The organism is Blautia sp. DFI.3.45, assembly GCF_020593505.1.
GTDB lineage: Bacteria > Bacillota > Clostridia > Lachnospirales > Lachnospiraceae > Blautia_A > Blautia_A wexlerae.
On sequence record NZ_JAJDMI010000004.1, the window covers coordinates 57672 to 143295 of the forward strand.

Sequence of the window (85624 nt, forward strand, 5' to 3'; positions counted from 1 at the left end):
TTACATGACAGGCCCGGCTGCCACAGTATTTGACGGTGAAATTGATGTAAGCTTTCTGAAATAAAAAACTGTCTGAAACTGCAGCAAATAACAGACAGCTTATCTGCTTCAGCTGCCGGTCACAATATTACGCAACAAAAAACGGATACACACCATTCAGCTGTGGTTATGTATCCGTTTTTTATCAACTTTTACACTGCAAATTCCAGTATTCTTTCCACAATAAATACCGCAGCACATGCGAATAACGCAACTGTAAGAAGACTTTTCTCCTTATATGCCGCGATCAGTGCCACAATAAATCCCACAGCAGCCGAGATCACACTGTCTGTGGCAAAAAGGATCGCTGGAAATGTCATAGCTGCCAGACATGCGTAGGGAACATAGTACAGAAATGATCTGATAAACGGACTTGTGATCTCTTTTCTGGAAAGAGCAAGCGGGAGCATACGGATCAGATATGTAACTGCTGCCATTACCAGAATGTAAATATAAATATTATGACTCATGAACACCCTCCTCCTCTTTCTCATCCTCTATCGGACAGAAGTATGCGGCAGCCCCTGCCACGATCAGTGTAGTAATAATGATCACAAAACCTGACGAAACCTCCGACAGAAACGGAATCACTTTAAACAAAGTGCTGATCAGCATTGCTGCCACGACAACTGCCAGTACTGCCTTATTCTGCTTTGCCGGAGGAATAATAATTGCAAGGAACATACCGTAAATAGCCACGCTGAGTGCACTCATCATAAAATCCGGAAGAAGATTTCCGGAAATTGCTCCTGCCAGGGTTCCAAGTACCCATCCCGGGATTGCCACACACATGGCACCATAATTATAAAATGCGCTTACCTTTCCGGGCTGACTGGCACTGATCCCGAAAATCTCATCCGTCACACCAAATGCTGCAATATAGCGGTGAACCAAAGATTCATCTCTTCTGAATTTCTGAGCAAGGGAAAATGACATCAGACAATATCTCAGATTAATGATCAGCTGTGTCAGTGCCATCTCCCAGTAAGAGCCGCTCATTACCATGATCTCAAGTCCTGCAAACTGCCCTGCTGAAGTCACGTTTGTCAATGAGATCAGCACAGCCTGCCAGATACTCAGTCCATCAGCAACTGCCATCATGCCAAATGTAAACGATACAGCAAAATATCCCAGTCCTATGGGAATACCATCCTTAACTCCTTTTCTGAAGCTTTCACTTCTCATGTTTCTCTCCTCCTGTTACCTTTTGTGATCCTTTGATAACTGTTTAACTCTTTCACAGCTACAACTTTCGTATTTACTGATACACACAGATAACCCGGAGAACAGTATTCTGTCTCCGGGTTTCAGTCAGGATTATCTGATCTGTTTTATTGCATATGCATAAATTCTCTTATAAGTCCTCATAGAATAATGAACACCATCATCTGTATAACCGCGAAATTCACAGCGAGTCGTATAACCACATCTCATCAGATAAGAATAACTGTTGATCCATGTAAAATTCCCGTTCAGTCTCTGTCTGAGTCTGTTATTAAATCCGCGGATCTCAGACTCCTTCCGCGTGGATTTCATTGCCGTATTACATGGATTCACAGACATATAAAATAATTCACAGTTCCTGGCAGTCAGCTTTCTGGATAATCCATTCATATAAGAAGCATAGTCTGACGCAACAGAATCATAACTGATGGACTCCCTGTTTTTGTGGATCAGGTCATTTACTCCCAGATTGAAAATAACTGCCACCGGCTTCGCATTATCATCCATCCCGCTTATTTCATTCAGCAGTTCCTTTTCTCCGTATTTTTTCATCCAGTCAAGCCCTTCTCCTGTCTTGCATACAAATCCAACTTTCTTTAAACTGTCAGAACTGCATTGCTGCTTCAGAGTACTGCGAAGCATTGCTGTGCGGGAATCTCCCACAAAAATAATCTTATCATATTTCTCCACACTGTCCGCAAGACCGCCTGCATAAATATCCGGTTCCTGATTCCATTTATACTTCACCGGATAAAGATGAATATTTTTCGTAACCTGAATTTTCTGATATGCCTGATACATTGGATTACAGGTCTGTCCGGGAACTGTTGACCATCCCAGAAATGTATATCCCCTCTTATTCACTTCCACAGGAAGAATCACAGAACCACCGCTTTTCACTTTCTTTTTTGTGATTCCTCCTGAAGTCTCTATTGTAACTGTTTTCGTGGATGTTTTTTTCTTTTGCACTGTTGAATTCTTAGCAGTCTGCATTATTGCCGCCTGTGCTGCAGACGGGGGTGCTGCACATATTAATACACACGCCAGAAAAAATAATAACATTCTTCTTACACACATCTGTCTCTTCTGTTTTCTCATTATTGCCTTCTTTTATGATTTCATATATTATCTGTTATTTTTACCGGTACTTACAGCAATTTCGCTGTCTTTTCTCTTCACCATACTACTTCCCAGTCAATTTGACCAAACAGTTGTATTTCAGTTTACATCATCTGATAGAAACAGTCAACAGTCTTCGCCACTGCCTTTACATTCTTTACAGACTCCATACAAAATAGAATTCTTACACTGCAGGGTAAATCCATGACTTTCTTCAATATGATGAGAAATTTCTTCCATAAAATGACATTCCAGATGAATGATCTTTCCACATTTTACACACTTCAGGTGCAGATGCTGTTCACATCCCCGTCCCGGTTCTACATACTGATAAGCAGCCTGGCAACCTTTCTCTGCAACATATTTGATCACAGTTCCATCCTTTGCAAGCTTGTCCAGATAGCGGTAAATGGTTGTGATATTTACCTCACTGTCATGTTTCTTCAGATACTCATCCACATCAGCAGCTGTAACCGTATGGTCATTACTGTTTTTCAAATATTCAAGTATTTTTCTGCGGCTTGCTGTCGCATAACTGCTTCCTGCCATAATTTTATCATTCCTCCTAAAATCAGCTTCTTCTGACAGAGCAGACTCGGTTAATCAGAAAACAATTCCTGCAAATTCAATAATAATTCCCCAGAATACACCAAGTCCATAAAGTACTCCCACAATTTTCAGATTCTGAACCCTGTCTCTGTTCAAACGAAACAGAATCAGAAGCCCAACTCCTGCATTTACAAGAAGTCCCGCCATCATCGCCCCGGCTCCGATAATATGATCCAGATATAACTGGGTGATCACTACAGAAGAAGCGCAGTTGGGAATCAGTCCCACTAAAGCTGCGATCAGTTCACCTGCAATCGGTGTTCCTGTAAAAAGTCCTGCCAGTGTCTCTTCTCCGACTAATCCAATGATAATATTTAAAGCAAGAGAAATCAAGAAAATGTACACAAAAACTTTTAATGTGTGAAATGCTGCTGAAGAAATAACTCCATGTTCACAATGGCAGCGTTCTTCTTCACAGATTTCATGAATATCCACATCAGGTTCCTGTTTCTTCAGAATATGTGTGTAAACATACTCCAGCACCAGGCCGGAAAGTATTCCGATCACCGCTTTGCAGGTCAGGATTTTCACAATTGTAACTACAGGAACTGCATTGGAGATCATGATCGGAAACATTTCATCTGAAGTAGACAGATACACCGCGATCAAAGTTCCCACTGTGATCACACGTCCGGCAAAAAGGCTGGATGCCGCTGCCGAAAATCCACACTGTGGGATCACTCCCAGAAGTCCACCCCATACCGGTCCGAATTTTCCGGCTGTACGGATTCTCTTTCGTGCTGCCGCACCTGTCTTATGCTCCATCCATTCCATAAACAGATAAGTAAGAAAAAGAAAGGGTAGCAGCTTGATGCTGTCTATTACTGAATCTAATATAATCTCTGACATATAGTTCTCCTTATATTTGCACTTTATTTGTATTTGCAACTCATTTACATTTGCAACTTATTTGCATTTCTGTATTATATAGTATTTTTATAATTTGTCAAGTCTGTAAACCATACAATTGAAACATTCCAAAAAAAGACGTTACTGTTCACTCCGTTCACAGTAACGTAGCCAAAATTCATTCCAGATTGCCTGCGGCAATGGAATTTTGGCTTGTATGTCTCGGGATTTTGGCATATTCATGCCAAAACACCTCGCGGGATAGCGGTGTGTAAACAATAACAAAAAGACCATCTTGCAGATATGGGGGAAAATCCGGAAGATGGTCTTTTTATTCATGTTTTATTTATACAATATATAAGGATGTTATATCTGTATTATTCAGCAACTGCCTTAAATGCTTCATCAAGATCCTGAATGATATCGTCAATATTCTCTGTACCAATGGAAAGACGAATTGTATTTGGTTTGATACCCTGATCGAGAAGTTCTTCTTCTGTGCACTGGCTGTGTGTTGTTGTAGCCGGATGGATAACAAGAGATTTAACATCCGCTACATTGGCAAGCAATGAGAACAGTTCCAGATTATCAATGAAGTCCTTTGCCTTCTGCGCATCACCTTTAATCTCAAATGTAAAGATGGAACCGCCGCCATTCGGGAAGTATTTCTTATAAAGCTCCTGCTGAACCGGATCTGTGGATACAGACGGATGATGAACTTTCTCTACCTGCGGATGGTTATTTAAGTACTGAACAACTTTCAGTGCATTCTCTACATGGCGTTCAACACGAAGTGACAGTGTTTCAAGTCCCTGAAGGAAAATGAATGAACTTACCGGAGAGATGGTTGCACCTGTATCACGAAGAAGAATTGCACGAATCTTTGTAACAAATGCTGCCGGTCCGCATGCCTTTGTAAAGCTTACGCCATGATAGCTTGGGTTCGGTTCTGTCAGAGATGCGAATTTACCTGATGCTTCCCAGTCAAATTTACCACTCTCAACGATCACACCTCCGATTGTTGTACCATGTCCACCGATGAATTTAGTTGCAGAATGAACAACGATATCTGCACCATATTCGATTGGTCTTACAAGGTAAGGTGTTGCAAATGTGTTATCCACTACAAGCGTAATCTTATGTGCATGAGCAATCTTTGCGATAGCTTCAATATCAACTACATCAGAGTTCGGGTTTCCAAGAGTCTCGATGTAAACAGCTTTTGTGTTATCCTGAATTGCGTTCTCTACTTCTTCAAGATCAAATACATCAACGAATGTTGTTGTGATTCCATAAGCCGGAAGTGTATGCTCCAGAAGGTTTGTTGTTCCACCGTAAATATTCTTGGCTGCTACAATGTGGTCACCCTGCTGTGCAAGATTCTCAATTGTATATGTGATTGCTGCTGCACCGGATGCTACTGCAAGTGCCGCAGAACCGCCTTCAAGCGCTGCGATTCTTTTCTCGAATACATCTTCAGTCGGGTTTGTAAGACGTCCGTAAATGTTACCTGCATCTGCAAGTCCGAAACGTGCAGCTGCATGATCGCAGTTTCTGAATACATAAGAAGATGTCTGATAGATTGGTACTGCTCTTGCATCTGTAACCGGATCCGGACTCTCCTGTCCTACGTGAAGCTGTAATGTTTCAAATTTGAAATGTCTGTCTTTTCTTTCGATTTTTTTGCTCATGTGTATATCCTCATCTTTCTCTGATTTATAATAATCTTTTTCTCTGCAAAACTGATTCCGGCTCTTAAGCCCCTTATTTGCAAGTCATTTTTGTTTCTACGCTTTTCATATCTGTTTGATATGATTTAGCATAGTTGTATATTACCATTTAATTCCTAGTACGTCAATAGGAAATTTTCTATAGCGTTTAATAGCTAATAACTATAACGTTTCCAAAAAACAGTGCAGATAAGACAGTCCGACAAAATGCGAAAGACAAGGATGATCTGTCATTTAATACAATTTTCAATCACGCCGCCGCCTACAACGATATCACCATCATATAACACAACTGCCTGCCCTCTGGTGATAGCTCTCTGTGGTTTATCAAAACGCACGTGCAGTACTCCATCTTCCGTCTGCCATGCTACGGCCTCCTGCTCCGGATGACGGTAACGGATCTTTGCTTTCAGTCTCATTGGCTCCTTCAGAGATTCACAGGAAATCAGATTGACCTTTGTTGCAGTCAGTTCCGAATGGAAAAGATCCTCATTATTTCCCAGAACCACCTGATTGGTCTTTGGAGAAATATCACACACATACAGTCTGGATGCTGCCGGAATACCAAGTCCTCTTCTCTGGCCAAGTGTATAGTGGATGATTCCTTTATGTTTACCAAGAATGTTTCCTTCTGTATCTACAAAATCACCCGGGATTGATTTACGTCCTGTGTACTGTTCAATAAACTTTGCATAATCACCGTCCGGTACGAAACAGATATCCTGGCTGTCATGCTTTCTGGCATTAACAAAGCCATGCTTCTCTGCGATCTCACGCACTTCCGTTTTGCGAAGCCCGCCAAGAGGCAGGGAAATATGCGCAAGCTGCTCCTGTGTCAGCATATAAAGCACATAACTCTGATCCTTCGTATCATCCACAGCTTTCTTTAATAAGTAACGGTTCTTCTCCTCATCATATTCCACACGTGCATAATGTCCGGTTACAATATAATCATACTCCAGTTCACGCATTCTCTGAAACATCTTGTCAAATTTCAGATAACGATTGCAGTCAATGCAGGGATTTGGCGTGGCTCCATGCTCATAGGCATCCACAAAGCGGTCCATAACATCCTCTTTAAACCTCTCGGAAAAGTTGAAAACATAGTACCTGATCCCCATTCTGTAGCAGACATTTCTGGCATCCTCCACATCATCCAGAGAACAGCAGGTTTTCTCTCTCTTTACTCCTATGTCCTCATTGTGAAATAATTTCATGGTAGCACCGATACATTCATCACCGGTTTCCTTTGTAAGCAGAGCTGCCACAGAGCTGTCCACTCCGCCGCTCATTGCGATAATTGCTTTTCTCATTTTTATTCCATCCTGTTCTGTGATCCGATTACACGGAATATTATTGTTTATGATAATTTTATTTATGTTATGATAGCTGTTCTGCAAAATACTGAACAGTTACATAAAAATCATTTGTACAGCATATCTATTCTAACACATTTATGTAAAATAAAAAAAGCCCTAAAAAGGGCTTTTTTATTTTACACAAATAATGGAGTAGAATAATAACGGTCACCGGAATCCGGAAGAAGAGCTACGATTGTTTTTCCTTTATTCTCCGGTCTCTTAGCCAGCTGGATTGCCGCATAGAGAGCCGCACCGGAAGAAATACCAACAAGAATTCCCTCATGTTTGGCGATCAGCTTGCCAACTGTAAAAGCATCCTCATTCTCAACCGGAAAAACCTCATCATAAACCTCTGTATTTAATGCCTTCGGAACAAATCCCGCACCGATTCCCTGAATCTTATGCGGACCGCTCTTTCCCTGAGAAAGTACAGGAGAAGTTGCAGGCTCTACTGCCACTACTTTCACGTCAGGATTCTGGGATTTCAGATATTCACCAACACCGGTGATCGTTCCGCCTGTACCAACACCTGCCACAAAAACATCTACCTGTCCGTCTGTGTCTCTCCAGATTTCCGGACCTGTGGTCTTTTTGTGGATCGCAGGATTTGCAGGGTTATCAAACTGTCCCGGAATAAAACTGTTCTCATATTCCTTCGCAAGTTCGTTTGCTTTGGCGATTGCGCCATTCATACCTTTTGTTCCATCTGTCAATACGATTTCTGCACCGTATGCTTTCAGAATATTCCTTCTCTCAACACTCATTGTCTCAGGCATCGTAAGTATCACTCTATATCCTTTGATTGCAGCAAGAGAAGCAAGACCGATTCCGGTGTTACCTGATGTAGGCTCGATGATCACTGCGCCAGGCTTCAGAACGCCTCTCTCTTCAGCGTCTTCGATCATACTCAGGGCGATACGGTCTTTGGCACTTCCTGCCGGGTTAAAATACTCAAGCTTCACAAGTATTCTCGCTTCCAGCCCAAGCTCTTTTTCAAGATTTCCAACCTCAAGGAGAGGAGTATTTCCAACCAGTTCCGCTGCATTTTTATAGATTTTTGCCATGAGTTCGTCCTCCTTATTTCATACTAAGTATATATGAATTATATGTTATATACATAATATTCTATAAATCCACTGTTGTCAAGAGGGAAAATCAAATTACATAATCATTTCCCATCTCTTCATACCAGTCTTTAAGATCCTGCAATGTAACCTTATCCAGTACTCCCTCAATAGCTTCATCAAGCATCTTCCAGAGACGGAGTGTGACGCATTCCCCGGCTCTGCTGCACTGATTCGGTTCGTCCTCCAGACAGGCTACCGGCTTCATGCTGCCTTCTGTCAGTCTCAGAATAGTTCCCACCGTATATGTTTCCGGCTCTCTGGCAAGCATATAACCGCCCTGTGCCCCTCTCAGGCTCTTTACATATCCCGCCTTCTTTAATGATGAAATAATCTGTTCCAGATATTTTTCTGAAATATTTTCCCTCGCAGAAATATCTTTGATCTTGACCAGTTCTCCTGTATTATGAACTGCAAGATCAAGCATAAGTCTCAGAGCATATCTTCCTTTTGTAGAAATCTGCATTTTTCAAAACCTCCTAATTAAATTTCGTCGGATTATCATTGTTTTCTTTTATTATATAGTATTCCCAGTTATATAGTCAAGATGTATTCAACTTTCCTATATGAATATACAAAAAATCACAGAACCATCCCCAGTCCTGTGATTCTCTCACTGTCTTATACAGTATTATTTTTCCAGTTCTTCTGCTGAAGTAAATACATTAAATCCATTATTCTTAAGAATGCATTCTGTCACTGCACCATCCTCCGTCTGAAGAATTACTACAGGTATGAGATCTTTTCTGTGGAAAGAAGTATAAATATAGTCAAGACTTACATTACTGTCTGATGCTACTTTCAGGAGTTCATCCAGACCGCCTACCTGATCTTTCATATCAACTACGATCGCCTGTGTAATACGATTCATATATCCACTCCTGTTTAAAACAATTTCCGCTTTATCCGGATCGTTGCAGATCATACGGAAGATTGCAAACTCCGGTGCATCGAAGCATGCAAATCCATAAATATTAATCCCGTTATCTGCAAGTATCCCTGTCACTCTTTTCAGACTTCCTGCTTTATTTTCCACAAATACAACATTCTGTTTGATCATCTCTTTTATCCTCCGGTCAACTCTCTCAGTATCTTTATAATCCCTCATCCACATATTTCTTAATATTGGATGTATTTACATATTTCGTCATATGCTCACCGTCTGTGATCACCAGAGTCGGAGCCTGCATAATTCCAAACTCCTTCACCATCTCCGGATTCTTCTCCGCATCAATAATCTCGAACTCCCTGCCTTCCAGTATCTTCTTCGCCACTCTGCAGTTCGGACAGGTACTGGTTGTAAACAGGTATTTATGTGATGCCACAGGTTCTATCTTCACATCATCCTTAGTCACAGTAACTACACTGGCATGAACCGGCTGTATTTTTCTGATATCTGAATGCATCACATCATAAAGCGTACGGTTCTTATACTCCTGTGCTTTACCGTCATTCCAGTTCTGTACAGGTCTGTAATATCCTGTGATACGACTGTAAACCTCCGCCTTCTTACCACATTTCGGACAAGTGAAATGCTCTCCGCTGATGTAGCCATGTTCCTTACATACAGAATAGGTCGGCGAAATCGTATAATACGGCAGTTTATAATTCTCTGCGATCTTACGTACCAGTGCTGCTGCTGCTTTCCAGTCAGGAAGCTTCTCACCGATAAATGCATGGAATACAGTACCTGATGTATAAAGCGTCTGCAGATCATCCTGAATATCCAGTGCATCAAAAATATCTGTGGTATATTCAACCGGAAGATGAGAACTGTTTGTATAATAAGGAGTATCCCCTTCCTTGCCTGCAGTCTTAATATCCGGCCAGCGTTTTCTGTCATGTTTGGCCAGACGATAGGCAGTAGATTCAGCAGGAGTTGCCTCAAGATTAAACAGTTCTCCTTCGTACTTCTCCTGATAATCGGACAGACGTTCCCGCATATGAAGAAGAACCTCTTTTGTAAACCTCTGCGTACGCTCATCAGACATATCTTTTCCCAGCCAGCGGGCATTCAGACCAACCTCGTTCATTCCCACCAGTCCAATGGTAGAGAAATGATTGGAAAAGCTTCCAAGATATCTCTTTGTATAAGGATATAATCCCTCATCCAGCAGCTTACCAATTACTTCACGTTTAATATGCAGAGAACGTGCGGAAATATCCATTAAGCGATCCAGACGATTGTAAAACTCTTCCGGTGTCTTGGAAAGATATGCGATACGCGGCATATTTATAGTTACTACCCCCACAGAACCGGTACTCTCTCCTGATCCGAAGAAACCACCGCTCTTCTTGCGGAGTTCTCTCAGATCCAGACGCAGACGGCAGCACATACTGCGGATATCACTTGGTTTCATATCACTGTTAATATAGTTTGAGAAATACGGTGTTCCATATTTGGATGTCATCTCAAAAAGAAGGCGGTTATTCTCTGTATCAGACCAGTCAAACTCATTTGTTATGGAATAGGTCGGAATAGGATACTGGAACCCGCGTCCGTTGGCATCCCCCTCGATCATGGTCTCAATAAATGCCTTATTGATCATATCCATCTCTTTTTTGCAGTCTTTGTACTTGAAATCCATATTCTTTCCGCCTACGATAGCCGGAAGCTCTGCAAGATCATCCGGTACTGTCCAGTCCAGCGTAATGTTGGAGAAAGGTGCCTGTGTTCCCCATCTGCTTGGGGTATTGACTCCATAAATAAAAGACTCAATACATTTCTTCACTTCCGGATAGCTTAAATTATCTGCCTTGACAAAAGGTGCCAGATAAGTATCAAAGGATGAGAAAGCCTGCGCTCCGGCCCATTCATTCTGCATAATCCCAAGAAAGTTTACCATCTGATTGCAGAGAACACTCAGATGCTTTGCAGGTGAAGATGTGATCTTGCCTTCAATGCCGCCAAGTCCCTCCTGGATCAGCTGTTTCAGTGACCATCCTGCACAATATCCGGTCAGCATGGACAAGTCATGAATATGAATATCTGCATTTCTGTGTGCATCTGCGATTTCATTGTCATAAATCTCAGACAGCCAGTAATTTGCAGTAACTGCACCGGAGTTGCTTAAGATCAGACCTCCAACTGAATAAGTAACTGTGGAGTTCTCCTTTACACGCCAGTCCTCAACCTTCACATAACTGTTTACGATTTCTTTGTAATCCAGAATCGTTGACTTCATGTTACGAACCTTTTCCCTCTGCTTGCGGTAAAGAATGTAGGCTTTTGCCACATCTGCATATCCGGCCTGGATCAGCACATTCTCCACACTGTCCTGAATTTCTTCTACTGTAATCTTATTATCTGTAATCTTTTTCTGAAAATCAGAAGTAACACGCAGCCCTAAGAGATCAATCATCTCTTCGCTATAATTTTTCTCTTTTGCATCAAAGGCTTTATGGATAGCCGCTGTGATCTTGCCTATTTTAAACTCATCCACTTCGCCATCACGTTTTACTACCTGAAACATATCTAATGCCCCCATTTTCTCTTGTTAATCTGTTTCTCCTGCATATTCTTACCGGAGATATTTCTGTCGTTACTGTCCACTTTGCTCTGAGTAACACTGTAGGTTCATTGTATCAGAGTATCACCGGTTCGTCAACACGCAAAAATACCACATAATGTTCCTCATTTTCGCAAAAGGCACAATATATGGTATTTTCTTATTTTTCAAAATATTTTTTTATACAACTCTGGCGTAGATTTCTTTCGGCACCCTTGCCTTCACAGCAATCCCTTCCTCTGTGTATTCCTCTGAGATAAGCTGCCCATATTCGCGGATCAGCTGGATTTTTCCTGCTTCCTGATAAGGGAAAAGGCGCTCCACATAAATCTGTTCTTCAGCAAGAAGCTTCTCCAGAAGATCATTCAGATCTGCAAGACCCTCGCCTGTCTTTGCAGAGACCTTCAGCGTATAGTCCGATTTAAAATCTCGCAGTACGCATGCCCCCGGCGCATCCTGCTTATTAAAGAGTGTGATGATCTTCTTTCCCATCACTCCCAGTTCTTTTAATGTCTCATATACCACATGCATCTGCATCTCTGCCTGCGGATTGGAAGAATCTACCACATGGATAATATAATCTGCATATTTGGCCTCTTCCAATGTGCTCTTGAATGCTTCGACCAGATGATGCGGAAGCTTATGGATAAATCCAACCGTATCTGTGAGAAGAATCTGCTGTCCGTCCTTCAAATTTAAAAGTCTGGTAGTTGGATCCAGTGTAGCAAACAGTTTATCCTCTGATAAAACCTCTGAGCCTGTCAGTGTGTTCAGCAGTGTAGATTTTCCCGCATTTGTATATCCTACGATCGCAGCAGTCTTCATATTGCCTCTGGCCCGGCTGGAACGGATCAGTTCCCTGTGTTTCTCCACCTGGGATAATTCCTGCTTCAAAGCAGAGATCCTTGTACGGATAAGACGACGGTCTGTCTCCAGCTTTTTCTCTCCCGGACCTCTGGTTCCGATTCCACCTCCCAGACGGGAAAGAGATTCCCTGAGACCGACCAGACGGGCAGATCTGTAGCGAAGCTGTGCAAGCTCTACCTGTATTTTACCCTCACTGGTTATAGCTCTCGCTGCAAAAATGTCCAGAATCAATAATGTCCTGTCCATCACCTTACAGTCCAGTTCCCGCTCCAGATTATTCAGCTGTGCAGGAGAAAGTTCGTCATCACAGATAATTCCGGTTGCATCCATAGCATATACCAGTGCACGTACTTCCTCTATCTTTCCTTTTCCAATATAAGTTCCGGGATGCACAGACTCACGATTCTGAATGATTCTTCCCACTGTAACAGCTCCCGCAGTTGATGCAAGCTCCTTCAGTTCATCCAGGGATTCTTCCACATTATCATGATCATCCGTCTGCACTCCCACAAGAACCACCCGTTCTTCAAGCTTTCCAAATTCTTCCATAAATTCTCCTCAGTCAGATGGATATTACACACGCGTTTTAAGAAATGCAAGTTCCTTCTTAACAGTTTTATCTTCTGGGTATAATTCCAGATATTCCTGTGCTTTCTGCAAAGCAGTCTGAAAATCCAGTTTCTTCTCATAGACTACGATCTCATTAAACAGCAGACTCTGCATATCCTCCGCTCCTGCCACATGGATTCCGCTTTCTATATCAGAAAGGGCACTGTCATAATCCCCATCCTCTATATCACACAGTGCAAGTCCGTTAAATCCTTTGGCTCCGTTTTCTGCCTGTGATACATACTGCTGAAACATTGCTTTTGCATTTGCGCTGTCTCCTTTATCCATATATACCATACCAAGCAGAACCAGTGCCTCCGTATTATCGCCGTCTATGGCCTGTTTCAGTTCACTTTCAGCATTTTCATAATCATCCATATAATAATAAACTCTGCCACGGTCACAATGATCCTCTGCATTTTTTGCAGTTCCTGACAAAGCAGCTTCCAGATAACGGGTTCCGTCTGCTTCCATATCCCTGTTCAGATATGCCCCGTAGATCTGGATAGCTCTGTCATAAGTTGCATCTTCGCCGTAGGCCTGTTCAAAATTAGCAGAAGCTTCCTCATAGGAATCCATGGCCAATGCTGTTTCTCCCGTAAGGAAGTACAGATCCGCATCCATTTTATAGTTTTCTGCCAGAGTCTGGCAGTCTTCCAGCGCTGCCTCATAATCCTTTACTTTGAGATAAGCCACAGCTCTATACGACAGAATATCTTTCTTTAATGCTTTGCCAACTTTGTCACATTTAAGCGCATCATTGAAATATGTTATGGCTTCTTCATAGTTTCCAAGCTTGAGTTTTGCTACGCCTGCACCTCTGTACGACTGTGCAGGCTTCACTCCTTCAGAAATTGCTGTCTCGTATTCTTCAAGTGCTGCCTCATAATTTCCCTGTTCCAGATCCTGTGCAGCCTGTTTATAATTCTTCGTATCTCCCACATTACAGCCTGTCAGAAGTCCAAGGCTTAAGCAGACAGCAGTCAGAAATAATCTTTTTTTTCTATTATACATGTAATTCCTTTGCCAGTAAATCAGTCAATGAGCAATCCTTCGGATTCCATTACCTTTACTACATGATCAACATTCTCAAGGCAGAGTTCATCTGTTCCGGCTTCTACCATAACACGAATCAATGGCTCTGTGCCACTCTCGCGTACCAGAATACGCCCATCACTTCCCAGTTTCTTTGCAACTTCCTCTACAGCAGCAACTACCTTCGGATTCTCTCTCGCAGTCTTCTTGTCTGCCACCCGGACATTTCTGAGAAGCTGTGGATAAACCTTCATTTCCCTTGCCAGATCACACAGAGTTGCTTTCTTCTCTACACACGCTTCCATTACCATGAGAGAAGTAAGGATTCCATCACCTGTTGCAGCGTAACGGCTGAAAATAATATGTCCGGACTGCTCGCCGCCAAGGCTGTATCCATTCTCCATCATATTCTCTGCCACATATTTATCTCCTACTGCAGTCTGCTCATATTTCATACCCTCTCTCTCCAGAGATTTGTACAGACCGAGGTTTGACATAACAGTGGTTACTACTGTATCATCTTTTAATCTGCCCTGCTCCTTGAGATATTTTCCACATACATACATAATCTTATCACCGTCGACCACATTTCCCTTATGGTCAACAGCAATACAGCGATCTGCATCACCATCATAAGCAAAACCGATATCCAGTCCATTGTCCACAACATATTTCTGCAGGACTTCAATATGGGTAGAGCCACAGTTTGTATTGATATTTGTACCATCCGGCTGGTTATTGATCACATAAGTCTTTGCCTGAAGTGCCTCAAATACACTCTTTGCAATAGCTGAAGAACTTCCGTTTGCACAGTCAAGCCCTACTTTAATGCCTTTGAAATCCCTGCTTGGAATAGAAATCAGATGTCCGATATAACGATTTCTTCCTGAAGCAAAATCCACAGTGCGTCCAATATCTTCTTTAGTTGCCAGAGGAAGATCCTCGATCAGGCCATCCAGATATGCTTCAATCCTTGCTTCTACTTCCGCTTCAATCTTCTGTCCGTTTCCATTGAGAAGTTTGATACCATTATCATAGAATGGATTATGGCTTGCGGAGATCATAATACCACAGTCAAAATCCTCTGTACGTACTGCATAGGAAACACTTGGGGTCGTCGTTACATGAAGAAGATATACATCTGCACCGGACGCTGTCAGACCTGCAACAAGTGCATATTCAAACATATAACTGCTTCTTCTTGTATCTTTTCCAATAACAATCTTAGCTTTATGGTCTCTTCCATAATACCAGCCTACGTAGCGCCCCACCTTAAATGCATGATCTACTGTCAGTTTAACATTTGCTTCTCCACGAAATCCATCTGTTCCAAAATATTTTCCCATAGTTGCTCTCCTTTACTTTTTACAATATCCTCTGTTTCTGCACTGCATACTGTATTTCCCGGATCACACCCAAAACTGCTTTTAATCAGATCAGACATGTCTCCTGCGAAAGCTGCAGATATCTGCTTAACTTATTGATAAAGTCCCTGAGGATATATACCCGCTTCTGTAAGATTTTTAAATGCTCTCATTACTGTTTCTTTATCTTCCTGATAGGTTACACCAAACCATGTGTCCTTTGTCTCCAGGACATCAACTTCAGCACTTTTATTTTTGATCAGATGGTCAACTAACTCCGGAAGCAGATATTCCTTTTTTGTATCTTCCGGTGCGAGTCCACTGAGAAATTCTGCAAATCCTTTCTCAAGAATCTCCATAAAGTCCGGTGTCAGTCCCCACATATTCATGGACACCAGATCCTTTACATCCAGTTCCTGCACACTTCCGTCTGCATTTCTTGACTCTGCACCTGTGGCAGTCTTAAATATATCATGTGTCTCTGTCACACCTGTAAGCTGTCCATTCTTAATATGACAGATTCCTCTGGTAACACTTCCATTATCGCTCAATGTATTTCCAAGCCTGAAGCCGGCCATACAGATATGGAGTTTTCCGTCCTTTGGCTGTTCCTGCACAAGATAATCATGCACCTTCACATAAGCTTCTTTTCCATAATAATCATCTGCATTGATAACAATAAATGGCTCATCCAGAACCTTCTTTGCAGCAAGTACAGCCTGTCCGGTTCCCCAGGGCTTCATGCGGTCAGCCGGTTTCGTAAATCCCTCCGGCAGATCATCAAGCTCCTGGAATACATATTCTACTTCCGTAATTTTCTCAATACGCTCGCCGATCACTCTGCGAAACTCTTCTTCCAGATCTTTACGGATAATAAACACTACTTTGTTAAATCCGGCTTCCAGCGCATCGTGGATGGAATAATCCATAATAATCTCTCCACATGGTCCCACCGGTGCAAGCTGCTTGATTCCTTTTCCAAAACGACTTCCGATTCCTGCCGCCATAATTACAAGTGCTGTTTTCTGCATAAATATTTTCCTCCTGACATTCTTCTCTCATATCAATACTTTTTCAGTCATCTTCTGTCACATACCCTCTCCGCAATATTCTATTCCGCATCCTGAAGATTACTTAATTTTGCTGCCTGATCTGCTGCGATCAGACTGTCAATGATCTCATCCAGATCCCCGTTCAGAACATTCTCCAGTCTGTGCAGTGTCAGTTTGATTCTGTGGTCTGTCACACGGCCCTGTGGAAAATTATAAGTTCTGATCTTCTCTGAACGGTCACCTGTTCCAATCTGGCTTCTTCTTGCCTCAGCCTCAGCATCATGCTGTTTGGCAAGCTCCATCTCATACAGACGGGAGCGAAGAACTTTCAGTGCTTTATCTTTATTCTTAAGCTGTGACTTCTCATCCTGGCAGGAAATTACGATTCCGGTAGGAATATGTGTCAGTCGCACAGCAGAGTCTGTTGTATTGACACACTGTCCGCCGTTTCCGGATGCACGGAACACATCGAATTTACAGTCATTCATATCCAGATGGAAATCGATTTCCTCTGCTTCTGGCATAATAGCAACTGTACAGGTAGAGGTATGGATACGTCCGCCGGATTCTGTTTCCGGAACTCGCTGTACACGATGTACACCACTTTCATATTTCAGTCTGGAATAAGCACCTGCACCTGTGATCATAAATGTTACTTCCTTAAATCCGCCGATTCCGTTCTCATTGAGACTCATCATTTCTGTTTTCCAACGGCGGGATTCTGCATATTTCACATACATACGGTAAATCTCTGCTGCAAAAAGGGCAGCTTCATCCCCACCTGCACCTGCACGGATCTCCACAATAACGTTCTTGTTATCATTAGGATCTTTCGGAAGAAGAAGGATCTTAAGTTCATGCTCCAGTTCCTCTACATTCTTCTTTGCCTCAGACAGTTCTTCCTTCAGCATTTCCCGCATATCTTCATCTTTCTCTTCCTCAAGCATGGAAAGACTGTCCTGTATCGTTTCTTTGTTTTTCTTATACTCCCGGTAAGCATCTACTATCGGCTGCAGATCGCTCTGCTCTTTCATCAGCTTCTGAAAATGTTCCTGATTATCGGTAACTCCCGGCTCTCCAAGCTCATTAAGCACCTCTTCAAAACGAATGAGCAGATCGTCTAATTTATCAAACATATTTATCCTCCTGTAATTTCTTTCGCCCCAGAACCACCCGGTCCAACCCGGCCAGATCCTGCCTTATCTCAATATCTTCAAATTTATATTTCCGCAAAAGAGCTGCCACATCTTCTCCCTGGCTGCATCCGATTTCATATAAAAGCCAACCACCCGGAACAAGATGATCCTGTGCCTGTTTCGTGATAGCCCTGTAAAAATAAAGTCCATCTTCCATACCATCCAGCGCCATACGCGGATCATGCAATTTTACTTCATCCATAAGATCTTCAATTTCCGCTGTAGGAATATATGGCGGATTTGATATAATCATATCATAAGCTCTGCTATAATTTCTATTACTATTTTCGCATTCTGTCATTTTTACAGTATCTTTTACAACAGTCCTTTTCATATACTCTGTTCCGTACACAGTATTCTGCATTTCAGAAAACAGATTACTCTGTACGAATTCCGCATGCTCTGCCACTTCCAGTGTCCGTGCATTCCGCACAGCCACTTTCAGTGCCTCATCTGACAGATCCACGCCTGTTCCGTGTGCATCAGCTCTCTCCTTCAGAATACTGATAAGAATACAGCCGGATCCTGTACACATATCAAGAATATATGGATTTTTCACAGCTTTCATGCATTCAAGAGCGGACTCCACAAGTGTTTCCGTATCCTGTCTGGGTACCAGTACATTCTTATCCACATAAAATTCATGCCCCATAAAAAAAGCCTGATGCGTCAGATGCTGCAGCGGTATGTGTCCCGCACGTCTGCTGATCAGTTCCAGATATCTTTCAGCAGCACTTTCTGTGACACTTTCTTCTCCGTATGCAAAATAATACGCCCGGCTTTTTCCTGTGACATATTCCAGGAGAAGCCAGGCATCCAGCCCGGCTTCCTTAATCCCCGCCTGTGCAAGGATCATCTGTCCTTTTTTTAATAATCCTGTCAGAGTTTCTCCGTTCATTGTTCTGCTTCAACTCCAAATTCTTCCTTCAGATATGCTTTCCAGTCAAAAACCGCCTCTACAGCCCTGATCGCAACCTCTGCCATATCTGCTGTCGGTTCCTTAGTTGTAAGTTTCTGCATTGCCAGACCCGGTTTACTGAAAAAGTCAGCAAGTTTGCTGTCTGATCTTCCAGCCCACTGAATAATCTCAAAAGATATTCCTGCTACAACCGGCACCATAAGAAGTCTTCCAAACAGTCTCACCCAGTAAAACGGAACCAATACAAAAATAAAATGCAGAAAAATGCTAACCAGCATAACCAGAAACAGAAAACTGGTTCCACATCTCTTATGCAGTCTGGAGCTTGCAAGAACATTATCCACCGTAAGCGGCAGTCCATGTTCCACACAGTTAATGCACTTATGCTCTGCTCCATGATACATAAATGTTCTCTGAATATCCTTCATTCTGGAAATCAGAAGCATATATCCCATAAACAATGCAAGCTTTACAAATGCCTCAACTATTGTAACTGCAAATTCCGAAGCGCCAACCCTTCTGCAAAGACTTGCAAGGGCGTATGGCAGCAACATAAAGGCGGCAACTGATACCACGATTGAGACAGCAACTGTCACATATAACAGCCATTTGAACTGCTTATCTTCTTTTGCCTTTTTTGCAGCAAGCTCCTCTTCTGAAAGAGCAGCATTCTTCTGCTTATCCTCTTCGTCCTCCTCATCCCCTGCAATCTCCGCTGAATACATCAGACATTTTGTGCCGACCACCAGAGAATCCACGAAGCTTACCACACCTCGAATCAGTGGATATTTGAGAAATTTTGCATTTCCGAATACACATTTGTAATCTTCTACTTTTAATTCAATCTCATTGTCCGGTCTTCGGACAGCAATGGAATATTTATCCTTATGGCGCATCATAATGCCTTCCATTACAGCCTGACCGCCGATGTTCGATGATTTCATTATATTTCTCCCAAAGAAACAAGAAAGGCTGAGATTTCCCAACCTCAACCTTCTCAATTCTTACTATATTCTGATTATTTGTTCAGGCCGTATTTCTTATTAAACTTATCGATACGTCCACGAGCCTGAGCTGCTTTCTGCTGACCTGTATAGAATGGATGACATTTAGAGCAGATTTCTACGTGGATGTCCTGTTTTGTAGATCCTGTTACGAATGTGTTACCACAGTTGCAGGTTACAGTTGCCTGATAATAATTAGGATGGATTCCTTCTCTCATGATTTTCACCTCTCTGTAAAGATTCTATTTTCTATTCGTATTCATTTGACGAATTTACTATTAAACAGCTTTATGAGTATAACATATCGTCCCATGGAATGCAAGTTATTTTAAAATTTATTTTAAAATTTATTTAATATTTTTGTTACTGAGAACGGAGCGAACAGTAACTGTTTTTTTACAACGTTTCAGATAAACTTCTGTTTTTTTACAGTCTGCACAAATTCAGCATTATTTTTCGTACGGGTAAACATATTCAGGATCTGTTCTACCGCATCTTCTGACTTCATTCCATTGAGGGCTTTTCGCATAATGTAAACCGCTTCCTGTTCTTCTTTACTCAGCAGCAAATCCTCTCTTCTTGTACCGGATTTCTGGATATCAATTGCAGGGAATACCCGCTTTTCCTGCAGTTTTCGGTCAAGCACCAGTTCCATATTACCGGTTCCCTTAAATTCTTCATAAATTACATCATCCATTTTACTTCCCGTATCCACAAGCGCTGTAGCAAGAATAGTAAGGCTTCCGCCCTCTCTCATATTTCTGGCCGCACCAAAGAAACGTTTCGGCATATGAAGAGCCGCCGGATCCAGACCACCGGAAAGAGTTCGTCCGCTGGGCGGTATGATCAGGTTATATGCCCTTGCCAGTCTTGTAATAGAATCAAGAAGAATTGTAACGTCTTTTTTATGTTCCACCAGACGACGTGCACGTTCTATTACCATCTCAGACACACGTTTATGATGTTCCGGAAGCTCATCAAATGTAGAATAAATGACTTCCACATTATCGCCACAGATGGCCTCCCTGATATCTGTAACCTCCTCAGGACGCTCATCGATCAGAAGAATGATCAGATGCATGTCCGGATTGTTTCTCAGAATAGACTTTGCCACATCTTTCAGCAAAGTTGTCTTACCGGCTTTCGGAGGAGATACGATCATTCCTCTCTGTCCTTTACCGATAGGGCTGATCAGATCTACGATCCTCATGGCAACTGTGCCACCCGGTCTTTCCATTATCAGCCTCTCATTTGGGAAAATCGGTGTCATATCTTCAAAATTATATCGTCTCTGCCCTTCACTGGGATGGAATCCGTTGATAGAGGTCACATATAGCAGAGCACTGAATTTCTCTCCCTGTGTCTTGATACGGATATTCCCCTTAATAATATCACCTGTTTTCAGGTTAAATCTGCGTATCTGCGAAGGTGATACATAAATATCATTTTCCCCTGGAAGATAATTCTCACATCGGATAAACCCATATCCATCCGGAAGTACCTCAAGGATTCCGTCTGCTCTCTCTCCACTGTCAAGCTGTACTGTCTCTGCCGGGGCATGATACTGTGTACGTTCCGGTGTTCTGTTATACTGGGGGATTCTCTCTCCGTTACCTTCCACTTCACTCTGCTGCGGTTTCTCCCGGACTGTTTCCTGTTTTTTTGTCTCACCTTCCAGTTCATCTTCGTGAAGCATTCTCTCGATCAATTCCGGTTTTCTCAATGCTGAAACCCCTTTTAATCCTCTGGCTTTTGCCAAATCCTTTAAAGTTGCCAGTGATAATGATTCATACTTTTCTCTCATAAAATAATCCTCTGCTTTTTGTTTTGATTGTTAATATTGATAATTATTTTTATTTTTGTTTTTCTGATTTCCTATATATCTGAGTAATTTATTCTTTATTAACTTTTCCTGTAACAGTTAGTGGGATAATCTGTCTGAAGTGACACGAATATCAGATCTGCAGCAATGCATATCGCAGGAAAATTATACTCCTGCTCCTGTGTCGACAAGTTAATTCCTATAGTAATCCTGTCTGCACACCGGTATCTTTATATTTATCTTAGCACACCTTCTTCATAATTGACAATACCATATTATTCCAAATCTTTATTATTGGCAAGCTGTTTTATACGTCATAAAACTGATATTATCGACATAAAAGCAGAAATCCGGAGACATAAAATATGTCCCCGGATTTCCGGTAAATCAGATATTAATAACACTTATTTAAGAAGACAATTAATGTACCAGATTTCCCACTAATCCATAGGAAACAATATACATAATGACAGTTGCCATAATAATGCCACAAAAAATTGCCAGAGAGGACTTCTTAATATCAATTTCCAGAAGAGATGCAATCAGAGATCCTGTCCATGCCCCTGTTCCCGGAAGCGGAATTCCCACAAACAGCATCAGTCCCCAAAACTCATATTTCTTTACCTGATCACTTTTTCTCATTGCCCTGTCTTCCAATTTCATAACAAGTCCCCGAAAGAGTTTCGTCTTTTTTAAAACCTTGAAAATCTGTCTGATAAACAACAGAATAAACGGAATAGGAATAATATTTCCAACAATACACAGTGGAATTGCCTTTGCAGCCGATATCTTAAGTAAGGATGCTGCAAGCAATCCTCCCCTGAGTTCCAAAAGCGGAATCATTGAAATAATAAAAACTGCCCCTTCCGGTGAAATATATTGTGACAGATTCTGCGAGAACCAATGTACCAGTGCTTCCATAAAACCTCCTAACTTTTACTTCAGATAATCCTTCAAAAAATCAATAAATTTCTGCATTTCTTCCTTTGTTCCAACTGTGATACGAAGGAAATTGTCAATTCTGTCCTTCTGGAAGTAACGAACATAAATATGCTGCCCTCTCAATGCCTCAAAAAGTTCTTTCGCAGGGCAGGTTTTATGCGTAGCAAAAATAAAGTTAGACATAGAATCCTGAAAAGAGAATCCCAGTGCCTTCAATTCTTTCTTTGTCCATTCTCTTGTCTCTATGATTTTATTACATGTCTCATCAAAATATGCTTTATCTTCAACTGCCGCCACACCTGCAGCAATCGCTGTACGGTCCATAGTATAAGAATTAAAAGAATACTTCACATCATTCAGGAATCTGATCAGTTTCTCATTTCCACACGCAAAACCAATTCTCATCCCAGCCATAGAACGCGACTTGGAAAATGTCTGTACGACCAGAAGGTTGTCATATTTTTCAATCAATGGAAGCGCCGACTGACCACCAAAATCCACATAAGCCTCGTCCACGATCACAATCACATCAGGATTATGGCGGATAATATCCTCCACTTCCTCCAGCGGCATCTCCACACCTGTCGGCGCATTCGGATTCGGGAATACAATTCCTCCGTTTTCTCTGAAATAATCTTCCTTCCTTATATGAAAGTTCTCATCCAGTGCCGGTCTCTCATATGGAATGCGAAACAGGTCTGCCCATACATCATAAAAAGAATATGTGATATCCGGAAAAAGAACCGGCTTCTGTGAATTAAAGAATGTAAGGAAACTCATGGCAAGCACATCATCGGAACCTACTCCCACAAAAACCTGTTCATCCTTCAGCCCGTAATTCTTTGCAATGGCATGTACCAGTTCTCCTGCTGTAGAATCCGGATAAAGTCTCATAGTATCTGTATCCATCTCCCTCAACGCCTTCTCCACTCCAGGTGCCGGCGGATACGGATTCTCGTTGGTATTCAGCTTGATCATATCCGGCTGATTGGGCTGCTCGCCTGGTGTATATGGTATTACTTTACGTATATTTTCTTCCCATCTGCTCATTTATCTGATTCCTTTCATGTTTTTTATTGTTTTTCACTTTCGTCAGTATAACATTAATCTCTATTTTCGTAAATCAACTTTTTGCATTTTACTGATTGACAAACCCACTTTGCAAGTTTATAATAGGCGGCAGAAAAGATAAGAAGGATTAAAACGTTGAAGAGAAGAGTACGCTGAGGAACGTTACAGAGAGAAATGTATACCGGTGCAAGCATTTCATCGCGAACCAGCCGAAGACCACCTCTGAGTGACTTTAATACAGTCCGGTGATTCCGTTACCATCGAATGAAGCGGTTCTGATCAGATGATTTATCCATCAGTAATGTATCAGAACAACCGGGGTGGAACCGCGAGTAATGTTATCTCGTCCCCTACAGTATTTAACCGTACTGTAGGGGATTTTTTTATTCTTTCTTTTACCCCTTCGCAGTACAAAAAACTGTTACTGTTCACTCCGTTCTCAGCAACACGCTCCGCGGGATATCAACAGTGAACAGCAACTATAACAAATCCATACTAACGTAAAGGAGATAATCATCATGATCGTAACATTAAAAGACGGCTCAAAAAAAGAATACGCTGAAGCAAAATCCGTAATCGACATTGCTTACGACATCAGCGAGGGACTTGCACGTGCTGCCTGTGCAGGAGAAGTAAACGGAGAAGTTGTAGACCTGAGAACAGTTATTGACAGTGACTGCGAATTAAACATCCTGACAGCAAAAGATGAAAAAGGACTTGCAGTTCTCCGCCATACAGCATCCCACGTACTTGCCCAGGCAGTACAGACCTTATTCCCGGATGCAAAGGTTGCTATCGGACCTTCTATTGATACAGGATTCTACTATGATTTCGACTGCCCTCCATTCTCCCGTGATGACCTGGATGCAATCGAAAAAGAAATGAAAAAGATCATCAAAAAAGGCGCTAAGATTGAACGCTTCACAAAATCAAGAGAAGATGCCATCGCATACTTCCAGGAGAAAAATGAACCATACAAGGTAGAACTTATCGAAGATCTTCCGGAAGGCTCCGAAATCTCTTTCTATTCCCAGGGAGACTGGACAGACCTCTGCGCAGGTCCTCACCTTATGAGCGTAAAGGGTGTAAAAGCATTCAAGCTTCTCTCCTCCTCCAGCGCCTACTGGAGAGGCAGTGAAAAGAACGCAATGCTCACACGTATCTACGGAACAGCTTATGCTTCCAAGGATGAGTTAAAAGAACATCTGGAACAGATGGAAGAAGCAAAAAAACGCGATCACAATAAACTTGGACGTGAAATGAAAATCTTCACAACTGTAGACGTGATCGGACAGGGACTTCCTCTTATCATGCCAAACGGTGTGATCATGATGCAGGAGCTTCAGCGCTGGATTGAAGACGAAGAGACAAAACGTGGCTATATCAGAACAAAAACTCCGTTAATGGCAAAGAGTGATCTCTACAAAATTTCCGGTCACTGGGATCACTACAAAGACGGTATGTTCGTTCTCGGTGACGAAGAAACAGACAAAGAAGTATTTGCGCTTCGTCCTATGACATGCCCATTCCAGTACTATGTATACAAAGCAGAACAGCACAGCTATCGTGATCTACCTCTTCGTTACGGTGAAACATCCACTCTGTTCCGTAATGAGGATTCCGGGGAAATGCATGGTCTGACACGTGTACGTCAGTTCACGATCTCCGAAGGTCATCTGATCGTAAGACCTGACCAGATGGTAAAAGAATTTAAAGACTGTATCGCACTTGCACAGTACTGCCTGCAGGTTCTTGGTGTAGAAGAGGACGTAACCTATCACCTTTCTAAATGGGATCCGAACAACAAAGAGAAATACATCGGTGATGCAGAAGTGTGGAATCAGACAGAAGCTCATATCCGCCAGATGCTTGAAGAACTGAACATTCCATTTACAGAGGATGTTGGAGAAGCTGCTTTCTACGGACCTAAGGTTGATATCAATGCCAAAAATGTATACGGAAAAGAAGATACAATGATCACGATCCAGTGGGATGCTCTTCTTGCTGAACAGTTTGATATGTACTATATCGACGAAAATGGCGAAAAACAGCGTCCATACATCATCCACCGTACATCCATGGGATGCTATGAGAGAACACTGGCATGGCTGATTGAGAAATATGCAGGTATGTTCCCGACCTGGCTCTGCCCAGAACAGGTTCGTGTAATTCCGATCTCTGAGAAATTCCACGACTATGCTGCCAAAGTGGAAGCACAGTTAAAAGAAAACGGAATCCGTTGCTCCGTTGACCAGCGTTCCGAGAAAATGGGCTACAAGATTCGTGAAGCACGTCTTGCAAGAGTTCCATATATGCTCATCGTCGGTGCCAAAGAGGAAGAAGAAGGCAAGGTTTCCGTAAGAAGCCGTTACCTTGGTGATGAAGGAATGAAAGATCTTGGTGAATTCCTTACATCCATCAAAGAAGAAATCAAAAACAAGACAATTCGTAAAATCGAAGTTCAGGAAGAAAATAAATAAAACAGGTATTTTACTTTAACCTGTTCAAATAAGTCCCCACCCTCTGCTTTAATTGCATCAGGCAATAAGCAATGGGTGGGGACTTTTATTTATCACTTATCCCATCTGTACAATTACATGGTATTCGTTTCTGCCATTGACCATAGGAATCTGGTTTCCATTTATCCTCTCACCATCTACCTCAATCCATCTGACTCCTTTCTGCACACCTTTCGGTTTATGGATTTCAATATGATAATCCGCCCCTCTAAAATGACGGTTCACTTTAAAATCGCCAAACGTTTCCGGAAGGCAGGGGTCTACGATCAAACCATCATATCCTGGCAGAATACCAAGAAGCGCCTGTGACAGGTTTACAAATGTCCACGCTGCAGTTCCTGTCAGCCAACTGTTTTTTGCCTCTCCAAATCCTGGTGCATCAGCTCCCGCGATCATCTGCGAATATACATATGGTTCTGTCCGGTGAATATCACTGATTTCCTCAATATAAGATGGACATATTTTACGATAAACCTCAAATGCCCTGTTTCCTCTTCCAAGCACAGTCTCCGCAATGGAAATCCACGGATTGTTGTGGCAGAAAATTCCTGCATTTTCTTTATATCCAGGCGGATAAGAAGTAATTTCCCCAAGTTCCAGATGGTATCTTGTATAAGCCGGCTGAAGGATCATTATTCCATACTTTGTTTCCAGCAATTCATTCACAGAGTCCAGAGCTTTTTCTGCTATTCCTTCTTCCTTGCCGATTCCTGCCATAACACAGAATCCCTGTGGTTCAATAAAAATCTTTCCTTCTTCGCATTCTTTTGAACCAACCTTTTCAGACTGTGCATCATAGGCACGCAGGAACCATTCTCCGTCCCATCCATTATCCAGCACTGCCTGATACATCTCATCCACTGCTTTCCCTGCTTCTTTTGCAAGTTCTGTGTGCCCGGTCCGCTCACAGAGTTCCTCAAATTCTTTTCCATATTTCACAAACATACCTGCAATAAATACAGATTCTGCCACAGGGCCTTCCGACGGCCCTGTTGTCTGAAAGGATTCTCCAGGTTCACTGGAAAAACAGTTCAGATTCAGGCAGTCATTCCAGTCTGCCCTTCCGATCAGAGGAAGTTTGTGAGGACCAAGATGGGTTACTGTGTAATAAAAAGATTTCTCCAGATGTTCAAAAAGCGGTACCTCTGTTCCCTTCTTACAATCAAAGGGTACCTGCACATCAAGTATCCCATAATCACCAGTCTCTTTGATATATGCTGCTACTGCTGCGATCAGCCATAACGGGTCGTCATTAAATCCGCTTCCAACATCCAGATTCCCCTGTTTTGTCAGCGGCTGGTACTGATGATATGCACTTCCATCCGGAAACTGTGTAGATGCTATATCAATAATCCTTTCCCTTGCCCGCTCCGGGATAAGATGCACAAATCCCAGAAGATCCTGGCAAGAATCGCGAAACCCCATCCCCCGTCCTGTTCCTGATTCGTAATAAGATGCTGATCTGGACATATTGAAGGTTACCATACACTGATATTGATTCCAGATATTTGCCATGCGGTCAATATGTTCGTTCTCGCTGACGACTGCAAAGCGTGCCAGCAATGTTTCCCAGTAATTTTTCAGTTCTGCAAAGGCCTGCATCGCTTTTTCCATTGTATTAAATCTTTCAATCAATGCTTTTGCAGAGGTTTTATTGATAATTCCGGGAGCTTCCCATTTATCATCTGCCGGATTTTCACAATATCCCAGCATAAAAACAAATTCTTTTTCCTCTCCCGGCAGCAGAGTCAGATCTATCTGATGTGCAGCAATGGGATACCATCCGCTTGCAATAGAGTTACTGCATTTTTTCTTACATACAGCTTCTGGAAAAGCATTCCCGTTTCCTGCTCCCAGAAAAGCATCTCTGTTGGTATCATAATTGTCCACCTGTGTATTTACTGTAAAAAAACTGTAATGTTTCCTTCTTTCTCTGTATTCTGTCTTATGATAAATCGTACTCCCCTGTACTTCCACTTCTCCGATACTTAAATTTCTCTGGAAGTTCGATGCGTCATCCACTGCATTCCAGAGGCAGAATTCCACGTATGAGAACAGAGAAATATTTTTTTCAGTTTCAGAGTTATTTTTCAGTTTCAGACAATTGATCTCACATGAAGCATCAGAGGGCACAAAAACCAGAAGCTCTGCTTTTAGATTATTTTTCGAAGAACAGAAGCGACTGTATCCAAGACCATGTCTGCATTCATAAGTATCTGTTTCTGTTGCAGACGGCATAGTTCCCGGATTCCAGATTACTCCGTCATCATTAATATAATAATACTTTCCGTTGGAATCTGCAGGAATATTATTATAACGGTACCTGGTAATTCGCAACAATTTTGCATCTTTATAAAAGCTATATCCTCCGCAGGTGTTGGAGATCAGTGAAAAGAAATCATTACTTCCCAGATAATTGATCCAGGGTAATGGTGTATGTGGTGTAGTGATAACATATTCTTTCGCCTTGTCGTCAAAATATCCGAATTTCATTGAAAAGCCTCCTTAAAAAGAATAAATAAACACTTGTGAAGAAAAGGCCGAAAACAGACTTGCGAAAACGAATACGTTCAGAATTTATATGTTTATTATATAGTTTAGATTGGATTTATCACAGTATAATTCAGTTTTTCAAAAAAATCAACTACATTTTTAGCAGTCAAAATATTTCACAACTGTTATTTTAACTTCCGTAAGATCATTGCGAAACTTTTCGTTATATTAAAGCCTGTTTTTTGTGAAATTAATAAATTATTATAAATTCTTTTTTGTGCAACAGGGACAAATTATACAAATATAACAAAAATACTTGAATTTTATCTGAAAATAAAGTACGATTAGCTTGCGAAAACGTTTTAGAAACAAAAACAGAAAAGGCTGGACTATAATATGGTATCCATGAAAGACATCGCAAAACAATGTAACGTATCTGTTGCAAGCGTCAGCAAAGCACTTAATGGTTATTCGGATATCAGCGAAGAAACCCGACAGCTTATTTTGAAGACTGCATCAGAAATGGGATATCTTCCAAATTCCTCAGCAAGAGCACTAAAGACCAGACGCAGTTATAATCTTGGCGTACTTTTTGTAGACGAAGCCATGAGTGGCCTCACCCATGATTATTTCAATCATGTACTGGAAAGCTTTAAACGCACTGCCGAATCCAGAGGATATGACATCACTTTTACCAGCGGAAACCTCTCCGGTCAGCATCTCAGTTATTATGAGCACTGCCGTTACCGTGGAGTCGATGGAGTGGTGATCGCCTGTATCAATTTTTTTACAGAAGAGGTACAGCGCCTGGTACAGTCCGAGATACCGGTAGTCACTATCGATCATGTATTTGATGGAAGAATTGCTGTTGTTTCCAACAACATTCAGGGAATGGAAGAACTTGTCTCTTATATTCTTGAACGGGGACACAGAAAGATTGCCTATATTCACGGAGAAGATTCCTCTGTCACACGAAACAGACTTGGAAGTTTTTACAGAACTCTCCAGAAAAAACGAATCGATATACCTGATGAATATATGCCAGTCATTCCTTATCGAGATGCAGAAGCTGCAGCAATAGCAACTTCAGAGCTTCTGGATCTGAAAGATCCTCCTACCTGTATCCTCTATCCGGATGACTTCTCCGCACTGGGTGGCATCAATGAAATCCACGAACGTGGACTTCGAATACCAGATGATATTTCCATTGCAGGCTATGACGGACTTACTTTTGCACGCATCCTGGAGCCACGGCTGACAACTCTGTGTCAGGACACAGAAACGATTGGACGGCTTGCCGCACAGAAGCTGATTGATCTTATCGAAAATCCTAAAACAACGATCATCGATAAATTCACCGTTGATGGAAGACTTTTCCCCGGTGCATCAGTCAGAAATCTGGCAAAATAAGAAAATCTTCAGTATCTTCACAGTTGGTGGACTGCTGAAAAGTTACAATCAACCCAAAACAATTATCACAAGGAGGTAATAACATGATGAAGAGAAAAGCTATGGCAATTACATTAACAGCAGCTATGCTTGCCGGTCTTACAGCAGTTCCAACATGGGCTGAAGATGCAGCCGCTGACGAAGGTAAAGTTTTAAACATTTATTGCTGGAATGAAGAATTCAAATCCCGTCTGACTGACCACTATCCCGGATATGAAGAAGTTGACGGAACTCATGGCAAAATCGGAGATGTTGATGTTGTATGGAACATTACTCCTTCTGATGACAATGCATATCAGAATAATCTGGATGAGACTCTTCTGAAACAGGCTGATGCAGCAGCAGATGACAAAATCGATCTCTTCCTTGTTGAAGCCGATTATGCACTGAAATATGTAAATACAGATTATACAATGTCTGTGGCAGATCTGGGAATCACAGATGAGGAAGTTGCAGACCAGTATCAGTACACCAAAGATGTTATGACAGATTCGGATGGCAACTTAAAAGGTCTTTCCTGGCAGGGCTGCCCGGGTGCTATGATCTACAGAAGAGATATTGCAAAAGAAGTATTCGGAAGCGATGATCCGGCAGAGGTTCAGAAGAAAGTTGCAGACTGGGATACATTTAAGGCAACAGCTGAAGAGCTGAAGGAAAAAGGCTATCAGATGACTTCCACTGTAAATGATGCCTACCGTGTATTCTCTAATAATGTAACTTCCCCATGGGTTGTTGACGGAAAGATCACTGTTGATGACAATATCAAAAACTGGGTAGATATGTCCAAGGAAATGGTTGATGCCGGAGAAACAGCTACCTATGAATTGTGGAGTGATGACTGGAGCAAGGGCTTCTTCAAAGACAGCAATGTATTCTCATATTTCGGACCTGCATGGTTCATCGACTTCTCCATGAGCGCTGACCAGGATGGTTCAGTTGGTAAAGATGGCGGCTGGGCTGCAACAGAAGGGCCACAGGGCTTCTACTGGGGCGGAACATGGATCACAGCAGCTGCAGGCACAGACAATCCCACACTGGTTGCTGATATCATGAGAACGATGACAACTAACGTTGACGTTATGAAAGAAATCGTTACTGCTGATAATGACTTCGTAAACAATAAACCTGCCATGGAAGAAATGGCTAAAGATGAAAGCTACGGCGATGCAGTTCTTGGTGGACAGAATCCTCTGGCTATGTTCTGTGCAGGCGCTGATAAGATTGATCTGAGTAACATGAGTATCTATGATCAGGGCTGCAACGAAGAATTCCAGAATGCCATGAAGAACTATTTCGAAGGCAACGCATCTTATGATGAAGCTCTCGACCTGTTCTATAAGGCAGTTGTAGAAAAATATCCGGAACTTTCCTATTAATCAAACATTGAAACCTGTGTGCCTGCCTGACCATCAGGCAGGCACATTTTGGATTACAGCAGACTATGGAGGAAGATAATGGCAAAGAATAATAACCATAAAGCGGTCAGCTATAACAAATGGGGATATATCTTCCTGATACCATTTGTAGTAGTATATCTCATATTCCAGCTCGTTCCGCTTATCAGTACAATTTATAACAGTTTCTTTGAAAATTACAGATCTGGATTAACGCAGATAGGACCGAATTTTGTGGGACTTGCCAATTATGCAAAGCTCTTTCAGGGTGGCGATATCTGGATTTATTTTAAAAACACAATGATCATGTGGGTAATGGGATTTATCCCACAGATCCTGGTTTCCCTGCTCCTGGCTGCCTGGTTCTCCAATCCAAGCCTCCGGCTTAAGGGACAGCGCTTCTTCAAAACAGTTATTTATCTGCCAAACCTGATCATGGCATCCGCCTTTGCAATGTTATTCTTTACCTTATTTGCAGACGGCGGTCCCATCAATGCAATGCTGATGCAGTCAGGAATACTGAAACAGGCATATTCCTTTTTCAGCCATGCCTGGAGTGCCAGAACCCTTGTTGCAGTCCTGAACTTCCTGATGTGGTTCGGAAATACAACTATTCTTCTTATGGCAGGTATGATGGGAATTGACTCCTCGCTTTACGAGGCAGCTGAAGTAGACGGTGCAACTTCCTCACAGATTTTCAGAAAGATCACTCTTCCACTCCTTCGTCCAATCCTGATCTATGTTATGATCACATCCCTGATCGGCGGCATGCAGATGTTCGATGTACCTCAGATCCTGACAAACGGAACCGGCGACCCCATGCGTTCCACTATGACACTGATCATGTTCCTGAACAAGCATCTGTTCAGCAAGAACTACGGAATGGGTGGTGCATTATCCGTATTCCTGTTCATTATCACAGGAGTGCTCAGCCTGATCGTATTCCGCTTTAACAAGATAAAAGACTGATGGAGGTGAGAAGAATGAATGAAAAAAACTCCAAAAATAAAAAAGGAATGAGCATGAAAGGTCAGCGTACTCTTGCCTATATCGTACTGATCATCATTTCCTTCTTCTGCCTGTTCTGGTTTTATGTACTGTTTATCAATGCCACCAGATCTAATGGCGCACTGAAAAAGGGATTCACAGCCATTCCCGGAGGACATCTCATTGAGAACTGGAAAAATCTTCTCGCAGGAACACTCCCTGTATGGAATGGTATGTTCAACAGTATTTTCATTGCTACCTGCTCCGCTGTTTTATGTACCTATTTTTCAACAATGACTGCTTACGCTATCCATGCATACAATTTTAAAGCAAAAAAATTTATGTTTACATTTATCCTTGCAGTCATGATGATCCCAACTCAGGTAACTGCTCTTGGATTCCTTCAGCTGTTGGGAAAAATAGGTCTGGACGACTCCTTTGTCCCACTGATCGTTCCAAGTATTGCTGCTCCTGTTACTTTCTTCTATATGAAACAGTACATGGAAAGCAACCTTCCTCTGGAACTTGTGGAAGCAGCACGTATTGACGGTTCCGGTGAATTTAATACCTTTAACAAAATCGTATTCCCGCTTATGAAACCGGCTATCGCTGTGCAGGCAATTTTTACCTTTGTACAGAGCTGGAATAATTACTTCATTCCGGCGCTGGTTCTTCACTCAGATAAGAAAAAAACACTTCCTGTACTGATCGCACAGCTTCGAAGTGCAGACTTCCTTAAGTTTGACATGGGACAGGTGTATGTAATGATCGCCTTTTCCATCTTCCCGGTCATCATTGTCTACATTCTTCTTTCCAGATTCATTGTAGAAGGTGTTTCCGCAGGTGCGGTTAAGGGTTAGATGCTGATACAACAAAAGCTGTCTGTTCCGGATGCAAATACATCCGGAATCCAGACAGCTTTTTTAATTATTTGCAGTACTGTTCTGTAATGATGTTACTATTTACAGCTCAGAGTTTTATTTTCTTAGATCTCAGCCAGTTTCAGCAGATCCGGGATCTTGGATTCCCAGCCAAGTGCCATGATATGTACACCCTGACAGTATGGCTTACACTCTTTGATAATACGTGCAGCGATCTCAACACCTGTGATACCTGCTTTTGTCTTTTCTTTGTCTGCTTTCAGTTCCTCAAGCATTTCGTCCGGAACATGAATGCCGGCAACATTGTTGTTCATGAATTTAGCCATTCCAGCGGACTTAGGAATAATGATGCCAACCTGTACAGGTTTTCCGAACTGTTTTGCTTTTTCCATGAATTTGATGAATTTCTCCGGTTCAAATACTGCCTGTGTCTGGAAGTATTCTGCACCTGCTGCTACTTTTCTTTCCATTTTTGCAAGCTGTGCGTCAACGGAATCGCTGCATGGAGATACAACAGCACCCTTGGAGAATTTCGGAGGCTCGCCAACCAGTTCGTTTCCACCAAGATCCACACCGGATTCCAGAAGCTTCACTGTGTGAAGAAGGGATACGGAGTCAAGGTCGAATACAGGTTTTGCCTGTGGGTGGTCACCCATCTTTGTATGGTCGCCAGTAAGGCAGAGGATGTTGTCAATGCCCAGCATTGCAGCGCTGAGAAGATCAGACTCCAGGGCGATACGGTTTCTGTCACGGCATGCAAGCTGGAAAATAGGATTCATGCCTGCATCCTTGAGAACCTTACACATTGCAAGAGATCCAAGACGCATAACAGAAGACTGGTTATCAGTTACGTTAACTGCATGAACATCCTTAAGGTATGTTTTTGCTTCTTCTACCAGCTCATCTACGTGGATTCCTTTTGGCGGTCCTACTTCTGCAGAAACTACAAATTCACCACGGTCGAATAATTCTTTCATTTTCATTGTACATTGCTCCAATCATTATAATCTATTTTAATTCATCGTCTGTTGCAAAGTTATGAATCTGTGTCGGACATTTCAGCGCGTCAAGGCGTCCGATCTCTTTCAGACGTCTGTAGATGCGTTCCCATCCACATTCCATCTCGCTGTCCACTTCACATTTACCGTTCTTGGAACCACCGCACTGGCCGTTCACAAGGCTCTTTGAACATGCTGTGATCGGGCAGATCCCGCCTGTCAGGTTCAGGTAGCATTCACCGCACTGGTCACATTTGTACTCTAACGGTGTCACGCCCTGGAAACCTGGTACCGGGTATGTATCGCAGGCTGCACAGACCATCTTGTCTTCCAGATATTCTGAAACGGTCTGTACACCAACACCGCAGGAGAATACCAGAACCAGATCTGCTTCCTGGATCTTGCTCATATGTTTCTTAAGACGTAATTCCATATTTTCCGGATTACAGATGTAATCAGTTGTCATGATTCCTGTCACATTTCCTTCAGCTGCAAGTTCCTTCTGAAGTCGGGCAGCTTCTTTTTCCGGAAAACGAACTTCTTTACATCCATGACAGTTGATAATGAAAACTTTCTTTCCGGCTGTCAGTGATGTAATTGCTTCTTTTGCTTTTAACTGGGTAATCAACATATTACTTCATCCCCCTTACTGCATTTTTTCCGGCTTTGATACTGTTAATGATCGGAATCTTGGAAGAACAGATATACTGACAGCATCTGCACTCAACACAATCCATAACGTTCATGTCTTTCATGCCCTGCCAGTTCTCGTCTTTCGCATATTTCACGAAATACAGAGGTGAAAGTTCCATCGGACAGACATCTACGCAGCGTCCGCACTTGATACATGGCTGTTCTTTTGTCTCATCCGGTTCAACGGCAATGATACCATTGGAGCCTTTCATCATCGGTACATCCAGTGTGTTCAGAGGGAATCCCATCATTGGTCCGCCCATCTTAACCAGAACATCGTCATCTGTAAATCCGCCGCAGTAATCGATCAGCTCTCTTACGCTTGTACCGATCTTGATAACGAAGTTTCCAGGATTCTTGATCTTCTCGCCTGTTACTGTAGCAACACGCTCAACCAGAGGCATTCCTGTCTGGATCGCATCGGAGATTGCTTTTACTGTACTGATATTATCTACTACAACGCCGACATCTGCCGGAAGGCCACCGCTTGGAACAATTCTTCCCATAACGCGCTTAATGAGAGTTTTCTCAGCGCCCTGCGGGTATTTGGTTCTTGCAACAAATACTTCCATGTTTCCGATGTCAGCAACTTTTTTCTGCATTAATTCAATGGCATCCGGCTTATTGTCCTCGATAACGATGATACCCTTCTCGGCACCTGTTGTCTTAAGGACTGCTTTCAGGCCAAAAATAATGTCATCTGCATACTCAAGGAGTACTCTGTGGTCTGCTGTTAACAGAGGCTCACATTCACATCCATTGAGAAGGATGGTATCTACCGGTTTGGCAGGTTTAAGTTTGACACAGGTCGGGAAACCTGCACCGCCCATACCAACGATTCCGGCTTCACGGATGATATCAATGATCTCATCCGGAGTAAGATTGTCAAGATCACCATGTGGCTGTACGGATTCGTGCAGAGTATTTTTTCCATCCGATTCAATGACAACAGCCATCACTTCGCTTCCACGTGTGCCATGCATACGCGGTTCAACAGCAACTACGGTTCCGCTTACGCTGGAATGTACCGGAGCACTGATAAATCCGGCAGCTTCACCGATCTTCTGACCAACTTTTACAGTGTCACCAACCTGAACGATCGGATTGGCCGGTGCGCCCAGATGCTGTGACATGGAGATTACAACTGTCTTCGGATCCGGGAATTTCTTCAGAGCGATATGCTCACTGAATTCCTTACGTTCTGACGGATGAACACCGCCGTAATATCCGTCCAGTCTTTCTTCTCTGATGGACTTCACATAGTCGTTGATCACTTTGAAATTAACTTTGGAGAAATCACGAACCTGTACAGGCTGGTTTAAGAATTCTTCCAGACGTCCCTGTTTTTCAAGTCTCTGGTAAATCTTCTCCCATGCACAGTCTTTATTCGGATCTACTTCGCATTTTCCATTCTTTGCTCCACCGCACTGTCCATTGACAAGACTCTTTGAACAGTCAACGATCGGACAGACACCTCCGGTAATGTTCAGATAACACTGCGCACATGCGTCACAGCTCTTCTTGGTAAGTGCCATGCCATGATGACCTCTGTAGTTAAGGGTGTTGCTTGCAGCAACTACCGGCTTACCTGCCAGATCCGCAACGGTCTGAATACCAAGGCCACAGGAAATTACTACTACATTCTCTGTACCTTCCGGAATCAGATCCTGTAATTTTCTTTCTGTGTGCATCTTGTTGCATAAGAAATCAAATTTTGCACTGCCTGTAACATTCTTTCCCTGATCTGCAGCGAATTTCAGAAATTCGTCACAATCCGGTTCGTCAACAGTTTCAAATTCTTTGAAACATTTGTTGCAGGCAATCACAAACAGGTTGTCCTTACCGTCAAGCACTGATGCAAGTTCATCACTGCTTTTCAGTTTGTACTTAGTATAGTTTTCCAATTGCTCACCTTCCTCACGATAAAATTTTATCCTTATGATATCTGTTCTTATCCGTTCCCTCCATCTCTGCACTCAAAAAAGGGCCAATAAAACCAGATAAATAAGTTCAATACATATACCTTATTAAATGTAACATAAAATGCACATTTTATCCAGTTTTATTAGCAAATTTTATAAATTTCTTCTATGATTTTATCCAAAATTTCTATGAAGTGCAGATATTTGTACTGTAAAGGATGTGGAATCAGTAAATTGTATACAATATACCACATTCTATAGCAACTATGACGATTCAGCACCTTCACACAGTTACGCTCTCAAACTCAAATCTTTAGAAATCGCCTTCGGCGATGGAATAGTGTTACTGTTCACTCCATTCACAGTAACTTAGCCAAAATTTATTCTCTTTTTTATGAACACTCCTGATAATCCTCTCTCTCAGTACTTGTATCATGAGTTAAGACGCTGTCCGCAATATTCACAATTGCTCAGACGTCCTTTTATTACCTGATTCTTTGCACCGCAGCTGGTACAGGTAACTGTAATATAAATCTTTTCATTTACACGTCTGTTTGGTGCAGTAATCATAATATAATTTCCTTCTCTGTCTATCTGGATATTCCGGATATATCCCCTGGCAATAAATTTTTCCAGTTTTTTTACTGCGCCTTTTCCCAGCTCCTGCTCAAGTTTCTCAAATGAGACCGTATTCTGGGCATAAGATTCAAACCAGCAGGCAATTTCCCTGGCTTTTTTCTTCCGTAATGCTTTCTGAACTTCCCTGAAAGTCGGATATAAAAATAACAGACAGAGCAGGATCTCTGTTGCTGCCATTCCCCAGCGTCCTTCACCAATATACTTCTCCGATGCACCAATAGCTCCCAGGGATAAAAGTATGCAGAAGCCACAAAGAACCCACTTCAGTTTTCCCAACACCCCTGCTTTTTTATTTTTTTCTGTCAAAAAATCATTCATGTCTGTTTCCTCTTTCTCTGATTAATCAAAATTCTATAATATATTGGTAAAGCTTCTGTCAGCCTGCCCCCAGCAGAAGCCATGCATCACCTGACGGATCATAATAATAAACCACATTGTCTCCTACTGCATAATAATGTTCTTTTGTAAAATGATCCTCATGATCCGTTCCCAGAACAAATACCGGACAATTTCTTCCTTCAATGTACTCCTCAGTGCCTGTATACCACAGAGACATCCCAAGACCAAGGTAATAGCTGACTTCATCTGTTTCTGAGAGCTGTTCTCTGGCAATCTTTATATTCAATGCTGAATCATGCTCCGGATTACACTCTGAATCGTACTCTGATTCATGCACCGGATTATATTCCGGATCATACTCATCCCAATTATAATATATGGAGAAATCATAGCAGTGGGTTTCTGCTGCAAGATGTCCATCCTTTAACGACACCATAGGATGGTATTGCACACTCATATTCTGCTTCTGTACAGAAACCATCACATTGGAATGAATCTCACTCACATTGCAGCGCAGGATAATGATTTCATTCTCCCTCCCCGTATAATATGGGGCGTTCAGATCATCCAGATATTCCCCTTCTTCCGTAGGCTGAGCCGGATAAACGCTGACCCTGCAATCATCCCCCGGGACAATGGCATAAATCTCATATCCCCCTGCATCAACCACTGTTCCATCCTGTAAAAAAGGATACGCAGCTGCCACTTCTCCCTGTCTGGTATATTCAAGTATCTCTGCTGCCTCTGCACCTTCATAGGTATATCCCAGAAATGCCATTCCGGCCTGACATTCATTTTCCCTGATAATGTCCTGCAGAATTGTCAGATTCTCATCTGCCCCAGGTGCTCTGGCAAATACTTCTCTCATACCTCCGCCATGAATACCAACAGAAAACAGTACCGCACAAACACATACAGCAACCGAATATTTTTTCATACTCTCATCTCCCTTCTTATCAAACGGATATTTGCACTCCGCTTCGCTTTCTGCTCATAACAGAATAACTTCGCAGTTTATAAACTTGCTATTTTAACGTAGTTACGATCAACTTACTTTCCAGTGCAGCCGCTATCAAATCTTCTTTACAGCTGTATCCTGCCCTGGCGATCATTTCCTGAAAATTCCATCTCACCCCGGAGGTAGAGCATTTCATTTCCCGCGCAATTTCTGAATATGACATTCCACGGATATACAGGCGGAGCATCTCCAGCTGTCTGGGACTGATATCGCCACTTGTGATCCAATTAAGCTCCACCTTCGGTGTCACATCCGGAAATACTTGCTCACTATTTAGCGTTCTGTGGATCACACTCCGTATTTCCTCTTCCCCGTGATCCTTATACCAGAGACTGTCTGCACATCCGCTCTTTGCCCTCTCCAGCACCTTGGGATCGATCAGGGAAGTAACAATCAATACCTTTGTATAGGGATACTTCTCCCTGATCTCTTTTCCGGCACTGAGTCCATCATGATTATGAAACGTCTGCACATCCATGATCACAAGATCAATTGCCGAATAATCACAGATTTTTACAGCTTCACGTGCATCCGAAACCGTCTGGACATGTCGGAATTCCGGCTCCTGCATAATAATATATTCAAAATACTTCTGCATGATCTTCTGATCTTCTACTATCAGTATCCGTACCATCGAATCCCATCCTTTCTGTCAGTGGCATTTTCAATATCAGACAAAACTCAGGGGAAAAAGAAACCTGCATCCTGCATTTTCCTGATTCAGCTGCCTTTTTCAGTGCAGATAAACCACCGCCTTCTTCCGCATTTTTGTCAGGCACCTCTCCATCATTGGTAATCTGAACAGTATATTCATCTGCATTTTTGTCTATCTTCACCCAAACAGTACTGCCATGGGCATGTCTGGCACAATTTGTCACACATTCGCGGATTGCCCTGTCTGTCAGCAGCCTGTAAGATGGATGCATGGGAAAGTTCCCACTGATCTGAACTGAAATTCCAAGCTCTTCTGCATGTCTGACCGTATCTTTATATACTTCTTCCATACTCTCAACAGCAGAACCGGTAAGAATATAAACCAGATGTTTCAATACAGACAACTGTTTATCCATTTTATCCGGATCTTCTTTCCTTTCCAATATTCTGCGTATTGACAGAAGGCTTCGTCCAAAATTGTCATGAACCTGCATTTTCATGACAAGCGTCTCCTGCTCTCTGATTTTATCTCCGATTTTTTCGTACATTTCCTCCAGCTTATGATTCAGGATTTCCAGCTTTTCATTGTTTGCCCTAATTTTTTCACCATTGTAATAAATTTCTGATACATTAACTGCCACTGTCTGCAGATAACCTGCACAATCCGGCTCCTGCAGACTATATTCCTGAAACATCCAGACGGAACCATCAGGAAAATAAAACACATTACTGTCTTTGCTCAATCTGCAAAGACCTTCCGATTCAGGTTCCCCACTCATTGCTTTCCTTAATGCGTCATAATCCTGCAGATAAGAACCTGTCATGATTCTGCTCAGCTCCTGCATCTTGGTATTACACAAAACAATCCTTCCAAAAGGATCCGAAAAACAGACTCCACAGGGAACGTCATTCACAGCCTCATTCACAGACCAGTAAGACAGGGAATGATGATATCTGCGTCTCTCTCTCCAGATTGCTCTGCAAAGATAAAGCACCAATCCCATAACTACTGCCATTAAAACACTGACCGGATAACCCTGAAGCATTGGCTGATAGGAACTTTCTCCCAGGCAATATCTGTGATCATTCATCAGAACGCCCATGAACATAAAAGAAACAGCAAAGACAACCACTGCCGTTACGATTTTCTTTTTCCCGGAAAAGCAGGTGATTCTTACCAGCAGGAGGATTAATTCCAGAATCATGCAGATTTCAAGAAGAATCATCAGAGCATTCTGTATTGCCATACTGCATTCCACAAAACTGATCATCTTCCGCCTCTCTTTCTGAAGACGATACATCTGATAAACCATTCGTTTTCATCTTCCTGCTGCACTTTTAATTCCGGCCTTTCCAACATGAATCCACGCAGATCCGCCTCTGATACAATATGAACTGAAATCCGCAGAGCATCATCAATCTGCGACACACGGTAAAAAACAGACTGCATGGTATCAAGCAATCGTTCCACAAGCCATTCAAAGGTGTCATAGCATTTTAGTATATCATCTGCATTCATCTGCACATCCACATTTTCCACGTAGTAAGCAGCCCGGATCCTGCATAATTTTAAGCTGTCACAGGATTCTGCCAGGCTTTGTCTGAGATCTTCCATTGTAAGCAAATTTCCATCTGATGCATATTGTGTCAGCACCAGATTCTTTCTCCGCTTCAAATATGTGCCAACAACTACAATTTTACCGAGAATCCGATCATATTGTTCCCTTGATTCTGTCCGTTCCAGCTCATCCATAAACTGTGACAGCAATTCCAGCTGACCGGCTGTCTGATTCTGTATCATATTTAACAGACGGTTCTGTTCTTCTGTTTTTCTCCGCTCAGCCTCTTTCTGATAAGCTTTCTGTAACAGACGGTTTCTGGCAGTCAGTTCCTCCTGCTGTTCCCGAATATCCTGATACTGATCCAACAGTACCGAAATATCCTCTGACCAAAACAAATGTCCTCCCCTTATAGGAATATGGTTGATCCGGATTCCCTGTTCCTGTACTGATGATCTGTCTATTATGATTCTACGCAGTTCAGGCGACAGCTCGGGAAAATCACCGGAATGATAATAGCGCTGAAAAGAATGATCTGTAATCTCTGCATCCAGTCCTCCGGAAGTCTGGAATAATTCAAAATATCGATTATTGGTCTGTATCAATCCACATAATATACAACCCTGAAAAATTGCCGCCATTAAAAGACAGCACACTGCCGTCATATCCCCTGCAATGATTTTGATGAAAGGCAGGCGGAGTATATTTCCGATATTCCACCCCAGAAGCAATATTCCCGGAATCACTGGCAGCCAGAACTGTTTCTTTCCCGGAATTCTGCTTTTTCTGATCAGAATGATTTCCATCCCTGTCAGACAGATCAAGATCCATCCCTGAATCACCATAAAAACAATACCATAGCTGTAATCTTTATCCGAAAATGGGGGCTGTTTGGAAAAACGAAATACCAGCTGATGCAAATCATTTGTAAAAACACTTACGATCAATATCGCTGCAACGGTCAGCAAAATTATAATCTTTCTGATCGTTTTCTCTTCCTCCTTTTCGCCCAAAAACATTGCTGCTGCCAAACCCAGAACCGGAATCAGAATCATGGGAATATAATATAGATACCAGCAGATATGTTCTCCAAGAGGATCATGAAAAATATGAAATTTTACTGTCCGCACAAAGAACCAGAATACCATCAGACAGCCAATTGCAGTCAAGCATCTGCGCGTTTTTTTATGTACTACATGTCTTCTCAGATAAATCACCCAGGCACAGTACATTCCCAGATAAATACAGCTACGACACTGATCTGCCAGATTTCTCATAAAAACATTTTCCGTTCTCACCTGCCTGCAGAAATAAGCCAGCAACACACTTATCAGAATCACTCCATATGACAGAGTCCTCTTTTTACTGTATGTCATGAAAGTTCCTCTCTTACCGGAGCGGGTTTGAAAAATGCTTTACGCAAGATGTGCGTCACAATTTGCAGGAATGATTTTTCAAATACGCTCTAATCCATTTTTGTAATAATTATACTATAAAGCGCCATTTTATCATATAGTTTTTAGAGAAATCATCTATTTTCAGAGCTTTTTATCACAAACAGAGTGAACAATTATGTCCACTCTGTTTAATCATTACTTAAAACGGTCTTGGCTGACCACAGTATTCACAAAACTTTCCGGTATTCTCTGCACCACACTGGCATTTCCACGAACTGTTATTCTGTTGCATTCCTCCGGTCATGTTCGTTTCTGACATTCCCGTCTGCTGCATTCCTCCGTTCATGTTCATTCCGGACATTCCGGGCTGCATTCCTCCGTTCATGTTCATTCCCGGCATCCCAGACTGCATCCCTCCGTTCATATTCATTCCGGGCATCCCGGGCTGCATCCCGGCTGCATTTGGTGTCAGTGCCGCAATAATCTGATAAGCAGTCTGCTCCACTTCCATCAATTCCCTTCTGTTATCACTGCTTATAGAGAAAGTATTTAAGCGAAAATCCATATCATCAAACCACTGAGTTCTCACTTTAATACGCATAGTATAATCAAATTCATATTTATATACCGGTGGCTGATAACTTACAGTTTCTCCATCCTTTGTATATGTTTCCTCTTGCTGCTGTTGGTCTACATCAACTCTGCACTGTACAATGGCTGATAAAGGAACTATATCCGGGTTTTCATTAACATCCAGTTTCCGCGCAACAGTAAAATTCCCCTTATTATCATCAATAAAAACATTGTAATTTCTGGTATTGATCTGACGGGTTATACAAAAGTCCATTACCGCTTTTTTGTTTTTTTCACGATATTCCAGCTGACGTTTGATATCCTCTACTGTACTGTGCCGCCGCTCCTCAAACCATGGTGATAATTTTTTCGCACAATCCTTACACAGATTTCCGTCATCCAGTTTTCGATTTCCCAATAAACCAATTTTCTCCCCGCAGATGTTACAGATTTTCTTATCAAATAATCCCATACCCTATCCTCCTTTTTTATCTGAAATCCCATACTGCCGCACCGGAATGGTGCGGCAGTATTTTACCTTATTCTGTAACAATTATTTTTTCAAAATATGTCTTTACGGAAAAATCAACTTCACCTGTTTCAGAATCATCTGCTTCTTCGCCGTCATCAGATTCCTCTGCATCATCTTCTGCTATCAAACACAGTTTTCCATCATCCAGTAAATTGAACTTCATATTATCAAGACTGAAAAACATAGTTCCTGCCTCATCCTCTGTTACAGCCTTTAATACCAGTGCGTTTCCTTCCACGTCGCCCTGAAGTTCTACTTTTGTCTCTTCTCCGCTCTCTATTAAGATAATTTCAGCCTTTCCATCTTCCACAGACATACTCATTTCAAATCCTGTAAAGTCAGCATTAACCGGCATCTGCATTCCAAATGCTTCCATCAGAGTACAGCTCCATTCTCCTTCAAAATCCTTCATAGTTGGATTTTCTACCGGTTTGCCCGGTACGTAAGGCTCATACTCTTCCTTTTCCTGACTCAGGATCATTGTCGTTCCATCTGCTGTTAAGGTTATCTTACCGTCCTTGTACTCACATTCTTCTGTCTGATCATTATGAGTCATCAAAATTTTATCATTTTCTATTTTCCACTCTGATTCATCTACTTCAGGCTCTTCCCCATAAACAGAACTTGTTGTTTCCATTTTACCGTCTTCTTTAATGTCCACGATCACTTCCATTCCCATTGCCCCCGGATGAAAGGATGCACCTTCGCCCATAGAAAGCTCATTTACATACCAGGTTCCAATAACATCCTTTTCTTCAAGGGCATAAACACTTACGCTCATAAAGCCTGCCATTAAGACTCCTACTGTTCCTGCCATCCACAACCTCATTTTTTTACTCATACAAACATCTCCTTTCTTTTTTAATGTACTCCTCGGACTCTTTTTTACTTAATTTTGTGAGAAGATTTTTTGTTTATCTACATTATACGTGAACGCTCAGATATTTACACTAGCACTTCTGACAGTATGCATGTAATTTTTTGGATAAATTAAAACCTGCTGAAAAGTTTTTAACTTTTCTCAGCAGGTTCATTAAAATACTTTCTGTTTTAGCGCATTCTCTCCAGATTTTCCAGAATTATATCTGCGCTGATTGGTTTGGCAATATGAGCGTTCATACCCGCTTTGATTGCCTTTTTACGGTCTTCTTCAAAAGCATTGGCAGTCATCGCAATGATTGGTATATTTGCGCATTTCGGATCATTCAATGTACGGATTTCCCGGGTTGCGGTGTATCCATCCATCTTCGGCATCTGAATATCCATGAAGATCAGATCATATTTTCTGCCTTCTGCAGATGACATGATATTCACAGCATCTGTACCATCCTCAACGCAATCCACATCCAGACCAATTTCCTCCATGATCGCTGTTGCGATCTCCCGGTTCAGCTCATTATCCTCTACAAGAAGAACTTTCTTCCCTTCATAACGCCTCTGGATTTCTGCCCGGATTTTCTGCTTCTCATTCTTAAGGGGCTCTCTTTGCTCCGAATCAGGTTCCTCCTTCACAGTCGTCCCTGATATTTCACATTCAAGCATAACCGTAAACTCCGTTCCCCTTCCTACTTCGCTTTCAACCTGAATCGTACCGCCCAGCATATCCACAATGTTTTTGGTGATTGCCATTCCGAGACCGGTTCCTCCTATTCCATTCTCCGTAACGGTATGTTCTCTTGTAAATGAGTCAAACACCTGCTCCCTGAACTCCGGCGACATCCCAATTCCATTATCCTTCACACTGAATACCACTGTTGTACATCCGTCTCTTCTGCATGGTTTCTCAGAAACACGAATGTTAACCGTACCCCCGACCGGTGTAAATTTCACAGCATTACTGCTGATATTCAGAAGCACCTGCGTCAGGCGCAACTTGTCGGTAATGATATCTTCATGGAGTACATCCTGTGTATCAATATACAGCTCCTGCTGTTTAGAATGTACAGATTCCTGTATAATTGTATTTAAGTCATGCAAGATATCCGGCAGGTGTACAACTGTATATTCAATCCGTACGGAACCGTTCTCGATTCTGCTCATATCCAGCACATCATTGATTAGGCTGAGCAGATGCTGACCGGATATATGGATTTTTTTCAGATAATCCAGAACAAGCTCCTTATTGTCAATATGTGTTGTCGCAAGCGCAGTAAATCCAATGACCGCATTCATCGGCGTGCGGATATCATGAGACATATTATTCAGAAACACAGTCTTCGCCCTGTTCGCATGTTCTGCAGCCGCAAGTGCATTTCTCAGATTCCTATCCTGCGCAATCTCACGTTCTTTTTCTTCTGTCGCATCACGGATTGCAACCAGAACTGTACACAATTTCCCATCTTTATCATATCCCTGTGGCACAATGATCATTGTCATCCATCTTTCATCCACTGTCCGAGCTGTAAAACTCAGCGTTTCACGTTCTTCCAGACGTTTTGCCACCGTACTTATATCGACAAATTCCCAGTATGCCTTCTGAAATGGCTCTGCAATCACCTGCCTTATAAGTTCTTCCTGATGCGCTTTGAAAAGCATATCCCCTTTCTGATCTGGCTTCATATTTCCTGAAGATTTCAGGATTTCGATTTCCTCTGTTTTTAGATTCACAAGAGAAATAGAGGCATATGCATGCCCCAGTGCATTGATCACCCGAAGTCTTTTCTGGTCCTGAAGGATACTTCTCTTTTCTGTTCTGCTCCTGTTCACCCGATAAAGTAAGAAAAGGAGCAGTGCAAGCAGCACATAAATCACACATATAATATTTCGTGTGATGTACACCTGACTTTCCGGGAAAAAGATATATGCATCGTAGTCTTTGATCTTCTCCCGACGTCCGAACCAGTTTCCTGTCTCTGAACGAAGATGGACAATTCCATTCTCATCTACCTCAAATTTATTTTTATACTGACTTTTTGCTTCTTCTATAGAGCGGGCAGTCAGCTCCTGTCTGTTTGTACTGACAACCTTATCATCATCACAGATCACAACACTTCCATTCATCTCAAAAGGAAAGTCAGAAAATAACGATGCCATCGTCAGATCTCCGTTAAGCTCATTTACTTCCTCCTTCTGCGCATATGTGATCAGGATACCTGCTGCATCCTGTCTTGCCACTGCCGCAAAATCATAGATCTTTCCTTTATTTCTCAGACGAGTGGTATAAGTCTTTTCCGGATGCTCTGCAATATCACGTACATAATCACTTTTGATCAGCTTCTGCCACAGCGACATAGTATCTCCATCTTTTGCACTCTGTTCTGTCACCTTCAGATTCTGATCCAGTACAAGGATTCCTGTCAGGCGCTGTTCCCTGGCATATTCGTCTAGCATTTCTGTACTGAGATTTCCTTCCTGTTCTATGACTCTGCTTAATTCTGTTGTTTTGTCCAAAAGACGTACCAGGCTTTTCACCTGATCATTGGTGTTATAAATCTCATAACTTTCAATTCGGTTTTTTACAAAATCAAAGGTCTCATCCAGAGTACTGTTCAGCTTGCTATTATCTCTCGCTGTCAGCAGAAGAAAAGTCAGTATTCCGGAAAAAATCAGAATAAACACAAGCAAACACGCATTTCTGTCGACCCTCTTTTTCTTCTGTTTCTGCGGTATCTGCCTTCTTATCTGTCTGCTCATTTACTTTCTCCTCCCGGCAGAGTTTCGTCCGCATCCAATCCGTATTTTGTAACTATTTTTTCTGTAATCCCTTCGCTTTGCATCTCTGTAAGCGTTTCTGTAAGCTTTTCTGCCAATTCTTCGTGAGTTCCTTTTTTGAAAGCAATTCCAAGTTCTGATTTATAAGGACTTTCCTCCAGCATACGGTAAACGCCCTTGCCATCCTGTATCAGACTGCCAAGCATTGCCTCATGTCCCGCAATCGCATCTGCATAATTTTTTCTAAGTGCAGCATAAAGCTCATTCGACGAAGAAAAACAGTTCACCTGTTCTGCATGCGGAAGATCTGATTTTATATTATGAAGAAAGAGATCTTCTGCTTTTGTAGTCGCCTGAACTGCAATCCTCTTCCCTTTCAGATCCTGAAGTGTCCGGATTTCACTCTCGGCTCTTACAACCACCATCTGACGACTGTACATATACGGTCCTGCCCACTGATATTTGTTTTCTCTTTCATTCATGGAATAGCAGCTCCACAGACAGTCTATTGTTCCATCTGACAAAAGTTTCTCTTTATCTTCCCAGACAACCTTCTCAAATTCAGGCTGATAACCCAGCCTCTGAAAGGCTTCCTCTGCAAGTTCCACATCAATACCTTTATACTCGCCATCACTCGTCTGATAGCTGTAAGGTTCAAAATAATCTATTCCGATAACAATCTCCGGCAATTCACTGTCCGATGTTTTCTCTTTCTTTATTCCACATCCTCCCGGTATAAGGCTGCCTGCCAGAAGAAGTGCTGCAATACAAATTCTTTTTCTGCGGGTATGGGAGTCATTCTTTCGATTTTTTCTCATATCCAGTTCCTTTCCATTTATTACTGTTTCATAACCTGCGTGTCAGTGACCTTGTTTTCCCAATTAAAACAGAGGGCTTATCCAATTCGGGTAAACATCAAAACGGTGCAAAAAAAGTCCCACGTAAAAAACTTTTACAGGAACTTTTTTCATAATCATCTCAGTTTTTTGACTGATCTTCCTATAAATCTATCAACAAAACTTCTGATACAGATTATACATTTCATATACTTTCATGTCTACAATTATTTACTGCTCTGAAATATAAAACACACGTTACTGTTCACAGTAACGTAGCCAAAATTCATTCCAGATTGCCTGCGGCAATGGAATTTTGAATAGGACCTGCTGATTGCGGGAATACTTTTTTATTTCCAGTCAGAAGCAAGGCATACAGGTACCGGATCCTGAATTTCCATTCTGTCAGGTTCTACCAGGCAGTCATAGGCCAAAATATGCACTCCTGCCTTTTTTGCCTCCTGCAGGGTTTCTCCAAATTCCCGATGAGTCTCCCAGTTGGGCTCAAACCTGTCAACTCCCTTCATCTGGATCACCAGAAGCAGATAAGCTTCGTATCCTTCCTGCATACAATGGATCAGCTCCTTCAGATGTTTCACACCTCTTTCTGTCGGTGCATCGGGGAAGCGTGCTATATTATCCGACTCCAGAGTGACACCTTTTACTTCTATAAAAGCCTTGCGTTTCTCTGAACAGACATAAAGATCAAATCTGGAATTTCCATAGGTCTTCTCCGGCGTTACCTGAACTTTTTCCGGAAAAAGATGTCCTGCCTTTACCCACTCCAGTGCTGCTTTATTGGGAATCTGAGAATCCATATTAATCAGGCCCCTGCCCTTTTTATTTACGCAGATTAGATCATAGGCTGTCTTTCTCGCCGGATTGCTACTCTTTTCCAGAAAAACCTGTGTACCCGGGACCAGAAGCTCCCTGCACCTGCCTGTATTCTTTACATGAACCGTTTCCACCTGCCCATTGATCTCCACATGTGCAATAAACCGATTAGGACGATCTATGAAACGGCCCTCTGTGATATGTTCGTACTTCATTTTTTCTGCTCCTCTTTACGCATTGTATACATACCATAACATGTTTTCCTCATACCTACAACATTTTCATTTTGGAAAACTATTCTCCAAACAAAGTGCCCCCGAGGATGTCAAGTCATTGCTACAAAAAATATGCGGCTCTTTTGCCACCAAAATGGCTTAAAACCGCATATTTCTGTATAGAGGACGTTATATAATTGTCACAAAGTAGGTGGGGAGGATGTAACGTCATTGCTACATCTTTTCTATCCTAATGCGTCAATATTTATTCCTACTTTCGCAAATAAAAATTGTAGCAACACATGCATTTGCGTATCTGGATTATCATAATATCTGTTTTCTTTTGGCGTTTTATTTGCCTCTTTACCCTGATTATCCTCTGATATTTTTTTACCCCTTTGAATTGCATTCTTTATATCAGATAATCCGATTTGATTGACTATTTCCGTTACCCTTTTTTCTTTTTTTATGTTTGCATCTGCTGCTAACCCAAAAACTTGTCGTAATTTATCAGCATATGCATCCTGATTTTGTACTATATCAAAATAGTCTTCTTTATGAAGAATCAGCCATAAATCAAAACAATAATTTGTATATCCTAATTCAATCTTATTTTCTATTGCCAAATCTATTGCTTCTTCATACTTATCCTTTTTTCCGTCATAATCAAAAACAGATACTTTGTTTTCCTTACCAATAGATTTCTGAATAGTTCGTTCTACCACACACTTAGGATTTCCGCCATATGGTTCCGCATAATCAAATACTAAATCATGCGTTCTTTCTTCAACGCAATTCACTAATTCTGCTACTTTATCAAAATATATTCTTTCCTGGTTTTTTCCCTCACATCCTACAATGCAGAGGAATTGTGGTCTTCGTATTTTATTGTTCTTTGGACGATTCAAGATTATTCGCCTCTCTTTCCAATATGTGCTTAAATGCAATTTCCAAATCCATATGTGGCAATGCTCCATATTTTCCATTCAAATAATTTTTTAATATTCTTTCTTCTGGACGTAATTTGTAATCTGCTAAAGAATATATCTCGCTCACCATATCATTCCTTCGCTTTTCAACCATTACAATTTGATCATGTCTAAGCAATTCACCGTCTAAATATATTGGATTATGCGTATTGAAAATTAACTGAGCATTATTTTTATTGATATCTTTATTGTTAAAAATTCTTATCAGCGATACAACAATTTCAAAATGCAATGAAGCATCCATTTCATCCAAAACAATGACCCCGCCATTATCTAAAACATCTATAAACGGTTGTAACAATCTAATCAAATGGATAGTTCCTCTCGATTCCATCAGCTCTGAATCTACAATCATGGATATTGCATATTTTTTTTGTGGTTGCTCATCTTTTCTTAATGGTACTTGATACATTGAACACATAGATAATTCATCATTATCTGTTTCTGCCATAAATCCAATTTTTTGATTTCCAAACTCAGCTATATTCATAACTTCTTTAACTGAGGCACTTTCGAAAATATTTCTACGAATATCTTTATCTGGTTTTTTATTAAATATCGTCTTTAAGTCTTTTTGTCTAAAATTCATGTCATTTGCATTCATAATAACATTAAATTTTTCAAACCATAAATTAAAATCCTCAAAATATTTTTTATCAAACAAATTGCTAATTGCACCTGCTACAACTAACTTTTGTTTATCCAATGTCTGGTTCAATTTGTGAATCAAGCGTTCAGAAAAATCCGCATCATCCTTATTAATATAACCTTTTTTTACTAATTTCTTTACATCCACATAAATTTGATTTTCATCATCTCGTGAAAAGAACAGGTCATCATTAACATAAAGAACCTCTTCTTCAATTTTATATACATCAATATCCGTAAACTTAATTCCGTATCTATAAATATTATTTTGAGTGGAAAATGTAATTTCTAAAGAAACCGGATCATACCAACTTGTATCTCTAATAAAAGATAACATACTTTTATAAGATTCCAGCTCTTTGCAATTTAAGGTTCCTTTCATAACCATTTTTTTTAATATATCCATTGCCAACACAATGTTGGATTTTCCACATGCATTTGCTCCATAAATGACAGTCATTGGTAATACTCTTAACTTATTACCATTTACACTTTTATCTATCACATAATCATTATGCGTTTTCTGTTTACTTGAAAGCATTGTAAAAAAAGTCTCATCTTTAAATGACCTAAAGTTTTCCATTTTAAAGTTTAACAACATTTTTTTTGCATCTCCTTTCCATTTCTTTATATAATTATACATCATTATTGCTTTTTATCAACAATTTTATTGTTATTATATGCTAATTTGTTGCTATTTATACTCCACCCCCACTCTCCCGTCATCATACACATATATTCCCTGCACATATTCTTCCAGCATCTCTCGTGTCAGATTCTCATAGCCTAAATACTTCAACATTTGCTCCACCGGAACATTCTTTTTCATCAGGATTTCTTTCTCGTCGTTTATCAACTCATCCAGTTCCTGTACACGTTTCTGCAGTCGTTCTCTTTCTTCTTCCAACTGCTTCTTGGCTTCCATAAACTGGTTCTGGTTCATCTGTCCCTCGTGATACTTCTCATAGTTCTGGCGGTTCTGGATTTTTATTTGTTCTTGACACTTTTCACAATCTGCACTTTCCGTCTTATAGGCTTCTATACTGTCCTCATGCTGTTTTCTCATGGATTGCTGCATCTGTTCTTGGCTGATATTCTGACGTAAGTAAGCCTTTATTTCTGCCAGCACGATATGCTCCAGCATTTTGTTATCCGCTTTCCCGGCGAAACATCCTGTATCTTCTTTTCCTTTACTGTAAGCACAGCTATAAAGAATATGACCATGAATCGGACTGCTTGAAGTCAGGCTTCTGCGACAATTCCCGCATTTTACATAGCCACCTAATAGTGTTGTTTCCCTGTCAAATTTGCTTTTCTTGGTGTATCTGATCTGAAGGGACTGTGCTTTTTCAAAAACTTCTTTTGATACAATCGGCTCGTGATGATTTTCCATCACTTTCCACTGATTTCTCGGTACCGGTACTTCTTTCCCAGTTCCGGGATCTGGAATCTTTGTTTTTCCATAGACCATACAGCCTATATAAGTTTTATCATCCACAATCTTCCGTATCATATCACTCGTCCACTGCAGTCCTCTTGATGCAGCTTTCTTGCTGTCTGATTTCTGTCGTCTACTCATAGACTGCAAGGGAGTCAGTACCCCCTCTTCATTAAACAACCGACAAATCTCCATCTTTGAATATCGCTGATTGGTCAGTTCAAATACTCTGCGAATCACTTCCGCTTCGTCCTCTACAATCACCAGTTCTTTCTTATTTTCTGGATTGATTCGATACCCATAAGGTGCAGAACCACAACAATACTCACCTTTTCCCCGTCTGGTGTTGACTGCTGCCTTTACCTTTACAGACTGATCTTTCACATAGAAGTCTGCGATCAATCCTTTAAACTGTACTTCGATGTCTGAACTCTTTCCTTTATAATCTTTAGAATCATATCGGTCTGAGATAGAAATGAATCGTACTCCCAGGAATGGAAAAATCTGCTCCAGATAAGTTCCCATCTCAATATAGTTTCTGGCAAAACGTGAAAAATCTTTTACCACAATGCACTGCACTTTATTCTCTCTGGCAAGCTCCAAAACCTGTTTAATTGCCGGACGCTCCATACTAGAACCAGAATATCCATCGTCGTAGAACTCCTGAAATGGCATAGAAGCCAGTTCCGGAATATTGGAAATATAATCTTTTACCAGTTTTCTCTGATTGATAATGCTGTTGCTTTCTCCCTCTGAATCATCTTCCATGGAAAGACGGTAATATCCAATAATCAGTTTCTGATTACTCATATTCTACCGCCCCCTTAAACCCGAAGTTGATTTCCAGTCTGTTATCACCATATAGATACATACTTTCAATCAGGCTCTCCGCAAGTTCCGCATTGATTCTGGTTGTCCCATCCAGTTCCAACAGACTTCGTAAAAATCTGGCTTCTTTTTTCTGCTGTTTTTCCAGTTTACGTATAGTCTGCTCCAGAGACTTCTTCCTCTCTTCACAGAACACTTTCCAGTTATTACGGTCATCTTTCATTTCTATATAGGCTTCTTTGGAAAGTTCGCCCTCTTTATATTGCATAAATGCCTGTGCCAGTTTTTCTGAACGTCTTTCCATATCTGCATCCAGTTTCCTGATCTCTGCTTGAATTTCTTTGATTTTGGTAAGAAATACTGCACTGCTTATAGCAGACATATCCTTTTTCCGTAAGTCAGATAACTGAAACTGTCTGGTCAGCTCTGAACGGACAATTTTCTGCAGCTTCTCTTCGGAAATAGATTTGTGACTACATTTTCTTTCATCCCGATACCAGGCAGCATTGCAAAAGTAATACACATTGCCTCTGTATCTACGTGTACACATTTTTCGCTTACAATCTCCACAATACAATACATTGTAAAATGCTCTTTCATCCTCTTCCCATCCTACTGTAGTTTTTGTTGCTTTCTGTTGTGCTACTTTTAACCTGACCTGTGCTTTGTCAAACAGTTCTCTGCTGATAATCGGCTCATGAGCATTTGGCGTAATAATCCACTGACTCTGGTCCAGTATGTCACACCATTTTTCACCTCTTTGAAATCTGGATTCGTATTTTCTCTGAACCAGATCACCATAATAATTATTTCGATTTAAAACCGCACGTATCGAAGAATTTCCCCACTGATGAAGATTCTCTCCATCCTGACAGTACACATGATGATATTGGTTATAGTCCGAAATCCGATGTACCCTATCCTCAAACAGCCTGTCAATAATGCTCTGTATGCCATCTCCCGAAGCATATTCTTCAAAAATCCTGCGGACAATCTTTGCAGCTTCCGGTTCCACAATCAACTTACAAATTCCATTTATCTTTTCCACACAATATCCGTATGGAGCTGTAGATCCCACATATTCACCGTTTTTTTGTGCAATACGTTTCGCCGCCCGTTCTTTTGCGGAAATGTCTTTTGCATAAGCATCATTCACCAAATTCTTGATATTCATGGATAATTCCTGATTCTTAGCACCCGGTGCAAATGAATCATAGTTGTCACATACAGAAATAAATCGCACTTTCATAAAAGGAAGAATCTTTTCCAGATAGTTACCAGTTTCAATGTAATTTCTTCCAAATCGTGAGAAATCCTTTACCAGAATACAGTTTATTTTACCTGCCCTGACATCATTCATCATCCGTTCAAATCCCGGTCTGTCAAAATTTGTTCCGGTTTTTCCCAAATCAGAATAAATATCATATACAGCAATCTCATACTCTTTGTCCGGATTTTCATTGTGCTTCTGAATGAATTCTTTTATCAGCGTAACCTGTGTTTCAATAGATTCTGACTTTTTTTCATCATTATCTACGGATAATCTGGCATAAATTGCAGCCATACATACCGGAATACCAGAAATCTTCTTCTCTGTGTTTTTCTTATATCTTTTTGCTGTTCTTGCCATTTATCCCACCTCTTTCCTGCACTCTGTCCTGTGTTCCGCATAAAACCGTCTTATGACTTTCATCTTCTCAATCATATCCTGATAGCGGATGTGAATTTTAATTTGCTTGTTTTCATAAATATAGATTTTATCTACGGTCAGTGCCAGCAATGTGCGATCCAGTTCTTTGATTTCCAGTGATTTCTTCCAGTCCTCCAACTGAACAGTTGCAGACACTCCACCCTCAAACATTTGCTTTACCAGCTTTTTCTGATTCTCAATCATCTGCTCCAGTTCTTCACATTTTCTTCCATAACTTTCCCGAAAATCATCGAACTCCGCTTTGCTGATCAGTCCCTCTTTCAAGTCATCACCCAAAGATGCTTTCAGACTGTAATAACGGTTATATTCTTCCTGCAACTTACTAATCTGTGTATCATAACCGATTACCTGATCGTAACTGACTTGCATCTCACAAAGTTCTTCCATAATCATCTGATAGTCTATAAAAAGTGCTGTATATGCCTGAATCTCTTTCAATACAATCCTTTTCAGCACCTCTTCTGGAATACTGTGTCTGGTACAATCTCCACCTTTATTCTTTGTCTGGCAGATATAAAAAGCTTTTTTCTTCCCCTTATACTGATTTACCCTGCGTATCATCGGGGTCTTGCAATCTCCACAAAACACAAATCCCGAAAAAAAGTTTGCACTGTCTAATGTTTTCGATGCTCTGCCATCATATTGGAGTAACTTCTGCACCACGTCAAAATCACTCTGCCTGATGATTGCCGGATGCGTATTTTCTACTTTCACCCACTCTGATTCTGGCTTATCCAGGCGTTGCTTTACTTTATAGCTGATTCGTTCCTGCTTGCCCTGTACCATGTTTCCAATGTAAACCTCGTTGGTTAGAATCCTTTTAATCTGCACTGCCGACCATTTCGGTGTGTCTGAGCTGTGAAATCCAGAATTATAATTCTCGCCATTTGCCTTTTTATATTCTTTTGGCGACTGCACATGACGTACATTCAGTTTTTCTGCGATTGCTCCAAGACTGAATCCATCAATTTTCCATGAAAATATTTTTCTTACAATATCCGCTGCATAAGAATCAATCACCAGACAATTCTTATTCTCCGGATCTTTGCAGTAACCATACGGGGCAAATGCTCCAATAAATTCACCTTTTTCACGTTTGATTTTCTGGTGGCTTCGCACTTTACCGGAAATGTCCCGGCAATAGCTTTCATTTACAAAATTTTTGATCGGAACTACAAATGACTTCTCTGAAAAATCTGCTGTTTTACTGTCGAACTGGTCTGTAACTGAAATAAAACGCACATTTAAAGCCGGGTAGGTCTTTTCGATCCATCGCCCGGCTTCTATATACTCTCTTCCGAATCTGGATAAGTCTTTTACAATCACACAGTTTACTTTTCCAGCTTCTATATCAGTTGTCATTCGTTTAAACTCAGGTCGGTCAAAATTTCCTCCTGAGTATCCGTCATCCACATATATATCAAAGATCTGAATATCCGGCTGGCTTTTTACAAAGCTCCGAAGTAACTCTCTCTGATTTGCAATGCTGTTGCTCTCTGACTTCGCACCGCCCTCTTCCATATCATCTTTCGATAACCGAAGATACAATGCAGCATCGTACATATCTGGCATATTCATTTGCATTTGTTCCATTTTACATCGCTCCCAACTTACTTATTCCATTGAATTTGAAGTCAGAAACCATGTATCACGTTCATTTTCCCTGACTTCACATTAACATAACATCTGTAGCTTCGCAAGATATTTTTTCAAGACTTGCATCTAATACATCAACTCCGTTCTTTTTCTTAGATAATCACTGATCGCATCTGTAGCATCCATTTCTCCTGTCATTTCCACGACTACCACATACCCTTCATTCATGTGAGCATACGGCTGATCGCCAGATTTATCCAGAAAAGTTTCCACTTTCTCAGAAATAGCTTTATCTATATTAGGAATTAAGTCTTCAATATCCTTTAACTGCTCCAGATTCACACTGGAATCTATTACTGACTGATTTACCATGATGCTCACCTCTTTTCCAACATATTCTTTGTATCAGTTGTCCTATACCTGCAATTTTCTCAAATGCATCACCTTATCTGGATATTCTTTAGCAACTACTTCACTGCCAATCTGAATATATGTTAAGCGCTTAATTTTTAGATATGATAGAAAAAATCCCCGACTGCTTTTCAGCAGCCGGAGCACCTTGACAATTCACATATGATTGATTTGATTCGTTTGCACGACGTCCGATTTCAGCTTTGACGATTTCGTTCCATGGAGCCAGAAGTTCTAATTCATCATCGCTCATCCTATCATTATCGTGCTGATTTGCACAAAGAAATAACCTTATTATGCCGGTTGACAGGTTGGATTACGCTGATTTTTTGAAAACTTTATATGGTATATTTTAATGAATTGTAGGATTACTTTATTGACATTTCTGACACTATCATATACACTGTACATATCGTATAAGTACGCATATATCAGAAGGTGGTGAGAGGAAGTTAGAATGGAAATTATCATAAGTAATAGTAGTGATAAGCCTATTTATGAACAAATTGCTATGCAGATTAAGAGTTTAATCATGAATGGTACCCTATCTGCCGGAGAAGCCCTGCCTTCCATGCGTGCACTGGCAAAAGACCTGCATATAAGTGTTATTACTGTTCAACGAGCTTACGAAGATTTAACTCGAGATGGGTTTATCGAAACCGTATCGGGAAAAGGTAGTTTTGTTGCATCACCAAATAAAGAATTTATTCAAGAAGAACAACTACGAATAGCAGAAGAACTTTTAGAAAAGGTTGCTATAATCGGTCGTACTCATGGTATCAGCTATGAGCAAATGGCTAATATTCTAAAACTATTTTTTGAAGAATGAGAGGTGGAATTATGGAACAGAACAGTATTGTTGTAAAAAATGTGACTAAAAAATTTGATGATTTTATGTTAGATCATATTTCATTTACAGTTCCTACAGGACGTATTGTGGGTTTCATAGGAGAAAATGGTGCTGGAAAAAGTACAACTATCAATTTAATTTTAGACCAGTTAAAGTTGGATGCGGGTGAAATAAGAATATTGGGTAAACAAAATCATTCTTATTTGCATAAAGAAAACATTGGTGTTGTTTTTGACGAATGTAAATTCCATTCCGTCTTAAATGCAAAAGATATTGCCCAAATCCTTTCGGGATCTTATAAAACATGGGATATGAATTTGTTTGAAGAATATATGAAACGCCTTGATGTTCCATTAAATAAATCAATAGGGCAACTTTCAAAAGGTATGAAGATGAAATTGTCAATTATTTGTGCACTATCGCATAGACCCCAGATTCTGATTTTAGACGAAGCAACAACAGGGTTAGATCCTGTTGTACGAGATGAAATTTTGGATATTTTTTTAGAATTTATTCAAGATGAAGAACACTCTATTTTGTTCTCTACACATATAACCTCTGACATACAAAAGGTTGCTGACTATGTAATTCTGATTCATAATGGAAAAATTATTTTTGAGGAAAAGAAAGATGACCTTATTTATAATTATGGAATTATACGCTGTAAAAAATCAGAATTTAATACTGTTTCGCCAGATGACTATGTATGTTGTCGAGAAACAAATCTTAGCGTGGAATGCTTAATACATGACAAAGTAGCTGCAAAAAAAAGATACAAAAATCTAATTATTGATAATGCTTCTATTGAGGACATTATGCTGTTCTATATCAAAGGAGGTGTCAAATGAAAGGATTGGTTTTTAAGGATTTATTGCTTATGAAGAAAATGAATAAAAAAGTCATTTTTGTAATGTATTTTTTTGTAATAGCAATTTCATTCTTCGGAGAGAATGAAGTTTACTCAATTATGTCATCGGCTTTTTTTTCACTTTTTATCGGTATGCACTTAATGATGACCATGACCTATGATGGATTGACTTCATGGAAACAATATGAATTAACCTTGCCGATGAGTAAGTACCAAATCATTTTCAGTAAGTATTTGACTAGCTTGCTTCTTGTTCCGATTAGTATAATGGGTACAGTTATCATTTATATCATTCGTTATGTGGTTTATCATAATTTTACACTTAGCCAGTTTGGTTTTTCTATCGCCATTGCAATAGCATTACCTGTTTTATGGTGTTCTATATGTTTAGCAATAGCACAGTGGTTTGGCTATATGAGTGTTCAGTATGTGAGAATGATTTGCACACTTCTCGTTATCTTTTTCGTAAGTAAAATATCAAAAGATATGAAATACGTTACTCAAAATTTGGTTAAAAATCCTATGTTGATTGCTATTTTTGCTTTGGGTATAGTAGTTTCATCGTATTTTGTTAGTGTTATAGGATACTCAAGGAAAAAATAAAAAGTAGAAGTGCAAATAAAAGTAAGTGTCGAGCGAGTACGTTGCCCTGTCTGCGGAAATAAAACACGTGACAAAATCCGAGAAGATACTGTACTAAAAAATTTTCCACTCTTTTGTTCGAAGTGCAAAAGAGAATGTCTAATCAACATTGAACAATTCCATATAACTGTTATTAAAGCGCCAGACGCAGAGCCGATAATACACAGTTCTTTGAACTGTAGTTATCGGTTTTTGTATTTTCCCAATCATAGTGATTATCAGCTATTGATTTACACTTAAAACTGATCCAGATTTAATGCTTAAAACTGACCCATGGTATAATTTGGCCTTATGGCCTTGATAACTGATAATTATTTGTATAAGTCAGTTTTATATTCCTGTGACCTCTCTTTCGTTTTAATATGTTGTCTGTAACAGAATCGGCTGTTCATGTTACGTCATTGCTACAAGTCTTTCTTTCCATATCATTTTGAATCCAACCCGGGCAGATTTTCTTCAAAATCATGGTGAAAGTGCTTCGTTTCTGTGTTGGGAAAATGAACGGAAACACTTGATTTTACTGACTTTCTTCAATGTAACCTTATTATAACGTCCTCCCCCCATCCCACCTCTTCATTGGGATACTCCTCATACCCCGGCAATGGTCTGGCGCCTTTTCGGAGATAGGCTTTTACTTTTTCCCCATAGAGGTAGGGATCGTTTCCATTTACAATCCCCCATTGCATTAACAATGCTGCGGATCCGCTGACAAAGGGTGCTGCAAAGGAAGTCCCTGTTACTATTCTGTAACCACCACCGGGTACGGGGGCAACTATGTTCACTCCGGGTGCCACCAGATCAGGTTTCAGATATGGCAGCATTCTGCTGCCCCTTCCGGAAAAATCCGCATAGGAGTCAACCAGCGAATCATATGCTCCAACTGCAATAACCCGCCGGGCTGTGGCAGGTATGGTCAAAGTCCCATATGCCCTTGGTTCATAAAACCCAGTTCCTCTGTTCAGGGTATTTCCACCTGGCAGCCACAGGTAATATTCTCCTCCTCTGACCCTTTTTCCACTTAAGATGATTTTCCAGTCTCCACTGTCCACATAAGTTTTCCAAGGAAGGAAATCTATGTAGATTTCCTGTGTCAGATGATAGGGTCCAGGTTTGCCATAATAGATTAAAAGATCTGTATTTCCCAGTCTGTACCTCTGAGGACCAAGCTTTTCGTCTAAGGGGCCGATCCGGTTTCCGGATGGATTTTCAATATAAATACTCATCTCATCCTCATAAGATTTCCATAACTGCACATTTAATGTTGGTTCCCTGCTGCTCACAGATAATTCTATCTGTCTGGTCTGTCCCTGTTTCAGGGTTCCTCCCTCATGCAGAGGCTGATTGCCGTTGTTCCCTGTACCTGTACAGATAGCCAGACGTCCTATGGAAGAAACCATATCTATATATGTTTCAAGAAGGGAATCTCCCTTGTGTGAGCCATAATTATTTCCAAAACTGAGATTAATTGCCATTGGCCGTCCCATAGTCAGTGCCTGCCGCACCAGATAATCAATCCCCTGTATCAGCTCTGTAGTCCTGGGAAAGGAGTTTTCTCTGGGAATTCCCATTTTCACAACCAGTAGATCACTTTCACAGGCAACTCCCTGATTCACCCCATCTGATGCCCTCCCATTTCCTGCTGCAATTCCCAGCACGGAAGTTCCATGTCCACTGTAATCTGAAGATGGAACAAGACGCCTGCCCTGGTTTTCTCCAAGTGCAAGCGCCTCATCGATCTGCTCTTTCGTATATTCAGTTCCTGTCACATATCCCTGAGGTGGATTTCCCTGTATGCTCTGATCCCATAAACGTAAAATTCTGCTGCTCCCATCTGCATTTCGGAAATCAGGGTGAAAATAATCCACTCCTGAATCCACAACTCCTGTCAGGATTCCTTTTCCCGTCAGTCCATTCCTGCCGGTCTGCACTGTGCGGATGCAGCTCGCTCCCTTCGCCTGAAACAATTCAAAATACAGGCGTTTGGGTTTCTCCATAAATTCCACCTGCGCTCTGTGGGAATACGCATCAATCTCACTTTCCGGCAAAGTTACCACTGCATAGCCCCCTAACAGTGGCACTACCTGAATTCCATTTCCAGCCAGACCACTTTCCGGTCCGCTGTACTTTATGATCACATCCCATAGCCTGGTTGCAGGATCATATCCTATGTTAAGATTTCCTGACTTTCTACGCTCCTGTGGGGTTGCATCCATTGCAAGATTTAAAAGGTTATCTATTTTCTGGTCTGGCATTTTAATCTCATTTCCAGATATTCACTTAGTCTATTATATACAAAAGTTCTGCATACGGACTCTTATTATAACAATTTTAGGAACTGATAATTCATTTCATGCTTTTCCAGCCAGAGCCACTTTCCAACTGCTTTTAAGAAACAATTTTGAATGACTCCCAACGAGTACAGACGCAAGCGGTCATAAAAACAATTGATTTTATCATTCATAAAGCCTATAATCAACAAAAGAAACGCCGTATATATCAGAGAAAAGCAACAGCTACATAAAGGAGATACTTAAACATGAATGAGGAAAAAATAACAACATCCGCCAACAAAAAACTGAGTCCCGAGGAAATCAAGCGAGTAAAAGGTCTTGGATGCCTTCAGGACAAACGATATGATGACATCTTTAATATTCGGGTCATCACAGGAAATGGACATATTACCACAGATGAACACCGTGCCATTGCAGATGCAGCAGACAAGTTCGGAAATGGTCAGATCACTATGACAACCCGCCTGAGTATGGAAATCCAGGGAGTTCCTTATGATAATATTGAGAAAACAATCGCCTTCCTTGGAGAGCATGGCCTGATGACAGGCGGAACCGGAGCTAAAGTGCGTCCTGTTGTCTCATGCAAGGGAACAACCTGCCAGTATGGTCTGATTGATACCTTTGCACTCAGCAAGAAGATCCATGAGCGTTTTTATGTAGGCTATCACGATGTGGTACTCCCGCACAAATTCAAGATCGCAGTTGGCGGATGTCCAAATAACTGTGTAAAGCCTAATCTGAATGATATGGGAATTATCGGCCAGAGAATCCCCAAACCGGATGTTGAGAAATGCCGGGGATGTAAGAAATGTCAGATTGAAAAAAGCTGTCCTGTACACGTTCCGAAATTAGTTGACGGTAAACTTTACATTGATCCTGAAGAATGTATCCATTGCGGACGCTGCAAGGGAAAATGTCCTTTCGGCGCAGTACCGGAATATCAGAATGGTTATAAAATCTATATCGGAGGCCGCTGGGGTAAGCGAATCTCACACGGTCAGGCTCTTACCAGGATTTTCACAGAGGAAGAAGAAGTAATGGCAGTCATAGAAAAAGCAATCCTTCTCTTCAAAAATGAAGGAATCGCAGGAGAACGATTTGCAGATACTGTGAAACGTCTCGGATTTGAGTATGTGAATGAGAAATTGATTGGCTGAGTATTAAAAAAGACACTTCGGAAAACTTTCCTAAAGTGTCTTTTTTCAGGTTTTTATTTTGATGTAAAAATATCAACAGTTTTATTTCATAAATTATGCAGTCTGTTTTTCATCATTTTTTTCAAAAAGCTTCTTCACTCCCTGGATTGCTACCAGCACACCAAGGATCAGCAGTAACACTGCGAAGATAAGCTGTAAGGTATTTCCAAGGTCCAGGCCTGTGGTAAATAATGCTTTTGTAAGCTTGCTGATGGTCATACCCAGTGCAGTAAAGGTAACTGCCATCATAAATACCATAGGAATCCAGAGCATGCAGCCCTGGCGTTTTGTTTTCTTAAGAAATACTGCGCAGGCTACAAGGGCAAGTACAGATAACAGCTGATTGGCAGAACCAAACAGTGGCCAGATTTCTGCATATCCTACCTTTGTAAGCAGATAGGCAAGTACCAGTGTAATGATCGTCGCAAAATATTTATTGGTTACTACTTTTAAGAACGGGCTCATATTTTCCTCGTCTGTATCAGAATCAAGGAAAAATTCCTGGAATGACAGACGTCCTACTCTGGCTACTGAGTCAAGAGATGTCAGCGCAAAAGCTGATACAGCCAGATTGATCAGTGTAAATACAAGTGAATGTGGCAAACCAATTACAGAAAGGAAGTTTGCAATAGCACCTGCAAATATCTGCGGCTGAGTGGTAAGTCCCTGTGCTGCTGCCTCACCATCTGCAAAGGATGCAACAGCGATCAGTGCAATAATTGCCAGCATACTTTCCATAAGCATTGCACCAAAGGAAACCGGAAGCATGTTCTTTTCATTTTTGATCTGTTTTGACGCAGTGCCGGAGGATACCAGTGAATGGAAGCCTGAAACTGCACCGCAGGCAATTGTCACGAAAAGAATAGGGAACATATACTGTCCGTCCACATTAAAGCTTGTAAAAGCCTTAAGATTACAGGATGGATTGGCTGCAAATACACCGATAACCGCACCAACGATCATGAAAATCAGCAGATAACTGTTCAGATAATCACGGGGCTGGAGCAGCGCCCATACAGGGGCAACACTGGCTACCAGAATATATGCAAAGATAATAATATGCCAGGTTCCAAGACTTACGTATACCGGGAATTTAAGTCCCAGCGCAATTGCGAGCACCAATAATAAAATAGCCACTGCAGTATTGATCCATTTATTAAACTTGGAATATTTAAGGAAAAATCCCAGTCCCACTGCCTCGATGATAAATAACATGGAAGTTGTTGCAACTGCTCCGTTTGCTGCTACCTTGGTAACGGTTCCTGCGTTATCTGTCACAAATCCGTTAAAGGTTCCTGCCACAACATCTGCAAATGCTGCAACAACCAGAATACAGAACAGCCAGCAGAATAAAAGAAATAATTTCTTTCCCAGTTTTCCGATATAGGCTTCAATGATATATCCGATTGTACGGCCTTTGTTCTTTACAGAGGCATACATAGATGCAAAATCCTGAACTGCTCCAAAAAATACACCACCGATCAGGATCCAGAGCATAACCGGAAGCCAGCCGAAAATTGCTGCCTGGATCGGTCCGTTGATAGGACCCGCACCTGCTATGGATGCAAACTGATGACCAAATACCACATTGGTATCAGCCGGTACATAATCCACTCCATCCTCCATCTCATATGCCGGTGTTTTTGCTTTGGGGTCAATGCCCCATTTGTTCTGAAGATAACGGCCATACAGAAGATATGCTCCACCAAGCACTACGATGGCTATTATCATCATTACTATTCCACTCATAATGTCTTCCCTCTTCTTTCTTTTATATTTATATATAAAAAACGCCCCTGCTATCCAATTTCCGATTGGATAACAAAGGCGGAATATTCCGTGGTACCACTTTGTATTATTATACCTGTCACCAGATACAATCTCTTAACACTGTCTAAGCCAAACAGCTTCTCCTGTAACGTGAAGACCACGTCCCGGCTTACTATAGATTTCAGCGGGATGCTCCCGGGTGATATCACAAACTACCATCTGCCGCATCTCACCTGCCTGCGACTCTCTGTAATCCGGTTCCTTCTGTGACCTGTCCTGTTCTATGCATTTCTCTTTTTTATTTATCTAAAGTTTTACTCTTTTTTTTATAAAATATCAAGAGATAATTTATATATATTTTACAATTATAGATAGGTGTTTTTATGCAATATGTATGATTATCAAGCAGATATTCGCAATCCGCTTCGCACGCATACGGTCATTTTATATCGTTATCTGTTACCTATAGCAATCCTCGTAAATAATGCATTTAAGACAGTTCAGCAGAGTGCGAAAGACAAAGAAGATATCTGCAGGCGTGCTGACGCACGGCAAAGATATCCGACGCAGGATTTCACACTCTGATGGGCTGGATTAAGATACATTATTTCAGAGGATTGCTATAAAATCATTTTCAAATGCATTCATTTGTATAATATACGTAATTATTTTTCTGTCTTGTACTGTCTTTGTCTTCTGCGTATAACGGAAACAGAAAATTTTACAGAGATTTTTCATTAGCGCGCATGTGTATTTTACAAACTGTTTCTATAATAGTAATCAAAGAATTGAAAGAGAAAAGAGGAATCATTATGTATCAGACATTATGGAATTCTATTAATAAACAGGTAAAAAACTCACATGCTTCTGCAGCCTTTCTGGCTATTTCACTTACAGGATGGACAACCATCGGTCTTCTGGCAGGCTTTTTGATCTGCATGATCGGTGGTATGTCCTTTGTTACAAAGGTAACTGTTGTCCTTTGCAGTGGCGGGTATACAGGATTGATCTTTGGTTTCTTTGGCGGTATTTTATATCTGTACCGGACAGAACCACGTCATTCAACTGACTCTGCCCCCTCACAGGTTCCCACTGTTTCCCAGATATCTCTCAATGCCAAGACAGCTGCCCGGTGATAAATCGGACAGCTGTTTTTTTATCCAAGAGCTACATCCAGAATCATCATCAGAGAGAATCCTACAGCGAAGAAAATAGTTCCAATGTTGGAGTGTTCTCCGGCAGACATTTCGGGTATGAGTTCTTCTACTACTACATAGAGCATAGCTCCGGCTGCGAAGCTTAAAAGATATGGAAGTGCCGGGACAATGAGGCCGGCAGCCAGGATTGTGAGGACTGCACCGACAGGTTCTACAATCCCGGACAGGACTCCGCCTGCAAAGGCTTTGGTCTTTCCCATTCCTTCCGAACGCAGGGGCATAGAGATAATGGCTCCCTCGGGAAAGTTCTGAATGGCAATCCCGATGGAAAGGGCCATGGCTCCCATTATAGTGATCTGGGCATGACCTGTTAAATAGCCTGCGTATACGACTCCTACTGCCATTCCCTCCGGAATATTATGCAGAGTTACTGCAAGAACCAGCATGGTAGTTCTCTGAAGTCTGCTCTTCGGACCTTCTGCCTTGTCACTGTTCTGGTGAAGATGCGGGATCATGTGATCCAGCAAGAGCAAAAAAAGCACCCCTATCCAAAATCCCACTGCTGCCGGTACAAATGAAAGCTTCCCCAGTCCGGAAGACTGTTCAATTGCCGGGATCAGCAGACTCCATATGGAAGCTGCAACCATAACTCCTGCTGCAAAACCGGTAAGTGCCCTTTGAATCTGTTCATTCAGATTCTTCTTCATGAAAAATACGCAGGCGGCTCCTGCAGAAGTTCCAAGAAAAGGAATCAGAATTCCATAGAATACATTTATATCCATTGATTTATTCCTCCTGTTTTATCTATATTCATATTTAAGAAATATGTTTCTTGAGGTTAGTTTATGTTAACTCATGTAAGTATAACAAATTTTTCGCAAAATAAAAAGAGGATACAAAATTTTTTTGTTATTTTGTATCCTCTGCATTAGATTGTGTTTAAAAAGACTTTCTGCAAAATATACTGCAAAGTGAGACGTGCAGATTACGGAAATGTTTTTCAAAACACGTTACATAGTGCAACAGAAATAAATATTCTCATGTAAACTGCATTTTGGATTAAATCCTGCGTGGCAGTAAGGGCAACTGCCTTTTTTGTATTCCTGAAGTGTAAGTTTCCTGCCGCAGTTTCCGCATAAAACAGGATAAGCTTCTTCCGGTGTTGTTGCCACAAATGAATGATCTTCCAGTTCATCGTGGCAGGAATAACATGCGTAATATTTCCTGCACTTCGCGCAGAGCAATGCAGCTATGTCAAGCTGTGTGTGATAGTGTGTACACCGTCCTGCTTTATCAAGCCCGATTCCGTGAATCTTTATATTTTCCTGCTTTGACAAGTTATCTTTCAATTGACTATTCTTTGACTGGTTACTGTTATCAGCGGTTTCCTGCATTGTTGATTCCTTTTCTGATGGGAATTGCGATCAGAACTGCAAGAACTGTGATTACAATGTCCTTTGGAATAAATGCTGTTAAGGAGTATACTGCAATTGCCGGGATGCTCATGGAACCTCCCACAAAGTGCCACTGCAGACCACCGATTGTCTCAACGATCAGAAGTCCGATCAGTGCAAATCCGATTGAGATTGCAAGGTTCTTTGTCTTGTTCTCTGTTTTCGGACGGATTCCACAAAGCCAGGTCATGATCGGCCATGCCCAGATGTATCCTCCGGTAACTCCTACAATGCTGCTGATTCCACCTGAGAAGTTAGCAAAGATCGGAAGACCGATGGCTCCCAACAGAACGTAAACCAGTGTTGCTGTAGTTCCAAGTCTGGAACCAAGTACTGCTCCTACAAGCGCTACGCCAAATACCTGAATGGTGATCGGTACACCGGTAGGCATTGGCAGTGAAATCTGTGATATTACTGCAAGAACTGCTGCAAACATACCAACCAGTACCATTTCTCTGGTTGTAAACTTTCTCTCTGCAGCAGGGCTTTTTGCATATGACTGACTCATAATAATACTCTCCTCTTTCCCTGTTGATGATTGGTTTTGACCTTCTTTTTATATCATAGGCGGAGAAGATTGTCAACTCATTTCCCTATATTCAGTTTACATTTATGTTAAGTCATATATATATCGTTGCTATTTCACTACTATCTGTAAATTATGGCATATTATACATCAGCTGCGATACAGGTATTTCCACAGCAGTTACAAAAAGATGGTGAACCGGGCTGAATTCACCATCTTTTTTCTTTATCTTCTGTTATTAATAACCTCTCTCGCCATATCTGCAAGTTCACCGGCAGATAATTTTCCATCTATTTGCAGCAAATCATAATGGATGCCATCTTTATTCCAGTTAACGCTTTGAACCTGACTGACTTCAATCTGAGAAACGCTGTCATCATAACTGAATACAACTTTTCCACTGGTCTGGTCTTTTTTATCTTGTTCTGTCAATTTGTAATCATCCGATACCAATTTATTTATATAATGTACATAATACAGATTTGTTCCATTTACAGTGGCAATAATATCACCTGACGGAATAAGTTTTGAGTTAAATTTCTGCTGTTCAAACGATACAACATCTCCATTCTTCTGATAATCAAAGGACACAGATTTAAACTTCTCAATTACATTTGCATTGTCGTCCTTAAAACTGTTTTTTATAATATTGCCATCCTTGAAGCAGTACCCGTTCTCAAAGGTATCAATCAATACCGGTCTATACCCAATATCCTTTGTAACCTGTTCTACCGTTGGAAGAGATGTATAAGCAGCACGTGATGCTGATGAACCTGTCCACATTGAAATCTTTCCTGTTGCTGCCACAGCAGTAACTCCAATTGTAAGTGTTGCAGCTATCAACAAAGGTAATATTTTCTTTTTTGATCTCATAGTCGTTTGCTTCCTTTCTGTATCTGCGAAGTCAAGTTTTGCATAAACTCTCTGTCTGACATTCTCTGTGTCAATATCAAGAGCATTGCAGGAAGTATCTGCCTGTTTTTGTATTCCCAATTCTTTAAGCAAATTTTTTCTTCTCATAATCTTTCCTCCGCATTCGATAACATTTTTCTGAGTTTTCTTTTTCCTCTTGAAAGTCTGGTCTTAACTGTAGAAATATTAAGTCCAATTGCTTTTGAAATGTCCTTGATTTTTTCATCAAATTTATACCGCCTTACAAAAATCTCGCTGTCAGGTTCCCCAAGGCTCATAACTGCTTCCCATACATAATCATTGCGAAAATTCTCTTCAATGAAATCTTTGCCATCTGACAGTTCAATATCTTCAAGAACTGTATGATCCGTTTTTCTGTTTATCCGTTTCAGAGCATAATTTCGGGCAACAGCCGCAAGATATGACCGTAATGTACCTTTCTGCAAATCTATTCTTTCAGCATTCTTCCAGAGTATAACAAACACGTCTGCCACAATTTCTTCAATATCCTCTTTTGGCAGTGAATTGCCGGCCATATGATACAAAACAGTACTCAAATACGGCGTATAAATTTGGATTGCTTCATCTATTGAATTTTTTTCTCTGTTCCTGAGACGTTGCAAAAGCTCTGCTTCATCTGTCATATCAACCCTACTTTCTTTTTAATACTTTCAAAAATTAAAAGCTTTTAACCTTTACATTCTTATATATCCTGTCAAAGAACAAAAAGTTTCATTTTTTAATAAAAAAAGTATACAGAACTCGTGTTAAATTCTGTACACTCTCAATAAACTGTTCCTTTTGCATTTTATCTTCTACCCATCCATTTACCTCTGATACCTGATAAAAATAAAACCTCCAAACTGAGTAATCTTATCTTACATCAGTTTGAAGGTTTGCACAAGAATTCCTTGCTCAATCAAAACAAATCGTTTTCTAAGGTTTAGTTAAAATCCCAGAATCCAGTCCCTGTTTCAGGATCATATTTGCGGCGGATAGTTCCGCCTGTTACCGGATGAAGTTCGATTTCTGCAGTATACAGTACAGTAATTGATTTCATATGACCTGCTGCCATGCAATGTCGTTCACCATCTTTATAAGAAAATACTGCATGGGTATGATGGTAACAAGTATTATTTTCACCTGTGACCACGTTACCGTTTAAAGATACCAACTCAAGCATTCCGGAAATGCGCTGTTCTTCGAAGCTGCCTGTCTCTGGGATAAAGGTCTGGATTTCTGCATCCTTACATCCTCCGATCCCGGAAAAAGTGGCTGATCTGATATTTTCTTTTTTACATATTTTGAGGATTGTACTGATGATCTCGTCATCACGATCCATTCTTATGTAATAGCATTCGCCAAATTTTCTGTAGTCCATTTTTTATCTCCATTTAAGTTATTGCTTTTGGATAAATATTGCTTAACAGAAACATTATATTCCTGTTGATAACAATCCCTATCATTCTGTTTCTGTCATTTAAAGAAGTGTACGTTACTGTGAACGGAGTAAACAGTAACAAGTGTGCAATTTTAACATCTTCCACAGTTCCTGCACGGATTGCATCTGGCTTTTTTTATGTGCGGATACCATTCATGGATTTCCGGTAATGGATCGCCTTTTTTCCATTCTTTTACACTATAGTGATCCGTAAAAAACACTTTTTCCCCAAAGTATTCTATTTCCAGTGGATAAATTGTAATTTTTTCAGGATTCATACAGCTTTGACAGATTCTCGGGGACAATATCTGATCTCCAAATGATACTGCCTGATTCATAGTGATAATCTGCACATGATTTTCACTGATATATTCTATTTTCTGTTCTGCTGCACATGTGTATGCTGAGGGAATTTTCACTTTGTTGATCGTAAATATCCCCGCAGGAGTTTTTACTGTTTTCATTAATTTTCCACCTTTTATATTCACTATGTTCAAAGAAGATAAAGATGAGTGAAGAAAAAACAAGTTCTTTGTATTTGTCCATAATGTCATCCGGCATTCTGAATCCCTGGGGAATCACGCCAAGTCTGGTAAAACCGATTCTTTCATATAAATGTAATGCATGGGTGTTACCATGAACGATCAGTTTTCTGTTTCTTTACACACATCCACCCATCCGTTTGCCTCTGCTACCTGCTCCAGTTCCGGGATTGTGAGCTTTACTGCACTGTGATCATTGCCGGCAGCCGGATATACTGTGGTAAATTGTTTCAGACTTTCGTCAAGGTAGACTTCAATTCCCTCATTAATTCCGAACGGGCATACCCCTCCCGGAGCGTGACCGATGATGTTTTCTACTTCATCAAATGGAATCATTTTTGCCTTTATATGAAAAGTATCTTTATATTTTCGGTTATCTACTCTGGCTGTACCCTCTGTTAAGATCAGGACTGCTTTATCGTTCTGCAAAAAGGACATAGTCTTTGCGATCATACCCGGCTCTACATGAAGGGCTTCTGCTGCTTCTGTTACTGTGGCAGTGGATGCTTCCAGTTCGATCACATGGTCAAGAAAGCCTTTTTCTTCCAGATATTTTTCTGCTTTTTCCAAAGACATTTTTTCATTTCCTCCTGAGTTATATCTTATCTGTGTCCCAGCTCCCAGAATGCCACTGCACTTGCTGCTGCCACATTCAATGAATCTACTCCGTGGGACATTGGTATCTTTACTGTATAATCGCAGTCTGCGATGGTCTGTGATGCAAGGCCGTCACCTTCAGTTCCGAAAATGACTGCCAGTTTTTCTTCTGAACGAAGTGCTTTGTCATCAATTCCTACAGAATCGTCACGCAGAGCCATTGCAGCTGTTTTGAATCCCAGATTTTGCAGAATCTGCATTCCATCCTGTGGCCATACAGTTTTTTTATCAAAATATGTCCAGGGAATCTGGAATACGGTTCCCATGCTTACTCTGGCTGCCCGTCGGTAAAGCGGATCACTGCATCCGCCGGTCAGAAGTACTGCATCCATATGGAGTGCTGCTGCTGAGCGGAAAATAGCTCCGATATTTGTAGGATTTACAACATTTTCAAGAACTGCTATGCGGCTGGCATTTCTGCAGATTTCCTCTACAGATGGAAGTGGATTTCTGCGCATTGAGCAGAGCATTCCGCGAGTAAGAGCAAATCCGGTCAGCTTGACCAACAGTTCATATTCCGCAGTATAGACCGGCACATCCGGATATTGTTTCAGGATTTCCTGTGCCTCTCCTTCCAGATCTTTATGCTCCACCAGAAAAGAGATTGGCTGGTATCCTGCTTTCAGGGCTCGCTCAATTACTTTCGGACTCTCCGCAATGAAAATTCCCGGTTCCGGTTCATAGTATCGTAAAAGCTGCACTTCAGATGTTCTGGCATATACATCCAGTTCCGGCGCAGCGAAATCTTTTATTTCGTTAAACATAAAAATAAAACCTCCAAACTGAGTAATCTTATCTTACATCAGTTTGGAGGTTTATACAAGAATTCCTTTTCAACAGTGTTATTCGGTTCTTTTTCTTCTGTCTTTATATGCCAGAAACAGAATCGTCAGAAACGTAACCGTCTCCGCTGCAAGAAGAGAGATCCAGATTCCATTTAATCCAAATAATTTCGCAAGTATAACTGCGCAGATAACAATGGCAACAATTCCTCTCAGTAATGAACCGACAATTGCGATTTTCGGTTCATCTACTGCTGAGAAATATGCCACCAGTACAATATTGATTCCTGCCACTATAAATCCAAGGAAATACAGACGCAGTCCTGTATGTGCATAATTCAACAACTGAACATTGTTTTCACTGTTGAAAATGCTGATCAGCGGGTCAGTTGCTGTCCAGATGATCAATTGAATCAGTGTTTCTACAGCAAGACATACGAACAGGCTCCATTTCAGAAGTTTTCTTACCTGAGTGGGCTGGCCTTTTCCGTAGCTTTCACTGATCAAGGGCTGTGCTCCCTGGGCCAGACCGTTGAAAATTGCAAATGCCACGATAGAAAGGTTTGCCACAACTCCATAGGCTGCTACACCCATATTTCCCGCGATTCCCAGGATCAGAAAATTAAATACAATGGCGATCACACCGGAAGACAGTTCACCGACGAATGCGGAAACTCCTAGCTGACAGCAGGAAATCAGATGTCTGAATGACGGTTTTTTCCAATAGAATCCTACATGGTTTCTGCTGCTTCTGTAGTGTATGGTACAGACGCTCATTGTTACGATCGGACAGATTGCAGTAGCCAGTCCGGCTCCGGAAAATCCCAGACCGACCGGAAACATGAATATATAATCAAATATAATGTTAAAGATACTTCCACTGATGGAACCGATCATTGCAATAGAAGGCGCTCCATCATTTCTGGCAAATGCAGTAAATGTATAATTTGACATGAAGAATGGTGTTGCGATCAGAATAATTCTCACATAGTTTCGTCCAAGTCCGATCAGTCCGGCATCTGCACCCAACAAAGCCAATGCTTTGTCCGGAATAAAGATTCCGATCAGCATAAATGGAACTGCAGCCAATATGCTCCAGGTTACTGACTGTACGAAATAATGTTCTGTATTTTTTCCTTTTGCCCTGCTTATGGCATACCTGGTAGCGGAACCAATCCCGATCATAGCCCCAATCGCATAGATCAGTCCATAAACCGGCAGGATCAAATTGAGAACTGCCAGTCCGTCAGCACCGGAATATACAGATATAAAGAAAGTATCTGCCAGAACATAAACGGAAATCCCGATCATTCCGGCAACACTCTGGGTTACATATCTGGTGAATCTTTTCAGCATAATACTCCGCTCCTTCGTTATATTGTCAGCATTGTCTTCCTTTCATCTGCAGACTTATCTCACCATTATACCCATATAAAACAAAAATGCAACCACAAAAACTCCAGACATAAAAATCTCCTTAAGCAGATTTTTTAATGCTGCTCAAGGAGACTCTGTTGATATTCGCAATTCACTTCACGACACTCTTTATTTTACCCGGTTTTTTTTCAGGTCTTCTACAATTTCATTGTAACGTTTTTTATTCAGGCGATAGAAAAACAGTACAATTGCTGTCACTATCCATAAAACTCCCGGAATTGTAGTAAAGGAATGTCTCATAATACTGAGAACAGCCGGATTCTGTACCTGATTTGCCACATATCCATATTTTCCAAGAAATGCTGCAAGTAGAGCAGTTCCTATTGCCATGCCAATTTTATTTCCCAGTGACACAAATGCATATTGAAAACCATCATTCCTTAAGCCCGTTTTCCACTCTCCGTATTCTACGCAGTCGGGAATGATCGCATAAATTGCAGTGTTAAATCCAGAAAAAAAGAATTGTGTAATTCCTGCAAGTGTATAGAACGCTGCCGGTGTTTCTTTTACATTGAAGAAGAACATACAGAGCATGGAAATTCCGGTAAAAAGGGCAAAAATAGATGCAGTTCTTCCTTTATTATTCAATTTTCGGAATACAGGCTGGAAACATGCAGCACCGATAATGGATGGAATGATAATGCACATGGAATATGTAGTATAGTAGGATGCATTTCCCTCTACATATGTGAAATAGTATAAAACATCTGCATTTCTTCCATAAAGTGTAAATCCGAATAACACCTGTCCGATTAATGCCAGAATATATGGGCGGTTCTGCATCACTGCTCTTAACTGCACTTTTATGGATATTTTGTCTTTTTCCGGCATAATCACCTGCTCTTTTGTTTTTGCGAAACAGAAGAAATGACAGGCTGCAAAAATACATCCGTATATGATTGCTACCAGTAGGTATCCGGTTTTAGCACTTTGACTGCCAAGTTTTCCAATCAGTGGAACTGTAATGATATTGATAATTCCAATTGCAACCATTGCAGATACTGAACGTGATGTATTAATCTTTGCACGTTCATCGATATCCTGTGTCATTGCTCCACAAAGGGTGCCATACGGGATATTTACACAAGTATATCCAAGTACCAGCAGACAGTATGTAATTACCATATAGATAACCTTTGATCTGTCCGACCAGTCCGGATGTGCCCAGAATGTCATAATCAGAAGCACGGCCGTGATCGGAGCTGCAATGAGAAGCCATGGACGATAACGTCCCCATTTTGTTTTGGTTTTATCTGTCAGTCCACCCACGATCGGATCATTGATCGCATCCCAAAATCTCGAAAACAGCATCAGGGCAGAGACTGCTGCCATACTGATTCCGAATACGTCTGTGTAAAAAATCATGAGAAAATTACTGACGAACATCCAGCTGAAATTACATCCTACATCGCCAAATCCATATGCGATTTTACTGATCAACGGAACTTTTACATTTTCGTTTTTACTCTCCATAATTCCTCCTGCCTGCTGCCATCCTCCGTCTTTCCGTTTACTCATATCTTCTTTACAGCAGTCTTTTTATTATATCTTTGTCTTACATAATGCTTATGATCAGCAGGGTATTTTATTTTTCCTGCACATTGATAATCACTTTCATTGTAGTCTCACGGTTATCGTCAATGTACTGGTATGCTTTCAGATAATCTTTAAATGCAAACGTCTTAGAGATCAGCGGTCTTAAATGCACTTTTCCTTCATTCACCAGTCTGATTCCGTCTACATAATCATCATGTCTGTACATCATTGTGCTCTTGATATCAAGCTCATGATCATTTGCAACTGCCAGATCGATCTCAGCCATTCCTGCAAAAACTGCAACCAGCACAATCACGCTCCCTTTTCTTGCATATTTGATTGCCTGTCCCATTGTAATGTTATTTCCTGCACAATCATAGATAACATCTGCCTTATCCGGTCCAAAGGCTTCTACCATTGCTTCCCCGAAATTTTTATTTTTTGTGTTGACACATACGTCAATTCCACACTCTTTTGCTTTTTCCAGACGGAGATCACTGACATCTGTGATCATAACTTTAGCTGCTCCCATCCCTTTTGCAGACTGCGCTACCAGATTTCCGATCGGACCGGCTCCTATCACCACAATATTCATTCCTGTTACATCTCCCATCTGTTTAACACCATGAACAGCTACTGCCAGAGGCTCGATCATTGCGCCCTCTTCATAAGACATATCTTCCGGTATCGGTGTTACTTTTGATGCATCAACTGCAAAATACTCGGATGCAGTTCCTGTTGTCTGGAATCCCATTACTTTCAGTTCTTCACAGAGATTGTATTTTCCGTGACGGCATGGATAACAATGTCCACAATATACCTGTGGCTCAATTGTTACTTTCTGTCCCACATAAAATTCTGTTACTGCATCCCCTGTTTTTACCACTTCTCCTGATACTTCATGTCCCTGGGTTACCGGATATTTTGTAAAAGGATGTTTTCCGTGATATACATGGATATCAGAACCACAGATACCAATATTCATAATCTTAACCAAAACCTGGTTGTCTTTAATTTCTGGTACGGGAACCTCTCTGAAAATAATTTCTCCTGGATTTGTCATAACCTGCTGTAACATAATATTTTCCTCCTTATTTGTTGAATGTACTTTGAGCCTCTAGTTATTTATTAACTTTTATTAAATGTTTTATTAAAGTAATTACATTATTATTCAAATATATAACTTTGTCAATAAATATTTAAGAATATTTCTCATTTCTACCAGTTGCACAAAGTATAGATTTTATTTTTATGCAGATGTTACTATAACACTCCACATAATTATCTACTGAATTCCCACACAACAACAAAATACCCTGATCACAACCTTTCTTTGTTGTAATCAGGGTATTTTTTATATTCAGATATTTGTTTACTATGGTATATCAGCAGATCATCAGTGATTCAAGAATGCCATCGGCTATATCTTTCCGATAAAATCCTGCAGGAAATGCTTTGCTGCACCTACAGCTGAGGCTTCTTTCTTATAAGAACAGTTTTTCAGATATCTCAGATCATGATCAAATCCATTATACTTCATTACTTTTTCCCCAAGAGGTATCATATAATCTGAGAGATATCCACCCATTTCACCTCCAAGAATGATATCCATATCATATGCCATACGCAGATTTGAAATCAGAACTGCAAGATAATCAAGATACTCTTCCCATTTTTTCTCTGCCTTTTCATCATTGTTTTGAAGCAGCTGCATAAACTGTTCCACAGAATCCTTTGACTCACCAACAAGTGCGCCTGCAGCGCAATAAGCATCTGCACAACCAGATTTTCCACAATAACACTTGCGGCCCTGAGGTACAAGTATCATATGTCCAAATTCTCCGGCCTTCTGATTTTCTCCGGAAAACAAATTTCCCCCTATGCAAAATGCACCGCCAAGAGTCTGATTCAACGAAAGGTAAATTGCATTCTGATAGATGTTCATATCTTCTGCCATCATTGCCGCATTGGCATCATTTGAAAAATAAACCGGGACAGAAAATGCCTGTTCCAGGAAACTGAGACTATAGTTTTCAAGTTTCAGTGCGTGGGATTTTATCACCAGTTTCTGCTCCTGATTAATGATTCCCGGAATAGAGATTCCAACACCCAGAAGCTTTTCTTTCTGTTCTGCATCATTCATATGATCCAGAAATTTTGCCGCAAAATCTGCCACCTGACTGCAATATGACATATCAGGTACAAATTTCAGACGGATCCGCTCTGATTTTACAATCTCATACTTCAGATTTACCAGCACCATTCCCAGATGATTTGCAGTGATCACAATTCCCATTGCATAACGATAGGATGGATTGATTCCAATACTTTTAGCCTTTCTTCCTCCTGTGGATTCATATTCTCCATTTTCTATTATGATACCTTTTTCCAATAAATCTTTTACATTAGACAGAACTGTTGGCATACTCAGATTCAGTTCTTTGGATATTTCCACTTTTGATGTGGATTCTCTATTTATAATATAATTTACGATTTTTGATTTCGTAGCAAATTTCTTTTCCAGTCCGCTCATTCTGTTTCTACCTTCTTTTATTAATGTATTTATAAAAGAATGATACCTGTTATTGTCATATTTGTAAATAGCCATTGTCTCTGCAGAGTATGTTGCTTTTTGCAATTGAGGCAGGGGACTTAACTTATTCAGCTGATTCAGTTAATATATCTACAATAACAGAGTTACTGTTCACTCCGTTCTCAGTAACACGCTTCGCGATGCACAGAATTTATGCTAATCGCATAAATTTGCGCTGTATGTCTCGGGATTTTGGCATGTTCATGCCAAAACACCTCGCGGGATAGCGGCGTGTGAACAGCAACATAACAGATAAATTTATATCATTCTGATGAAATATTATATTTCATTTTTCACGTTAATGATGTAAAATTATCGTAATTGTTCAGTACCTTCACAGTCACGAGCCAAAATGCATTAAAAATCACCTGCGGTGATGGCATTTTGGCTTGTATGTCTCGGGATTTTGGTACTTACGTGCCAAAACACCTCGCGGGATAGCAGACTACTGAATAGTTACAAATTATTAATGTAAATATCAGGGCATATTCGAATAATCATTTCTAAACTTTTTCAAATATGCTCCGGAAAGGAACTTTTATACTAATGAAAACCAAGATTCAGGATATGACCTCCGGTTCACCGGGACGGTTGATCATTCTTTTTGCAATTCCACTGATGCTGGGAAATATCTGTCAGCAGCTTTATACAATGGTGGATACCATGGTTGTTGGCCAGGTTGTAGGTGTGGAGGCTCTTGCCGCACTGGGTGCTGTTGACTTTCTGATGTGGGTTGTCACAGGAATATCCACAGGACTCACTCAGGGATTTTCTATTCAACTCTCCCAGTATTATGGGGCAAAGGATTTCGAAAATCTGCGTAAATCTCTGGCTCACAGTTACCGGCTGACCGCATTCATCGCAGCCGGAGTATTGATTCTCAGCCAGTCATTTGCTTCGCTGGTATTAGCAGGGTTGCATACACCTTCCAATATTATCGGAATGTCTCTGTTATATCTGCGCATCATTTTCTGTGGAATCCCCGCCACAGCAGCCTATAATATGTTTGCCTCTGCCCTAAGGGCTATGGGAAACAGTAAAACACCGCTGACCGCAATGATCATCGCATCTGTGCTGAATGTCTCACTGGACATCCTTTTTGTGGCAGGCTTAGGATGGGGTGTGGCAGGAGCAGCAATCGCAACTGTGATCGCACAGAGCTTCTCCGCTGTTTACTGTTTCCTGATTTTACGCAGAATTGATATCGTTCATCTGACCAGAGCAGATTTTATGCCTGCCTCCGGCATGAATGCCCGCCTGATGAAGCTTGGTATTCCTGTTGTATTCCAGAATATCATCATCGGTGTGGGCGGTCTGGTAGTCCAGTATGTGATCAATGGCTACGGTTTCCTTTTTGTAGCAGGATTTACAGCTACAAACAAGCTTTATGGTCTGTTGGAAATGGCTGCTATTTCCTATGGATATGCCATCGTTACCTATGTGGGTCAGAATCTGGGAGCCAGAAAGATTGACAGGATCAGAAAAGGCGTCCGCAGCAGTATGCTGCTTTCCCTACTTACCTCACTAATCATTTCTGCTGCCATGTTTTTATTTGGAAAAAATATTCTCTCACTTTTCATCTCAGGTGAACCGCAGCAGACACAGCAGGTACTGGCAATTGCTTTTAAATACCTTTCTATTATGGCTGCCATGCTCTGGGTTTTGTACTTTCTGTACGTGTACAGATCTGCACTTCAGGGGCTGGGAGATACCTTAATGCCTATGGTAAGTGGTATGGCTGAATTCGTCATGCGTATCAGTGCTGCACTGATTCTTCCCCATTTTATCGGACAGGACGGTATTTTCTTTGCAGAGATTGCAGCATGGAGCGGAGCCACTGTGATCTTATGCATCAGCTATTATGTACGGATGCATAAATATCATTAAAACAAAACAGGCACATAGTCCCGGATATCCGGTATATGTGCCTGTGAAACGTGTAAAATTATGTAAGATTCTTAATCCATTTATATTTCTTATAATGTTTATAGACCACTGGCAGTTTAATGATCTCGTCCAGATTGAGTACAAAGTAGACAACCATAACCGGCAGTTTCAGGATAAATGCGCAGATGCATCCCAGAGGAACAATGATACACCACAGAGTTACAGAATCACACAGCATTCCAAATTTGGAGTCTCCGCCTGCTGCGAAGATTCCTCCTATTGTCATACAGTTTACTGATTTTCCTGCGATGTAATAGGAAGAGATCAGCAGCATTTTTTGCAGATATCCGCGGGCTGTCGGGGTGAGATCTACCATTTTTGTGATAAATGGTGATAAGGCGATCAGGACAAGGCCTGATACAATTCCTGCAATAATCGCAGTTTTGGTAAGTGTCTCGCCTACCTCTTTTGCTTCCTGCAGACGGTCTGCACCAAGACGGTTTCCCACTATGATACTGCCTGCATTTCCAAGTCCGAGGCAGAAGCATACAACAAGATTTTTGGAAATATTCGCTATTCCATTGGCGGCAACAGCATCCGTTCCCAGATGTCCCATGATCACAGAATACATGGAAAAACCTATTCCCCATGCAAGATTATTGATCAGTAACGGAACTGTTTTCTGCCAGAAACGGCCAAATAACTTTTTCTCACAGCTTCTGAGACTGAATTTCACAGCTCTGATCCTGCACAATACATAACCAACACTCCACAGGAACTGCACAACTGTTGCAAGTACGGTTGCCAGTGCAGCACCTTTAATCCCCATCTTCGGGAAGCCGGACAGGCCAAAAATGAAAACAGCATTCAATGCGATATTGAGAATTACCATAACCCCATTGATCAGGGTACTCATATTTACTGCACCACAGTTCTTCATGATTGCCAGGAAAATCTGTGCAATTCCCGAAAACACATAGGAAATGCCGATGACTCTTAAATACTCACTTCCCAGAACGATCAGAGTTTCCTCATTTGTCAGGATTCTCATGAGCTGTTCCGGAAAGAAAAGGGTTCCTGCCAGAAATACTACTGCAATACATCCACAAATCTTTGTCACAAGGCTGAACACCTGGGAAATACCTGTGTAATCCCCTTTTCCATAATATTGTGCCACAAACATATTCTCGCCTGCCATAAATGCAAACATAAACAGATTAAATACAAAAGTAACCTGTGTAGCCAGTGATACGGCTGACATGGCATCCTGACTTAACTTTCCCAGCATGATCGCATCACATGCTCCGACCAGGGCTGTCATGAACTGCTGAAGTGCGATCGGAAGTGCCAGCCTGACTATTTCTTTTCTTAAACTTCGTTTACGCTCATCCATCATCTTTTTTGCTCCTGTATAAAATATTAGTGATACTCATCAGTCAATTTTCAGAATCATATTCAGGATTCTTCTTGCGCTGAGACGGATCTCTCCTTCGGTAATAAAGCCTTTTTCGTATGCTTCTTTTATGCGTTCCGGATATCCTGCTGCCATCTTGATATCGTTTCCTGCTTTTGTTTCGCGATAGTGTTCTCCGAATGTCCACCAGTCTGTTGTAACCATTCCGTCGAATCCCCATTCATCCCGGAGAATACCTGTCAGGAGTTCTTTGTTCTCTGAGGCGTGGATGCCGTTGATCAGGTTATAGGAGGACATAATTGTATATGGATGAGCCTCTTTTACAATGATCTCAAACTGTTTCAGATAAATCTCACGGAGTGCTCTCTCTGATACTCTGGAATCAGAATCCTTACGGTTTGTCTCCTTATTATTGGCTGCAAAATGCTTCACACTTGCTCCGATATGCTGAGACTGGATGCCTCTTACCATAGCTGCACCTGTCTTTCCTGCAAGATACGGATCTTCAGAATAATACTCAAAGTTACGACCACAGAGCGGGCTTCTGTGGATGTTGCAGGCAGGAGTAAGCCAGATACTGATATTATTTTCTTTTACTTCTTCTGCTCCTGCTTTACCAACTTTCTCTACCAGTTCTTCATCCCAGGTGCTGGCAAGAAGTGTGGCACATGGCCAGGCAGTTGTGTTCACTCCGCATTTCGGAAGAATACGAAGTCCGGCTGGTCCGTCTGCAGTCATCACATTCGGGACTCCGTATTCCGGAAGATTTCCCATTCCAAATGTATTGGCACATCCTGTGTTTGGCTGTCCGCCAAGGAGATTGATACAGTCATCCAATGTCAGGATATCCATAAACTCATCCAATGTCATTTTACCATCTGCTACATCAGAGAAGCGAACTCCCTTGGAATCAAGAAAATCAAGAAAGTCTATTCCTTTTTGTCCTCTTGTATCAGGGCATGGAAGACCGATGGCATATTTATCCTGTCTCGGAAGTCCTTCTTCTTCCACATATTCACGCTGTGGAAGTTCCTCATAAGAACCGTCCGCAAGCATACGTTTCTGAAGATGATATGGTGCTGCCTTCCGGCTTAACTGCTCAGTTACTGTATCTTCTTTTACTACATATGTAAAGTCAATCTTCGCTGCATCTCTTACGTTTGTACCAATATAGATTGCATATTCTCCTGCTTCCAGAACATATGCAGACTTGCATACTTTGCCCAGATCATCGTAAGACGCCATCTGATTTACAGGAAGTTTCAGGGTAAGAATCTGTCGTTCACCCGGCTGAAGAAGGCTGGTCTTTTTGAATGCTCCCAGCACTTTCGCAGGCTTTCCGAGTTTACCCTGTGGTGCTCCGTAATAGAGCTGGACAACTTCTTTTCCTGCTGTTTTTCCTGTATTGGTTACTTCAGTAAGAACCGTGATCACACCGTTTTCTTCGGAAGCACCAGTCATCTTCCAGTCGAAGTCTGTATAGGAAAGTCCAAATCCAAACGGATAATTTACTCTCTCCGCTGCACCCGGAATTGTCTCAAAGTAACGGTATCCTACATAAATATCTTCTGTATAATCTACATAGAATGCAGACTCATGGAAGTTTGCTGTGGATGGATAATCTTCCAGATCTTTTGCATAAGTATCGGATAATTTACCGGATGGATTAACATCACCACAGAGTATATCTGCTGTTGCAAGACCACCTTCCATTCCCCCCTGCCATGCCATCAGTACTGACTGGATCTCATCACAGTCTCTGAACCATTTCGTGTCCACGATACCGCCAACATTCATCACTACGATTACATGTGGGAATGTTTTCTTTACCTTCTCTACCATGGCATTCTCTGCATTTGTCAGACAGAAATCACCGTTTTCAAAAATCTTCGCTGACAGTTCAGAGTTTCTTTTTTCTTCTCCGTCAAGAACATATCCATCCTGTGCTGCTTCACATTTCCTGTCCCATCCTTCGCCCGAGAAACGACAGATAGTAATTACTGCAGTATCTGTATATTCTCGCGCTTCATTCAGAAGTTCATCCGGAAGCTCCGGCTCAACTGTCATACCCGGTACTGCACCATCTGCGTACTGTTTCTGAATGTCTTCCTCATAATATTTCGCAAGTTTATCGAAAACTTCTACTTTTCCCTCATCCTCTTTAATCTTCATGCCCTCATAAAGATTACGGATGTATTCTACAGTTACATCGCCGCTTCCTCCGCCGCCTTTTACGTAGTCTACAGTACCCTTACCAAAGAGTGCGACTTTCGTCCCTTTCCGGATCGGAAGTGTGTTTTTCTCGTTTTTCAGAAGAACCATTCCCTCTCCTGCTGCCATTCTGGAAAGTGCAATATGTTCTTTACTTCCTGTAACTCTTCGTCCATCTTCCCCCAGCGGAAGCACAGGCTGGAAAAAGCTTCTCTGCCATTTTGCCATTATTTTAATCCTCCTTTAATTCTCCTTAGTCAAGTAGATAAAATCATCCGCTTCGCTACTTGCCTGATTTGGTTAAAGTTCTTCCTTCAAAAATGCAAAAGGGTCTTCATCCTGAAGGAAATGCATAAGCTGATATGCGCACATGATCGCTACATTTTCTTCACGCAGAATCCTCTTTACTTCTTCTCTGTCAGCAAGTACAACTTCAATTTCTTCGGAATCCTCCTGTGCCGCTTTACTGATCTCGCCTTCCGCGTAACCGTAAACAGTCGCGCAGGATTCATCTGTCATGCCAACCGTTGTGAAATAAGGTTTCTCAAATGCAGGATCTACTTTCAGAGGTGTGAATTTCAGTCCTGTTTCCTCGTACATTTCTCTTACTGCACCCTCATGGAATTCTTCGTTCGGTTCTACCAGACCTGCCGGGAATTCGTAGATATATCCGCCGATTGCGTATCTGTACTGACGTACTAATACAACTCTGTCTCTCTTTTCCCCATAAAGACTGTAAATGATCACGCCATCCGGAGTGTTTTTACCTGTTTTTATCTTTAATTCGTTAATACTCTTCGCACGGGATGCCACAAAATATGACACAGGAGTGTTGTGAATGCTTGTTGCATTTAAATGATACAAATTCAAAAATTTACAGTCTGTCAGTTTCTCAATATTGTGTATCTGTCCCATAATGGATACTTCCTTTCGCTTTCTATACCTCTGTTGATTATCACAGCCAGTTTTCTTCTATCTCTGTTTTTAATTCGCAAAACATCTGATAAAACTCTTCTTTTGCATCAGCTATAATTCCTAACGCAATTTTCTGATTGTAAGAATGTGTAACATTATTTCTTGCCTGCAATGCATGAAGCCACTGCTCCTCATCTCTTATCATCCCGGCTTTATAGGCAGTCTTCAGAATGATTTTCGGTGAACCTGTTGCTCCCTCTGCATATCCATGAATCTCCAGTATTTCTTTCATCATTTTCCATGACTGCTCAAAACAAATTTCATACAATCCTACGAGTCCGGTAAGCACTACATTATCATATGGTTCTTCATAATTATAAATATCTTTCATGTTAGACAGTGCATTACAGAAATTCTCATATTTTCTCATACAAAATCCTCCCTTCCTTCTCTATAGATTCTCTTAATTCATCCTGCATGTCACGATCAAGATTTACAATATCATACTCCAGAAGAGTACTTGTCTCTTCATCCACATCTAACGCAAACCTTGCAAAATCTCCTCCTGTGACTGCAATATCTATATCACTTGTTCTTCTGAAATCTCCTCTTGCTCTCGAACCAAAAAGAATTACTTTTTCAATATCATATTTTTGCGCAAGGTTTCGGATTTCTTCTATAACTTCCGGTCTGATTCCTGTATCATTCATTTTATAAACCTCACATTCCGATGTTTATATCGTCTGTTTTATCTTACCATATTATCGTATCTTTTTTAAGTCTGTCTGACAATTTCCGTAATTATTTTTTACACATAAAAAGAAGAACAGCCGCAGATTTTTCATCATACGGCTGTTCTTCTTTTTTATTTATTGTACTGCCAATTTATTTATTCTTTATCAGATATAAAATCAATCTCCCTTGAGCACCACGCGGATTCTCTTATAAATCAGGAATACGATCAGGGATGTCAGAGCATATTTGAATATGTTGAATGGGAAAATGATCATTGCTGCAAATGTAAGAAGATTATTTACAGAACTGTGTACTGCACTTCCCATTTCGATAAATGCTTCTACCGGCATTCCAAAAGCCTTTCCGTATGCCGGAAGTAACACGAATGCATTGATAAAGCATGCAACTACTGCTGTAAGTACGGTTCCAACTGCCATTCCGATCACTGCATGTTTTCTGCTCTTAACAGATTTATAGCGGTAGATCAGACCTGCCGGAACTGCAAATGTACATCCAAAGATGAAGTTTGCCACATCGCCTACACCTGCTGTCATAGAGCCCTTTGTTACCAGATGCACAAGAATCTTCACCAGCTCGATCAGTACACCTGCGATCGGTCCCATTGCAAATGAGCCAACCAGTACCGGGATTTCTGAAAAATCCAGCTGATAAAAAGTCGGTGCCAGGAAAGGAAGCGGAAACTCCAGATTCATTAAAATTCCTGCGATAGCGCCAAGCATGGCTATCTGTGTGATGGTTCTCGTCTTACTCCTTGCTACCACATTTCCATTTCTTAATACCTGTTCACTCATACTGTTTCTCTCCTTTGAAATTATTCTTTGTTTAAAAGAAAATTCCACAAGCTTTTTATATAATGAAGATTTTCTTCAACATATAAAAAAACCCCGGATCATATATCCGGGGTAATGAGCACGTATGGTAAATATCGCGTGTTCTTCTCTCATCCAGACTATACTGTCGGTCCTGGAATTCCACCAGATCAGCCGCCGAAGCGGGTCGCGGACTATAACCGCCGGTAGGGAATCTCAGCTGATGCTGATCACCACAACCCCGAAGAATTTTCTTTTATTTGCGTCTGATTATACTACATACAGATATCTATTGTCAATACAACTATTCCATTACGCTCCTCTATTGA

Annotated in this window: 77 protein-coding genes, 1 riboswitch and 2 other annotated features (1 of these 80 running past the window's edge); of the genes, 13 read left to right on the plus strand and 64 right to left on the minus strand. The window is 41.1% G+C overall.

Annotation, left to right across the window (positions count from 1 at the left end):
• On the plus strand, nt 1–64 hold the 3' portion of the coding sequence (dapF, locus tag LJE09_RS02470) for a diaminopimelate epimerase (protein WP_055052695.1). It extends 788 nt beyond the left edge of the window; 64 of the gene's 852 nt are visible here — the last part of the coding sequence; the start codon falls outside the window, past its left edge; it ends in the stop codon at nt 62–64.
• A 127-nt stretch (nt 65–191) separates the two neighbouring features.
• Here dapF and LJE09_RS02475 read toward each other — a convergent pair whose 3' ends face one another.
• The 22 genes from LJE09_RS02475 to hisC all read right to left on the minus strand — a co-directional run bounded on the left by LJE09_RS02475 (nt 192) and on the right by hisC (nt 23424).
• Nucleotides 192–509: an AzlD domain-containing protein gene (locus LJE09_RS02475; protein WP_008706474.1), complete on the minus strand. Its 318-nt coding sequence runs from the start codon at nt 507–509 to the stop codon at nt 192–194.
• Nucleotides 499–1224: an AzlC family ABC transporter permease gene (locus LJE09_RS02480; RefSeq protein ID WP_025578184.1), complete on the minus strand. Its 726-nt coding sequence runs from the start codon at nt 1222–1224 to the stop codon at nt 499–501. The genes LJE09_RS02475 and LJE09_RS02480 overlap by 11 nt, the downstream gene beginning before the upstream one ends.
• Before the next feature lie 132 nt (nt 1225–1356).
• The gene (locus LJE09_RS02485) at nt 1357–2361 is read right to left on the minus strand and encodes an InlB B-repeat-containing protein (RefSeq protein ID WP_008706471.1); all 1005 of its coding nucleotides are present in this window, start codon (nt 2359–2361) and stop codon (nt 1357–1359) included.
• A 147-nt stretch (nt 2362–2508) separates the two neighbouring features.
• Nucleotides 2509–2931, minus strand: a complete 423-nt coding sequence (locus LJE09_RS02490; RefSeq protein WP_008706467.1) for a Fur family transcriptional regulator — start codon at nt 2929–2931, stop codon at nt 2509–2511.
• A 54-nt stretch (nt 2932–2985) separates the two neighbouring features.
• Entirely contained in the window at nt 2986–3840 is an 855-nt protein-coding gene (locus LJE09_RS02495) for a putative manganese transporter (protein ID WP_118633392.1), read from the minus strand.
• A 377-nt stretch (nt 3841–4217) separates the two neighbouring features.
• The gene (locus LJE09_RS02500) at nt 4218–5531 is read right to left on the minus strand and encodes an O-acetylhomoserine aminocarboxypropyltransferase/cysteine synthase family protein (protein WP_227310946.1); all 1314 of its coding nucleotides are present in this window, start codon (nt 5529–5531) and stop codon (nt 4218–4220) included.
• 269 nt (nt 5532–5800) lie between these two features.
• Nucleotides 5801–6883: a tRNA 2-thiouridine(34) synthase MnmA gene (gene mnmA, locus LJE09_RS02505; RefSeq protein ID WP_022380498.1), complete on the minus strand. Its 1083-nt coding sequence runs from the start codon at nt 6881–6883 to the stop codon at nt 5801–5803.
• Nucleotides 6884–7065: 182 nt separating this feature from the next.
• Entirely contained in the window at nt 7066–7995 is a 930-nt protein-coding gene (gene cysK, locus LJE09_RS02510) for a cysteine synthase A (protein WP_026648272.1), read from the minus strand.
• 91 nt (nt 7996–8086) lie between these two features.
• The gene (locus LJE09_RS02515) at nt 8087–8521 is read right to left on the minus strand and encodes an RrF2 family transcriptional regulator (protein WP_008706458.1); all 435 of its coding nucleotides are present in this window, start codon (nt 8519–8521) and stop codon (nt 8087–8089) included.
• 165 nt (nt 8522–8686) lie between these two features.
• Nucleotides 8687–9115 carry an ACT domain-containing protein gene (locus LJE09_RS02520; RefSeq protein WP_055058159.1) on the minus strand — a complete coding sequence of 143 codons (429 nt, stop codon included), beginning with the start codon at nt 9113–9115 and terminating at the stop codon, nt 8687–8689.
• A 34-nt stretch (nt 9116–9149) separates the two neighbouring features.
• Nucleotides 9150–11528: a ribonucleoside triphosphate reductase gene (locus LJE09_RS02525; protein ID WP_008706456.1), complete on the minus strand. Its 2379-nt coding sequence runs from the start codon at nt 11526–11528 to the stop codon at nt 9150–9152.
• Between the two features lie 216 nt (nt 11529–11744).
• On the minus strand, nt 11745–12980 hold the full coding sequence (gene hflX / locus LJE09_RS02530; protein ID WP_025579229.1) for a GTPase HflX: 1236 nt from the start codon (nt 12978–12980) through the stop codon (nt 11745–11747).
• A 24-nt stretch (nt 12981–13004) separates the two neighbouring features.
• Entirely contained in the window at nt 13005–14054 is a 1050-nt protein-coding gene (locus tag LJE09_RS02535; RefSeq protein ID WP_022380502.1) for a tetratricopeptide repeat protein, read from the minus strand.
• A 20-nt stretch (nt 14055–14074) separates the two neighbouring features.
• Nucleotides 14075–15421, minus strand: a complete 1347-nt coding sequence (gene glmM, locus LJE09_RS02540; RefSeq protein ID WP_008706453.1) for a phosphoglucosamine mutase — start codon at nt 15419–15421, stop codon at nt 14075–14077.
• Between the two features lie 131 nt (nt 15422–15552).
• Nucleotides 15553–16470 carry a nucleotidyltransferase family protein gene (locus tag LJE09_RS02545; protein ID WP_173700647.1) on the minus strand — a complete coding sequence of 306 codons (918 nt, stop codon included), beginning with the start codon at nt 16468–16470 and terminating at the stop codon, nt 15553–15555.
• 80 nt (nt 16471–16550) lie between these two features.
• Nucleotides 16551–17627, minus strand: a complete 1077-nt coding sequence (gene prfA / locus LJE09_RS02550; protein ID WP_008706449.1) for a peptide chain release factor 1 — start codon at nt 17625–17627, stop codon at nt 16551–16553.
• Nucleotides 17620–18585, minus strand: coding sequence for a peptide chain release factor N(5)-glutamine methyltransferase (prmC, locus tag LJE09_RS02555; protein ID WP_173700649.1), 966 nt, complete (start codon nt 18583–18585; stop codon nt 17620–17622). Before prmC ends, prfA begins: the two co-directional genes overlap by 8 nt.
• Nucleotides 18582–19550 carry a DUF1385 domain-containing protein gene (locus LJE09_RS02560; RefSeq protein ID WP_022380506.1) on the minus strand — a complete coding sequence of 323 codons (969 nt, stop codon included), beginning with the start codon at nt 19548–19550 and terminating at the stop codon, nt 18582–18584. The genes prmC and LJE09_RS02560 overlap by 4 nt, the downstream gene beginning before the upstream one ends.
• Nucleotides 19551–19624: 74 nt before the next feature.
• Nucleotides 19625–19828: a 50S ribosomal protein L31 gene (rpmE, locus tag LJE09_RS02565; RefSeq protein ID WP_020993628.1), complete on the minus strand. Its 204-nt coding sequence runs from the start codon at nt 19826–19828 to the stop codon at nt 19625–19627.
• A 188-nt stretch (nt 19829–20016) separates the two neighbouring features.
• On the minus strand, nt 20017–21414 hold the full coding sequence (gene rho, locus LJE09_RS02570; protein ID WP_161275948.1) for a transcription termination factor Rho: 1398 nt from the start codon (nt 21412–21414) through the stop codon (nt 20017–20019).
• 438 nt (nt 21415–21852) lie between these two features.
• Nucleotides 21853–22353, minus strand: a complete 501-nt coding sequence (locus LJE09_RS02575; RefSeq protein ID WP_008706441.1) for a COG2426 family protein — start codon at nt 22351–22353, stop codon at nt 21853–21855.
• Nucleotides 22354–22368: 15 nt separating this feature from the next.
• Complete coding sequence (hisC, locus tag LJE09_RS02580) at nt 22369–23424, minus strand: histidinol-phosphate transaminase (protein ID WP_227310947.1); 1056 nt, start codon at nt 23422–23424, stop codon at nt 22369–22371.
• Nucleotides 23425–23571: 147 nt separating this feature from the next.
• Nucleotides 23572–23799, plus strand: a binding site (T-box leader).
• A 164-nt stretch (nt 23800–23963) separates the two neighbouring features.
• Between hisC and thrS the strand changes: the two genes are divergently transcribed.
• On the plus strand, nt 23964–25925 hold the full coding sequence (thrS, locus tag LJE09_RS02585; RefSeq protein ID WP_173700651.1) for a threonine--tRNA ligase: 1962 nt from the start codon (nt 23964–23966) through the stop codon (nt 25923–25925).
• Nucleotides 25926–26021: 96 nt separating this feature from the next.
• Here the strand turns inward: thrS and LJE09_RS02590 are convergent, their stop codons facing one another.
• Nucleotides 26022–28457 (minus strand): GH36-type glycosyl hydrolase domain-containing protein, encoded by a 2436-nt coding sequence (locus LJE09_RS02590; RefSeq protein WP_055199792.1) that lies wholly within the window; start codon nt 28455–28457, stop codon nt 26022–26024.
• Between the two features lie 396 nt (nt 28458–28853).
• Between LJE09_RS02590 and LJE09_RS02595 the strand changes: the two genes are divergently transcribed.
• The 4 genes from LJE09_RS02595 (at nt 28854) to LJE09_RS02610 (ending at nt 33147) form a co-directional block, all read left to right on the plus strand.
• On the plus strand, nt 28854–29867 hold the full coding sequence (locus LJE09_RS02595) for a LacI family DNA-binding transcriptional regulator (protein WP_055059313.1): 1014 nt from the start codon (nt 28854–28856) through the stop codon (nt 29865–29867).
• An 86-nt stretch (nt 29868–29953) separates the two neighbouring features.
• The gene (locus LJE09_RS02600) at nt 29954–31282 is read left to right on the plus strand and encodes a hypothetical protein (RefSeq protein ID WP_055059372.1); all 1329 of its coding nucleotides are present in this window, start codon (nt 29954–29956) and stop codon (nt 31280–31282) included.
• A gap of 78 nt (nt 31283–31360) precedes the next feature.
• Nucleotides 31361–32269, plus strand: coding sequence for a carbohydrate ABC transporter permease (locus LJE09_RS02605; protein ID WP_025579256.1), 909 nt, complete (start codon nt 31361–31363; stop codon nt 32267–32269).
• Between the two features lie 14 nt (nt 32270–32283).
• Nucleotides 32284–33147, plus strand: a complete 864-nt coding sequence (locus LJE09_RS02610) for a carbohydrate ABC transporter permease (protein WP_022380254.1) — start codon at nt 32284–32286, stop codon at nt 33145–33147.
• 125 nt (nt 33148–33272) lie between these two features.
• Here LJE09_RS02610 and LJE09_RS02615 read toward each other — a convergent pair whose 3' ends face one another.
• From LJE09_RS02615 to LJE09_RS02710, 20 genes are all read right to left on the minus strand, one after another.
• On the minus strand, nt 33273–34151 hold the full coding sequence (locus tag LJE09_RS02615; protein ID WP_008706435.1) for a methylenetetrahydrofolate reductase: 879 nt from the start codon (nt 34149–34151) through the stop codon (nt 33273–33275).
• Nucleotides 34152–34176: 25 nt separating this feature from the next.
• Nucleotides 34177–34797, minus strand: coding sequence for a methylenetetrahydrofolate reductase C-terminal domain-containing protein (locus LJE09_RS02620; protein WP_008706433.1), 621 nt, complete (start codon nt 34795–34797; stop codon nt 34177–34179).
• Nucleotide 34798: 1 nt separating this feature from the next.
• On the minus strand, nt 34799–36763 hold the full coding sequence (gene rsxC / locus LJE09_RS02625) for an electron transport complex subunit RsxC (protein WP_173700062.1): 1965 nt from the start codon (nt 36761–36763) through the stop codon (nt 34799–34801).
• 450 nt (nt 36764–37213) lie between these two features.
• Complete coding sequence (locus tag LJE09_RS02630; protein WP_055199793.1) at nt 37214–37738, minus strand: hypothetical protein; 525 nt, start codon at nt 37736–37738, stop codon at nt 37214–37216.
• A gap of 58 nt (nt 37739–37796) precedes the next feature.
• Nucleotides 37797–38696, minus strand: a complete 900-nt coding sequence (locus LJE09_RS02635; RefSeq protein ID WP_118613465.1) for a hypothetical protein — start codon at nt 38694–38696, stop codon at nt 37797–37799.
• A gap of 88 nt (nt 38697–38784) precedes the next feature.
• Nucleotides 38785–39411, minus strand: a complete 627-nt coding sequence (locus LJE09_RS02640) for a response regulator transcription factor (protein ID WP_118613463.1) — start codon at nt 39409–39411, stop codon at nt 38785–38787.
• Entirely contained in the window at nt 39359–40744 is a 1386-nt protein-coding gene (locus LJE09_RS02645) for a sensor histidine kinase (RefSeq protein ID WP_118613461.1), read from the minus strand. Before LJE09_RS02645 ends, LJE09_RS02640 begins: the two co-directional genes overlap by 53 nt.
• On the minus strand, nt 40699–42366 hold the full coding sequence (locus LJE09_RS02650) for a histidine kinase N-terminal 7TM domain-containing protein (protein WP_118613459.1): 1668 nt from the start codon (nt 42364–42366) through the stop codon (nt 40699–40701). The genes LJE09_RS02645 and LJE09_RS02650 overlap by 46 nt, the downstream gene beginning before the upstream one ends.
• 220 nt (nt 42367–42586) lie before the next feature.
• Complete coding sequence (locus LJE09_RS02655; RefSeq protein WP_118613457.1) at nt 42587–43432, minus strand: DUF4428 domain-containing protein; 846 nt, start codon at nt 43430–43432, stop codon at nt 42587–42589.
• A 67-nt stretch (nt 43433–43499) separates the two neighbouring features.
• Entirely contained in the window at nt 43500–44333 is an 834-nt protein-coding gene (locus LJE09_RS02660; RefSeq protein WP_118613455.1) for a hypothetical protein, read from the minus strand.
• Nucleotides 44334–44542: 209 nt separating this feature from the next.
• The gene (locus LJE09_RS02665; RefSeq protein ID WP_118408285.1) at nt 44543–47125 is read right to left on the minus strand and encodes a hybrid sensor histidine kinase/response regulator; all 2583 of its coding nucleotides are present in this window, start codon (nt 47123–47125) and stop codon (nt 44543–44545) included.
• Nucleotides 47122–47961, minus strand: coding sequence for a substrate-binding periplasmic protein (locus LJE09_RS02670; protein WP_070102113.1), 840 nt, complete (start codon nt 47959–47961; stop codon nt 47122–47124). The genes LJE09_RS02665 and LJE09_RS02670 overlap by 4 nt, the downstream gene beginning before the upstream one ends.
• A gap of 368 nt (nt 47962–48329) precedes the next feature.
• Complete coding sequence (sfsA, locus tag LJE09_RS02675) at nt 48330–49028, minus strand: DNA/RNA nuclease SfsA (RefSeq protein WP_055199801.1); 699 nt, start codon at nt 49026–49028, stop codon at nt 48330–48332.
• 245 nt (nt 49029–49273) lie between these two features.
• The gene (locus tag LJE09_RS02680) at nt 49274–49936 is read right to left on the minus strand and encodes an RloB family protein (protein ID WP_008706409.1); all 663 of its coding nucleotides are present in this window, start codon (nt 49934–49936) and stop codon (nt 49274–49276) included.
• Nucleotides 49914–51266 carry an AAA family ATPase gene (locus LJE09_RS02685; protein WP_020993632.1) on the minus strand — a complete coding sequence of 451 codons (1353 nt, stop codon included), beginning with the start codon at nt 51264–51266 and terminating at the stop codon, nt 49914–49916. Before LJE09_RS02685 ends, LJE09_RS02680 begins: the two co-directional genes overlap by 23 nt.
• 93 nt (nt 51267–51359) lie before the next feature.
• On the minus strand, nt 51360–52913 hold the full coding sequence (locus LJE09_RS02690; RefSeq protein WP_008706407.1) for a recombinase family protein: 1554 nt from the start codon (nt 52911–52913) through the stop codon (nt 51360–51362).
• Nucleotides 52906–54561, minus strand: a complete 1656-nt coding sequence (locus LJE09_RS02695) for a recombinase family protein (protein ID WP_008706406.1) — start codon at nt 54559–54561, stop codon at nt 52906–52908. Before LJE09_RS02695 ends, LJE09_RS02690 begins: the two co-directional genes overlap by 8 nt.
• Complete coding sequence (locus tag LJE09_RS02700) at nt 54562–56235, minus strand: recombinase family protein (protein WP_227310948.1); 1674 nt, start codon at nt 56233–56235, stop codon at nt 54562–54564. It abuts the gene before it with no gap.
• Between the two features lie 129 nt (nt 56236–56364).
• Nucleotides 56365–56610, minus strand: coding sequence for a hypothetical protein (locus LJE09_RS02705; RefSeq protein ID WP_008706404.1), 246 nt, complete (start codon nt 56608–56610; stop codon nt 56365–56367).
• Nucleotides 56611–56740: 130 nt separating this feature from the next.
• Nucleotides 56741–56902 carry a hypothetical protein gene (locus LJE09_RS02710; protein WP_008706403.1) on the minus strand — a complete coding sequence of 54 codons (162 nt, stop codon included), beginning with the start codon at nt 56900–56902 and terminating at the stop codon, nt 56741–56743.
• Nucleotides 56903–57106: 204 nt separating this feature from the next.
• On the opposite strand from LJE09_RS02710, the gene LJE09_RS02715 reads away from it, so the two are divergent.
• From LJE09_RS02715 to LJE09_RS02730, 4 genes are read left to right on the plus strand one after another with little or no spacing between them, the layout of a single operon-like run.
• On the plus strand, nt 57107–57478 hold the full coding sequence (locus LJE09_RS02715; RefSeq protein WP_008706402.1) for a GntR family transcriptional regulator: 372 nt from the start codon (nt 57107–57109) through the stop codon (nt 57476–57478).
• Between the two features lie 11 nt (nt 57479–57489).
• The gene (locus LJE09_RS02720; protein ID WP_022381160.1) at nt 57490–58347 is read left to right on the plus strand and encodes an ABC transporter ATP-binding protein; all 858 of its coding nucleotides are present in this window, start codon (nt 57490–57492) and stop codon (nt 58345–58347) included.
• Nucleotides 58344–58970, plus strand: a complete 627-nt coding sequence (locus LJE09_RS02725; protein ID WP_118574518.1) for an ABC-2 transporter permease — start codon at nt 58344–58346, stop codon at nt 58968–58970. Before LJE09_RS02720 ends, LJE09_RS02725 begins: the two co-directional genes overlap by 4 nt.
• Nucleotides 58971–58985: 15 nt before the next feature.
• Nucleotides 58986–59249 (plus strand): cysteine-rich KTR domain-containing protein, encoded by a 264-nt coding sequence (locus tag LJE09_RS02730; RefSeq protein ID WP_081703345.1) that lies wholly within the window; start codon nt 58986–58988, stop codon nt 59247–59249.
• Between the two features lie 290 nt (nt 59250–59539).
• Here LJE09_RS02730 and LJE09_RS02735 read toward each other — a convergent pair whose 3' ends face one another.
• The gene (locus tag LJE09_RS02735; protein ID WP_118338633.1) at nt 59540–61261 is read right to left on the minus strand and encodes a S8 family peptidase; all 1722 of its coding nucleotides are present in this window, start codon (nt 61259–61261) and stop codon (nt 59540–59542) included.
• A 284-nt stretch (nt 61262–61545) separates the two neighbouring features.
• On the opposite strand from LJE09_RS02735, the gene LJE09_RS02740 reads away from it, so the two are divergent.
• The gene (locus tag LJE09_RS02740) at nt 61546–62457 is read left to right on the plus strand and encodes a 4Fe-4S dicluster domain-containing protein (protein ID WP_062808082.1); all 912 of its coding nucleotides are present in this window, start codon (nt 61546–61548) and stop codon (nt 62455–62457) included.
• Between the two features lie 93 nt (nt 62458–62550).
• Here the strand turns inward: LJE09_RS02740 and LJE09_RS02745 are convergent, their stop codons facing one another.
• Nucleotides 62551–64245: a carbon starvation CstA family protein gene (locus LJE09_RS02745; protein ID WP_055052711.1), complete on the minus strand. Its 1695-nt coding sequence runs from the start codon at nt 64243–64245 to the stop codon at nt 62551–62553.
• 71 nt (nt 64246–64316) lie between these two features.
• Nucleotides 64317–64559 (minus strand) — a binding site (T-box leader).
• A gap of 519 nt (nt 64560–65078) precedes the next feature.
• On the opposite strand from LJE09_RS02745, the gene LJE09_RS02750 reads away from it, so the two are divergent.
• Nucleotides 65079–65402, plus strand: coding sequence for a hypothetical protein (locus LJE09_RS02750; protein WP_128868087.1), 324 nt, complete (start codon nt 65079–65081; stop codon nt 65400–65402).
• A 20-nt stretch (nt 65403–65422) separates the two neighbouring features.
• On the opposite strand, the gene LJE09_RS02755 is transcribed toward LJE09_RS02750, so the two are convergent.
• The 13 genes from LJE09_RS02755 to LJE09_RS02815 all read right to left on the minus strand — a co-directional run bounded on the left by LJE09_RS02755 (nt 65423) and on the right by LJE09_RS02815 (nt 77243).
• The gene (locus LJE09_RS02755; protein ID WP_173744622.1) at nt 65423–66205 is read right to left on the minus strand and encodes a ZIP family metal transporter; all 783 of its coding nucleotides are present in this window, start codon (nt 66203–66205) and stop codon (nt 65423–65425) included.
• A gap of 228 nt (nt 66206–66433) precedes the next feature.
• Nucleotides 66434–66817 carry a CHY zinc finger protein gene (locus LJE09_RS02760; protein ID WP_202020213.1) on the minus strand — a complete coding sequence of 128 codons (384 nt, stop codon included), beginning with the start codon at nt 66815–66817 and terminating at the stop codon, nt 66434–66436.
• A complete protein-coding gene (locus tag LJE09_RS02765) occupies nt 66801–67385 on the minus strand; it encodes a biotin transporter BioY (RefSeq protein WP_022381192.1) in 585 nt (194 codons plus the stop codon). The genes LJE09_RS02760 and LJE09_RS02765 overlap by 17 nt, the downstream gene beginning before the upstream one ends.
• Nucleotides 67386–67628: 243 nt before the next feature.
• Complete coding sequence (locus tag LJE09_RS02770) at nt 67629–68423, minus strand: hypothetical protein (protein WP_173744623.1); 795 nt, start codon at nt 68421–68423, stop codon at nt 67629–67631.
• On the minus strand, nt 68420–68959 hold the full coding sequence (locus LJE09_RS02775) for an RNA polymerase sigma factor (RefSeq protein WP_173744624.1): 540 nt from the start codon (nt 68957–68959) through the stop codon (nt 68420–68422). The genes LJE09_RS02770 and LJE09_RS02775 overlap by 4 nt, the downstream gene beginning before the upstream one ends.
• Nucleotides 68960–69258: 299 nt before the next feature.
• The gene (locus LJE09_RS02780; protein WP_055052717.1) at nt 69259–69696 is read right to left on the minus strand and encodes a PPC domain-containing DNA-binding protein; all 438 of its coding nucleotides are present in this window, start codon (nt 69694–69696) and stop codon (nt 69259–69261) included.
• Between the two features lie 152 nt (nt 69697–69848).
• Nucleotides 69849–70220 carry a hypothetical protein gene (locus LJE09_RS02785; protein ID WP_055199820.1) on the minus strand — a complete coding sequence of 124 codons (372 nt, stop codon included), beginning with the start codon at nt 70218–70220 and terminating at the stop codon, nt 69849–69851.
• A 180-nt stretch (nt 70221–70400) separates the two neighbouring features.
• Nucleotides 70401–70874 carry a YbaK/EbsC family protein gene (locus tag LJE09_RS02790; RefSeq protein WP_022379991.1) on the minus strand — a complete coding sequence of 158 codons (474 nt, stop codon included), beginning with the start codon at nt 70872–70874 and terminating at the stop codon, nt 70401–70403.
• A 26-nt stretch (nt 70875–70900) separates the two neighbouring features.
• Entirely contained in the window at nt 70901–71719 is an 819-nt protein-coding gene (locus tag LJE09_RS02795) for a TrmH family RNA methyltransferase (RefSeq protein WP_173744625.1), read from the minus strand.
• A gap of 78 nt (nt 71720–71797) precedes the next feature.
• Nucleotides 71798–73093 carry an MATE family efflux transporter gene (locus LJE09_RS02800; protein WP_173744626.1) on the minus strand — a complete coding sequence of 432 codons (1296 nt, stop codon included), beginning with the start codon at nt 73091–73093 and terminating at the stop codon, nt 71798–71800.
• A 189-nt stretch (nt 73094–73282) separates the two neighbouring features.
• Nucleotides 73283–74647, minus strand: a complete 1365-nt coding sequence (locus LJE09_RS02805) for an MFS transporter (RefSeq protein WP_144137061.1) — start codon at nt 74645–74647, stop codon at nt 73283–73285.
• A gap of 112 nt (nt 74648–74759) precedes the next feature.
• A complete protein-coding gene (locus tag LJE09_RS02810) occupies nt 74760–75788 on the minus strand; it encodes a zinc-dependent alcohol dehydrogenase (RefSeq protein ID WP_118338638.1) in 1029 nt (342 codons plus the stop codon).
• A 342-nt stretch (nt 75789–76130) separates the two neighbouring features.
• Complete coding sequence (locus tag LJE09_RS02815) at nt 76131–77243, minus strand: ROK family transcriptional regulator (RefSeq protein WP_118338639.1); 1113 nt, start codon at nt 77241–77243, stop codon at nt 76131–76133.
• Between the two features lie 606 nt (nt 77244–77849).
• Between LJE09_RS02815 and LJE09_RS02820 the strand changes: the two genes are divergently transcribed.
• Nucleotides 77850–79190 (plus strand): MATE family efflux transporter, encoded by a 1341-nt coding sequence (locus LJE09_RS02820; RefSeq protein WP_118338640.1) that lies wholly within the window; start codon nt 77850–77852, stop codon nt 79188–79190.
• Between the two features lie 58 nt (nt 79191–79248).
• On the opposite strand, the gene LJE09_RS02825 is transcribed toward LJE09_RS02820, so the two are convergent.
• The 6 genes from LJE09_RS02825 to LJE09_RS02850 form a co-directional block, all read right to left on the minus strand.
• Nucleotides 79249–80586, minus strand: a complete 1338-nt coding sequence (locus LJE09_RS02825; protein ID WP_118338641.1) for an MATE family efflux transporter — start codon at nt 80584–80586, stop codon at nt 79249–79251.
• A 36-nt stretch (nt 80587–80622) separates the two neighbouring features.
• Nucleotides 80623–83043 (minus strand): glycoside hydrolase family 3 protein, encoded by a 2421-nt coding sequence (locus tag LJE09_RS02830; RefSeq protein ID WP_227310949.1) that lies wholly within the window; start codon nt 83041–83043, stop codon nt 80623–80625.
• Nucleotides 83044–83115: 72 nt separating this feature from the next.
• Nucleotides 83116–83730, minus strand: coding sequence for an NUDIX hydrolase (locus tag LJE09_RS02835; protein WP_161233606.1), 615 nt, complete (start codon nt 83728–83730; stop codon nt 83116–83118).
• Between the two features lie 40 nt (nt 83731–83770).
• Complete coding sequence (locus LJE09_RS02840; RefSeq protein ID WP_161233607.1) at nt 83771–84160, minus strand: HI0074 family nucleotidyltransferase substrate-binding subunit; 390 nt, start codon at nt 84158–84160, stop codon at nt 83771–83773.
• The gene (locus tag LJE09_RS02845; RefSeq protein ID WP_008706339.1) at nt 84147–84440 is read right to left on the minus strand and encodes a nucleotidyltransferase family protein; all 294 of its coding nucleotides are present in this window, start codon (nt 84438–84440) and stop codon (nt 84147–84149) included. Before LJE09_RS02845 ends, LJE09_RS02840 begins: the two co-directional genes overlap by 14 nt.
• Before the next feature lie 201 nt (nt 84441–84641).
• The gene (locus LJE09_RS02850) at nt 84642–85277 is read right to left on the minus strand and encodes an ECF transporter S component (RefSeq protein WP_022380039.1); all 636 of its coding nucleotides are present in this window, start codon (nt 85275–85277) and stop codon (nt 84642–84644) included.
• Nucleotides 85278–85414: 137 nt separating this feature from the next.
• Nucleotides 85415–85548: riboswitch (FMN riboswitch) on the minus strand.
• Nucleotides 85549–85624 lie beyond the last annotated feature (76 nt).

What these genes read in the sequence shown, in the direction of transcription:
- LJE09_RS02475 (WP_008706474.1), bottom strand. Translation starts at nt 509, where the DNA reads ATGAGTCATAATATTTATATTTACATTCTGGTAATGGCAGCAGTTACA.
- LJE09_RS02480 (WP_025578184.1), bottom strand. Translation starts at nt 1,224, where the DNA reads ATGAGAAGTGAAAGCTTCAGAAAAGGAGTTAAGGATGGTATTCCCATA.
- LJE09_RS02485 (WP_008706471.1), bottom strand. Translation starts at nt 2,361, where the DNA reads ATGAGAAAACAGAAGAGACAGATGTGTGTAAGAAGAATGTTATTATTT.
- LJE09_RS02490 (WP_008706467.1), bottom strand. Translation starts at nt 2,931, where the DNA reads ATGGCAGGAAGCAGTTATGCGACAGCAAGCCGCAGAAAAATACTTGAA.
- LJE09_RS02495 (WP_118633392.1), bottom strand. Translation starts at nt 3,840, where the DNA reads ATGTCAGAGATTATATTAGATTCAGTAATAGACAGCATCAAGCTGCTA.
- LJE09_RS02500 (WP_227310946.1), bottom strand. Translation starts at nt 5,531, where the DNA reads ATGAGCAAAAAAATCGAAAGAAAAGACAGACATTTCAAATTTGAAACA.
- mnmA (WP_022380498.1), bottom strand. Translation starts at nt 6,883, where the DNA reads ATGAGAAAAGCAATTATCGCAATGAGCGGCGGAGTGGACAGCTCTGTG.
- cysK (WP_026648272.1), bottom strand. Translation starts at nt 7,995, where the DNA reads ATGGCAAAAATCTATAAAAATGCAGCGGAACTGGTTGGAAATACTCCT.
- LJE09_RS02515 (WP_008706458.1), bottom strand. Translation starts at nt 8,521, where the DNA reads ATGCAGATTTCTACAAAAGGAAGATATGCTCTGAGACTTATGCTTGAT.
- LJE09_RS02520 (WP_055058159.1), bottom strand. Translation starts at nt 9,115, where the DNA reads ATGATCAAACAGAATGTTGTATTTGTGGAAAATAAAGCAGGAAGTCTG.
- LJE09_RS02525 (WP_008706456.1), bottom strand. Translation starts at nt 11,528, where the DNA reads ATGTTTCAGGTAGTAAAACGTGATGGCGAAGTGGATGAGTTTAAAATA.
- hflX (WP_025579229.1), bottom strand. Translation starts at nt 12,980, where the DNA reads ATGGAAGAATTTGGAAAGCTTGAAGAACGGGTGGTTCTTGTGGGAGTG.
- LJE09_RS02535 (WP_022380502.1), bottom strand. Translation starts at nt 14,054, where the DNA reads ATGTATAATAGAAAAAAAAGATTATTTCTGACTGCTGTCTGCTTAAGC.
- glmM (WP_008706453.1), bottom strand. Translation starts at nt 15,421, where the DNA reads ATGGGAAAATATTTTGGAACAGATGGATTTCGTGGAGAAGCAAATGTT.
- LJE09_RS02545 (WP_173700647.1), bottom strand. Translation starts at nt 16,470, where the DNA reads ATGCAGAAAACAGCACTTGTAATTATGGCGGCAGGAATCGGAAGTCGT.
- prfA (WP_008706449.1), bottom strand. Translation starts at nt 17,627, where the DNA reads ATGTTTGATAAATTAGACGATCTGCTCATTCGTTTTGAAGAGGTGCTT.
- prmC (WP_173700649.1), bottom strand. Translation starts at nt 18,585, where the DNA reads ATGAACGGAGAAACTCTGACAGGATTATTAAAAAAAGGACAGATGATC.
- LJE09_RS02560 (WP_022380506.1), bottom strand. Translation starts at nt 19,550, where the DNA reads ATGAAATCATCGAACATCGGCGGTCAGGCTGTAATGGAAGGCATTATG.
- rpmE (WP_020993628.1), bottom strand. Translation starts at nt 19,828, where the DNA reads ATGAGAGAAGGAATCCATCCTAATTATTATCAGGCAACTGTAACCTGC.
- rho (WP_161275948.1), bottom strand. Translation starts at nt 21,414, where the DNA reads ATGAGAGAAAAGTATGAATCATTATCACTGGCAACTTTAAAGGATTTG.
- LJE09_RS02575 (WP_008706441.1), bottom strand. Translation starts at nt 22,353, where the DNA reads ATGGAAGCACTGGTACATTGGTTCTCGCAGAATCTGTCACAATATATT.
- hisC (WP_227310947.1), bottom strand. Translation starts at nt 23,424, where the DNA reads ATGAGCAGATGGGAAGAAAATATACGTAAAGTAATACCATATACACCA.
- thrS (WP_173700651.1), top strand. Translation starts at nt 23,964, where the DNA reads ATGATCGTAACATTAAAAGACGGCTCAAAAAAAGAATACGCTGAAGCA.
- LJE09_RS02590 (WP_055199792.1), bottom strand. Translation starts at nt 28,457, where the DNA reads ATGAAATTCGGATATTTTGACGACAAGGCGAAAGAATATGTTATCACT.
- LJE09_RS02595 (WP_055059313.1), top strand. Translation starts at nt 28,854, where the DNA reads ATGGTATCCATGAAAGACATCGCAAAACAATGTAACGTATCTGTTGCA.
- LJE09_RS02600 (WP_055059372.1), top strand. Translation starts at nt 29,954, where the DNA reads ATGAAGAGAAAAGCTATGGCAATTACATTAACAGCAGCTATGCTTGCC.
- LJE09_RS02605 (WP_025579256.1), top strand. Translation starts at nt 31,361, where the DNA reads ATGGCAAAGAATAATAACCATAAAGCGGTCAGCTATAACAAATGGGGA.
- LJE09_RS02610 (WP_022380254.1), top strand. Translation starts at nt 32,284, where the DNA reads ATGAATGAAAAAAACTCCAAAAATAAAAAAGGAATGAGCATGAAAGGT.
- LJE09_RS02615 (WP_008706435.1), bottom strand. Translation starts at nt 34,151, where the DNA reads ATGAAAATGAAAGAATTATTCGACCGTGGTGAATTTGTAGTTTCTGCA.
- LJE09_RS02620 (WP_008706433.1), bottom strand. Translation starts at nt 34,797, where the DNA reads ATGTTGATTACCCAGTTAAAAGCAAAAGAAGCAATTACATCACTGACA.
- LJE09_RS02630 (WP_055199793.1), bottom strand. Translation starts at nt 37,738, where the DNA reads ATGAATGATTTTTTGACAGAAAAAAATAAAAAAGCAGGGGTGTTGGGA.
- LJE09_RS02635 (WP_118613465.1), bottom strand. Translation starts at nt 38,696, where the DNA reads ATGAAAAAATATTCGGTTGCTGTATGTGTTTGTGCGGTACTGTTTTCT.
- LJE09_RS02640 (WP_118613463.1), bottom strand. Translation starts at nt 39,411, where the DNA reads ATGGTACGGATACTGATAGTAGAAGATCAGAAGATCATGCAGAAGTAT.
- LJE09_RS02645 (WP_118613461.1), bottom strand. Translation starts at nt 40,744, where the DNA reads ATGGTTTATCAGATGTATCGTCTTCAGAAAGAGAGGCGGAAGATGATC.
- LJE09_RS02650 (WP_118613459.1), bottom strand. Translation starts at nt 42,366, where the DNA reads ATGACATACAGTAAAAAGAGGACTCTGTCATATGGAGTGATTCTGATA.
- LJE09_RS02655 (WP_118613457.1), bottom strand. Translation starts at nt 43,432, where the DNA reads ATGGGATTATTTGATAAGAAAATCTGTAACATCTGCGGGGAGAAAATT.
- LJE09_RS02660 (WP_118613455.1), bottom strand. Translation starts at nt 44,333, where the DNA reads ATGAGTAAAAAAATGAGGTTGTGGATGGCAGGAACAGTAGGAGTCTTA.
- LJE09_RS02665 (WP_118408285.1), bottom strand. Translation starts at nt 47,125, where the DNA reads ATGAGCAGACAGATAAGAAGGCAGATACCGCAGAAACAGAAGAAAAAG.
- LJE09_RS02670 (WP_070102113.1), bottom strand. Translation starts at nt 47,961, where the DNA reads ATGAGAAAAAATCGAAAGAATGACTCCCATACCCGCAGAAAAAGAATT.
- sfsA (WP_055199801.1), bottom strand. Translation starts at nt 49,028, where the DNA reads ATGAAGTACGAACATATCACAGAGGGCCGTTTCATAGATCGTCCTAAT.
- LJE09_RS02685 (WP_020993632.1), bottom strand. Translation starts at nt 51,266, where the DNA reads ATGTTGTTAAACTTTAAAATGGAAAACTTTAGGTCATTTAAAGATGAG.
- LJE09_RS02690 (WP_008706407.1), bottom strand. Translation starts at nt 52,913, where the DNA reads ATGAGTAATCAGAAACTGATTATTGGATATTACCGTCTTTCCATGGAA.
- LJE09_RS02695 (WP_008706406.1), bottom strand. Translation starts at nt 54,561, where the DNA reads ATGGCAAGAACAGCAAAAAGATATAAGAAAAACACAGAGAAGAAGATT.
- LJE09_RS02700 (WP_227310948.1), bottom strand. Translation starts at nt 56,235, where the DNA reads ATGGAACAAATGCAAATGAATATGCCAGATATGTACGATGCTGCATTG.
- LJE09_RS02705 (WP_008706404.1), bottom strand. Translation starts at nt 56,610, where the DNA reads ATGGTAAATCAGTCAGTAATAGATTCCAGTGTGAATCTGGAGCAGTTA.
- LJE09_RS02710 (WP_008706403.1), bottom strand. Translation starts at nt 56,902, where the DNA reads ATGAGCGATGATGAATTAGAACTTCTGGCTCCATGGAACGAAATCGTC.
- LJE09_RS02715 (WP_008706402.1), top strand. Translation starts at nt 57,107, where the DNA reads ATGGAAATTATCATAAGTAATAGTAGTGATAAGCCTATTTATGAACAA.
- LJE09_RS02720 (WP_022381160.1), top strand. Translation starts at nt 57,490, where the DNA reads ATGGAACAGAACAGTATTGTTGTAAAAAATGTGACTAAAAAATTTGAT.
- LJE09_RS02725 (WP_118574518.1), top strand. Translation starts at nt 58,344, where the DNA reads ATGAAAGGATTGGTTTTTAAGGATTTATTGCTTATGAAGAAAATGAAT.
- LJE09_RS02735 (WP_118338633.1), bottom strand. Translation starts at nt 61,261, where the DNA reads ATGCCAGACCAGAAAATAGATAACCTTTTAAATCTTGCAATGGATGCA.
- LJE09_RS02740 (WP_062808082.1), top strand. Translation starts at nt 61,546, where the DNA reads ATGAATGAGGAAAAAATAACAACATCCGCCAACAAAAAACTGAGTCCC.
- LJE09_RS02745 (WP_055052711.1), bottom strand. Translation starts at nt 64,245, where the DNA reads ATGAGTGGAATAGTAATGATGATAATAGCCATCGTAGTGCTTGGTGGA.
- LJE09_RS02750 (WP_128868087.1), top strand. Translation starts at nt 65,079, where the DNA reads ATGTATCAGACATTATGGAATTCTATTAATAAACAGGTAAAAAACTCA.
- LJE09_RS02755 (WP_173744622.1), bottom strand. Translation starts at nt 66,205, where the DNA reads ATGGATATAAATGTATTCTATGGAATTCTGATTCCTTTTCTTGGAACT.
- LJE09_RS02760 (WP_202020213.1), bottom strand. Translation starts at nt 66,817, where the DNA reads ATGCAGGAAACCGCTGATAACAGTAACCAGTCAAAGAATAGTCAATTG.
- LJE09_RS02765 (WP_022381192.1), bottom strand. Translation starts at nt 67,385, where the DNA reads ATGAGTCAGTCATATGCAAAAAGCCCTGCTGCAGAGAGAAAGTTTACA.
- LJE09_RS02770 (WP_173744623.1), bottom strand. Translation starts at nt 68,423, where the DNA reads ATGAGAAGAAAAAATTTGCTTAAAGAATTGGGAATACAAAAACAGGCA.
- LJE09_RS02775 (WP_173744624.1), bottom strand. Translation starts at nt 68,959, where the DNA reads ATGACAGATGAAGCAGAGCTTTTGCAACGTCTCAGGAACAGAGAAAAA.
- LJE09_RS02780 (WP_055052717.1), bottom strand. Translation starts at nt 69,696, where the DNA reads ATGGACTACAGAAAATTTGGCGAATGCTATTACATAAGAATGGATCGT.
- LJE09_RS02785 (WP_055199820.1), bottom strand. Translation starts at nt 70,220, where the DNA reads ATGAAAACAGTAAAAACTCCTGCGGGGATATTTACGATCAACAAAGTG.
- LJE09_RS02790 (WP_022379991.1), bottom strand. Translation starts at nt 70,874, where the DNA reads ATGTCTTTGGAAAAAGCAGAAAAATATCTGGAAGAAAAAGGCTTTCTT.
- LJE09_RS02795 (WP_173744625.1), bottom strand. Translation starts at nt 71,719, where the DNA reads ATGTTTAACGAAATAAAAGATTTCGCTGCGCCGGAACTGGATGTATAT.
- LJE09_RS02800 (WP_173744626.1), bottom strand. Translation starts at nt 73,093, where the DNA reads ATGCTGAAAAGATTCACCAGATATGTAACCCAGAGTGTTGCCGGAATG.
- LJE09_RS02805 (WP_144137061.1), bottom strand. Translation starts at nt 74,647, where the DNA reads ATGGAGAGTAAAAACGAAAATGTAAAAGTTCCGTTGATCAGTAAAATC.
- LJE09_RS02810 (WP_118338638.1), bottom strand. Translation starts at nt 75,788, where the DNA reads ATGTTACAGCAGGTTATGACAAATCCAGGAGAAATTATTTTCAGAGAG.
- LJE09_RS02815 (WP_118338639.1), bottom strand. Translation starts at nt 77,243, where the DNA reads ATGAGCGGACTGGAAAAGAAATTTGCTACGAAATCAAAAATCGTAAAT.
- LJE09_RS02820 (WP_118338640.1), top strand. Translation starts at nt 77,850, where the DNA reads ATGAAAACCAAGATTCAGGATATGACCTCCGGTTCACCGGGACGGTTG.
- LJE09_RS02825 (WP_118338641.1), bottom strand. Translation starts at nt 80,586, where the DNA reads ATGATGGATGAGCGTAAACGAAGTTTAAGAAAAGAAATAGTCAGGCTG.
- LJE09_RS02830 (WP_227310949.1), bottom strand. Translation starts at nt 83,043, where the DNA reads ATGGCAAAATGGCAGAGAAGCTTTTTCCAGCCTGTGCTTCCGCTGGGG.
- LJE09_RS02835 (WP_161233606.1), bottom strand. Translation starts at nt 83,730, where the DNA reads ATGGGACAGATACACAATATTGAGAAACTGACAGACTGTAAATTTTTG.
- LJE09_RS02840 (WP_161233607.1), bottom strand. Translation starts at nt 84,160, where the DNA reads ATGAGAAAATATGAGAATTTCTGTAATGCACTGTCTAACATGAAAGAT.
- LJE09_RS02845 (WP_008706339.1), bottom strand. Translation starts at nt 84,440, where the DNA reads ATGAATGATACAGGAATCAGACCGGAAGTTATAGAAGAAATCCGAAAC.
- LJE09_RS02850 (WP_022380039.1), bottom strand. Translation starts at nt 85,277, where the DNA reads ATGAGTGAACAGGTATTAAGAAATGGAAATGTGGTAGCAAGGAGTAAG.